Consider the following 115,051-nt stretch of genomic DNA (forward strand, 5'->3'; position numbering starts at 1 on the left):
CAGCACGATCGACTCGCCGTCGGACCTGGCGCTGAACCTGACCTTCTCCGGCGGGGCGATCGGCAACTACACCGCCTGCTACTCCGAGATCCCGGTGCCGCCGGAGCCCAACGACATGCGCCTCTACGGCACCGAGGGCGTGCTCGTGCTGTCGGGCCCGGAGGCCGAGCGGCGCGTCACGCTCATGCGAGCCGACGGCACCACCCGCACCGACGTCTTCCGCGGCATCGACAACGGCTACTACGGCGAGCTCTGCGACTTCTCCGACGCCGTGCGCCACGGCGGGCCCGTGGTGGGCACGATCGCGCAGAGCGTGGCCAACATGCGGATCGTCCTCGCGGCCCTCGACTCGGCCGAGGAGTCGGCGGTCGTCGCCCTCGACAGCCCCGTGGAGGGGGGTGTTCCGCTGTGGCGCCCGCGGGGCGCGTCCGGGCTCTTCGACGGGCTTCCCGGCACCCGGGAGATCTCAGAGAACTGACCGTTGACATGTGCCCGATGCCCTTTTAGTGTGACCGCGATCGCACTACACGGCACGGCGTTCTACTAGATGAAACGGCACAGCTCGCTCCCGGCTTTGCAGGACGGCTGAGGGCTGCCCACAGGCGCCCGTCCCCCTGGCTTCATCGGCAGTTCCACCACCCCGAAGACATCTGGCTCACCGCAAGGACGCGGGAGGAAAAGTCATGGCTCAACAGTCCGGCTTCGTTTGGTCGAGGCGGAAGTTCCTGGGGATGAGCGCGATGGGCGCCGTCGGCCTCACGGCCTGCGCCGGCTCGCCCCCCGGCCCGCCCCCGGTCGACGTGCAGGTCCCGAAGGAGATCCTCGACGCCGCGGCGCCGTACCGCGGTGGCTCCGTGGGGATGCTGTCCCAGAAGCTCTACTCCGACGCCGCCAACGCGGCGCTCGACCGATCGCTGCAGGCGTTCGCGCAGGCCACCGGCACCACCGTGTCGAACGACCTGGTGTCCGGCGACTCCGGCGACATGGTCGCCAAGATGGACGCCGAGGTGCGGGCGGGCACCGCCCGCGACATGGCCTTCATGAACGACGAGCGGTTCGTCGGCCAGCTGCAGAACCTCGGCGACCTCGAGGACGTCACCGACGTCGTCGAGGAGATGAAGACGCTCTACGGCGCGCCGGCCACCGAGGCCGAGAACTTCTGCGTGTTCGACGGCCGCTGGTTCGCGATCCCGTACCACTTCATCGCGGCCGGGATGTACCTGCGCAAGGACTGGTACGCGGAGAAGGGGATCCCGCTCAAGCCCACCTACACGTGGGAGGAGCTGCGCGACAACGCGCTGGAGGTCTCCGACCCGGCGCAGCGGCGCTTCGGCTGGGGCATCACGATCAACCGCTCCGGTGACGCCAACGGGTTCATCGAGTCCGTCATCAACGCCTACGGCGGCGCGATCGCCGACAACACCGGGCAGAAGGTGGTGTTCAACTCGCCGGAGACCGTGGAGGCGGTCTCGTTCATCGGCGACATCTACACCAACCCGAAGTGGGAGCCGATGCTCCCGCCCGGGATCGAGAGCTGGACCGACACCGGCAACAACGAGAACTGGCTCGCCGGCATCATCGGCCTCACCAACAACCAGTACAGCATCTACGCCGACTCCAAGACCAAGGGCAACCCGGTCTACGGGAACACCCACCCGTTCAACGGCGCCATCGGCCCGGCGCTCGACCGGCCGCTCGCGTTCGGGTCGTCGAACTCGTTCGTGATCTTCAAGGGGGCGAAGAACCCCGACCTCGCCAAGCAGGTGGCCAAGTTCATGGTCAGCGGCTCGGCGCTGCTCGGCGTCGCCAAGGAGGCGCCCTGCCTGGTGAACCCCTCGTGGGAGAAGGTGTGGGACTCCGACCCGTACTACACCGACGGCGACCCGGCCTACGCCGCGATCCGCGAGCAGACCAAGACCCCGATCCCGCTGACCACCAAGACCGGCTACTCGTTCCCCCAGCCCCCGAGCCCGGGTGAGCAGGCGGCCGTGGCCGCGTACCTGCTCACGGACATGATGCAGGCCGTCGTGCAGGGCACCCCGGCGGCGCAGGCCGTGGCCACCACGCACGACCGCATGGTGCAGATCTTCGAGCAGCAGGGCTACCGGCAGTGACGGTCGTCGAACCGAAACCCACCCCGGTCAGGTCGACGTCGACGGCGGCGACCTCGCTCTCCGGTGCGCAGCGCTACCTCGGGCGCGACTGGCGGCTCGCCACCGCGTTCCTCGCGCCCACCGGGCTGCTCATCGCGGCGCTGATCCTCTTCCCGATCGTCAGCTCGGTCTTCACGAGCACCACCGAGCGGCACGGCGCCGAGACCGTGTTCGTCGGGCTGGACAACTACACCGCGCTGGTGGACGACCCGGTGTTCCACACCGGCGTGATCAACTCGTTCGTCTTCACCGCGTACGCGGAGATCTTCAAGGTCACGCTCGGCCTGATCGCGGCGCTGATGCTGCACCACATGCGCCGCGGCCGGGCGGTCCTCGCCGGCATCATCCTGCTGCCGTGGGTGGTGCCCACGGTCGTCACGGCGTTCACCTGGCGCTCGCTGTTCGACCCGATCTTCGGCAGCGTCAACACGGTGCTCACCGCCACCGGCGTGGGCCCCGCGCTCGCCTCGATCGGGCTGGTCGACTCCTGGCCGGCGGAGTGGCTGTCCAACCCCGCGCTCGCGATGCCCGCGGTGATCCTGGTCAACGTCTGGAAGGGCATCCCGTTCTTCACGGTGACGTTCCTCGCCGGGCTCAAGGCGATCGACGCGGGTCTCTACGAGGCCGCGATGGTGGACGGCGCGTCGCCGTGGCAGCGGTTCCGGCACGTCACGCTGCCCGGCCTGCGCCACGTCATGATCGTCACGGTGTTGCTGTCGTCCATCTGGACGTTCAACAACTTCGACCTGATCTGGCTGATGACCCAGGGCGGGCCCGGTGACGCCACGGCCCCGTACGTGATGGTGGCCTACTCGAAGGCGATCCAGCAGCTGCAGCTGGGCGCCGGCGCCGCGGTCACGCTGGTGATGCTGCCGATCGTCGGCATCCTCGTGCTGATCCTCGTGCGGCTGATGCGCCGCAGCGACGCGCCGGGTGGCGGTGCCGAGACCAGCAGGCTCACGCCGGCGCAGCGCAAGGCGATGCCGTGGGTGATCGTGGCCGTCAGCGCGCTGCTGCTCGTGTGGTCGTCCCCGCACATCGTGTGGAAGGCCGCGGTCGTGCTGGGCTTCTTCGTCGTGTGCGCCGCCATCGTCGGGCGCGTCGTGTCCTCGCTGGCCGCGCGCGGCAACCAGCAGGCGGCGCGGGTGGTGAACGGCGTCGGTTCGGGCGTGGCGCTCGTCGGGCTGCTGGCCTTCGTGCTGGCCCCGCTGTACTGGATGACGGTCACGGCGTTCAAGTCCGACACCCAGATCGTCATGCGCACCAACGACCTGTGGCCCACCCCGTGGAGTACCGAGCAGTTCACCAACCTCTTCACGGGGCGGGCGTTCGGCACCTGGTACCTCAACACGATCCTGGTGGCCGGGGCGTCGACGATCATCGCGCTGATCTGCGCCGCGCTGGCCGGCTACGCGCTGGCCCGGCTGAAGTTCCGCGGCTCGGAGAGCTTCACGGTGACGATCCTGCTCACCTACGTGATGCCCGGCGCGCTGCTGTTCATCCCGCTCTACCAGATGATGAGCGGCGTCGGCCTCAACGACTCCCTGTGGTCGCTGGTGATCACCTACCCCACATTCACGCTGCCGTTCGCCACCTGGCTGCTCGTGGGCTACTTCAAGTCGATCCCGGCGGACCTCGAGGAGTCGGCGCTGGTCGACGGCTGCACGCGGTTCGGCGCGTTCGTGCGCATCGTGCTGCCGCTGGCGAAGCCGGGCCTGCTGGCCGTGGCGCTGTTCACGCTCACCAACGCGTGGAACGAGTTCCTCTTCGCGTTCGTGTTCATCACGCGCAACGAGTACATGACCCTGCCGGTCGGCATGCAGTCGATGATCTTCGGTGACGTCGTGCCGCAGGGGCAGCTGGCCGCGGCGTCGCTCCTGATCAGCATCCCGGTCGTGCTCATGTACGCCTTCGGGCAGCGGTTCCTCACCGAGGGCCTGACTGCGGGTGCCGTCAAGGGATGACCTCTGCTCCTCCCACCCGGCGGGGCCGGGCAAGTGCCGCGGGGACGTCCGTCGAGAAGGCGATGCGGATCCTCGAGGCACTTGCCCTGCCCGACGGGCCGCACCGGCTGATGGACGTGGCCGAGCACGCGGCCGTGCCCCGCTCCACGGCGTACCGCGTGCTGGCCACGCTCACCGCCGAGGGGTTCGCCGAGAACTGCGGGGAGGGGCGCTACGGGGTCGGCGGGCGCCTGTCCGGTCTCGGCGCCCGGATCGTCTCGGCGATGTCGGCCGGGGTCGGTCCCGCGCTGCACCGGCTGCAGCAGGGCGCGGGCGGCAACACGGTGCACCTCGCGGTCCGCGTCGGCGACCATGCCGTCTACCTGCACAAGGTCGACAGCGACAAGCCCTACGAGATGCGTTCGAGGGTCGGCCACGAGCTGCGCCTGCACTGCACCGCGATCGGCAAGGCGATCCTCGCCCACCTGCCGCGCGACGAGGTGGAGGCGGTGATGGCCTCGGCCGGGATGCCGTCCCGCACGCCGGCCACGATCACCGACCTCCCGGCGCTGCACGCCGAGCTCGCGGCCGTGCGGGAGCACGGCTACGCCCTCGACGACGAGGAGAACGAGCCCACGGTGCGCTGCCTCGGCGCCGCCGTGCTCGACCGGACCGGTCGGCCCCGCGGCGGCGTGAGCATCTCCACCGTGACCTTCGCGGTCGACCGGGAGGAGCTGCTCAGCTACGTGCCGCTCCTCCAGGACACGGTGCACGCAATCACTGACCTGATCTAGGAACCCCGATCCAGGAACCGTACGAGGAAGAAGGCGAAGCGGACGTGCGCATCCATCCCGGCAAGGACGATCTCGAGGAGCTCACCGCGGCGTGGACCGGTGAGCGCTTCGGCTCGGGCCGGCCCCGCGTGCCCGACGAGGTGCTGGCGAGCCTGAAGCTCGCCACCACGGAGGAGGCGTGGGGTCACCTGTTCCAGGCCGGGTACGTGCGCCAGTTCGCGGGCGACTGGCGCGAGACCCACCCGGGCACCGTCATCGTCGGGCGGGCCGTCACCGCGCAGTTCCTCCCGCACCGCCCCGACTACGACGCCGTGGTCGTCGCCGCGGGCGCCCGCGAGGGCCACATGGAGGGCGACCGGCAGAACTCCTGGGTGATCGAGACCCTCGAGAACGGTGACGTCATGGTCGTCGACATCTTCGGCAAGGTCGTCGAGGGCACGGTCGTCGGCGACAACCTCGGCACGGCGGTGGCCAGCCGCACCGGCGTGGGCGCGGTGATCGACGGCGGGATCCGGGACCTGCAGGGGCTGGCGCAGCTGCCGGGCGGGGTCAACATCTTCCACCGGGCCGTCGACCCCACCCCGATCCGCGGTGTCACCCTCGCCGGGATCAACATCCCGATCCGGATCGGCGGGGCCACCGTGCTGCCGGGCGACGTCATCCTCGGCACCCCGACGGGCATCGCAGTGATCCCCGCCCACCTCGCCGCCGACGTGGCCGCCACCAGCGAGGACACCCGCATCCGGGACGTCTTCGGCAAGCAGCGGCTGTCCGAGCGGCGCTACACCAGCGCCCAGATCGACGTCCCGACCTGGGCGGACGACATCGAGGCCGACTTCCAGCAGTGGCGCAAGGAGAACGCGTGAGCACCGACACCAGCACGAGCACGATCAGCGAGGAGTACGTCAGCACCGCGTCGCGGCCCAGTGATCTGCGGATCACGGACGTGCGGGTGGCCAACCTGCACGGGGTGCCGTTCCGGTCGTCGATCATCCGGATCGACACCAACCAGGGCCTCGTCGGCTGGGGCGAGGTGCGCGACCAGGCGAGCGCCACGTACGCGCTCGTGCTCAAGAGCCGGATCGTCGGCGAGAACCCCTGCAACCTGGACAAGGTCTTCCGCAAGATCAAGCAGTTCGGGCACCACGGCCGGCAGGGCGGTGGCGTGTCCGGCATCGAGATGGCGCTGATGGACCTGGCGGGCAAGGCCTACGGCGTGCCGGCCTACGCCCTGGTGGGCGGCAAGTTCCGCGACACGGTGCGCTGCTACGCCGACACGCCCTCGCTGGCCGACCCGCACGAGATGGGCGAGCGGCTGCTGGAGCGCAAGAAGCGCGGCTTCACCATGCTCAAGATGGACGTGGGCATCTCCCTGCTGTGGGACGTGCCCGGCACCCTCGTCGCACCGCCCGGCGCCCGCGAGGACGTCAGCACGATGCACCCGTTCACCGGCATCCAGGTCACGCCGAAGGGCGTGGACTACCTGGCGAACTACGTCGACACGGTGCGCTCGATCGTCGGCTACGACGTGGCGATCGCGGCCGACCACTTCGGCCACATCGCGCTGGACTCGTGCATCCGGATCGGCCGGGCACTCGAGCCGTTCACGCTGGCCTGGATCGAGGACCTGATCCCGTGGCAGTACACCGACCAGTGGCGCCAGCTCACCGAGGCCGTGGCCGTGCCGACGTGCACCGGTGAGGACATCTACCTCACCGAGGGCTTCAAGCCGCTGCTCGACGCCGGCGCGATCCGCGTGGTGCACCCCGACCCCGCCACCTCCGGCGGGATCGCCGAGACCAAGCGGCTCGGGGACTACGCGCAGGAGCGCGGCGTCGCGATGGCGCTGCACCTCGCCGCGTCCCCGGTGGCCACGATGGCGTGCGTGCACCTCGCGGCCGCCACGGAGAACTTCCTGGCCCTGGAGCACCACGCCGCGGACGTGCCGTTCTGGAGCGACCTGGTCACCGGCCTGCCGCGGCCGCTGATCCAGGACGGCTTCATCACGGTGCCCGACACCCCGGGCCTGGGCTTCGGCGACATCAACGAGGAGCTCTTCCGCCAGCAGCTCGACCCGCGGGACCCGGTGTTCTTCGCCGAGACCACCCACTGGGACAACGAGACGAGCCACGACCGGCTCTGGAGCTGAGTTGCGGATAGCGATCACGGGCGCGGCGGGCCGGCTCGGCCGGCACGTCGTCGCCCGGGCCCTGCGCGCCGGGCACGAGGTCGTCGCGAGCGACCTGCCCGGCGTCGTGGGGGCCCCCGACGAAGGCGTGGAGTGGCGGCCCGCCGACCTCACCGACGTGGACGAGGCGCGGGCCGCGCTCGCGGGCACGCAGGGCGTGATCCACCTCGGTGGGCTCGTGCACCCCCGCTACCCGGAACCCGAGGTCCACCGGGTGAACGTCAACGGCACCTACCACGTGCTGGTCGCCGCGGAGGAGCACGGGCTCGAGGGTGTCTGCCTCGCGTCGAGCATCAACGCGATCGGCGGGGTGTACAGCGCCGAGCCGCGCTACGACTACTTCCCGGTGGACGAGGACCACCCGACGTACGCAGAGGACGCGTACAGCCTGTCGAAGTGGATCGTGGAGCAGCAGTCCTCTGCGTTCGCCCGCCGCCGACCCGACGTCGCGTTCTCGGCGCTGCGCCTGCACGGCCTGCGCGACGACGCGGCGTCCGCCCGGTCGGACGGCGACGACGACGGGCGCAGGCGCAAGGACCTGTGGGGCTGGGTGTCGTTCGACGCCGCGGCGGCCGCCTGCCTGCTCGCCCTGCTCCGCCCGACGCCCGGCCACGCGAGCTACCACATCGTGGCGGACCGCACGATCACGCCGACCCCCAGCACGGAGCTCGCCGCGCGCTGGTACCCCGGGGTGCCGCTGCGGACGCCGATGGCGGGGAACGCCGGGTTCTACGCGACGGCGCGGGCCACCGCCGACCTCGGCTGGGACCCCGCGGTCGACCATCCGGAGATCGGCCCCGGCGAACGGTCCCGCCTGCCGGCCTCCGCCTGAGCGCGTCCCGGGGAGCACCGCTCCCCGGGACCGTCAGCGCCTGTCGCGGTCCTCGGTGATCTGCTCGGGCCAGATGGCCTGCCCGGGCAGCTGGTCGTGCTGCTCGCCCGCCCGCAGGCTCTCGAGCAGCAGTGCCATGCAGCGCTCGGAGGCCAGCTGCGCCGTGGCGCTCGGGTCGATGGTCACCGGGTGCGACAACAGGGCGAACATCACAGCGACGTCGCCGGTGCCGACGTCGGTGCGCAGCGTGCCCTCCGCCTGCGCCCTGCGCACCACACGGTCGAGCAGGTCGACCATGTGCTTGCGGGCCTGCTCGGCGTCGCGCTCCTTCTTCAGCACCGCGTGCATGTGCGGGTAGGCCGTGAGCAGCCGGAAGGACAGCCGCAGCTCCTGGGACTGCCGCAGGATGCGCACGAGCGCGTCCCACGCGGAGGCCTCCTCGCTGACGGCGGCGGTGGCCTCCGCGATGGCGTGGTCGAAGTTGTTGATCGCCACCGCCCTGATCAGGGCCTCCCGGTCGGCGAAGTGCCGGTACAACGTGCCCGGGGCGACGCCGGCCGATCGGGCGATGTCCTCGGTCGGTGCCTCGGGTCCGTGCGTGGCGAACCAGGCCTTCGCCGCGGCGACGATCCGGTCGCGGTTGCGGCGTGCGTCAGCCCGCATACGAGGCTCCGGCGCATCTCCCACGGCCGTCCTTTCGGTCCTGGTTCTCAGCGTTCTATCAGCACGGAGCGCACTTTCCCATGATCGGGGGTCCTTCGTTCGAGTGAAGCGGTATCTGCGAGACTGCTCTCTCGTTTCCAGAGCGTGGTGATTGTGCCGCATCAGCGGGAGGGGAGCGTGCAGCAGATGAACCGTCGGCGTGTGCCGACTGGACGGCTGCGGCGGATCGGCGCAGCGGGGTGTGGGGCCCTCGCCGTGCTGCTGGTGGCGTCCTGCACGAGCGAGGAACCCGGGATGCCGACCACGGCCACCGTCCAGCGGGCCGCGGTGACCAGTGGCGTGTCGGCCACCGGGTCGATGACCGCGGCCACCCAGCAGAACATGGGCTTCCCCAACGGCGGCCAGCTCACCAACGTCTTCGTCAAGGTCGGCGACCGCGTGGAGCCGGGCCAGGTGCTCGCCACCATCGACGACTTCGCCTTGCGCCAGGCGCTCAACCAGCAGCAGGGGCTGCTCGCCTCGCAGCAGGCCGCCCTCGACCGGCTGATCAACTCGCCGGTGGCCAGCGGCGCGCAGGACTCGCTGTCGGCGGCCCAGGAGATCCTGGACAAGACGCGCAAGCAGGCCGACGAGGCCCTCGACGCGGCCGAGCAGGAGATCGACAACGCCAAGCGCAAGCTGGACATCGACAAGAAGGCGCTGGACAAGGCCGAGGACAAGCTCGAGGCCGACAAGCGGGCGTGCGGTGACGACGACGACTCGCCGAGCACCAACTCCCTGAACGACAGCGGTTCGGCCAACCGGTCCGGCGGCAGCGGTTCCGACGGCAGTGGTACCGGCAGCAACGGGTCGACGGGCAGCCGCGGCAGCGAGGGCGCCCGCGACGACGACGATGACGACGACGAGGACGGCAGCACCACCAACTCGTCCTACGGGATGGGCAGCTCCAGCCGTCCGCTGGTGTCGCTGTCCAGCCCGGCGGCGACCAACCAGGCGGCCTGCTCCGCGATCCCGGCCGACAAGCAGGCCGTCGTGCAGGCCAAGCAGCAGGTCGTGATCAGCCAGAACAACGTTCGGACGGCGGAGAAGCAGCGCGACAACCAGCGGGCCAGCGGTGAGCTGTCCATCGCCAACGCCGAGCAGGGTGTCGTCAACGCCCGCAACAACGCCGACTCGGCGAAGTCGGACCGGCCCTTCGACATCGAGGAGCAGCGCGGCTCGGTGGTCAGCCAGCAGGCTGCTGTGGCCGCGGCGCAGCGCGACCTCGACAACGCCACGCTGATCTCGCCGGTGGCGGCCACCGTCTCGGCGGTCAACGGCGTGGTCGGGGAGTACCTGGCCCCGAGCAGCGGCACCAGCGCCCTCGCGCCGGGCAGCCAGGCCGGCATCCCCGGTGTGGACTCGGCCTCGCCCGCGCAGGCGGCGGCCGGGGTCGCCGCCAACCCGGCCCGGCCCGGAGGCACCCAGTTCCTGGTGCTCGACAACATCGACGCGTTCCAGGTGGTGGTCCCGTTCAACGAGGCGGACGCCGCGAGCATCGTGCCGAACCAGAAGGTGAACGTGTCGGTCGACGCGGTGCCCGACGTCACGCTCGAGGGCACGGTGCTGTCGGTGGCCCCGACGGGCACGGCCATCTCCGGGGTCGTCACCTACTACGCCACGATCGTGGTCCAGAAGTCGGACCCGCGGCTCAAGGACGGGCAGACGGTGCGCGCCACCGTCGTCACCGAGGAGCTCGACAACGTGCTCACCGTGCCGAGCGCGGCGGTGCGCCAGGAGAACGGACGTCCCACAGTCACCACTGTCGACGCCGACGGGACCCAGCGGTCGGTGCCGTTCGAGGCGGGCAAGGTGGGAGCGGACCGCACGCAGGTCCTCTCCGGCCTGCGCGAGGGGCAGCAGGTTCTGCTGCCGGCCGCCCGGTGAACGAGCGGATACTCGAGGGCGGGAGGAATTCGGTCGATGTCTGAGGGTCCGATCACAGAGCCGGTGGCCACCGTGAACAACGGCACCGCCGACGGCAAGAGCGGCGACGCCGCGAACAGCACCACCAACAACGCGAACAACAGCACGAACGCCGCGGGTGACGGCGCCGAGCCGAAGCAGAAGCGGCAGATGTCGCGGGGCACGCGGATCGCCCTCGTGGTGATCCTCGTGATCGCGGTGGTGGCCGGTGGTGGGATCACCGCCTGGTACTTCATCGACGCCCAGCGCTACGTCACCACCGACAACGCGCAGATCGACGGCGACCAGATCTCGGTCAACGCGCCCACCAGCGGCACCGTGATCGACTGGCGGGCCACCCAGGGCGCGCAGCTGGAGCAGGACAAGGTGGTCGGGCGCATCCGCATCCAGGGCGCGTTCGTCCAGCCGGAGATGCCGGTGCGCGCGCCGGGCAACGGCACGGTGGCGATCAACAACGCGGTGGAGGGCACGTACGTCACGGCGGGCACCCAGCTGGCCGTGGCCTACGACTTCTCCAAGATCTTCGTCACCGCCCGCGTGGACGAGACGGACATCGACGACATCCGCGCGGGCCAGGTCGTCGACATCGACGTCGACGCGTTCCCGGGCCACGAGTTCCGCGGCACGGTGCGCGAGGTGCAGGGCGGCGCCGCGGGCGTCTTCTCGATCTTCCCGGAGTCCAACACCTCGGGGAACTTCCAGAAGGTCACCCAGGTGATCCCGGTGAAGATCAACATTGAGAACCCGGAGGGTTTGGCGATCGTTCCCGGAATGAACGTCACCGTGCACATCCACAAGGACTGAACGGTGACGCAGGCGGCGGCCCCGGCCCGCGCGGACGCTCCCGCGGAGTCCCGGGGTTGGCTCCTCCCGCTCCTGGTCCTCGTGTCCGGCATGTTCATGTCGGTGCTCGACACGAGCATCGTCAACGTGGCGATCCCGAAGATGCAGAGCATCTTCGGGGTCACCGCGGACGACATCGAGTGGATCGCCACGTCCTACACGCTCGTGCTGGGCGTGATCGTGCCCGCGAGTTCGTGGCTCGCCAACCGGGTGGGGATGTCGCGGCTGTACGTCATCTCCCTGCTGGCCTTCGCGGGCGGCTCCGCTCTCTGCGGCGTCGCGTGGGACCTCGACAGCATGATCGCCTTCCGCGTGCTGCAGGCCATCCCGGGCGGCGTGCTGCCGGTCGTGAGCCTCTCGATGCTCTACCAGATCGTGCCCAAGGAGCGGATCGGCAGCGCGATGGGCATCTACGGCCTCGGCGTCGTCGTCGCGCCCGCCGTCGGGCCGACGCTCGGCGGCTACCTGGTCGAGTACGTCGACTGGCGGCTGATCTTCTTCATCAACGTCCCGGTCGGCGTGCTGGGCGCGATCGCGGCCTTCCTCCTCCTGCCCGCCTTCACCGGCCAGCCGGCGGGCCGGTTCGACTTCCTCGGATTCCTGACGATCGCCACCGGCCTCTCGGCGCTGCTGCTCGCGCTCTCCGAGGGGCAGTCGTGGGGCTGGACCGCGTACCCCACGGTGATCCTCATCGTCCTCGGGGTCGTGTGCCTCGCGCTGTTCGTGGTGATCGAGAACGCGGTCGAGAACCCGCTGCTCGACGTCAGGGTGTTCCGCGTCTGGCCGTACACCAACTCCCTGCTGCTGATCTCGGTGCTGTCGATCGGCCTGTTCTCCGTGCTGTTCTACATCCCCGTCTACCTGCAGCAGGCCCGCGGGCTCGGGGCGTTCGAGGCCGGGTTGCTGCTCATGCCCCAGGCGCTCGTGATGCTGGTGCTGATGCCGGTGGCGGGGCAGATCTACGACCGCATCGGCGCCCGCGTGCCCGCGGTGGCCGGCCTCTCGATCATGGCCGTCGCCACCTTCATGATGCGGGACCTGACCGCCGTCACGTCGCAGGGTGAGATCGTCTCGCTGCTGTGCCTGCGGGCCTTCGGCACCGGCCTCGCCATGATGCCGATCATGACCGGCGGGATCTCGGCCGTGCCGCCCACGATCGTCAGCTCGGCGAGCGCGTTCAACAACGTCGTACAACGCGTCTCGGCAGCGCTCGGGCTCGCGGCGCTGACCGCGTTCATGACCATCCAGCAGGCCCAGCTGGGCGCCGACCGCGGCGGGCTGATGAGCTCCGACCGGATGCCGGCGCTCGGCGGCGGCCAGGACGGTCAGGTCCTCGGCACGATGATGGTCTACCGGCAGACGAACACGCAGGTCTTCGTGTCGGCGCTCGACGACGTCATGCTCATCACCGCGATCATGACCGCCGGTGCCGTGGTGCTCGCGTGCTTCCTGCGCCACGGGCGCAGCGCGTCCGCGGGCGGCGGACCTGCCATGGTCGACTGAGGGGTCACTGAGGCGGCGCGGAACCCGGCGGGGGGCTCCGCTCGTCCAACACCCGGGAGCGCGCCACGAGGGCGCGCGCGTCGTCCGGGAGGTCCGGTGACCACAGCGCCAACGCTGCCCGTCCACATGCAGCGCAACGGCTTCGACCCCGCGCCCGAGCTCACCGGGATGCGCGACGGGCCGGGCATCGAGCGGATCCGCAACGCGTTCGGCACGGAGGCCTGGCTCGTCACCCGGTTCGCCGACGTCCGGGAGGTGCTGAGCGATCCGGAGCGCTTCAGCAACGCGCGCCTGCCCGCGCGGTTCGGGCGGCCGGACGGCACACCGGAGGTGAGCCCCGAGGAGATCGCCCGGATGCGGGCGGGCAACCTCCTCGCAGCCGACCCGCCCGAGCACACCCGCCTGCGCCGCATGCTCACCCCGGAGTTCACGGTGCGGCGGATGCGCAGGCTGGAGCCGCGCATCCGGGAGATCGTCGACGAGCACCTCGACGCGATGCAGCGGCACGGCCCGCCCGCCGACCTGGTGGCGGAGTTCGCCCTGCCGGTGCCGTCGCTGGTGATCTGCGAGCTGCTCGGCGTGCCCTACGCCGACCGCGCGGACTTCCAGGCGCGCACCAACCGGGTGCTCGACCTGAGGATCCCGGCGGAGGAGCGGATCCGCGCGTCGCGCGAGTCCCGCACCTACATGGCAGAGCTCGTCGCCGGTGCCCAGGCCGACCCGGGCGAGGACATGCTCGGCATGCTGGTGCGCGAGCACGGCGACGACCTCAGCACCGACGAGCTGATCGGGATCGCGTCCCTGCTGCTCATCGCCGGGCACGAGACCACCGCCAACATGCTCGGGCTGGGCACGCTCGCCCTGCTGCGCCACCCTGACCAGCTCGCGCTCGTGCGCGACGAGCCGGAGCGCGTCGACGCGGCCGTCGAGGAGCTGCTGCGCTGGCTCACCATCGTGCACACGGGCACCGCCAAGGTCGCCACCGTCGACACCGAGATCGCCGGGCAGCCGATCGCGGCGGGGGACGTCGTCATGTGCGCGCTGCCCGCGGCCAACCGCGACCCCGAGCTGCGCCGCGACCCCGAACGGCTCGACGTCACCCGGGGCGGTGTCGGCCACGTCGCCTTCGGGCACGGCATCCACCACTGCCTCGGCGCGCCGCTCGCCCGGATGGAGATGCGAATCGGCTTCCCGGCCCTGCTGCGGCGCTTCCCCGGCCTGGCCGAGGTGCCCGGCACCGCGGGGTTCCGCAGCTTCCACGTCATCTACGGTCTGACGTCCCTGCAGGTGACGTGGTGAAGGGGGACCTGGTGGCCGGGGTGCACGTGCATGCGGACCGCGACGTCTGCATCGGAGCGGGGCTCTGCGTCCTCACCGCGGGCGCGGTGTTCGACCAGGACGACGACGGGATCGTGGTGGTGCTCGACGAGCACCCCGCCGACGCCGCGGCGGCCCGCGACGCCGTGGCCAACTGCCCGTCGGGCGCGTTGTCGCTCACCGAAGAGGGGTGACGCGCGCGGCGGAACGGCTGGTCTGGGCCGTCGAGACGCTGGGCGTGCGCCCGGACGACCGTGTGCTCGAGATCGGCTGCGGCCACGGTGTGGCCGTCTCGCTCGTGTGCGAGCGCCTGGCAGGCGGGAGCGTCCTCGGCATCGACCGGTCCGCCACGATGGTCGAGATGGCGCTGCGCCGCAACGCCACGCACGTGGCGGCCGGGCGGGCGGCGTTCCAGGTGGCGGCGCTGCACGAGGCCGACCTCGGCGAAGCCCGCTTCGACCTCGCGTTCGCGATCCACGTCCCGGTGCTCCTGCGCGGCGACCCGGCCCGCGAGCTCGCGGTCGTGCGCGCCCACCTCGCGCCGGGCGGCCGGTTCGCGCTGCCGTTCCAGCAACTCGACCCCGCATCCACCGAGCCGACCGTCGAGCGCCTCGCCGGGGTGCTGGAGGCGGGTGGGCTCACGGTGGTGGAGCGGCACGTGGCCGAGCTGGCGAGCGGGCGGGCCGGGTGCGTGGTCGCGCGCCCGGGCTGAGCGCGCGATCATGTCGGGCGTGACCGACGGCGATGTGGCAGTGGTGACGGGTGCGGGCTCGGGCGTGGGGCGGACGGTGGCCGCCGCCTTGCTCGACGCGGGGTACCGGGTGGCGCTCGCGGGGCGGCGGGCGGCGCCGCTCGAGGAGACGGCAGGTGGCCGGGAGGAGGCGCTCGTGGTGCCCACCGACGTCGGGGACGCGGGGTCGGTGGCCGCGCTCTTCGCCGCGGTGCGCGAGCGCTGGGGCCGCGTCGACCTGCTGGTGAACAACGCGGGCACGTTCGGCCCGTCCGGCACCCCCGACGAGGTCCCGGTGGACGAGTGGACCTCCACCGTCACCACCAACCTGACCGGGTCCTTCCTCTGCGCGCGGGAGGCGTTCGCCGCCATGCGCGCCCAGGACCCGCAGGGCGGGCGCATCATCAACAACGGCTCCATCTCCGCGCACGTGCCGCGTCCCGGCAGCGCCGCCTACACCGCCACGAAGCACGCGATCACCGGCCTCACCAAGTCGATCGCGCTGGACGGGCGCCCCTACGGCATCGCGTGCGGGCAGATCGACATCGGCAACGCCGCGACGGACATGACCGCCGGCATCGCCAAGGGCGCGGCGCAGGCTGACGGCAGCGTGCGCCCGGAACCGACGTTCGACCCGAAGCACGTGGCCGACGCCGTGCTGCTCATGGCCCGGCTGCCCCTGGACGCGAACATCCCGTTCCTGACGATCACCGCCACGACCATGCCGTTCCTCGGGCGCGGCTGACGTCTCACCCCGGCGGCCGGTCCGTGACCTCGATGCCCAGCGCGCCGAGCAGGCCGGTAGCCAGCGGGACGATCTGGTCGGGGCCGATCCGCGCGCCGCGCAGCGAGAGCACCCCGCGGACGTCGTCGAGGGTGGACCCGTGCAGGTCGGTCTCCCGCAGCCGCGCCGCGTCGACGGTGGCCTCGCCGAGGTCGCAGCCCAGCAGCGCGCAGTGCTCGGCGTCGAACTCGTACAGGTCGGCGCCGTGCAGCGACGTGTTCTCGACCAGGAGGAACCTCGCCCTCGCCATCCGGAACCCGGCGAGGTCGGCCGTGCTGTCGGTGATGCGGACGTCGGTGAGGTGCGCCCCGTCGAACGACGTGCCGGTGAGCCTGCAGTCGGTGAACACCACCCGCCGCAGCACCGCCTCGTCGAACCGCGCACCGGTCAGGTCGCAGCGCACGAACTCCACGTCGCGGCACTCCAGGCCGGAGAAGCGCACCCCGGCCAGCCGCCCGCCCGTCCACCGGCTCTCCTGGATGCGCAGGTCGGCCACGTGGCCGGGCAGCTCGACCTCCGGCCCCGCCTCGACGCAGTCCCACACCTCGTCGCCCGCCACCCCGGCGGGCGCGGGCTCCAGCACGGCGGGCAGGCCCGGCGGGTCGGGCCTGCGCTTGCCGCGACGGTGCCTGCTGCCTCGGGGAGCCACGCGCCGACCGTAGGGGGTGGGCCCGACGGTCCGTCGCCATCCACACGGACGACATCGACGTCAGCGCTCTCCGCGCGCATCCGAGGAACGCTCACGTCGATCTCGTGGTTGTGGATGCCCGGGCGCGGGTGAGTTGGGCAACGATCAGCTCGGGTCGGCGGAACCTCGGCCGGTGCGTCCCGCGGCCCGCACGACGCACCGAGCACCTCGGCGGCCGAGTAGCCGGACAGCACTCCCGTCCCCTCGACGTAGCGGTAGGCCGCGAGCGAGTGCAGCTCCAGGTCGGGCGGACGGCCCGGGGACGCCTTCACGTACGTGTCGGGGAACAACCGCTCGAACCGCGGGCCGCGCAACGCTCCGGGCGTCACGAGCCCCGCCGTGATCGCGGCCGACCCGCGGAACGCCGTCGGCCACCCGGGGACCACGCTCACCCCGGTGAGCATGCCCCGGTCGGCAGGCCTGCGAGGCCCGTTCCGAGACATCCACACCGGCGAGATCGACCTGAGCGCGCCCCGGCGCCGGGCCGACGACACTCAGGTCGATGTCGCCCGTGTGGACGGTCAGTGCGTGCGCACCATCCCGCCGTCGCAGCGGACCTGCTCGCCCGTGACGTAGGAAGCGGCCGCGCTCGCCAGGAACGTCACGACGGCGGCGAACTCCTCCGGGGTGCCGTAGCGGCGCGCCGGGATCGCGGCCTTGGCCTGCTCCCGCACCTCCTCCTCGCTCTTGCCGGAGCGCTCGGCGTTGGCCCGGTCGAGCACGCCGACGCGGTCGGTGGCGATGCGGCCCGGCAGCACCATGTTGACGGTGACGCCGTCGGCGGCCACCTCGGTGGCGAGGGTCTTGAGGTACCCGGCGAGGGCGGCGCGGCCCGCGTTGGACGCGACGAGGCGGTCGATCGGGGCCTGCACGCCGCTGGAGCCGATGGCGACGATCCGGCCGAAGCCGCGCTCGCGCATCCCCGGCAGCACCGCCCGGACGAGGCGCTGGTGCGGCTGCACGAGCAGGGAGACGGCGTCGGCGAGCTGTTCGGGGGTGAAGTCGACCGCGACGCCGGGCGGCGGGCCGCCGCCGTTGAGCACCAGCACGTCGACGGGGCCGAAGTGCTCCTCCGCGGCGCCGACCAGCGTGTCCGTGGCGGTGGGGTCGGTGAGGTCCACCTCGACCCCGACCGCGGCCGGCAGCTTCGCGGCCTCCTCGCGCACGAGTTCGCCGCGCCGCCCACCCAGCACGACGTTCGCCCCTTCGGCGGCGAGCGACCGGGCCACGGCGAGGCCGAGTCCCGAGGTCGCGCCTGGCACGACAGCGGTGCGTCCCTTGAGTCCGGTGTCCATGCCGAGAGTCAACCACCCCTCAGATCAGTGGCGACGGGCCCGTAGACCCGCACGATCTCGTCGAGTTGCTGCCGGAACGCTTCCGCGCCGATGAACTCGTCGGGCACGTACGCCTCGTCGAGCTGCTGCCGGACGCCCGGGTCGGCGAGCCCGTCGCGCATCGCCGCCTCCAGCCGGGAGACGACCTCGGGCGGGGTGCCGGCCGGTGCGCCCAGCCCGAACAGCGACGTGCTGTAGGTGAGCTCGGGGAAGCCGAGCTCGGCGAGCGTCGGGACGTCGGGCAGGTAGTCGACGCGCTCGGCCGGGCTGATCGCGAGCGGCCGGAAGGTGCCCGCGTCGAACTGCTGCCGGATGTCCTGCGAGACGTTGATGAACACCGCGTCGACGGCGCCGCCGAGCACGGCCTGGATCAGCTCGGCGTTGCCGTTGAAGGGCACGACGGTGACCTCCACGCCGTACTCGCCCGCCAGCCGCCGCAGCTCGATGGCCTGCGACGTGGTGGCGCCGGGCGTGCCGACGGTCAGCTCGCCCGGCCGCTGCCGGGCAGCGTCGAGGAACGCGGCCGCGTCGGGGTACGGGGAGTCGCCCGCCACCGCGAGCACCGACGGCACCGCGGTGATCACGCCGATCGCCACGAACGAGTTCGCGTCGTAGGGCACGTCCTGGATCATCGGCGTCACCACCGTGGACGGCGCCGCCACGAGCGTGAGCGTGTGGCCGTCGGGCTCGCTCGCCACCAGCTCGTTCATCGCGACGGACCCGGCCGCGCCGGGCACGTTCTCCACGATCACCGGCTGCCCGAGCGCCTTCTCCAGGTGGGCGCCCATGGTGCGGGCGGCGAGGTCGGTGGGCCCGCCCGCGGTGTACGGGACGAGCACGGTGATCTCCTCGCTCGGGTAGTCCTCCGGGGCGTCCTGCGCCGTGCAGGCGGCCGCCAGCAGGGCGACCACCGCGATCCACGCTCGTGCCGTCCTCATCAGGGCCCTCCCAGGATCGGTTCGTAACCGGCCTGCGTCCGGTCCAGCACGGCCCGCATCTCGGCCGCGCCGCGGAACTGCGGGCCCAGGTAGCGCTCGCCGACCGCCTCGACCACCTGCGGGTCGCCGTGCGCCTTGCTCAACGCGCCCTCGATGCGGGTCACCACCGGCTCGGGCAGCCCGGCCGGCCCGGCGAGCCCGAACGTCGAGCCGGACAGCGTGAGCCCGGGGAAGCCCGCCTCCACGAGCGTCGGCACCCCGGGCAGCCAGTCGAGCGGCTCCTCGGTGGACACGGCGAGCGGCCGGAACTCGCCCGCGTCGATGTTCGCCGTGACGTCCTGCGACGCGTTGATCAGCACCGCGTCGATGTTGTGGCCGAGCAGCGCGGTGGTCATCTCGGCGTTCCCGTTGAACGGCACGGCCGTGACCTCCACACCGTGCTCGTCGCGCAGCCGCTGCAGCTCCACGCCCTGCGGTGTGGACGCCCCGGGCACGCCCACCGTGATCGCGCCGGGCCGGGCCCGCGCGTCCGCGACGAACGCGGCGACGTCCGGGTACGGCGAGTCCGCCGCCACCGCGAGCAGCGAGGGCACCTCGGAGAGCACCCCGACCGGCGTGACGTCGGCCGCGGTGTAGCCCACGTCGTTGACCAGCGGCGTCAGCACGGTGGTGCCCGCGGTGATCAGCGCGAGCGTGTGGCCGTCGGGTTCGGCCTGCACGAGCTCCTGGGTGGCGAGCGCCCCCGAGCCGCCGGGCACGTTCTCCACGACGACCGGTTGGCCGAGGTCGCGTTCGAGGTACTCGCCGTACGCGCGGGCGGTGAGGTCGGTGGGGCCGCCCGCGGCGTACGGCACGAGCAGCCGGATCTCCTCGCTCGGGAACTCGGCGGGCTCGGCCGCACCACCGCACCCGGCCAGCAGGACGAGCCCGGTGAGCAGCGCGATCGGCCTCATGGTTCCTCCCAGCGCAGCGGCGCGGCGGTCTGCGCCTGCAGCTCGTCGCGGGTGAGGCCGGGCACCATCTCCCGCACCACGAACCCGTCCGGCGTCACGTCGAGCACAGCGAGGTCGGTGTACACGCGGTGCACCACGGCCGCGGCCGTGAGCGGGAACGTGCAGGTGGGCAGGAGCTTGGGCCGGCCGTCCCTGGTGGTGTGGGTGGTCATCACGAGCACCCGGCGCGCCCCGACGGCCAGGTCCATGGCCCCGCCGACGGCGGGTGGCAGCGTGGCGTCGTCTGTGGCCCAGTTGGCGAGGTCGCCGTTGGCGGCCACCTGGAACGCGCCGAGCACCGTGATGTCGATGTGGCCGCCGCGCATCATCACGAACGCGTCGGTGTGGTGGAAGTACGCGCCGCCGGGCAGGAGCGTCACGAGCTGCTTGCCCGCGTTGATCAGCTCCGGGTCGCCGGTGCCCTCCTGCGGCGCCGGTCCCATCCCGAGGATCCCGTTCTCGCTGTGGTAGACGATCTCCCGGTCCGGCGGCACCACGTCCGCGACGAGCGTGGGCAGCCCGATCCCGAGGTTGACGTACGAGCCGTCCGGGATGTCCTGCGCCACCCGCGCCGCCATCTGCCGCTTGGTGAGCCTCACGCCGCCACCACCCGGTCCACGAAGATCCCCGGCGTGACGACGGCCTCCGGGTCGAGCTCCCCGAGCTCGACGAACGCGCTCACCTGCGCCACCGTGACCCGGGCCGCCGTGGCCATCACCGGCCCGAAGTTGCGGGCCGCGGAGTGGTAGACCAGGTTGCCCCAGCGGTCGGCCAGGTGGGCCTTGATCAGCGCGACGTCGGCGGGCAGCGGTTCCTCGAACACGTGCCTGCGCCCGCCGATCACGCGGACCTCCTTGCCCTCGGCGAGCGGGGTGTCGGCCCCGGCCGGGGTGAAGAAGCCGCCGAGCCCGGCGCCCGCGGCCCGCATCCGTTCGCTGAGCGTGCCCTGCGGCACCAGTTCCAGCTCGATCTCGCCCGCCCGCCACAGCTTCTCGAACCACACCGACCCGGAGGACCGCGGGTACGAGCAGATGATCTTGCGGACGCGGCGTTCGCGGATCAGGGCGGCGATGTCGGTCTCGCCGCTGCCCGCGTTGTTCGTCACGACGGTCAGATCGCGCACGCCCAGGTCCAGCACCGCGTGCACCAGCGCGACCGGCACCCCGGAGTTGCCGAACCCACCCACGAGCACGGTGTCGCCGTCGCGCACCCCGGCCACGGCCTCGGCGAGGGAGGCCACCCGCTTGTCGATCATCCGGCCGCCCGGTACCAGCGCGGCGACGTGGACGGCGGGGGCGTGAGCGCGGCGCGCACCGCCACCAGCGAGGGCCCGTCGGTCGCGAGGGCCTTGGCGAAGGCCTCCTCGAACGCCTCGCCGAACCCGTCGACGGCCTGCGCGGGCACCCCGAAGGCACCGGCGAGCGCCACGAAGTCGGGGGTGACCAGGTCGACCCCGCGGGTGGGCACGCCCGCCTGCACCTGGTCGAAGCGGAGCATCCCGTAGCCGCCGTCGTCCACCAGCACCACCGTGACCGGCAGCCGCTCCTGCACCGCGGTGGCCAGCTCGCCGCAGGCGAAGAGGAAACCGCCGTCGCCCACCACCGCGACCGCCCGGCCCGATCCCGCGGCCGCGGCACCGAGCGCGGCGGGGAACGCGAAGCCGAGCGTGCCCCAGCCCATCGGGTAGGCGAGCCGCCGCGGGCCGCGCACCCGGTGGAAGCCCGCTGCCCAGTAGCCGGCGATGCACATGTCGGCGAGCAGCGTGGCGTCGGCGGGCAGCAGCCGGTCGAGCGTGTGGAGCAGCAGGGCGGCCTGTGGTTCCTCCTCGCGCACGAGCGCGGTGACCTGATCGCGTAGCGAACGGATCTGCACCGCGAGCACGTCCAGCCCGTCGCGCTGCGGCACGGCGGCGGCGAGCCGTTCGGTCACCGCGCGCGCGTCCCCGACCAGGACGTGGTCGGGCCGGTAGTTCTTGCCCGCGTCGTCGGCGTCGACGTTGATCGCCAGCAGCGCGGGCGGCTGCGGCATCCGCCAGTTCTGGGTGGTCATCCCGTCCAGGTCGCTGCCGATCGCGATCACGAGGTCGGCGTCGTCCCACAGCGCGCCGACGACGGGCACGTGGGTGGTGGCGGGTGCGAGGCACGGGTGCTCGGGCGGCAGCACCCCGCGCCCGTGGTAGGTGGTGACCACCGGTGCGGCGAGCCGCTCGGCGAGGGCGCCCACGGCGTCGCCCGCGCCGGCGCGTACCGCGCCGCCGCCAACCCAGAGCAGCGGGCGCTCCGCGCGTTCGATCAGCGCGAGCGCGGCGTCGAGATCCGGCTCGGGCGGGCCCGGGGGAGGTGTCTCGACGGGCGTGCGCAGCGTCACCGCGGCCCGCAGCAGGTCGGTCGGCACGCCCAGGTAGACGGGGCCGGTGGGGGCTCGCAGCGCCGCCTGCCCGGCCTCCAGCACCTCGGCGTACAGGTCGGCGGCGGCCGCGGTGGTGGTGGCCGCTTTCGTGACCGGCGCGAACATGGCGGCCTGGTCGCGGGTCTCGTGCAGCACCCCGCGGTAGACGCCGGGGCGGCGCAGCGTGGTGGGGATGTCGGTGGCGATCACGAGCACCGGCGCGCCGGACGTCATGGCCTCGCCGGTGGCGCCGAGCGTGTTGGCCGCGCCCGGCCCGGTGGTCACCACCGCGACGCCGAGCCGTCCGGTGGCCCGGGCGTAGCCGTCGGCGGCGTAGGCGGCGGCCTGCTCGTGGCGCACCCCCACCAGCCGGATCCCGGCCTGCGCGCACGCCTCCCACACCGGGAGGTTGTGCACGCCCGGCAAGCCGAACGCGATCTCGACGCCCAGCTCCCGCAGCGCGTCGACCAGTGCCGTCGCTCCGTCATCCGCCACGTGCAACCTCCTGGAAGGTCTGCTCGGTCTCGGTGAACAGCGCCGCGAGGTCGGCGCCGCCCAGGAACTGCTCCGGCACGTACCGCTCGTCGAGCCCGCGCCGGGTGTCCGGGTCGGCCGAGGCCGCCCGCATGGTCTCCTCCAACTTCGCGATCACCGGCTCCGGCGTGCCCGCCGGGGCCACCACGCCGAAGGTCGTGGTGCTCTGCGTGATCTCCGGGAACCCCTGCTCGGCGAACGTGGGCGCGTCCACGTACGGCAGCCGCTCCTCGGTGCCCACGGCCAGCACCCGCATCTGCCCGGACTCGAGGAGGGGCATCAGGTCCTGCGAGGCGTTGACGAACCCGGCCGTGACGTTGCCGCCCAGCAGCGCCGCGAACACCTCCTGGGCCCCGTTGAACGGCACCACGGTGAGCGGCACGTCGTAGAGCTGGGTGATCCGGCGGGTCTCCGCGGCGTGGGTGTTGGTGGCGCCCGGCGTGCCGACGCTGACGAGGGCCGGGTCGCTGCGGGCCGCCGCGACGAGGCCCGCGAGGTCGGTGTGCGGCGATGCTGCCGGTACGACGAGCGCGGACGGCACCTGGGTGATCACCCCGACCGGGGCGAAGTCGTCGCGGGTGTACCCGACGTCGTTGGTGAGGTAGTTGAGCACGGCCGTGGGCAGCGCGCTCATCGAGAGCGTGTAGCCGTCCGGCTCGGAGGACAGCAGCTCCTGGTAGGCCGTGGAGCCCGAGGCCCCGGGCATGTTCTCCACCACGACCGTCTGCCCGAGCGAGCGCTCCATGAACGTGCCGAGCGAGCGGGCCGCGATGTCGGTGGGCCCGCCCGCGGTGTACGGCACGATCAGCCGGATCTGGTCGGAGGGGTAGGCCTCCGGCTCTTCGGACCCCTGCCCGCCGCACGCGGCGAGCAGCAGCGCGGCCGCGGCCGCAGCGATGAGGCGAAAGCGGTTCATCGGTCTCCCTCGACGGATGCGGGTTCGGGGACGTCGTGGCGGTGCAGCACGCCGGCCCTGCGCCTCGCGGTGACGATGCTGATCACCACGATCAGCACGGTGACCGCGAGGATCCCGCCGGAGATCGGCCGCGTGACGAACACGCCGAGGCTGCCGCCGGAGATCAGCATCGTCTGGCGGAAGGCGCGTTCGAGGATCTCCCCGAGCACGAACGCCAGCACGAGCGGGCCGGGCTCGAAGCCGGTCTTCTTCATCAGCCAGCCCAGCAGGCCGAACGCGAGCACCACCCACATGTCGGTGGCGTCGTTGTTGATCGAGAAGACGCCCGCCATCGTGACGAGCAGCGCGAACGCGGCGAGGATCCCGGCGCGCACCCGCAGGATCTGCACGAACACCCCGACCAGCGGGATGTTCAGCGCCAGCAGCATGAGGTTGCCGACGAACATCGATGCGATCACGCCCCAGAAGATCTCCGGGTGCTGGTCGATCAGCTGCGGGCCCGGGGTCACGCCCTGCACCAGCAGCGCCCCGAAGATGAGGGCGAGCACGACGTTGGCCGGGATGCCCAGCGTGAGCAGCGGGATGAACGCCGAGGTCGACGAGGCGTTGTTGGCCGTCTCGGGGCCGGCGACGCCCTCGATCGCGCCACGGCCGAACCGGCTCGGGTCCTTCGCCCGGCGTTTCTCCAATGCGTAGGAGGCGAGCGACGAGACCACACCGCCACCACCCGGCAGCACGCCGATCAGGAAGCCGAGCACGCTGCCGCGCCCGATCGCCCCGGCCGACTCGCGCAGGTCGGCGCGGCTCGGCCAGATGTTCCTGATCCGGCTCGTGACGGCCTGCACCTTCTCGGTGCGCTCCAGGCTGTGCAGGATCTCGCCGACGCCGAACAGACCCATCGCGACGGCCACGAAGTCCAGCCCGTCGAACAGCGCCACCTGGCCGAAGGTGAACCGCGTCGTGCCGGCGATCGGGTCCTGGCCCACGGTGGCGAGCAGCAGCCCGAGCGCGGCCATGGCGAGGCTCTTGAGCGCCGAACCCGTGCCGAGGTAGGTCACCAGCAGGATGCCGAGCACCGCCAGCGCCACGTACTCCGGCGGCCCGAACGACACGGCCAGCGCCGCGAGGGGCGGCGCGAGCAGCGCGAGGCCCACGACGGCGAGCACACCGCCGACGAACGAGCCGATCGCGGCCACTCCCAGCGCCGGGCCCGCGCGGCCCTGCTTGGCCATCTCGTAGCCGTCGAACGTGGTGACCACCGACGCCGCCTCGCCGGGCAGCCGCAGCAGCACCGAGGTGATCGTGCCGCCGTACATCGAGCCGTAGTAGATCCCGGCCAGCAGGATCACGGCCGTGTGCGGCTCGATCTCGTACGTGAGCGGCAGCAGCAGCGCGATCGTCGCCGTCGGGCCCAGGCCCGGCAGCACGCCGATCACCGTGCCGATGAGCACGCCGAGGAAGACGTAGAGGATGTTGACCGGGTCGAGCGCGACCGCGAAGCCCTGGGTGATCCCGTCGAGGACGCCCACTAGCTCACCAACCCGGCCACCACGTCGTCGGGGAACCGCACCCCGAGGGCGGTGTCGAACAGCAGGTAGAGGCCGATCGAGCCGGCGACGGCCAGCCCGAGCGCCCACCGCCACGGCTCGCGGCCGAAGACCCGCAGCCAGAGCAGCAGCATCAGGAACGCCGGGAGCAGGAACCCGACCACCTCGAACGCGGCCACGAAGACGGCGAGCCCGGCGAGCCCGCCCGCGATGCGGGCCGAGCCCCGCGTGAACGGCTCGTAGTCGTCGGGGTCGTCCACCACCAGGAGGACGAGCCCCGTGCCGGTGAGCAGCAGCGCCACCACGAACGGCCACAGGCCGGGGCCGGGGGAGGTGAGTTCGCCCAGCGAGAGCGCGACGGAGCCGACGAGGGCAACGACGCCCACGGCCACGACGATCAACGGACCGAGCCGGTACAGCTGCCCGCGCGGCTGCTCCATCTGCACCTCTTCCCTGAGGCCGGATGTCTGATCAGTGAACGTATGCAGTGCGGGCAGGGCCGGTCCAATACAAGATGAGGGCAGGACTGAGACGGCATCCGTATCAATGGGGGCGGATCGTGGAGTTGCGGCACCTGCGGGCCTTCACCGCCGTGGCGGAGGAGTTGCACTTCGGCCGGGCCGCCGCGCGCCTGCACATGGCACAGCCGCCGCTCTCCCAGCAGATCAAGCACCTGGAGCGCGACCTGGGGGTGCGGCTGCTGGAGCGGACCACCCGGCAGGTCCGGCTCACCAGCGCCGGGGCGGTGTTCCTCGAACACGCCCGCCGGGTGCTCGCCGAGGCCGACCGCGCCCGGGAGTCGGTGCTGCGCACCGAGCAGGGCGAGCGCGGCGAGATCCGCGTGGGGCTCACCGGCGCCACCACGTGGCGGCTGCTGCCGCGGCTCACCCGCACCTACCGCGCCCGCTACCCGCTCGTGCGCCTGGAGCTGCACCCGTCGGTGTTCAGCGGCGCACAGATCAGCACCCTGCTCGACGGCGGCATCGACGTGGCCCTGCTGCGTGCGCCCGTGCCCGCCCTGCTGGCGAGCCGCACCGTGCTGGACGAGGAGCTCGTGGCCGTGCTGCCCGACGACCACCCGCTGGCCGACCGCCCGTCCGTTCCGCTGGCCGAGCTCGCGGGGGAGAACTTCGTCAGCTACCCCGACCGGCAGGGCTCGAACCTGCGCGACGCCGCGATCCGGGCCTGCGCCGACGTCGGCTTCTGGCCCCGCGTGGTGCAGGAGGCCCAGGACACCTACACCGTGGTGGCGCTGGTGGCCGCCGCCGTCGGCGTGGCGCTGCTCCCGGCCTCGGCCGAGTGGCTGCAGTTCGAGGGGGTGGCCTTCCGCCCGGTGACCGGCGCCGATGTCCGGGTGCCGGTGGCGCTGGTCTGGCGGCCGGGCGACGAGTCGCGGATCCTCGCCGGCTTCCTGGAGGTGGCGGCCGAGCTCCTCCCGTGATCGACCTCCAGGTGACTGCAACTCATGGGTTGCACATCGACGGATGATCTGCAATGCTACGGTTGCACATCGACTCGGAGGGCCATCATGGACGACGCCACCAACACCACAGCGGAGACGTCAGAGCTCGACAGCGTCGCCCGGCAGATCGACATCGACGCGTCTCCCGACCGGGTCTGGGACCTGGTCGCGCGTCCGGGCTGGTACGTCAACGACGGCACGATCGCGGCCGAGCCCGAACTGCGCCAGGAGGGTGAGGTCACGATCGTCACGGACCCGGAGCTGGGGGAGTCCAGGTTCCTGACAGTGCGGCTGGACAAGCCGCGCTACGCGGCGTTCCGCTGGCTCCACGCCCGGTACCCGGAGGCGTCCGGGGGCACGCTCGTCGAGTTCTGGATCGACGAGCGCGAGGACGGCGGGGTGACCCTGCGGGTTCTGGAGAGCGGGTTCTCGTGCCTGTCCGAGGACACGGCCGTGTGGCTGGAGGAGCGGGAAGACCACGACCGCGGCTGGTTGCAGGAGCTCGCGGCGGCGAAGGCGCACGTCGAGGCCGGCGGGTCGTGAGCACGCCGGACCTGCCGACCATGTGCGCCGCGCTCGGCGACCCCACCCGCTGGGAGATCCTCACCCGGCTCGGCGAGGGTGCGATGTCGGCGTCCGCGCTGGCCCGGGTGCTCCCGGTGAGCAGGCAGGCGATCGGCAAACACCTGGAGGTGCTGCGCGAGGTCGGGCTGGTCGAGTCGCAGCAGCGCGGCCGCGAGGTCGTCTACCTCGCCCTCGGTGCCCAGCTTGGTGCGCTCGCCCGGCAACTCGACCGGATCGGCCGGTCCTGGGAGTCCCGGTTGCTGCGGATCAAGGAGCTGGCCGAGCGCCCGGATCACGACCGGCCGTCTGGGCCCTGACCACCACGAACCAGTAGCGCGACCCCGCTGCAGGACGCCCGGTGCGGCCTCGCAGCGGTGGTTCCGCGCGCCCGAAATCGCTGCGTGACGACCGAAGGCAGGATCGGACATGACCGTCCAGACCCCCGGAACCGACCACGAGGGCACGGCGCCCGTCGAACATCCCGCGACACGTACCCGCCGACGGCTCGTGCTGGCGCTGGCCTCCGCGGCCACGGCGATGGTCGGGCTCGACGGCGCCATCGTGAACGTGGCGCTGCCGTCGATGCAACGCGATCTCGGTGCCGGGTACGGCACCCTGCAATGGGTCGTCGTCGCCTACGGCCTGCTGCTCGGCGGGTTCCTCCTGTTCGGCGGGCGGATGACCGACCACGTGGGCCGAAAGCGCGTGATCGTGGCCGGGCTCGCCGTATTCACCGGTGCCTCGTTCCTCGCCGGCGTCGCGACGGAAGCCGAAGTGCTGATCGTGGCGCGCGGCTTCCAGGGCTTCGGTGGTGCCCTCATCGTGCCGGCTGCGCTCTCGTTGCTGGCTGTCACGTTCGCGGAGGGGCCCGAGCGGGAGCGGGCGTTCGGCGTCTTCGGGGCCGTCGACGGCCTCGGCGCGACCTTCGGGGTCGTTGTCGGCGGGTTGCTGGCCGCCGGACTCGGGTGGCGTTGGGCGTTCTTCATCAACGTGCCGATCGGCGCGGTGCTGATCGCGGTCGCGGCGGTCGTCCTGGCGCCGGACGAGCGACCGGACCGCGGTGCACGGCTCGACCTCGCCGGGGCGACCTCGGTGACCGGGGGCCTGTTGGTGTCGGTCTACGCGCTGCACCACGCGACCGTTCACGGTTGGTTCGCCGCCTCCACGCCGGCGTTGTTCGCCGTGGCCGCGGCGCTGCTGGCGCTGTTCGTGCGCATCGAGGCGCGGTCGGCCGCCCCGCTGCTTCCCGCCATGATGCTGAAGAACCGTTCGGTGGTGGCCGCGAACCTCACCGCGTTCCTCGGGTTCTGCGCGCTGGTGGCGTTCATCTTCCTCGGATCGCTGCTGATGCAGCAGGTGCTGGGCTACTCCCCGGCGCAGGCCGGGGTCGCATGGCTCGCGACCACGGCCACCCTCTTCGTGGCGGCCATGGCAGGCACCTGGTTGGTGGCCCGGGTCGGCGTGCGGTGGCTGCTGCTCTCCGGCCTGGTGCTCGTCGCCGTCGGGGCACTGTGGATGGCACGGATCCCGGCTGACGCCGGCTACCTCACGGACCTGCTGCCCGCGTTCCTGCTCGCCGGCGTCGGATTCGGGTTCTGCGGCCCGGCCCTGCAACTCGGTGCGCTGTCCGGGGTGGCGGAGGCGGACACCGGTGTCGCCTCCGGGCTCGTGGAGACCACGCGCGAGATCGGCGGTGCCGTCGGGGTCGCCGCTGTGACGACCGTGCTGGTCGCCGGGTCCGGGATCGAGGGCTTCCACGCCGCGTTCGGGTTCGTCGCCCTCCTCGCGGCCCTCGGCGCCGTCACCGCCGCCGTGGGATGCGTGCGCGGCCGCTGATCGCTCCGATCACGCGCCCAGGCGGGTGCGGCGGGCCGCCTCGTCGGGGCGGGCCGCCAGCTCCCGCGCGTGGACCCGGTCCAGCGGCGCCATCGTGCCTGCGCCCAGGGCCACCGAGCGGACGCGGGCGGCCTTCACCGCCATGGTCGTGATGGTCTCCACCTCGGCGGCGGTGGCGCCGAGGGCGACGATGCCGTGGTTGCCGAGCAGCACGAGCCGGGGTGCGGTGCCGTCGCGGTCGAGCCGGTCGCGCACGGCGGTGTGGGCGGCCGTGCCGAGCGCGATGCCGGGCGCCGCGTAGGGCACCCACACCGGCTCGCCCAGCACCACGGCTTCGTCCGGGAACAGCGGCGCCGACCACAGCTCCTCGGCCTCGCGCACCGCGAGCAGCCCCACCACGGCCGTCGGGTGCGTGTGCGCCACCCAGGTGGCCCCGGCGGCGAGCGCGACCACGTGCACGAGGGTCTCGATGCTCGCCTTCGCCGAGCCGCCCGCGGACAGCAGCCGCGACAGCCTGTCCTGGTCGGTGCCGCCCCGTTCGAGCACGTCGACGAGCTCGGGCAGGTCGCCCACGACGAAGTCCCCGGCCCCGGCGAGGTCCATCCGCGATCCGCTGGCCTTGACGGCGAACCGGTCGTCGTCCAGGCGCACGGACGTGTTGCCCTCGGCGAGGACCACCAGGTCGGCGGCCGGGTCGCCGAGGCGGCGGGTGAGCGCCACCAACTCGTCCGGCACCTCGTGCGGGCGCACGGCGAACGTCACGACAACCTCCCGTAGCGCCGTAGCGCGACCGTGTTGAGCAGGGCGGACAGCACGAGCACCAGCCCGAGCGCGAGGAGCTGGTAGCGGCTGCCCTCGGCGCCCTCCGGGAACGCCAGCAGCATCCCGGCGTTCAGCCAGGTGACGAGCAGGGCCGCCACGAGCACGCCGCCGACCCGGCCGATCCCGCCCTGGATCGCGACGCCGCCCAGCACGGCCACCGTGATCGCGGGCAGCGCCATCCCGTTGCCCACGATGCCCGCGTCCGGCCGGGCGGAGGCGAACTGCCCGACCGTCACGACCGCCACCACGCCGGAGAGCAGCCCGGACATCACGAACGCCGTGAACCGGGTGCGCGCCACCGACTGCGTGGCGTACGCGGCCGCGACGTCGTTGGTGCCCACCGCGTACAGCGACCGCCCGTAGGTCGAGCGGGACACCACCACCCAGGCCAGCAGCGCGCACGGCAGCAGGATCGTGAACACGTGCAGCGGCACGGGCGGCAGCGGCTCGGGGAAGTTGACGTTGCGGGTGAGCGAGTGCAGCGCGACGACCGGGGGAGTGGAGATCGGCGCATTGCCGTTGCTGATCAGCGCGAGCGAGCTGTACGCGTAGTACGTGGCGAGCGTCGCGATGAGCGCCGGGAAGCGCACGTACGCGACGAGTGCTCCGTTGACGGCGCCGAGCAGGGCGCCCACCACGATGCAGCCCACGATCGACGGGAGCAGCGGCCACTCCCACACGCCGACCATGAACCCGAACGCCATGCCCGCGAGCGACACGATCGCGCCCACGGACAGGTCGATGCCGCCGCGCCCGGAGACGATCACGAACAGCTCCGCGACGGCCAGCAGCGCGAACGGCACCATCGACTCGAGCGCGTTGCCCAGGTAACGCACGTCGTAGGGCGCCACGAGGTAGCCGCCCGCGCCGAGCACCCGGAACCAGACGACCACCACGACGAGCAGCACCGCGAGCAGCACCACCCGCTCGGTGAGCGCGATCCGCAGCACCCTGGCCGCGATCCCCTCCCCGCGGGCGCGTTCGGCCGCCGGCACGGTCTCGATCTCGGTCATCGGGCGCTCCTCCGCCGCTCGCGCAGCAGGTCGACGCCGACCGCTACGAGGATGAACAGGCCGATGAACAGCTGTGCGAGCTCCGAGGGCCAGGACAGCAGGGTGACGGCGCTCGACACGGTGCCGACCAGCAGCGCACCGAGCACGGTGCCCAGCACGGTGCCGCGGCCACCGATGATGCTGGTGCCGCCGATCACGACCGCGGCGATCACCCGCAGCTCGAGCCCGGTGCCCACGTTCTGCTGCACGAGCCCGCCACTGCCGATGAGGATGCACGCGGCGAGCCCGACGCACGCACCCGTGAGGACGTACGCGCTGATCTGGCGCCGCCGCACCCGCACCCCCGCCAGGCGCGCGGCGAACGCGTCGCCGCCCACGGCGTACAGGTGCCTGCCGGTGGCCCAGAACCGCATGTAGCACCACATGCCCGCGGCCAGCACGAGCGTGAGCCACCACGCCGTCGGCACGCCCAGCAGCTTGCCCTCGGCGCCGCCGCCGATCGGCGCGAGCGTGGGGGGCACGCCCGCCACCTGCTCGGTGCCGAAGATCTGCAGCGAGACGAACCGGTAGATGTTCAGCGTGCCGAACGTGACGATGATCGGGTGGATGCCGCCGTAGGCCACGAGCAGGCCGTTGACGGCGCCGAGCACCAGCCCGACCACCACGGCGACGGCCACCGCGGGCAGGAACGGCAGCCCGGAGTCGCGCACCAGCAGTGCCACGATCACCATCACGACCGCGGCCTGGCTGCCGACGGAGACGTCGATCCCGGCCGTGACGATCACGGCGGTCATCCCGATCCCGATCAGCGCGATCGGGGCCACCGTGAACAGGATGTTCTGCAGGTTGCCCGTGGTCAGGAACGTGTCGGTGACGAGCGAGAGCACCACCCACAGCAGCCCGACCACGCCGATGAGGGCGATCTCCTGACCCTCGATCGCGCGCACGCGCGGCCTGCGCCGGGTGGGCGCGGCCGCGGCGGTGGTCGCGGTGGACGTCATGCGGCTGTCTCCCCCTCGTCGCCCGCGGCGGCCGCGAGCACGTCGGCCTGGCTCGCGCCGCGCTCGAACTCCCGCACCACCGCTCCCTTGCGCACCACCAGCACGCGGTCGGCGAGCTGCAGGACCTCCGGCAGATCCGTCGAGATGACGAGAACGGCGCTGCCGCCGTCCGCCAGCTCCAGAACCAGCCGGTGGATCTCCTCCTTCGCCCCCACGTCGACGCCCTGGGTGGGCTCCTCGAGCACCAGCACGCGGGGTGCGCGCACGAGCTGGCGGGCGAGCACCACCTTCTGCTGGTTGCCACCGGACAGGGCCCCCACGGCCGTTCCGACGTCCGGGGCCTTGATCGCGATGCGGCGCAGGAAGTCCTCCGCGATCGAGCGCTCCTTGCGCCGGTCGAACCAGAAGCCCAGCTTCGCGAGGTGGCGCAGGTGGGCGCTGGAGATGTTGAACGCGATCGACTTGTTCGCGAACACGCCCTGCTGCTTGCGGTTGCCGGGCAGCATCGCGATCCCGGCCGCCGCGGCGTCCTGGGGGGAGTGCAGCCGCACCTGCCGGCCGTCCACCCGCACGGTGCCCGCGTCGGCGGGGGCCACCCCGTAGAGGGCACGGGCGATCGCGTCCGTGCCCGACCCGATGAGGCCGTAGAGGGCCACGACCTCCGCCGGGCGGACCGTCAGGTCCAGGCCGGTGAACGCCCCGGAGCGGCCGAGCCCGGACACCGCGAGCACCGGGTCCCCCGTGGGGGCCGGGCGGTCCGCGGTGGCCGAGCCCAGCGCGTGGCCGACCATCAGCTCGGCAACCTGCCGCACCGTCAGCTCGCTGGTCGGTTTCGTGGCGACCACCTCGCCGTCGCGCATGACGGTGACGCGGTCGCTGATCTGGGACAGCTCGTCGAGCCGGTGGGAGATGTAGATGATCCCGACGCCGGCGGCCCGCAGGTTGCGGACCACGCCGAACAGCACCTCGATCTCCCGGTCGGTGAGGATCGCCGACGGCTCGTCGAGGATCAGCACCTTGGCCGAGTGCGCGAACGCCTTGGCGATCGACACGAGCTGCTGCTCGGCCACCGGCAGGTCGGCCACGCGGACGTCGCCGATCGCCGGGTCGAGCCCGATCTGCGCGAGGAGCTCGCCCACGCGCGTGCGCTGGGCGGCCCAGTCGACCCGCCCGTTCGTGCGCAGCTCGCGCCCGAGGAACACGTTCTCGGCCACGGTGAGCTCGCCGAACAGGTGCGGCTCCTGGTAGACGGTGGCGATCCCCGCCTCCATGGCCGCCTGGGTGCTCCCGCCGGTGATCGGTGCACCGTCGATCTCGACGGTGCCCTCGTCGGCCACCTCGGCACCGGACACGATCTTGATCAGCGTGGACTTGCCCGCGCCGTTCTCGCCGACGAGGGCGTGCACCTCGCCGGCGAGGACATCGAAGTCGACACCCCGCAGCGCCCGCACGCCGCCGTAGCGTTTCTGGACGCCGCGCAGGCGCAGCAGGGTCTCACCCATCAGTAGTCGTACTGGTCGACGTTCTCGGTGGTGATCCGCAGCGGGTCACCGAGCAGCAGCTCCTTGCTGCTCTCGTCCCAGGTCACCGCCGAGAGTTCCGCGTTCACGTTGTTCGTGGCCTGGAACGGGGTGCCCGAGGCCAGCTGCTTGCCCGCCCACGCGGTGAGGTAGCCGAGCTGTTCGACGTCCCAGAGGATGGCCGCGGACGACGACCCGTTCTCCAGGTACTGCTTCATCGACTGCGGCGTGCCCAGCCCCACGGTGAACACCTGGCCGATCTTGCCGGCCTCGGTGACGGCCTTGGCCACACCCGGCGCCGACGCCGTGCACTCGCCCACGAGGCCGGTGAGGTCCGGGTGGGCGTTCATCAGGTCCTTGGCCATCGTGACGGACTGGGCCTCGTCCTCGCCCGCGTACACGATGTCGACGATCTCGGCATTCGGGTACTTCTCCGCGGTCACCCGCTTCTGGACCTCGATCCAGGAGTTGAGGTTCGCCGCGGTCTGCCCGCACGACACGATCGCGTACTTGCCCTGGCCGCCCATGGCCTCGAGCAGCGCGTCGGTGAGCGCCGTGCCGACGCCCTCCGGCGAGGCCTGGTTCACGAACGCCTCGCGCACCGAGTTGGGCGCGTCGGTGTCGCTGGTCATCACCTTGATGCCGGCGTCGGCGGCCTCCTGCAGCACGGGGGCCATCGAGTCGGGGTCGTTGGGGGCCACCACGAGCACGTCCACCCGCTGCTGGATCAGCGAGTTCACGATCTCGGTCTGGGCGCCCGGGTCGGCCGTGGACGAGCCGCGGTAGATCCACTCGATGCCGAGCTCCTGGGCGCCCTTCTGCCCGCCGGTGTTCATCGCCTCGAAGTAGGGGATGCCCTGCAGCTTGGGCACGAATGCGACGCTGACCTGGTCCTCGCCGCCGCCTCCACCGCCCCCGCCCCCGGGGTTCTGCTGGGTGCAGCCCGCGAGGGCGAGCGCCCCCGCCGCCGCCACGGCCAGTGCCGCGGTGATGCGCCTGTTGAGCATCCTCGCTCCTTCCTCCGCGCCTGTGGTCAGGCGGACGTCTCGTGGGGATGGTCGACGGGAACCCGGTGGACCTCGACGCCGTGCTCGGCGAAGCAGTCGAGTGCGTCGGGTTCGGCCGCGTCGTCGGTGAACAGGCCGGTGATCCGCTGGGTGGGCACGAAGCTGTGCAGCGCGAACCGGCCGATCTTGGACGAGTCGAAGAGGCCGTACACGTCCACGCAGGAGGCGGCCAGCCGCCGCTTGACGGTGGTCTCCTCCACCGACAGCTCCATCAGGCCGTGCTCGCGCGACAGCCCGCGGATGCCGAAGAAGCCCATCGTCAGCCGGCCGCGGCTCACGACCACGTCGCCGAAGTCGCCGACCACCGACCACGACGAGCGCCGCACCGTGCCGCCGGGGAGCACGACGGTGACCCCGCTGTCGCTGAGCAGCTCGGCGGCGCGCAGGCCGTTGGTGACGACGATCAGGTTGCGGCGCCCGCGCAGCTCGTGGGCGAGCTGGTAGCAGGTGGTGCTGCAGTCGAGCGCGATCGCGGCGCCGTCGGGCACGAGCGCGCCCGCGGCCCGGGCGATGGCGGCCTTCGCGGCCGTCCGGTGGCGCAGCCGCATCTCGAACGCGCCCTCGTCGGCGCCGTCGGCGGTCACGGCGCCGCCGCGCACCCGGGAGAGGAGGTGCCTGCGCTCCAGCACCTCGAGGTCCTTGCGGATGGTCACCGCGGTGACGCCGAAGCGGCGCACGAGGTCGGCCACGCTGACCCGGCCGTCGACGTCGAGCAGGCGCAACACCTCCTGCTGCCGCTCGTGCTCCGCGATGCCCGCCACGCGCGAACCGTAAGAAGCACCGCCGTAACCGTCAACGAACAGTTTGGTAACCGCTAGCCGTCGACTTTCGATTGATTGCGTTCGGTTTTCCTGCGCCGGAGGAGGTGCACCGCGGTACCGGCCAGGATCGCCACGACGCCGATGCCGAGCGAGAGCGGCGCCATGACCAGCAGCGCCACCGCCGCCACCGCGAAGAGCACCCGTTCGGGCACCCCGGCGGGCCCCACGAGCCACGCGCCGGTGACGACGGCCAGCGCCGCCACGGCCGCGGCCGCCGCGAGCGCGGCGAGCAGGACGGTGCCGATCCCACCCTCGAACAGCAGGCCGACGCCCTGCGGCGAGAGCACCACGACGAACGGCACCAGGAACGCGGGCAGCGTGTACTTCCAGGTGAGCCACATCGTCCGCACCGGGCGCCCGCCCGTGATCGCAGAGGCGGCGAAGGGGGACAGCGCCGTGGGCGGTGAGACCTCGGAGAGCACCGCGTAGTAGAAGATGAACATCGCGGCCGCGAACGCCGGCACGCCCACGTCCTGCAGGGCGGGCCCGATGATCACCCACGAGATGATGAAGCTCGCCGTCACCGGCACCGCGAGCCCGAGCAGCACCACCGCCACGGCCGAGTAGATCGCCGTGAGCGCGAGGTTCCCGCCCGCGAGCGCCACGATGATCCCGGCGAGCTTGAGCCCGAGCCCGGTGAGCGTCATGACCCCGACGATGATCCCGGCCACCGCCATCACCGGGATCACCGAGAGCGCCCCGGTCGCGCCGCTCGCCAGCGCCTCGCCGATGCGCCGCGGGGTCATCCACGAGTCGCGTTCGAGGAAGCTCAGGAGGAACGCGAGCACGGTGGCGTAGACGACCGCGCGGAACGGCGTGAGGCCCAGCGCCATGAACACGACGATCGCGACCAGCGAGCTGAAGTGGTAGCCGAACCGCAGCAGCAGGGCACCCGCGGGGCGCACGTCCATGTCGATGGCGTGGGTGCGGTAGCGCCGGGCGTCCATCTCGACCGCGAGGATGATCCCCAGGTAGTACAGGAGGGTCGGGATCGTCGCCCAGATCAGCACCTGCAGGTAGGAGACGTTCAGCAGTTCGGCGATGATGAACGCCGCGGCGCCCAGCGTGGGCGGCGAAAGGATCGCGCCGATGCCCGCGGCCGCGAGCACCGCGCCGCCGTGCTCCTGCGGGTAGCCCGCCTTGCGCAGCAGCGGCCACGCCACGCCGCCGAGCGTCACGGTGGTGGCCACCCCGGAGCCGGACACGGTGCCGAGCAGGAACCCGGCGAGCGTCACGGTGCGGCCGGGCCCGGCGCCCGACTGCCCGAACGCGGCGAACGACAGGTCGATGAAGAACCTGGTGGCCCCCGACGCCGTGAGCACCGCGCCGTAGAGCGTGAACAGGATGATGTAGGTGGCCGCCACCTCCATCGGCACGCCGAACACGCCCTGCGTGCCCATCATGTTGTGGCCGACCAGCCGCTCCCAGCCGAACGACGACGTGGCGAACGGGCCGGGGAAGTACGGGCCGAGGTAGGCGTAGGCGAGGAACCCGATCACCACCAGCGGCACCACCAGGCCCACGGTGCGCCGCGCCGCCTCCAGCACCACCAGGATCGCGAGCGTGCCCATCACGACGTCCAGGTCGGTGGGCACCACCGCGCGGCGGAAGAACGAGTCCCAGTCGGCCACGATGTAGACGAACGGCACCACCGCCACCACCGCGAGCACCCAGTCCAGCAGGTGCGGGTTGTCGGTGGTGGCCTTCTCCGACCGCCCCCAGCCGCGGTAGACCAGGAACGTCATCGCCAGCCCGATCGCCAGGAACGACGGCAGGTACAGCTGCGCGGGCATCGGGTTGAACACCCAGTACAGGCCGTACAGCGTGAGGATCGCGCCGAGCACCTGCACCACCCGCAGCGGCAGGCCGGACAGCCTTCGCGCCGGCTTCTCCGCCTCGTACTCGGCGAGCAGCGCCTCCTCGTCGACGGCGGGAACCTCGTCGCCGTCCGGGCGTGCGGTCATCGGTGTCAACTCTCCTCGACGTCGAGAACGACGGTGACCCCGTCGGTGACCAGCGGTGGGAGCGGGACCGGCTCGTGCCCGGGCACGAGCAGCGTGCGCTCGCCGAGCGCGGTGGCCGCGATCGACAGCTCGCCGAACACCGGCCGGTCACGGGGCTCGGCCACCCAGCGTCGGCGGTCCCCGTCCGGTGCCGTGCGCACCGGACCGGGCACCGCGTAGTACTCCTCCAGCACCGCGAGCTGGTCGGCCGCCAGCTCGACCAGTCCGAACCGGCCGTCGACCGCCACCCGGTAGCGCTCCTCGGCCACCGTGCCGTAGACGGAGTTGCGGTAGCTCACCGCGAACTCCGGCGCGGGCAGCGGCACCTGCGCGAGCAGCGCGCCCTCGGCGTCGCGCACGGTGACGGCCGGACCGGGGCCCGCCACGGCGCACCCCGCCCCGAGCACACCCACGGCGAGGGCGACGGCGACCGCGCGCACCGCTCAGCCGGTGGCCTGGTCGAAGTAGGCCTTCGCGCCCGGGCACACGTCGACGAACCCGACGTCACCCGCGGTGGCCGGGTCGAGGTCGTTGGCCGCGGGGTGCACGGCCGCGAGCTGCGCCTTGTTCTCGAAGATCGTCCGCGTGATGTCCTGCTGGAGCTGCTCGGGCATGTCGGAGCGCACGATCAGCACGTTCGGCACGACGACCTGCGGGCTCGCCTCCGTCTGGCCCTCGTAGGTGCCCGCGGGGATCTCCGCGGTCTGGTAGTACGGCCCGAACCTCGCCGCCAGCGCCTCGGTGTACTCGCCGGTCGGGAGCAGCACCATCTGCCCGGTGGTCGCGAGGTCCACCAGCGCGCCCGTCGGCAGGCCCCCGGACCAGAACCCGGCGTCGATCGTGCCGTCGCGCAGGGCCTGCGCCGTCTCGCCGACGCCGAGCTGGCTGCGCTGGATGTCGGTGTCCGGGTTGATCCCGGCAGCCTCGAGGATCCGCAGCGCGATCACCTCGGTGCCCGAGCCCGGCGAGCCGACCGACACGCGCTTCCCGCGCAGGTCCGCGATGCTGCGGATGCCGGTGCCCGCCGTGGTGACGGTCTGGGTGAAGTTGTCGTAGAGCCTGCCCAGCGTGCAGACGGTGATCTCGCGGCCCTCGAACTGGGCGACACCCGCCTTCGCGTCGGCCACCGTGTCGCCGAGGGCGAACGCGATGTCCGCCCCGCCGTCCTGCACGAGCAGTACGTTGTCGACGGAGGCGTTGGTCTCCTGCGCGGTGGCGGTGATGCCCTCCAGCTTCTCGGAGAGCAGCGTGCCCATCGCCCCGCCGTACGGGTAGTAGACGCCGCCGGTGCCGCCGGTGGCGATGGACAGCGATCCGTCCGCACCGGGTGCTGCGGCCTCCCCACCCCCGCACGCGGCGAGGAGCAGCGCCCCTGCGGCGATGACGACGGCCGGCCCGCGACGGCGGTTCCGGCTACTGGTGGTGACAGCCATGGCACCTCCTGCTCGGGGAGCTGCGTTCGGCGTCGAACGCGATCACTCCTGGCGGTGATGCGCAACATCGCACACGGCGTGGGCGCTGTCCACGCGCCGAGAGCACCTTGGAGCCGTACTGTTGCCTTTCAGGCCGCCGTCATGACCAGGACCTCGCGGAGCGTGCCGCCCAGTACGCGCCCGGCTCCTCGGCCACCGCCGCGAGCCGCTCCAGCGCGTCGCCGGGCAGCGCCACGTCGGCCGCCGCCGCGTTGCTCGCCACCTGCGCGGGATCGACCGCGCCGGACAGCACGCGCCACGCCCCCGGCTGCGCGAGCGCCGCGGCGATGGCGAGCTGGTCGAGCGGGATGCCCAGCTCTGCGGCGATCTCCACCGCGAGCGGCGGGGCGTCGGGGGCACCCGGGGTGAGGCGGCCGTTGGCCACCGCCTCCTTGACGATCACCCGGGCGCCCGCGGCCGCCGCCTCGGCGAGCGCGGGGCCCACCGAGGGCTCGAGCACGTTCCACGTGGACTGGATCGACGTGAACAGCGGCGCCCCACCGACCTCGATCTCCAGCGCCCGGCGCACCGCGTCGGCCTGCGCCGGGCCCGAGGTGGACACGCCGACCCGCACCCCGCGGTCGCGCAGCCGCGCCAGCTCCCGGTGCAGGGCCGCGTCGTCCAGCGCGCCGGTGTCGAGCGTCGCCGAGTGCACGTGGTAGACGCCCAGTCGTGGTCCCAGCAGCGCCGCGGTCTCGGCGAGCTGCTCGGTGAAGGCGGCCACCGAGTGGTCCTTGACCTCGTGCACGGGCGCGTCCACCCGCCAGTCACCCACGTACCGGTAGCCCCACTTCGACCCGATCTCGACGTCGTCGACCTCCGGGTGGCGGGCCAGCCAGCCCGCGAGGAACTCCTCGGCCCGCCCGTAGGAGCGGGCCACGTCGATGTAGCGGATGCCGGCGGCGTACGCGGCGTCGAGCACGGCCTCGGTGCGGGCCCGCAGGTCCTCGACGCTGCGCCGCGCGCCGAGGTCGGCGGCGCGGCCCGAGGTGATGTAGGCGGGGCGGGCGACGGCGGCGAGGCCGATGCCCAGGCGCGTCGTCCCAGTGGTCACGCCGGCGGAGCTTACGTGCCCCGAATGCCAGCAAGGTGGCTTTGCTGGCCCATTACGCCAGTAAAGCCACCATGCTGGCATTACCCGGCGGCTGTCAGTGCCTCCACGCCCTTGGGGGTCAGCTCTACGCGGGCGCGCCCGCCCGTCCCGGCCGAGCGGATCATGCCGCCGCGCACGAGGGCGCGGGCGGCCATGTGGTCGCAGCAGGCGACGCCGTCGATGTAGAAGTCGGGCTCGACGCTGCCGGTGCACTCGACCCGGCCGTCGGCCACCGCCTGCAGGAGTCGCAGGTCGCGCCGGGTCAGAACGGTGGGGAGATCGTCGACCAGTGCCGCTCGCATCGTTCCTCCAGGTGTCCACCAGCGTGCGTACGGTCACACTACCGATCGTTCAACAATCCAGCAATACCCTGATTCTCTATCCCGGCCGCTTGTGGCGCGTGCCCGGCGGCGGTAGACCCCAGGCATGAAGGAACGAGCGCTCGTGGAGCGTGACCTGTGGCGTGCGATCGAGGCGGTGCACGCCGCCGTGTACTTCACGCCGGATGCGAAGTCGGCCTACCGGGAGATCGGCCTGCGCGGGTACTGGATGGGCTACTTCGCCTCCCGCTCCGCCGCGCTCGGTGCGCCCGGGCCCCGGGTGGTCACGGCGCTCTTCTACGGCTTCGCACCCCGCATGGTGGAGCGCGCCCTGCCCGACGCGTGGGGCTACGCCACCCCCGCACAGGTGCTCGACACCCGGCAGGACCTGGCGCGCTCGGCGCTCGCCGGGCACACGCAGGACGGCCTGGACGACGCGGCAGGCCTCCTGTCCTCCGTGCTCGCCGCGCTCGACGTCGCAGGCAGGCCGCTCGCGGCCGCTCACCTCGACGTCCCGGTGCCGGCCGACCCGGTCGGCCGGATCTGGCACGCCGCCACCGTGCTGCGGGAGTACCGCGGCGACGGGCACGTGGCCGAGCTGATGGCCGCCGGGATCGACGGGGTGGAGTGCCACCGCCTGCCCGGGGGTTCGCTCGTGCCGCAGCAGCGCGAGTTCCGGGGCTGGACCGAGCAGGAGTGGGCCGATGCGGGCGAGCGCCTGGCCGACCGCGGGCTGCTGGATCCCGACGGCGGGAGGACGCCGGAGGGTGACGAGCTGCGCGCGGAGATCGAACGCGGCACCGACCGGTCGGCTGCGGTGGCGCTGCGCGCGCTCGACGACGCCGATCTCGAGGTGCTCGGCGATGCCCTCCGGCCGGTGGCCCGGTCGCTGGCGGAGGCGGGCGCGGTGCCCTACCCGAACGCGATGGGCGTCGCCAGGGCCTGAGGGATCAGCCCTCGTCGACCAGGCCGGCGTCGTGCGCGAGCAGGGCGATCTGCACCCGGTTGTTGAGGTCGGGCTTCGTGAGGATGTTCGACACGTGGGTCTTCACCGCGGGGGCCTCGGTGCGGGCCCGGGTGACGAGCTGGCGCTGGTGGTGGATGACGAGCCCCCAGCCGTACGCGGCGCTCCGGAGCGCCACCCCGAGCATCAGGACCACGGCGGGCGGGATGTCCGGTTCGAGGCGCAGCACCGTGTAGAGCGCCGCGCTCGGGATGCTCAGCAGGAAGACGGCGAACGAGACGCGTCGCGGCCGGTGCACCGCCACCGCGAACAGGGAGGCGAGCATCGCGCCCGCCGCCGGCTCGGAGAACGTGGACACGGCCACCAGCGCCACGGCCAGCTGCACCGGCCGGCGCCTGCGCAGCCACAAGGCCGCGCACGCCAGCACGCCGACGAACTGGTCGAGCTCGAACAGCCACGGCGGCTGGACGGGCGCCGCGATCCGCTGGGACGCCGTGAACAGCCCGAACAGCACGGCCAGCACGAAGATCGCGATGTCCACGATCCAGTCGCGGGTGCTGCGCCTCGCGCCGGTGCTGTCGTTCATCGCGGTGGTGGGCCCACGGCCGGCCGCGCCCCGCAACGGCCGCTCGCGGCGAGTCCGATACCGATGGCTGACGGGCTCGCTACCTCGGTCGAACGGATGACCCGGATCCCATCCGGTCGACCGATCCGCGCGGGCGGGGTGGATCCCTAGCGTCATGAGCCATGCGCAGTGCCCTGCAGCTCATCGGGGTCGTCCTCCTCGCCGCGGGGGTCAGCGGGTCGATCGATCGCCTCCTCGGCCACCAGCCGATCTTCGGTTTCCTCAACGTCGTGAACCGGTTCGTGGTCCCGCGCGTCGACGGGCTGGCGGGCTACGAGCTGTACGCGAACCTGTCGGTGGCCGTGCTGGGCCTCGTCCTCCTCGCCTCGGCCGGCGTCGCCGCGCGATCCGGTCAGGAATCGAGAAGCCCGGGCCGGTGAGCCGCCATACCGTTTTCGCCATGGACATCACGTCGCGCGTGAGCGGGAATTCCGGAACGGGTACGAGCGGGTGGATCCGGTGGTTGCACCGCTGGTTCGCCGTGTTCTTCACGGTGTCGGTGCTGATCACCACGATCGCGTTGATGCAGGCCGAGCCGGTGCTGTGGGTGTCGTACGTCCCGCTGCTGCCGCTCGCGCTGCTCTTCCTCACGGGCGCCTACATGTTCGTGCTCCCGTACGCATCCCGGCGCCGGGCCCGTTCCTGACGCGATTCCCGCGACCATTCCGTGGCGAGCCGGGCGGCGAAGCCGGCGGGCACGAACGTCACGCGAGCAGCCAGCCCGGCTCGACCCGGGCCACCGAGACGTGCTTCTTGTGCCACGGGTTGCCGTCGATGGTGCCCCGGCCGTACGCGCACAGCAGGGTGCCGTCTGCCGCCTGGGCCAGGTCGGAGTAGCCCGCGATGCCCGGGTCGACGAGCCGGGCGACGGGCCAGGTGCGGCAGTCGTCGAAGGAGGCGCGCAACGTGAGGTGGTTGCGGTCGGCCGTCGGGGGCGTCAGGACCGGCTCGGGCGGGTCCGGGTGCAGGTACACGACTGCGGACCGGCCGTCGAGCTGCGCGCGCAGGATCGCGGCGCAACAGATGGGCTCGAACAGCGCCGGATCGAACCGCGGGCTGCTCCACCCGGTCGCCCCGTCCGGGCTCACGGACCAGGCACGGCGTCGCTCGGGTGACTCGTTGCGGATGCTGAACAGCACCCGCCCGTCACCGAGCTCCACCGGCTGGGTCTCGCTCGGGTTGCGCAGGGTCTGCGGCAGCAGCTCGCCACGCTCCCAGGTGCGGCCGGCGTCGTCGCTGTAGATCGAGGCCACGACCGAGGGTCGGTGGGGTCCCTGCGTCCCGAGTGCCATCCAGACGGGGACGACGATCCGGCCGGTGCTCAGGACGATGGCGTGCCCGATGCCGGTGGCGAAGGCCTTCCAGTTGTACTCGGACCGGAACTCCAGGGCGATGGACGTGATGTCGATCGGGTCGGTGAAGGTCGCACCGCCGTCGTCGGTGCGGGTGTAGTACAGGTGTTCGTAGTCGAGGCCGTACAGGAAGTGGACGGCGCCCGTGGCCGGATCGTGCACCGGGGTCGGGTTGTGCGCTGCGCCGTGCGGGTTGGTCGCGAGCACCTGGGTGGGGCCCCAACTCACCCCGCCGTCCGTGCTGCGGCGCAGCACGAGGGATGCCGGGGCGTAGTCGCCGTGCACCCCGGGTGCCGGGACCTGCCGGGCCTCGCAGAACAGCAGCACCGCACCGGAGCCGGTCGCCGCGAGTGCGGGATTGCGATAGATCCAGACACCATCCTCGCCCGACGTGAAGACGTCCGTGCGGTCGATCATGCTCACCCCGTGGTAGATGTAGGACGCCCAACATCCCACAACCGAGCCGGGCCTGCTACCGCCGGCCGTTCCGGCCGATCGCACGACCGGAAGGATGTGCATCGTGGAGAAGCGCAGCGCTCGCCTGGCCGCCGCCCGGACGTCGCGGGTCGTCCGGGACGAACTCATGGCGTTGATCCTCGAACGTGGCCTCGCGCCAGGTGAGCTGCTGCCCACGGAGTTCGAGCTGGTCGAGGACCTCGGGGTGAGCCGCAATTCGGTCCGTGAGGCGCTGAAGGCGTTGCAGGCCCTCGACATCGTCGAGATCCGGCACGGCCACGGCACCTACGTCGGCCGGCTGTCGCTCAACCCGCTCGCCGACGGGTTGGCCTTCCGGACACTGCAACGGATCGGGCGCGACGCCCGGGCGGTCAGCGAGCTCCTCGAGACCCGCGAGGCGTTGGAGGACGGGCTGATCCGCCGGGTGGCGGCGTCGATCCCGGACGTCGACCTCGAGGCGCTCGAGACGGTGACCGCCGCGATGGAGGCCAAGGCCGGCAGCGGTGAGGACTTCGCCGAGGAGGACCGGCAGTTCCACGAGCTGCTCTACCGGTCGCTCGACAACCAGATCGTCGTGCAGCTGCTGCGGGCCTTCTGGGACGTCTTCCACCGGGTGAACGACCGGCTCGGCGGTGAGGACCCGGACCTGCCGGAGACCGCGCGGCGGCACCGGGCGATCCTCGCGGCGTTGCGTGCCCGCGACGTCGACGGCGCCCAGCGTGCGATGACCGAGCACTTCCGCAACATCGACGCCCGTGTCGCGCTCCTGGAGGCCAGGGGTCTCGGCCCGGCGCCCGCGTAGCACGCGACCTTGACGATCTCGTGAGCTGCGCCATACGGTGTCGCGGACGTCGGACATCCCACGTCCTTCACCTCCCGCGCAGGTCTCCGACGAAGGAGCTCTCATGACGGAATCCCGGCGCTCCGGCGGCGCGACCCGGCGGGACTTCCTCCGCCTCTCCGGGGCCTTCGTGGCGGTGTCCGCCGGCGCCGGGTGCGGCTTCTTCTCGACCGAGCCGGCCGCGCCGCAGGGTGCCGCGGGGGCCGCCAAGGGCCTCGAGGCGCCCGCGCTCGCTGCCCGGGTGCAGGCCGGAGAGCTGCCGCCGGTGGCCGAGCGCCTGCCGAAGACGCCCATGGTCGTGACCCCGGCGTCCACGATGGGCGTTTACGGGGGCACCTGGCGCACCGCGCTCACCGGCCCGGGTGACGGGTTCTGGCTGCTCAAGACCGTCGGGTACGAGCCGCTTCTGCGGTGGGACCCGGTCGGGAACACCGTCGTGCCCAACGTCGCCGAGTCCTTCGAGGTGTCGGCGGACGGCCGGACGGTGACGCTGCGGCTGCGGTCGGGGATGCGGTGGTCGGACGGCGAGCCGTTCACGGCGGACGACCTCGCCTTCTCCTACGACGATGTGCTGCAGGACCCCGAGCTCGGTGGCGGCGCGCCCGCCTGGCTGCGCGCGGGAGGCAAGTCCGACGGCGAGCCCGCACGGCTCGACGTCGTCGACCCGCACACCGTGCGGCTGGTGTTCGCCGAGCCGAGCGGACAGGTGCTGCTCTACCTCGCCAACACCGAGGAGACCTACGACCTGATGCGCCCCGCGCACTACCTGCGGCAGTTCCACCACCGTCTCGGTGGTGACCTGACCGCTCTGGTGGCGCAGGCGCAGGCGAGCGACCCCGTCGACCTGTTCTACCGCAAGGCGTCGTCGGGCATCGGGGACGTCGTGCACTGGCAGAACACCGACCTGCCCCGGCTGACGGCCTGGATGCCGAGCGCCCCGTTCGGGCAGGGCAACGAGTTCGTCGTCGAGCGCAACCCCTACTACTGGAAGACCGACCCGGAGGGCAGCCAGCTCCCGTACCTCGACGCCATCCGGTACGCGGTCGTGCAGGACAACCAGGCCGTGCTGCAGATGGCGCTCAACGGCGAGCTCGACCTGCACCAGCGGCACATCAACGACGCCACCAACAAGCCGGTCGTGGTGGACAACGAGGCGCGTGGGGGGTACCGCGTCTACTCGACCGTCGACACGATCTGCAACAGCGCGACGCTCTTCTTCAACCAGGGGCACACCGACCCCACGCTGCGCAGCGTGTTCCGCAGCAAGGACTTCCGCGTCGGCCTGTCGCTCGCGATGGACCGCGCCGAGATCAGCAAGGTGGTCTACGCAGGCCAGGCCGACCCGTGGCAGGCCGCCCCGCTGCGCGACTCGGGCTACTACCACGAACGCCTCGCCACGCAGTTCACCGAGTTCGACCTCGCGCAGGCCGAGGCCCACCTCGACCGGGCCGGGCTGGCCGGCCGGGACGCGCAGGGACGGCGGCTGGGGCCGGACGGGCAGCCGGTCACGTTCGTGCTGTCCTACCCCCTCGGCATCCAGGACGCGTTCGCCGCCATCGCCGAGCTCGTGCGCGGCCAGTGGGCGAACGTCGGCATCACAGTGGAGGTCAAAGGGCTGGAGCGGTCGTTCTTCAACAGCCAGGTCGGGGCCAAGGGGCACGACGCCTACATCTTCGTCGGGCAGGGCGGCGGCCCGGAGGCGATCGTCAACCCGATCTCCTACGTGCCCTTCGCCCCACCGCCGTCCAGCAGCGCCGGGTACGCCCCGACCTGGGCGGAGTGGTACGCGTCCGGCGGCGCCGAGGGGGAGGAACCACCCGAGCCCACCAAGAGGCAGTTCGCGCTGCTCGACGAGATCCGGGGCACGGTCGACGCGGGTCGGCAGAAGGAGCTCATGACGCAGCTGCTGGACATCGCGGCCGACGAGTTCTACGTCATCGGCACCGTCCTCGTCCGGCCCGGCGCGTTCTGGGGCGTGGTGAGCGAGAAGATGCACAACCTGCGCGACGCCGAGCAGACCGTGCTGGCCTCCAGCTTCTTCCCGAGCCCGGGGATCACCTGCCCCGAGCAGCTCTACCTGACGACCTGACCCGATGGGCCGCTACGTCCTGCGCAGGCTGCTCTACCTCATCCCGACGATCTTCCTGATCTCCGCCGTATCGTTCCTGATCATCCAGCTCCCGCCCGGCAGCTACCTCGACACCGTCATCGCCGAGATGGCCGCGGAGGGTCGAGTCGACGAGACCCGGATCGCGGTGCTGGAGCAGCGCTACGGGCTCGACGAGCCCCTGCACGTGCAGTACCTGACGTGGATCGGGGGCATGCTCCACGGCGACTTCGGCGAGTCGTTCCTGTGGAACGCGCCGGTGTCGGAGCTCATCGGTTCACGGCTGCTGCTGAGCGTCGCCATCTCGTTGTGCGCCCTGCTGGTGACGTGGATGCTGGCGTTCCCGATCGGGATCTACTCGGCGGTGCGCCGCTACTCGTTCGGCGACTACGCCTTCACCATGGTGGGTTTCGTCGGGCTCGCGGTCCCGGAGTTCCTGCTCGGGCTGGGGTTGGCCTACGTCGCGTTCACCTGGTTCGGACAGGACGTCGGTGGCCTGTTCTCCCCCGAGTTCCAGGACTCGGCGTGGAACCTCGGCAAGGTGCTCGACCTGCTGAGCAACGTGTGGATGCCCATCGTCGTGGTCGGGGCGGCCGGGACCGCGGCGCTGATCCGGACCTTGCGCTCCACCCTGCTCGACGAGCTGGCCAAACCCTACGTCGACACGGCACGGGCGAAGGGACTCACCGAGCGGAGGCTGCTGCTGAAGTACCCGGTGCGGATGGCGCTCGGGCCGTTCCTGTCGACGGTCGGGTGGGTGCTGCCCGCCCTGGTGTCCGGCGAGGTGGTCGTGAGCATCGTGTTCAACCTTCCCACCACCGGGCCGCTGCTGCTGCAGGCGCTCAAGGCGCAGGACATGTACCTCGCCGGCTCGTTCATCATGATCTTGAGCTTGCTGACCGTGCTCGGCACGCTCCTGTCCGACCTGCTGCTGGCCTGGTCGGACCCGCGCATCCGGTATGGCAACCGATGAGGAAGGCAGACCGCGTGGCGACGATGACACCGCCCGTCCCGTCGGCCTCCGCCGGCCCACCGGGCGACGGGCAGGCCTCGCAGCGCCGGCTGATCTGGCGCCGCTTCCGCCGCCATCGGGTCGCGATGGTCAGCCTGTGCGTGCTCGCGGTGGCCTACCTCGTCGCGATCCTCTCGCCGTTCGTGGCGCCGTCGTCGGCGGGCGCGTACGACGCCGACTACGCCTACGCCCCACCCCAGCGGGTGCACGTGCTCGACGACGGAAGGCTGGGCCTGTACGTGTACGGCTACCGGTCGGACACCGACCCGGTGAGCCTCGCGCGCACGTTCACGGTCGACGAGAGCCGGAAGATCCCGCTGGGCTTCTTCGTCCGCGGCGAGCCCTATTCGTTGTTCGGGTTCGAGTCCGACGTGCACCTGTTCGGCCCGCAGCGCGTGGGCGACCCCTTCTACCTGACGGGCGCCAACAGCCAGGGCCAGGACGTGTTCTCCCGGACGTTGCACGCCGCGCGCATCTCGATGTCGGTCGGCCTCGTCGGGGTGTTCCTCAGCTTCGTGCTCGGGGTGCTGATCGGCGGCGTGTCCGGCTTCTTCGCCGGGCGGGTCGACACGGTGATCCAGCGGCTGATCGAGTTCATCATCGCGGTGCCGGCCATCCCGCTGTGGATGGGCCTGTCGGCGGCCCTGCCACCGGGTTGGTCGACGTTGCAGATCTACTTCGGCATCACCATCATCCTGTCGCTCATCGGCTGGACGGGGCTCGCCCGCGTGGTGCGCGGGCAGTTCCTGTCGCTGCGCGAGGAGGAGTTCACCGTGGCCGCCCGGCTGGACGGGGTCGGCCGGTTGCGGATCATCGTGCGCCACCTGCTGCCCTCGTGCGCCGGGTACATCATCGCGGCGCTCACGCTCGCCATCCCCGGGATGATCCTCGGCGAGACCACGCTGTCGTTCCTCGGGCTGGGGATGCAGCCGCCCGCGGTGAGCTGGGGGGTGCTGCTGCAGGAGGGGCAGAACCTCCGCGCTCTGTCCAGCGCGCCGTGGCTGCTCTTCCCCGGGCTGGCCGTGGTGCTGGTGGTGCTCGCGTTCAACTTCCTCGGCGACGGGCTGCGCGATGCGGCGGACCCCTATGAACGGTGAGTGGACCCCCGGCGAGGCCGACGTGAAGGAGCCGGTGCTTCGGATCCGTGACCTGCGCACCCACATCGGGGTCGACGGCGGGGTCGTCCGTGCAGTCGACGGGGTCGACCTCGCCGTGGGTCGTGGCGAGACGCTGTGCCTGGTCGGCGAGAGCGGCAGCGGCAAGAGCGTCGCCGCGCGGTCTGTGATGCGACTGCTGGTCCCGTCGGCTCGCATCGTCACCGGGGAGATCCTCTTCTCCCGCGAGCCCGAGGACGACCCGGTCGACCTCGCGCGGCTCGATCCGCGCGGACCCGCCATGCGGGCTGTGCGCGGCGCCGGGATCGGGATGGTCTTCCAGGAGCCGATGTCGTCGCTCAGCCCGGTGCACACCGTGGGTGATCAGGTCGCGGAGATGGCGTTGACGCACTCGGCCATCTCGAAGCGCGAAGCCCGCGAGCAGGCCGCGCAGATGCTCGACCACGTCGGCATCACGCAGCCGCGCAAGCGCCTGGACGACTACCCGTTCCAGCTCTCGGGCGGCATGCGCCAACGTGTGATGATCGCGATGGCGCTCATGTGCAACCCCGCGCTGCTCATCGCGGACGAGCCGACCACCGCCCTGGACGTGACCACCCAGGCGCAGATCCTCGACCTGCTGCGCCGCATCCAGGACGAGCACGGCATGGCGATCCTGTTCATCACCCACGACATGGGCGTGGTCGCGGAGATGGCGGAGCGGGTGGCGGTGATGTACCTCGGGCGGGTGGTGGAGACCGGCGGGGTCACGGAGATCTTCGACGCGCCGCGCCACCCGTACACCCGGGCGATGCTGGCGTCGATCCCGTCGATCGGTGGCGCGCGGGGCGGAGAGCTTCCGGCGATCACGGGCAGCGTGCCTCCGCCGCTCCACCGGCCGCGCGGGTGCTCGTTCCACCCGCGCTGCGCGGTGGCGGTCGCGGGGCGCTGCGACGAGCACGCGCCACCTCGGATCGATCTCGGGGACGGCCACTGGATGGAGTGCGTGCACGGGGAGGAGAGCCGGTGACCGCGATGGCGTCGGGTGTGCTGCTGCGCGTCGAGGACCTGCAGATGCACTTCCCCGGCAGGCGCGGTTCGGGCGGTCCGGTCCGTGCGGTCGACGGGGTCGGCCTCGACGTCCACCACGGCGAGACGCTCGGGCTGGTGGGGGAGAGCGGCTGCGGGAAGAGCACCCTGGGCAGGGCGATCGCACGGGCGTATCGGCCGACGTCCGGGCGGTTGCGCTACCGGCGCACCGACGGCGGCGAGGTCGACCTCGCCGCGCTGGGGGAGCGGGCGCTGCGCCCGTACCGGCAGGAGATCCGGATGATCTTCCAGGACCCGTTCTCCTCGCTCAACCCGCGGATGACGCTGCGCGACATCGTCGGCGAGCCGCTGAAGGTGAACCGGGTGGCCCGCGGGCGGGCCCTGCAGGAACGCGTGGCGCAGCTGCTGACCATGGTGGGGCTGCGTCCGGAACACATGAGCCGCTACCCGCACGCGTTCTCCGGCGGGCAACGCCAGCGCGTCGCGATCGCGAGGGCGCTCGCCCTGCGCCCGCGGTTGGTGATCGCCGACGAGGCGGTGAGCGCGTTGGACGTGTCGGTGCAGGCGCAGATCCTCAACCTGCTTGCCCGGCTGCGGGCCGAGCTGGACCTGACCACGCTGTTCATCTCCCACGACCTGTCGGTGGTACGCCAGCTGTGCGATCGGGTGGCGGTGATGTACCTGGGGCGGGTCGTGGAGGTCGCGCCGACGGACGAGCTGTTCGCGCGTCCCCGCCACCCCTACACGGAGGCGCTGCTCTCGGCCGTGCCCGCGGACCACCCGTCGCGCCGCGGCGGGCGGGACCGGATCGTGCTGGAAGGTGATCTGCCCGACCCGTCGGACCCACCGCCGGGTTGCCCCTTCCACACCCGCTGCCCGTACGCCGCGTCCCGCTGTGCGACCGAGCCACCGCCCGCGGTCGAGGTGGAGCCCGGCCGGACGGTGGCCTGCCACCTCGCCGACGAGCTGGACCTGCGCGGCGCCGGGCAGGCGGCGTGACGCGCCCACCGAACATCGTGGTGGTGCTGTCGGACGAGCACGCCGCGGCGGCCACCGGCGCGTACGGGCACCGAGATGTCCGGACGCCGCACCTGGACCGGCTCGCCGGGCAGGGGTGGCTGTTCGAGAACGCCTACTGCACCAGCCCCATGTGCGTGCCGTCGCGGCTGTCGCTGCTGTCCGGGCGCTACGTCCACGAGATCGGGGCCTGGGACAACGGGATCGTGCCCGGGGAGTCCTTCCGCAGCTGGGGCCACCACCTGCGTGCCGCAGGGTACGAAAGCGTCCTCGCCGGCCGCACGCACTTCAACGGCCCGAACCGGCTGCTGGGTTTCGACCGGCGCCTGTCCGACGACCTGGATTTCTGGGTCGACCACGACGGGCGACCTCCGTCGCGGACGCCCGGCTGGCGGCGGGGCAGCAACTCCCACGTCACCGAGGCCGGGACGGGCGAGCACGTGCACACCCGCCACGACGTCGCGACCACGGACCGCGCCCTCGACTACCTGCGGGAGCGGGCGGCCGGCCCCGACGACGCACCGTTTCTGCTCTACGTCGGGTACATGCACCCGCACTTCCCGCTGGTGGCCCCGCCCGAGTTCGCCGCGTGGTACGACCCTGCGCGTGTTGCGCTCCCACCCACGTGGCGGGACCCGCCGCAGCAGCAGCACCCCGTCATCGCCCGCCTCCGGTACGGCTTCCACAACGACGAGCCGCTGCCGGAGGAGCAGGCGCGCCTGGCCACCGCGTGCTACTGGGCGCTGGTGAGCCACCTGGACTTCCAGGTGGGCAGGCTGCTGGCCGCCGTCGACGGCTCGAGCCTGAGGGAGAACACGGTCGTCGTCTACACGAGCGACCACGGGGAGATGGCAGGCCACCACGGCATCTGGCAGAAGCAGTGCTTCTACGAGCCCGCGGTCCGCGTGCCGCTACTGCTGCGCCTGCCCGAGCACCAGGACGGGCGCCGTAGGCCGGCGCGCGTACGGGGCGACGTGAGCCTGGTCGACCTGCTCCCCACCCTGCGTGAGGTCGCCGGTCTCCCGGTCGACCCCGAGCTGCCCGGCCGCAGCCTGTGCGGCGGCCCCGACCTGACGCCGCGACCCGCGTTCGCCGAGTACCACGCCCAAGGCATGGTCGACGGCGGGTTCATGCTCAAGCGGGGGCGGTACAAGTACTGCGCCTACGCCGGCCACCGACCGCAGCTGTTCGACCTGATGATCGACCCGTGGGAGCGCGCCGACCTGGCAGGCGATCCCGTACACACCGGTCTGCTCGCGGAGCTCTCCGAGCAGCTGGAGCGGATCGTGTCCCCCGAAGACGCGGACCAGAGGGCGAAGGCCGATCAACAGCGCCGTCGCGCGGGCTGAAAAGGCTCCGGCTTCTCCTGCGCCTCCCTCATCCGCTCCGCGAACAGTGTCACGCCGTTACCCCCTCGTTACGGAAACGTCTTACCGAAGTCTTGACAGCTCACCGGCCATGGTGGAAATTTTCACCCACTTCGCCCGGGCTTGAAAGGTTTGCCGATGGCTGTGACGGCAGGATCCGACCCGCCCCTCGAGGCAGGCACGGGCCAGCTGCTCGCCCATCTGCGCAGCGTGCTGCCCGGCCTCGCCGGCGCTCTGCGCCAGGTCGGGAACGTGATCCTCGAGGACCCGGCGTGGGCGTCGCGGGCCACGATCGTGGAGCTCGGCGAGCGCAGCGGCACCTCGCCCGCCACCGTCACCCGCTTCTGCCGCAGCCTCGGCCTCAGCGGCTACACCGAGCTGCGCGTGGGGATCGCCACCGACATCGGCCGGGCCGACCAGGCCGGCTGGGAGGTCGGCATCGGCGCCGACGTGCTGCCCACAGACCCGCTCGACCGCGTGCTGCGCACGCTGCTCGCCGTCGACCTGCAGGCGATGCACGAGACCGCGGCGGGGCTGGACCTGCGCGTGGTCGAGACCGTGATCGGCGCCCTGGTGGCCGCCCGCCGCATCGACCTCTACGGCGTGGGCCACAGCGCCACCGTGCTCGAGGACATGCAGATGCGGCTGCACCGCATCGGGATCGCCTCGTGGACGTGGTCGGACGTGCACGCCGGGCTCATGAGCGCCGCCCAGCTCGGGCCGGGCGACGTCGCGATCGCGCTCTCGCACAGCGGGCGCTCCACCGAGACCGTCGACATGCTCGCGCAGGCCAAGGCGAGCGGCGCCACCACGGTGGCGATCACGAACTTCTCGACGTCCCCGATCGCCGAGATCGCCGAGCACCTGCTGTGCACCTCGGTGCGCGAGACCTCGTACCGCTCCGCGGAGATGTCGGCGCGGCACTCCCAGTTCCTCGTGCTCGACCTGCTCTACCTCGCCGTCGCCCAGCGCACCCACGAGCGCGCCACGGAGCCCTGGACGCGTGCGGCCGAGGCCGTCGCCCCGCACCGCGCGCCGTACGAGACCCGCGCCCGCCGGGACGCCGAGACGCCCGAGACGACCCGCGGAGGAGCTCGATGACGATCGGCCCCGGCCTGCGCGAGCAGGTGTCGGCCGCCCGGTTCGCCGAGGTGGCCGAGGAGGCGGTGCGCCGGGTGGCGCGCGAGCAGGCGGCCGGGGTGTCGGCCGCAGCGGACCTGGTGGTCGGGGGCCTGCGCGCCGGCGGGGTCGTGCAGGCCTTCGGCACCGGGCACTCCCAGGCCCTCGCGATGGAGATCAGCGGCCGGGCGGGCGGGCTCGTGCCCACGAACATGATCGCGCTGCGCGACCTCGTGCTGCTGGGCGGCGAACCGCCCGAGCTGCTGTTCACCGAGTTCCTCGAGCGCGACCCCGGGCTCGGCCGCAGGCTTTACGCCCTGGCCGGGGTGTCGCCGCCGGACGTGTTCGTGATGGCCTCGAACTCCGGCGGCAACGGCTCGGTGGTCGAGTTCGCGCACGTCGTCAAGGCGCACGGGCACCCGCTCGTCGTCATCACGTCGATGGACCACACGAGCCGGGTGACCTCGCGCCACCCGTCGGGGCGGCGGCTGCACGAGTTGGCGGACGTGGTGCTCGACAACGGCGCGCCCTACGGCGACGCCGTGCTCACCACCGGCGGCATCGCGGTCTGCGCCGTCTCGTCGATCACGGCGGCGCTGCTCGCGCAGATGATCGTCGCCGAGGTGGTGGGCACGATGCTCGCCGCCGGTGAGGACCCGCCCGTCTACCTGTCGTCCAACGTGCCCGAGGGCGACGCCCACAACACCGCGCTCGAAGCGCGCTACGCGGGGCGCATCCGCCGCCCCGCATGAGCACTCAGCACTGAGCACTGAGCAGTCCGGCCGTCGCGGCCGTCGTAGCACCGAATCGAAGAGGAGGCAGTCAATGAACAGGCCCCGTCCTGGACTCGACCGCAGGCAGTTCCTCCAGCGACTGGCCGCCGCCGGCCTGCTCACCGTGCCCGGCGCGGGCCTGCTGTCGGCGTGCGCCACGGGCGGGGGCGGCACCACCACCTCGGCCCAGGGCGAGGTCAGCGCCCAGAACCCGCTCGGGGTGGCGGCCGACGCCCCGCTCGACGTCGTGATCTTCAACGGCGGCTACGGCGACGAGTACGCGCGGTTCCACCAGGAGCTGTACAAGGGCCGCTACTCGAACGCGAACGTCAAGCACTCGGCCACCGTCGACATCGCCCCGGAGATGCAGCCGCGCTTCGTCTCGGGCAACCCGCCGGACGTCCTCGACGACTCGGGCGCCCAGAAGATCGAGTACGCCACGCTCGTGTCGGAGAACCAGCTCGCCGACCTCGGCCCGCTCCTCGACGCGCCGTCGTGGGACGACCCGAACGTCCCGGTGCGCGACACGCTGCTGCCCGGGGTGATCGAGCAGGGCACGTTCGGCGACAAGTTCCTCATCCTCAACTACGTCTACGAGACATACGCCATCTGGTACTCCAAGCCGTTGTTCGACCAGCGCGGCTGGCAGGTCCCCACCACGTGGGACGAGCTGATGGCGCTCTGCGCGCAGATCAAGGCGGCCGGGATCGCGCCGTTCGCCTACGGCGGCACCAACGCCGCCGACTACGTGCTCGACCTGAACCTCGGCGCGGCGATCAAGCAGGGCGGCCTGGACGTCGTGCGCCGCATCGACAACCTCGAGCCCGGGGCCTGGACGCAGGACACGGTGCTGGCGGCCACCCAGGGCGTCGAGAAGATGGTGCGCGACGGCTACTTCATGCCGGGTTCGGAAGGGCTGAAGCACACCGAGGCGCAGGCGCAGTGGATGGAGGGCCAGGCCGCCTTCTACGTGTCCGGCTCGTGGCTGGAGAACGAGATGAAGTCGTTCACGAAGCCCGGCCAGGACTTCGGGATGGCGATGGCGCCGGTGCCGGTGCTGGACAGCAGCGCGGCGATGCCGGTCGAGGCCCTGCGCACGCAGCCCGCGGAGGCGTTCATGGTGCCCGCCCGCGCCGCGAACGTGAACGGCGGCATGGAGTACCTGCGGATCATGCTGTCGAAGGAGGGCGCGGGCCGCTTCGCCGAGCTCACCGCGTCGGTGCCCGGCGTCAAGGGGGCCACCGACGGCATCGAGAAGACCCCCGCGCTCGATTCGCTGTCGGCAGGGCTGGACGCCGCGGGCTCGAACGTCTTCAACTGGCAGTTCCGCACCTGGTACTCGCCCTACAGCCAGCTGCTGAAGACCGAGCTGGGCAACCTGCTCGCCGGCCGCAGCGACGCGGCGGGCTTCCTGGCAGCCATGCAGGCCGAGACCGACCGCCTCGCGGCCGACGCGAACGTCACCAAGTACTCGCGCTGAGGTCGTCGTGCGCTACGGGAAATACCGGTTCATCGCGAGCTTCCTCGCGGTCCCGCTCCTGCTCTACATCGTCTTCGTGGTGTCGCCCTACGTGCAGGCGGTCTACATCTCGATGACCGACTGGCGGGGGTTCTCCGCCGAGCGGAACTTCATCGGGCTGGCCAACTACGCGGAGCTGGCGGGCGACACGCGGTTCTGGTCCGCGATGTGGCACAACGCCCTGCTGCTCATCGTGGTGCCGGTCGTGACGCTCGCGATCGCGCTGTTCCTCGCCACGATGACCACGCTCGCGGGGCGCCGCGGCTCGGTGGGCCGCGGGGGCGTGGCCGGGTCGCGGTTCTACCAGATCGTGTTCGTCTTCCCGTACGTCGTGCCGCTGGTGATCGCGGGTGTGCTCTACCAGTTCTTCTACAACCCGCAGGCCGGGCTGCTGAACGGGCTGCTGCGGCTGGTCGGCTTCGAGTGGCTGGCCCGCCCGTGGCTCGGCGACACGACGTTCGCGCTGCCCGCCGTGATGGCCGTGCTGATCTGGGCGTTCGTGGGCTTCTACTTCGTGGTGTTCAGCTCGGCCATGAAGTCGTTGCCCAGTGACGTGTTCGAGGCGGCCGTGCTCGACGGCGCGGGGCGCGTGCGGACGTTCCGGCACATCACGCTGCCGATGCTCAGGGACAGCGTGCAGACCTCGTACATCTACCTCGGGATCATGATGCTCGACTGCTTCACGCTGTTGCAGGTCATGCTGCCCGACGGTGGCCCGGACCGGTCCACCGAGGTGGTGGCGCAATACCTGTACCGCATGGCGTTCACCGAGGGCCGGTTCGGCTACGCGTCGGCGATCGGCGTCGCGCTCTGCCTGCTCACGCTGGTGCTCGCGGTGGTGGTCCTGCGGATGGACCGCCGCGCCCGGGTCGAGTTCTGAGGAGGCCCTCGATGTCGATCGACACGCGTACCCCGGTCGCGGAGGCGCCCCGCCAGGCCGGCAAGCCGGGGGCGGGGAGGCCCACCGGCCCGGGTGGGCTCCACACCGCCGGGCAGGGCCTGCTCGTCGTCTGGGCGCTGCTGTGCGTGGTGCCGCTGCTGTGGGCGGTGCTCACGTCGTTCAAGTCCGACCGCGAGATCTTCCTGAACCCGTGGGGGCTGCCCTCGGAGTGGCACTTCGAGAACTTCGTGCGCGCGTGGACCTCGGCGAACATCGGGCGCTACTTCATCAACAGCGCCATCGTCGTCTGCTCCGCCGTGGTGCTGGTGATGCTGCTCGGCGCGATGGTGTCCTACGTGCTCGCCCGCTACGAGTTCCGCGGGCGCAACCTCATCTACTACACCCTCATCGCCGGGATGACGTTCCCGCTGTTCCTGGCGCTGGTGCCGCTGTTCTTCGTGGTGCAGAACCTGGGCCTGCTCGACACCTACCACGGGCTCGTCCTCGTCTACACCGCGTACGCGCTGCCGTTCACGGTCTTCTTCCTCACCAGCTTCTTCCGCACCCTGCCGGGGGAGCTCGTCGAGGCGGCCATGCTCGACGGCTGCTCGCACGCAGGCGCGTTCTTCCGGATCATGCTGCCGCTCGCCCGGCCGGGGATCATCAGCGTCGGGATCCTCAACTTCTTCGGCCTGTGGAACCAGTTCCTGCTGCCCCTGGTGCTCATGCGCGACCAGGAGCGGTACGTGCTGTCGCAGGGGCTGGCCGTGCTCACGGCCAACCAGGGCTACCGCTCGGACTGGAGCGCCCTGTTCGCAGGCCTCGTGATCGCCGTGCTGCCGGTGCTCGCCGTCTACGTCACGTTCCAGCGCCGGATCCAGGAGGGGCTGGGGACCGGCGCCCTCAAGTAGCGGGCCGAGCCCGGACCCGCGGCGTACCGTGGGTATGTGATCGGTCAGAAGCTGCGCGTGCAGGTGCTGCGGTGGGTGTTCCGCGTCCTGTTCGGGTTGCCGAGACCGGTCAAACGCCTCCTCGCCGGGCCCGCGATCCGGGTGGACGACCAGGAGCTCGACCTCGACCTGCACCTGCTCGGGCGGGTCGACCGGCTGCTCTCCAGCAACAACGACGGTGGCACGGTCGACCGCGCCACGCTCGCCGAGCAGCGGCGCCAGGCCGACCTCGCCGCCGAGCTCGTGGTCGACAACCGCCTCGCCCACGTCGACACGCGCGACCTGCACGTCCCGGGCGGCGACGGGCCGCTGCGCGCGCGGCTCTACGCTCCGCCCGCGGTGCCCGACACCCGCTCGCTCGTCGTCTACTTCCACGGCGGCGGGTTCGTGCTGGGCAGCGTGGCCTCCACCGACCCGCTGTGCCGGCTCCTCGCGGCGCAGTCCGGGGTGCGTGTGCTGTCGGTGGAGTACCGGCTCGCGCCGGAGCACCCCTACCCGGCGGCGCTGGAGGACGCCCTCGCGGCGTTCCGGGCGGTGCAGGCCGACGCGGCGGAGTTCGGTGCGCAGCCGGACCTGGTGGCCGTCGGCGGCGACAGCGCGGGCGCCAACCTCGCGCTCGTGGTGGCCCACCAGCAGGCGCGTCTGCGCGGGCCGGTGCCCGCGTTCGTGCTCGCGCTCTACCCCGTCACCGACGCCGAGCGCACCGGCGGCTCGCGGGAGCTGTTCGGCAACGGGTTCGGGCTCACCGCCGACCTCCTGCGCGAGCTCGAACGCATGTACCTGCCCGACGGCGTGCCCGACCACGACACCCGCGGGGCGATCCTGCGGGCCCGCGACTTCTCCGGCATGCCGCCGGTCTACCTCGCGACGGCCGGCTTCGACCCGCTGCGCGACGAGGGTGAGCAGCTCGCGGCCCGGATGCGGGAGGCGGGCGTGCCCGTCGTCGCGCGCCGCTTCCCCGGGCTCGTGCACGGCTACGCCAGCTTCACCGCCCTGTCGGCCGCCGCCCGCGACGCCACGCTCGACGCGGCGAGCGCCCTGCGCGCCGGTCTCGGCCTGGTGGCGGGCCGCAGGCCGGCCCGGCGGTGGCTGCGCGTCCCCGAGTTGACCCGGGCCGCGCGGCCCGACCCGCTCGCCGGCGGGTAGCCGCCTACGATCCGGGGGCCGCCGCCCGGACGAAGGGGGATCACGTGGACCGTCGGGACACATCGGTGACGCTGCCGTGGATGGGAGCGGGCACCGAACTGCTCACCCGCGCGGTCGACGCGCTGCCCGACGACGCGCTGCGGGCCCCGAGCGCGCTGCCCGGGTGGAGCCGCGCCCACGTGGTGGCGCACGTCGCCCGCAACGCCGAGGCGCTCATGCGCCTGGCCTCGTGGGCACGCACCGGCGTCGAGACCCCGATGTACCGGTCGCGCGAGCACCGGGCCGCCGAGATCGAGTCGTCGGCGCAGGCGCCCGTCGCCGTCCTGCGCGCCGAGCTCGCGAGCACCGCCGCCGAGCTCGACAACGCCCTCGCGTCGCTCGACGACACCACCTGGTGGTCGGAGGTCCGCAGCGCGCTCGGCAGGCCGATCCCGGCCGCCGAGATCCCGTGGATGCGGGTCCGCGAGGTGTGGTTGCACGCGGTGGACCTCGACGCGGGCATCAGCGTGGCCGAGATCGCCCCCGACGTGGTCGACAGCCTGCTCGACGACTCCACCGGCACGCTCTCCGCGGCCGAGGGGTGCCCGGCGGCGGTGCTGACCCCCACCGACCGGGAGCGCACCTGGGCGCTCGGGCCGGAGTCCGACCGCCCCGTGCAGGTGCGCGGCGCGGCGGCGCAGGTCCTCGGCTGGCTCGTGGGCCGCACCGGCGGCGAGGGCGTCGACGCGGTCACGGCCGACGGCGACCCGGTCCCCGTGCCCGCGCCGCCGCGCTGGCTCTGAGCCCGCGTCGTCACCGCCCAGGCCAGAAGTACTCCTCGGCCGGGTCCGCGTCCGGGAACAGCGGCCCGTAGTACGCCGGGTCCTTGCGCACCAGCGCCGCGCGGTGGCTGCGGTGCAGTCGCTCGTCACCCAGCCACGCCGGCAGCTCCCCGCGCTCGGCGAGCTCGGCCTGGGTGCGCGGCGGCGGGCGCCCGGCCACGGCGAGGTCGGTGCCGATGGTCGCGGCGCAGGTGTCGGCCCGGCCCCGCTGCGTCCACTCCGCGCACACGGCGAGCCCGTAGGCGGCCACGCCGTCCGGGAAGCCCTTCCACATCCGCACGGCCGGGTGGTGCTTCCAGCCGTAGGTCGCGCGCGTGAGCGCGCGGAGCACCTGCATGGCCTCCACGCGCTGTTTGCCCAGCCTGCGGTCGTCCAGCACGGCGGCGCTGGCGGCGAAGTCGGGGTAGGGGAGGAAGGTCTGCACGTCACCGGCTCCGGCGGAGGTGGTCGATCAGGTCATCGGACTACCCGCGGGGGCCTGCGTGCATCCGGCCCGGGTGGCACAGTCGCGGAGGTGGAGATCACCTTCGTCGGCAGCGGCGACGCGTTCGGCAGCGGAGGCCGCTTCCAGACGTGCATCCGGGTTCGGGCGGAGGGCGCCACGGCGCTCGTCGACTGCGGGGCCACGAGCCTCACCGCGATGCGCGCGCAGGGCGTCGACCCGGGTGAGGTCGAGGCCGTGGTGGTCACCCACCTGCACGGCGACCACTTCGGCGGGCTGCCGTTCCTCGTGCTCGACGGCCAGTTCACGCGGCGGACGGCGCCGCTCACCGTGTTCGGCCCGGTGGGCACCCGCGACCGGTTGCACGCCGCGATGGAGGCGCTCTACCCCGGCTCCACCGGCGTCCGGCGGCGGTTCGAGGTGGAGGTGGTGGAGCTGGACGGTGCGGGTGGCGCCCACCGGCTCGGGTCGCTCACCGTGCGCAGCTGGGAGGTCGACCACGCCAGCGGGGCGCCCGCGCTGGCGGTGCGGGTCGACGCGGGCGGGCACGCGTTCGCCTACTCGGGCGACACCGCCTGGACGCCGGCCCTGATCGCGGCGGCGGACGGCGCGGACGTCTTCGCCTGCGAGGCCTACACCTGGGACGAGCAGGTGCGCTACCACCTCGACTACCGCACGCTGCGCGAGCATGCTGGCGAGATGGCGGCGGGCCGGCTGATCCTCACGCACATGGGGCCGAAGATGCTGGCCCGGTTGCGCGAGGCCGAGCACGCCGCCGCCGTCGACGGGCTCGTGCTCGACGCCGGGATGGTGTAGTCCGCCGCTGACGAAAGGACGATCCGATGCCGCAGCCGCAGGGAGCAGAGCTCGAGGCGATCCGCGCCCGCCGGGCGGAGCTGAGGGAGCGCTACCTCGTCGAGCCCGCGAAGCGCCCGGCGTCCACCGTGCGGGGCGTGCACCACCTCGCGCTGATCTGCCGCGACGTCGAGGAGACGATCCGGTTCTACCAGGAGCTGCTCGGGTTCCCGCTGGTGGAGCTCGTGGAGAACCGCGACTACGCCGGCTCCAGCCACTTCTTCTTCGACATCGGCAACAACAACCTGCTGGGCTTCTTCGACTTCCCCGGGCACGACCACCCCGACTTCACCGAGACGATCGGTGCCGTCCAGCACCTGGCGCTCTCGACGTCCCCGGAGGAGTTCGCCGCCGCCCGCCAGCGCCTGGACGCGGCGGGCATCAGCTACCTCGGGCCGGACCGCGGGGTGGACAACAGCCTCTACTTCCGCGACCCGAACGGCGTCGGCCTCGAGTTCTACTGCGAGAAGCTCGGCTACTTCGAGGGGGAGCCGCTGCTCTCGTCGTGACACCCGCCGGGCGCGCGGATGGAACCCCACCGCCCACTCGTGCGTCCCTCTCTATGCACGACGTGTACACCGATCACGACGGGTGAGGGAGCATGGACGACTTCCGTGGCCGTGGTGGGCCACCACCACGACCGCCGGGGCCGCCGAGGCGAGGCGGTGCCCCGCAGTGGGGCAACCCACAGCGGCCGCACCCGGGGCGAGCTTATCCACCCCCGCCCCCACCGCCCGGGCAGGGCGGGGCGCCCCCGCCGCCGCGCAGGCCACGGCCCCTGCAGCGCACCGCGATCCTGCCCACCCCGGGCCGCGGGCGACCCCGGGGAGGTCCCGGCGGGCCACCGCGGCGTCCGGCGCGACCGCGGCCCGTCCGGCCCCGGCCCCGCTGGGGGCGGCGGCTCGGTGGCGTGTTGCTCGTGCTGCTGCTCCTGGTGGTCGGCTTCGGCGTGTACGTCGACAGCACGCTCGCCCGCGTGTCGGCGCTCCCGTCCGACAGCGAGACCTCGTCGTCGGGCACGAACTGGCTGATCGTCGGCTCCGACAGCAGGGCGAACCTCACCCCGGAGCAGCGCAAGCAGTACGCCACCGGCGACCCGGAGTCCGAGCTCACCGACACGATCATGCTCCTGCACACGGGCAGCGGACCCACCACCCTGGTGAGCCTCCCGCGTGACTCCATGGTCAACATCCCCGGCCACGGCCGCCACAAGATCAACTCGGCGTACGGCCGCGGCGGTGGCGCCGACGGAGGGGGCCCGGAGCTGCTCGTCAGCACGGTGGAGGGCGCCACCGGCCTGCACATCGACCACTACATCGAGATCGGGTTCCTCGGCATCGTCTCGGTGGTCGACGCGGTCGGCGGCGTGGAGATGTGCGTGCCCGAGGCCATCAAGGACCCCAAGGCCGCGCTCGACATCGAGGAGGGCTGCCAGACCCTCGACGAGGCCACCGCGCTCGGCTACGTGCGCACCCGCGCCACCGCGTCGTCCGACTTCGGGCGCGTGGAGCGCCAGCGCGCCTTCATCTCGGCGCTGCTGGACAAGGCCACGAGCCCCACCACGCTGTTCAACCCGTTCCGGATCATCCCGCTGGCCACGGGCCTGTCCGGCGCGGTCGCGGTGGACGAGGGCACGCACGTGTGGCACCTCGCCCAGCTCGGGCTGGCGATGCGCGGGCTCTCCGACGGCATCTCCACCACGGTGCCGGTGCGCGACGGCGTGGTGAACTGGGACAAGAACCGGGCCTCGGCCCTGTTCGGCGCCCTGAAGGCGGACGAGCAACCCCCGGAGAACGCGCTGGGCCCCTGACCGTTGCACGAACGGCACCCTCGTACCGCTCTATCGGACGAGAGTGCCGTTCGTCCGACGTCAGGCGGGCTTGCGCCTCTTGGTGGGCGCCTCCTCGTCCTTCTTCTTCGACGACGACCTCTTCGGCGCCGGCTTCTCCTGCGGCTCCTCGGCAGGCTTCCCGCTCGCCGACCGCGCCGCCTCCACGCTCGCCTGCAGGGCGCTGAGCAGGTCGGTCATGCTGTCCGGGCCCTCCTCGCGCTTCTCGACGGCGGGAGCGGGCCGGGTGGCGCCCGTGGTGCGCTTGCGCTCGATCAGCTCCACGACCGCGTCGCGGTACTCGTCGTGGAACTGCGTGGGGTCGAAGTCGGCGCCCAGGCTCTCGACGAGCGACGCGGCCATCGTCAGCTCCTGCGGGCGCAGCTCCACCTCGGCGTCGAGCACGTCGAACTCGGGTTCGCGCACCTCGTCGGGCCACAGCATCGTCTGCAGCACGATCGCCTTGTCGCGCACGCGCAGCAGCGCGATGCTCTCCCGCTGCCGCAGGGCGACCTTGACCACCGCCATCCGGTCGGTCTGCACGAGCGCCTCCCGCAGGAGCGCGTACGGCTTGGCTGCCTTCGCGTCCGGCTCGAGGTAGTAGCTCTTGTCGAACAGCAGCGGATCGATCTGGTCGGCGGGCACGAACTCGATCACGTCGATCTCGCGCCCCGACTTCGTGGGCAGCGAGTCGAGGTCCTCCTCGTCGAGGGTGATCAGCTCGCCGTCCTCGGTCTCGTAGCCCTTGACGATGTCGGCGTACTCCACCTCCTCGCCGTCGATCGAGCAGATGCGCTTGTACCGGATCCGCCCCCCGTCGGCCGCGTGCACCTGGTGGAACCTGATGTCGTGGCTGGACGTGGCCGCGTACGCCTTGACCGGCACGCTCACCAGCCCGAACGACACCGCGCCGCTCCACATCGCGCGCATGCGAGCCCCCGTTCCCTCCGCGAATCGCGAGTATTGGTGCCAGCATGGCGGCGTGCAGCCCATGCTCGCCACCCCCGGCGCCCTTCCGAGCGGCCCGGAGTGGTTGTTCGAGGTGAAGTGGGACGGGATGCGGCTGCTCGCCGACGTCGCCGACGGCCGGGTCCGGCTGTCCAGCCGCAGCGAGCGCGACGTCACCGCGAGCTTCCCCGAGCTGGGCGCGCTCACCGCGCTCGCGCCCGACGTGCTGCTCGACGGCGAGGTGGTGCTGCTGGAGAACGGCGTGCCCAGTTTCGCCGCGCTGGCCGACCGCATGCACGGCCCGGTGGCGCCGCGGGTGGCCCAGGCGCGGCCGGTCACGTTCATGGTGTTCGACGTGCTCCGGCTCTACGGGGTGCCGCTCCTGGAACGACCCTTCGAGGAGCGCCGCGGCACCCTCGAACGCATGGACCTGGCGTCCGTCCCGGTGCTCTCGCTCTCCCCGATCTACACCGACGGCGCCGCACTGCTGGACGCCACGCGCGAGCGGGGGATGGAGGGGGTGGTCGCGAAGCGGCGCGACGCCGTGTACCGGCCCGGGCGGCGCAGCCCCAGCTGGACGAAGGTCACCCACCGGCACGCGCAGGCCTGCGTCGTGGGCGGCTGGCGGCCCGAGCGCGGCGGTTCCCACCGGATCGGGGCGCTGCTGCTCGGCGTGCCCGGCGGGGGCGGGCTGCGCTACGTCGGCCGCGTCGGTTCCGGGCTCGCCGGCGACCGCGTCCAGCGGCTCCTCGAGGACCGGCTGCTCCCGGCCGGCGCCTCCCCGTTCGCGGAGCCCCTGCCGCGCGCCGAGGCGGTGGGCGTGCGGTGGTGCGAGCCGACAGCGGTCGTCGAGGTGACCCACACCGGGTGGACCGCGGGCGGGCGGCTGTGGCACCCGGTGTTCCGCGGCGTGCGCGACGACCTCGACCCCGCGCACGTCGAGCTGGACGGCACCTGAGGTCACCCGCGGCGACCGGCCCGTCACGTGCTGCGATACGTCCGGTCACAAGGTCACGAATGCTGCCACCCTCGACTACGGTTGCACCGGTGACGACGATGCTGACGTGGCAGGCCGAGGACGGCCATGGCCTCGAGGGCGTTCGGATGCTCCCCGGTCACGGTGGGTTCCGCGCCCTCGGACGGATGGTGCGCGTCGAGCCGGCAGGGGGCTTCACCGCCTCCTACCGGCTGGTGGTGGGTGAGGACGGCACGCTGTCGCGGCTCTCGGTCACCAGCGCCACCGCCGAGCGGGAGCGGCATCTCACGATCAACCGCACCGACGACGGGGTCTGGCTGCTCGACACCGGCACCGGCACCGGCACCACGCGCGACGACTGCGCGGGCGCGCTCGACGTCGACCTCGAGTTCAGCCCGATGTTCAACACGATCCCGATCCGCAGGCTCGGCCTGCACCGGCAGGCGGGCGAGCACATCGTGCCGATGGTGTTCGTGTCGCTGCCCGACCTCGAGGTGCGGGTGGTCGAGCAGAGCTACCGCACCGTGTCGGAGCTGGACGAGGGCACCGGCCACGCCGAGATCGGGTTCCGGTGGGGCGACTTCACCGCCGACCTCGTCGTCGACGGCGAAGGCGTCGTCACCAGCTACCCGGGGCTCGCGCGCCGGCTGGAGCCCGCAGCGAGCTGATCTGTCCGGTCGCTGTCCTGTCGATGGCCTCGGGTTTCTCGTCCTGAGCATCAGAGGGCCAGCCGGGGCCACTCCCCGGTGTCGCGCAGCAGCTGCCGGTCGTGGGTGGCGATCACCACGGCCGCGGGTGTGGCCCGCACGGCCTCGGTGAGCTCGTCGACGAGCGCGATCGACAGGTGGTTGGTCGGCTCGTCCAGCAGCACGACGTGCGGCCGGGCGGCGAGCAGCACGGCCAGGTCGAGGCGGCGCTGCTGGCCGACCGACAGCTCCGCCACCGGGCGGCGCGCGTCCCGGCCGGTCAGCAGCCCGAGCGCACCGAGCGGCACGACGTCGCCCTCGGCGATGCGGCCCGCGGTGACGAGCCGGCCGACCGCGGCGTCGTAGACGTCGAGCGCCCGCTGTCGTGACGCAGGCGGTGACTCCTGGGCGAGGATCCCCACCCGGGCCGATCGCGACCGGTGCACGCGCCCCGTGCCGGGCTCGATCCTCCCCGCGAGCGCGGCGAGGAGGCTCGACTTCCCGGAGCCATTCGGCCCGGTCACCACGAGCCGGTCGCCGGAGCTCAGCGCGAGCGACTGCGGGCGGTCCAGCCGCCCGGCGACCGTGACGTCCACGGCGTCCAGGAGCGTCGCACCCGGCAGTGCGGGCAGCGGCGGCGCGCTGAACCGCAGCGGCGGTTCGGGCGCGGTGACGGCGTGCGCCTCGAGGTCCGCCCGCCGCCGGTGCACGGCCCGTACCAGGGCGGGGGCCCGGGTCGCGCGCGTGTGCTTGCCGGTGCCCTTGTCGGGGCGCCACCCGGTGGAGAGCCGGTTCTGCGCCGCGGAGAGGTCGTCGGACAGGCGCTGCCGCTCCCGCTGCTGCTCCCGGTGCTCCGCCGCCCAGCGTTCGCGCTCGGCGCGGTGCCCCTCCCGGTAGCCCGCGAAGCCGCCCGCGTACGTGCGCGGCCGCCCGTCGCTGGTCGGGTCCAGGTCGAGCACCGCCGTGGCGACGTCGGCGAGCAGCGCCCGGTCGTGGCTCACCAGCACGACCCTGCCCGCGTGCTCGCGCAGCCGGGCGGTGAGGTGGTCGAGGCCGCCCGCGTCGAGGTGGTTGGTGGGCTCGTCGAGCAGCAGCAGGTCGTGGCGCGCGCCGAGCAGGCAGGCCAGCCGGATGCGGTAGCGCTGCCCCACCGACAGGGTGTCGAGCCGACGAGAACGGTCGTCGACCGCCCCGAGCGCGGCCAGCGACAGGTCGACGCGCCGGTCGGCGTCCCAGGCGTCGACGGCTTCGGCCGCCGCGAGCGCGTCGGCGTACCTCTGCTCGGCGCCGGGCTGCTCCGCGGCGAGGTCGGCGACCGCGGTTTCGAACCGGCGCAGGATCGCGCGGACCCCCGCGAGCTCGACGTCGATGAGCTCGCCGACGGTGCGCCCGTCCGCGACGGGGATCTCCTGGTCGGCCACGCCGACGGTGCCCGCGCGGTGCACCGAGCCCGCGTCGGGCACGAGGGTGCCCGCGAGCACCTGCAGGAGGGTGGTCTTGCCCCGGCCGTTCTCCCCGACGACGCCGAGGCGCTCGCCCGCGGAGACGGTGAGGTCGACGCCGGTCAGCACGGGGCGCCCACCGCGCGCGACGTGCACGCCGGACGCCGTGAGATGGGCACGGGTGGATCGATCGATGACGGTGGACACTGCTTCCTCCGGAACCGGACCCGCGCCGACAGGCGTCATCACCGACCGTGGGTCGGGAGGTCCGGGAATGTGCGATGGACGTCGGACGGATCCGACGTCTCAGAGGAAGTACAGGTGCACGATCACGACGCTACCAAGCCGCGGCTGTGCGGGCACCGTGATTCCGGTCAGGCCCAGCCGACCACCGCGTCGCCGCGGCGGCCGATCTCCCGCAGCTCGGCCACGGCGGTGCCCCGGCGCACGCGCACCTGCCGGGGGTCGCGGGCCGCGGCCCAGCGCAGCCGCCCCTCGTGGCCGGCCCGGACCGTGGCCGCGAGCCCGCCCGTCGAGGCGAGCGCTCCGCGCATCGCGCCGAGGCGGCCCAGCGCGTCGTCCACGGCGGCGAGCAGCGCGTCCCGGTTGCCCTCGCACATCGCGAGCACGAGCTCGGGGCGGGTGCCCGCCACCCGCGTGCCGTCGGCGAACGAGGACGCGGCGAGCGCGAGCGGCAGATCGTCCTCGCCCGCGGCGCCCACCGACGCGAGCACCGCGGCGAGCAGGTGCGGCAGGTGCGACACGCGCGCCACCGCGAGGTCGTGCTCGTCGGACGCAGCGGGCACCACCCGGGACCCGCACGCCCACGCCAGCTCCGCGACGTCGGCCCACACGTCGAGGTCGGCCCCGTCATCGGCGGCCACCACCCAGGCCGCCCCCGCGAACAGGTCGGCGCTCCCGGCGGACCAGCCCGACTCCGCGGTGCCCGCCATCGGGTGCCCGCCCACGTAGCGGGCGCGCGGCGCGAACCGGGCCACGGCGTCGGCCACCGCGACCTTGACGCTCACGGCATCGGTCAGGCGGCAGTCCGGGGCCACCGCGTCCACCCGGCGCAGCACGCCGTCGAGCGCCGTCAGCGGCACGGCCAGCACCACGAGCGCGTCCGCCTCGGCGGCCCGGCGCAGCGCGGCGTCGGTGTCGGTGCCCACGTCGAACCCGTCGGCGCGCGCCTGGGCCGCGGTCGCGTCGGACGCGGTCGTCCCCCACACCGCCCGCCCGGCCTTGTCGGCCGCCCGCATCAGGGACCCGCCGATCAGACCGGCGCCGATCACGCACACCGCCCGCTCCGTCACGCGGCGCACGGTACGCGGGCGGCCCCACCCGTGTGCCGGCAAGGTGGCTTTACTGGCGTAATGCGCCGGCAAAGCCACCTTGCCGGCGTCTCGGCACGGGGGCCGGGGCCTCTCAGCTGGGGGCGGCCGCCGCCGCCACGCGGAGGACGCCGCGCTCCTCCAGCCGCACCCCGACGATCTGGACGCCCGTGGGGAGGCCGTCGTCGGCCACCTCCCCGGGCACGGAGGCCGCGGGCCAGCCGGTGAGGTTGAACGGCAGGGTGAGCCCGAGCAGCTGGGGCCGCACGGCGACCTCCGTGCCGTCCACCTCCACCTCCGACTGCCCGATCGGCGTGGCGCGCAGCCGGGTGGTGGGCAGGAGGAGGACGTCGAGGTCGGCCACGGCCGCGCGGAACGCCGCGGTGAGGCGGCGGCGCGTGCGCAGGGCGTCGACGTACGCCCGGGCCGGCTGGTCGGCGAACGGGAGCAGCCGCTCCCGGGTGATCGGCTGGTAGTCCCCGGGCCGCTCGGCCAGCCACCGCGCGTGCGTGGCGTAGGCCTCGGCGCCGACGATCACGGGGTAGGTGGCGGCGAGCTCCTCGATCATCGGGGTGCGCACCTCCTCCAGGCGGGCACCCCTGGCCTGCAGGCGGGCCGCCGCGGCGTCGACGGCCTTCGCGAGCGCCGGGTCGTACGGGCGCCAGTACTCGTCGGTGAGCAGGCCGACCCGCACGCCGTCCACGCCGGGCGCCTGGATGCCGCCGCCGGTGCCGTCGGGGCGGCTGAGCACGTCCCACGCGACGGACGCCGCATGTACGTCCGGGGCGAGCACGCCGACGTGGTCGAGGGACTCCGAGAGCGGGAAGCAGCCCTCGGCGGGCAGCGCGTTGTACGCCGGCTTGAGCCCGACCACACCGCACAGCGCGGCGGGGGTGCGGACGCTCGCGCCGGTGTCGGTGCCCAGCGCCAGCGGCACGTGCCCGGCGGCCACCGCGGCCGCGGATCCCGACGACGAACCGCCGGTGATCCGCGTGGGGTCGTGCGGGTTGCGCGCGGGCCCGGTGGCGGCGATGTCGCCGGTGGGCCCGTAGGCGAACTCGTGGGTGTGCAGCTTCGCCACGACCACGGCGCCCGCCTCGCGCAACCGGGCCACCACCGGGGCGTCCGCCGCTGCGGGCGCGGCGTCGGCGAGGACGTTCGAGCCGGCCCGGGTCGGGAGCCCGGCCACGTCGATCAGGTCCTTCACCCCCACCGCGACGCCGTGCAGCGGGCCCCGCCACTCGCCGCGCGCCAGCTCGGCGTCCCGTTCGGCGGCCGCGGTGAGCGCGCGCTCGGCGTCCAGCGTGATGACGGCGTTGCAGGTGTCGGCGGAGAGGCGTTCCAGCACGTCCCGGACGTGGTCGGTGGCGGACAGCTCCCGGGAGCGCAGGGACATACCGAGTTCGCGGAGGTCAGGCAGCACCCCGCCATCCTTACAGGCCGGACAACGCCAGCCCTGCGTAGACGGCGACCCCCGCGGCCATGGCTTCCTCGTCGAAGACGACGCGGTTGGAGTGGTTGGGCGGGGCGACCGCGGGGTCGACGCCGGGTGGGCAGCCGCCGAGGAACGCCAGCGCGCCCGGCACCTCGGCGAGCACGTAGGAGAAGTCCTCGGCCCCCATGATCGGCGCCGGCATGGTGGCCACGCTGTCCCGGCCGAGCACGTCGCCCGCGAGCGCGGTGACGTGGTCGGTGGCCCCGGAGTCGTTGACCGTGACGGGGTAGCCCGGCTCGATCTCCACCTCGGCCGTGCACCCGTGGGCCATCGCGGTGTGCCGGCAGACCCGCCGGATCTCCTCGTACATCGTGGCTCGGGTGCTCTCGGAGAGGCTGCGCAGCGTGCCCTCGAGCACGGCGGTCTCCGGGATCACGTTGTTGGTGGTGCCCGCGATGATGTGCGCGATCGTGAGCACCACCGGCTGGTGGGTGTCGATCCGCCGGGTCACGGCCGTCTGCAGCGCCCCCACCATCGCCGCGGCCGCAGGCACCGGGTCGAGCGCGTCGTGCGGGGCTGACGCGTGCCCGCCGCGCCCGTTGACCGTGACCCGGATGACGTCGGCGGCCGCCATCAGCGGCCCGGGCCGCGCGTGCACCTCACCGGAGGGCAGCGTGGCGGAGATGTGCAGGGCGAACGCGGCATCCGGCCGCCCGGCGGGGCCGCTGCGGTCGAGCAGGCCCTCCTCGATCATGTACCGCGCGCCGTGGAAACCTTCCTCGCCGGGCTGGAACATGAACACGACACGCCCCCTGATCTGGTCACGCCGCTCCGCGAGCACGTGGGCCGCCGACGCCAGCATCGCCACGTGCGTGTCGTGCCCGCAGGCGTGCATCGTGCCGCTCACCTCGGAGGCGAACGGAAGCCCCGTGTCCTCCGGCATCGGCAGGGCGTCCATGTCGCCGCGCAGCAGGATCGTGGGGCCCGGCCGGTGCCCCTCCAGCACGGCCACCACCGAGCTGACCGACCGCCCGAGGTGCACCTGCACCGGTAGGTCGGCCAGGGCCGCGACCACCGCGTCGCGGGTGCGGGGCAGGTCGAGCCCGAGCTCGGGATGGCGGTGCAGCGCGCGACGCAGTGTGACCGTGCGCGGTTGGACGCTGCGCGCGTGGGCGTGCAGTCCGTCGATCGGGGCACCCGGTAGCGACATGTGCACGATCCTGGCATCTCCGGGAGGTGACGCGGGGGCCAACTTCCCGTTGTGGTTTGGAGCACAGTCACCCGGAGGCTTACCGTAGGGGCATGGCGGTGCAGAGCGTGCAGCGTCCCGCGGACGTGCGGGAACAGGCCCTGCCCGGATACGCCGTCGCGGCGATCCGGGAGGACGGCCTGTGGCGTTGCGTGCGCCTGGCCCCCGAGGCGCTCGTCGACCTCGACAAAGCCATCACCGAGCTGCGGTCGCTGCACTCCACCGGCGCGGTGCTCGGCCTGCTCGACGTCGACGACGAGTTCTTCGTGCTGCTGCGGCCCACGCCGGGCGGGGTGGCGCTGATGGTCTCCGACGCCGTGGCGGCCCTCGACTACGACGTGGCCGCCGACGTCCTCGACCTGCTGCGCGTCGACCTCCCGCCCGAGGAGGACGCCCTCGACGCCCCGCCGTGGCCGGAGGGCGACCTCGGGATCGTCGCCGACCTCGGCCTGCCCGCCGACGAGCTCGAGGTGCTCGCCGCGGAGGTGGAGCTCTACCCGGACGAGCAGCTGGCGGCCATCGCCCGCCGGTGCGGGTTCGCCGACGCGCTCGCCGAGGTCCTCGGCTAGTGCGCCGTTGATCCCACCCCTCGCCGCCGACGAGGCGCTGATCCGGCGCGCGCTCGACGTCGCAGCGGCCGCCCCCGCCACCGGTGACGTCCCGATCGGGGCCGTCGTCGTCGACGCCACGGGCCGCGAGCTGGCCGCTGCCTGCAACGCCCGCGAGGCGCTCGGCGACCCCACGGCCCACGCCGAACTGCTCGCGCTGCGAGCCGCCGCGCGCGTGGTGGGGGAGTGGCGTCTCGAGGGCTGCACCGTGGCCGTCACCGTCGAGCCGTGCACGATGTGCGCCGGAGCGCTCGGACTGGCCCGCGTGCGGCGGGTCGTGTTCGGTGCGTGGGAGCCGAAGACGGGCGCCGCCGGCTCGCTCTGGGACGTGCTGCGCGACCGGCGGCTGAACCACCGCCCCGAGGTGGTGGGCGGGGTGCTCGAGGCCGAGTGCGCCGCGGCGCTGGAGGCCTTCTTCGCGGACCACCGCGGCTAGCGGACGGCCCTGCGGCCCCGCGGCCCCGTTACGCCAGCATGGTGGCTTTGCTGGCCTATTACGCCAGTAAAGCCACCTTGCTGGCATAAGGGGCGGGGCCCCGGGGGGCCGGGGTCTACCGCGGGAAGCGTTGCGTGATCCAGTTGCGCACGAGGTCGAGTGCCGACGGGTCGATGGTGATGTCGATCGTGGCGTACTCCTCGAGTCCGCCGCTGCTCGCCGGCTGCATCAGGTGGTTGAGCCCGGGCAGGGTGCGCACGGTGCTGTCGGGGTTCCCGGCGAGGTGGGAACGCATCAGCGGCTCGTTCTGCCCGGCCGGGACCTGCAGGTCGGCGCCCCCGAACACCGCGAGGACCGGCACCCGCAACGCCTGCAGCGCCGGTGCGGGGTCGTGCACGGCCCACGAGCGGTAGTACGGGTTGACGGTGGCGTCCACCTGGGCCTCGATCTCCTCCGGGCTGGGCTGCTGGTCCGGGGGCAGGCCCATGGCCTGGGAGACGAGCTGCCGCACGGCGAGGGCCCGGGCCCGCTGGTAGTCCTCGGAGCGCAGCAGGGAGACCAGCGCGTGCACGTACGCGACCTGGTTCTGCACGACCTCGGGCGGCGCCCCGGCGGATTCCAGCAGCAGCTGGTTCTGCGCCGCGAGCACCTCTTCGCCGGTGGCGGCCGGGCCGGCGAGCATGATCACGAACGCGATCGGGGTGCGCTGGGCGACCAGCGGCGCGAGGTAGCCGCCCTCGCTGTGCCCGAGCACCCCGATCCGGTCCCGGTTGATCTCCGGACGGCCGCGGAGGAACTCCACACCCGCCACGAGGTCGCCGGTGAGGGTGTCGTAGTTCGCCTCGTGGAGCTGTCCGCCGGACCCGCCGACGCCGCGGTCGTCGACGCGCAGCACCGCGTAACCGGCGCGGGTCAGGAGGTCGGCGAGCAGCAGGAACGGCTTGTGCCCGAAGAGCTCCTCGTTGCGGTCCTGCGGGCCGCTGCCGTTGGCGAGCACGACGGCCGTGAACGGCCCCGGCCCCTCCGGCGTTGTCAGGGTGCCGGCCAGGTCCACGCCCGCGCCCGGGTAGGTGACGTCCTCGCTGCGGTACGGGAACGGCGCCTTGGGCTCCTGCGGCCTGCCCGCGGGCGGCCCCGGCCGCAGCACGAGCGGGTACGACTGCCCGAACTGCGTGAACGCGCCGGGGATGGTCTTGCCGTCCGCCTCGAAGGTGCCCCGGAACCACGCGTCGCCCCCTGCCTCGGGGAGGCGGAACGAGAACTCGCGGTTCTCGAGCAGCACGTCGGACAGCGGCATCCCCTTGATCGCCTGCGCCGGGATGTCGATCGCCCCGCGCAGCCCGCCGTTCTCCGCCGTGAGCCGGATGCCGATCTCCACCGGGGCGCCCGGGATCCCGATCCGGCCGGCCCACTCACCCGCCGTGGTCTCCACCGTGGGCGTCACCGGGGCGGGGGGTGGCGGTGGCGGCGGCGGTGGCTGCGTCGCCCCGCAGCCCGCGAGCAACAGCAGCACGACGGGCAGAGCGGCGAGCAACCGGCGCATGCGCGTCACCGTATTGGAGGAACGGGCATCTACCCCAGTCGCCCCGCGGCGATCACGCGCGCCAGGAATTCGCGGGTGCGTTCGTGCTCGGGCTCGCCGAGGACCTGGGCGGGCGGGCCGGACTCGAGGACCCGGCCGCCGTCGAGGAAGCAGACGTGGTCGGAGACCTGGCGGGCGAAGCCCATCTCGTGGGTGGCCATGAGGATCGTGACGCCGTCGGCGGCGAGACCGCGGACGATCCCGAGCACCTCGCCGACCAGCTCCGGGTCGAGCGCGGAGGTGATCTCGTCGAGCAGGAGCAGCCGCGGGCGGACGGCGAGCGCGCGGGCGATCGCGACGCGTTGCTGCTGGCCGCCGGACAGCTGGTCGGGGTGGGCGTCGGCCTTGTCGGCGAGCCCGACGCGGTGGAGCAGTTCGCGGGCCCGGTCGTCGGCGTCGGCGGGCGGCACCCCGTGCACCACGCGCGGGGCCAGCGCGACGTTGGCCAGCGCGGTCATGTGGGGGAACAGGTTGAACGCCTGGAACACGATCGCCATCCGCCGCTGTGCGGCGGCGGTGTCGGCGCGCGGGTCGGAGACGTCGACGCCGTCGAGCAGCACCTGGCCGTCGTCGATGTCCTCGAGCAGGTCGACGCAGCGCAGGAGGGTCGACTTCCCGGAGCCGGACGACCCGATGAGCGTCACGACCTGGTGCTCGTCGACGGCGAGGTCGACGTGGTCGAGCACGACGTTGTCGCCGTAGCGCTTGACGAGCCCGCGCACGTCCAGGACGGGGGTCATGCGAGCCCCTGCCTGCGGTTGGCGCGCGCGGCCACGGCGTCGGCGATGCGTCCGGTGGGTATCGCGAGCAGGACGAACAGCAGTGCGGCCACGACGTAGGGGGTGAAGTCGAACGTCTGGGCCGAGGCGATCTGGGCGGCGCGGATCGCGTCGACCGCGCCGAGCACCGAGATCAGCCCGACGTCCTTCTGCAGGGCGACGAAGTCGTTGAGCAGCGGCGGCAGGACCCGCCGCACCGCCTGGGGCAGGATCACCAGCCGCATCGACTGGCGGTGGGTCAGGCCCAGCGAGCGGGCCGCGGCGCGCTGCGAGGGGTGCACCGACTCGATGCCGGCGCGGAAGACCTCGGCCACGTACGCGGAGTAGATGAGGATCAGCGTGATCGTGCCGAGCACGGCGGTGTCGGTGGGCACCCCCTGCAGGCGCAATGCGGGCACCCCGAAGCCGATCAGGTAGAGCGCGATGAGCAGCGGGATGCCGCGGAACAGGTCGACGTAGCCGGTGGCCAGGGCCCGCAGGGGGAACAGCACCGGCCCGCGCAGCGTGCGCAGCACCGCGATCAGCAGCCCGAGCAGCAGCACCCCGATCTCGGCCACCACGAGCACCCGCACGTTCAGCCACAGCCCCGCCGCGACCGCGGGCAGGGAGTCCCAGCCCACCCGCAGGTCCAGGAACGTCTCCTGGACCCGCGGCCAGCCCGGAGCGCTGGTCAACCCGACCACCACGGCCGCGGCGAACACCACGGTGGAGACCAGCGCCACCAGGGTGGAGCGCCGGGCCCGCGAGCGGCGGTAGGCCAGCCGCTCCTGCGCGAGCGGGCTCAACGCCACCTGCTGCGCCGACTGCTCAGCGCTCGCGGTCACCGCAGCTCCGGCGCGGTCTCCGTCGACGCCAGCCACTGCTCCTCCAGCGCGGCGAGTGTGCCGTCCGCGCGCAGCCGCTCGACCACCTCGGAGACGCACGGGGTGAGCGCGCTGCCCTTGTCCAGCACGGCCGCGAACTGCTCCGGCGTGCCGCTGCCCAGGGGCAGCTGCCCGACGATCCGCGAGCCCTCCAGCTCCGCCGAGGTGATGTAGAAGGCGGTGGGCAGGTCCACCACGATCGCGTCGACCTGCCCGTTGGACAGCGCGAGCTTCGCGTCGTCGTTGGTGTTGAACACCGCGGGCTCGGTGGACGGGGCGATCTGGTCGACGATCGCCTGGTAGCTCGTGGTGCCCACCTGAGCCCCCAGCCGCACGCCCTTCAGGTCGGCGATCGACGTGGCACCCGCGGCCGGACCCGTCCCGAGGGAGACGACGGCCTGCTTCACGTCGTAGTAGGGCGCCGAGAAGTCCACCGCCTGCGCGCGCTCCGGCGTGACCGAGAACTCCGTGAGGTTCAGGTCGTAGGTCTTCGGGCCCGGCTGGATCGCGGCGTTGAACGGCACCCGCACCCAGGCGACCTGCTCCTGCGGGTACCCCAGCCCCTCGGCGATCGCGTACGCCACGGCGCTCTCGAACCCGCGGCCGGACGACGGATCGTCGTCCAGGTACCACGGCAGGTACACCGGCTGGTCGGTGCCCACCGTGAGCGTGCCCGCCGTGAGGGTGGGCAGGGCGCCGGGTTCGCAGGACGACCCACCCGAGGCCGGCGGAGCTTCCGGCTCCGGAGCACAGGCGGCGGCCGAGAGGACGAGCGCGGCCGCCACCAGCACCCGCCGCGTCGCAGACGAGGAGATCACCGCCGGATTCTCCCCCGCGCTCGCGGCGGGATCACCCCCGGGACGTCCGTGGCCACCGGACCGCTAAACTCGTCGGCGGTAGCGTGTCCGAGCGGCCGAAGGAGCGCGCCTCGAAAGCGCGTGAGGTGCAAGCCTCCGTGGGTTCAAATCCCACCGCTACCGCCAGCTCGAACGGGCGAGACGCCGGGCCTCCTGTCACGGAGGGCCCGGCGTTCGTCGTTGTGGTCGCGGGTTGCCGTGTGTGCTGCCCGGCCGTGCGCGCCGGTCGCCGCGCAGCGGCGGGACGACGAGGACGGGCCGGTCCTGGCGTTCGACGAGGGCGTGGGAGACGGAGGGTCGGGCGAAGCGGGAGAGGGTGGCGCGGAGCCCGGCGCCGCGGGTGCCCACGACGATCAGGAGGGCGTCGCGTTCCACGGCGGCGTGCGCGAGCGCCGTGGCGGGAGCTCCCTTGCAGGACTCGTAGGACCACCGGAGGCCCGTTCGGACGAGCGCGGCCTCGACGTGGTGGCGTTCCTCTGCGAGGGTCTGTTCGCCTCGTTCGTCCCAGTCGGCGGCGTCGGGGTCGACAGGGTAGTCGGCGAGCACCACGACGTGGACGACGTGCAGCCGGGCGTCGAGCCGGCGTCCGAGGTCGGCGGCGACGGTGAGGGCGCGGTCGTCCGAGGAGCCGTGGCGGTGCCCGACGACGAGCGTGGCGGTCGGCGTCCTACTCGGCTCGGCGGTGGCATTCGTGGGTCGTTCGAGCGTCTCGGACATGTCGTCCTCCTCGTTCCGGATCTCCGGCGAGGGTTGGTGGTGAACCGACCGGAGACGGCGAGGTGGAGGGGCGGATCGGAATCCGGACACGCTCCCCACCTCCAGAGTCGATCCCTGTCGGTAGGAGCCATCAGCCCGTGTGGGCGGTCAACGGCGAGCCCCATCGCCTGTGAGCCGCATCATACTCCGTTATGCGACGTCGGGCCGCGTCATCAGGGGCGCCGTCACGTGCAGCACCAGGCTGGGCCCCGTCAGGGGCACGGTGCTCCACGTCGCCACCGCCGTCCGTGCCTCGGCGTCGACCACGAGCCGCACCCGGTGCGGGGTCGTGATGACGTAGAGGTCGGCGATGAACGTGCCGCCCTGCCACGCGCCGGCCGCGACGATCGGCCGGCCGAGCGGAGCGCTCTCCCGCCACCGGCCGTGGCCCGCCTCGATGTCGAGATCGGCCCCGAGACGCAGGAGCCAGCCGCCCTCGACGGGATCGACGACCACCGTGGCGCCGTCGGGCAGCGCCGACCCCTCGGCGGAGGCGTCGAGCCGCGCCGTGACGGAACGTCCCGGGTCGGCCGAACCGGGGACGAGTGGCAGCGACAGCGTGCGCAGTCGCTCGGCGAGGCGCTCGTCGTCCCCGGCGCCGTCCACCACGTCCAGACGGGGCAGCAGGCACTCCCAGATCGCGTCGAACACGGCCTGCGCCGGCGAGTCCTCGTTCCGGTGGCCGCTGGTCACGGCGACCACGAGATCGTGCGATGGGACCACGATGCATTGCTGGCCGTAGGAGCCGTTGCCGTGGTAGCCGTGCCGCGACATCCAGAACTGGTACCCGTAACCGCACAGGAAGTCGGGGTTCTGGGGTTCGTCCGCGGCCGGCAGCGTCGCGACGTGCCTCCTGGTCGCGAGCTCGACCCAGTCGTGCGGGACGAGCTGCCGCTCGCCCCAGCGGCCTCCGCGCAGCAGCAGCTCGCCGAACGCGGCGACGGCCTCGGTCGTGAGGTGCAGGCCGTGGAACCCGAACGCGGCGCCGCCGGCCACCCGGTCCCACTCGGCGTGGTCGACACCCATGGGCGTGAAGAGGCGCTCGTCGAGGAACTCCGGCAGGCCGCGGCCGGTGACCCGTTCGACCATCCGGGCCAGGACGTAGGTGGTCGCGTTGTCGTAAGCGTGCCGGGTGCCCTCGACCTCCGGGAACGGCACGCGCAGGAAGCCCCTGACGAGGTCGCCCGGTTCCCGCCCCCAGGCCTCGTCGAGGCAGTCCGCATCGTGTCCGGCCGTCATGGACAGCAGGTGGTGCACGGTGATGCGACCTCCCTGCTCGGAGACGTCGTCCGGAACGCGGTCGGGCAGCACGTCCACCACCCGGTCGTCCAGCGCGAGCAGCCCGTCGGCGATCGCCAGCCCCACGGCGATCGAGGTGAACGACTTGGTCACCGAGTAGAGCAGGTGCGGGCGTTCGGCCGAGTACGGCGCCCACCAGCCTTCGGCGAGGACGTGACCATGGCGCACCATCATGATCGAGTGGCACTCGATGGAGCGCGCCTCGAGCCGGTCCAGCACCGCGGCGACCGCGTGCGCCGGCACCCCCACAGCGGTCGGCGTCGCCCGCGGCAACAGGGCCTGCGCAGGAGACTGCTCGTCGCTCGGCATACGCGCGATCATGTCGAGCGCACCGCCCGATCACCAGGCCTATTCAGCGCCGGGCGGCGGCCAGCACCGCCGCGAGACCTTCCCGCAGGTCCTCCACGAAGTACCCGGGCACCTCCAGCGACGGGAAGTGGCCGCCCCTCCCGGGCTCGCGCCACCGGACGATCCGCCGGTACCGCGCCTGCGCCCAGGGTCGCGGGCACTTCTCGATGTCGGCGGGGTACATGCTGATCGCGGCCGGGACGTCGACGCGGAGTTCGGGGTCCAGCGAGTCGTGGCTCTCGTGGTAGATGCGGGCCGCGGACGCGCCGGTCCGCGTCAGCCAGTACAGGGTGACGTCGTCGAGGACCCGGTCCATCGAGAGCGTCTCGAACGGGCTGTCCTCGGTGTCCGACCACTCGGCGAACTTGTCGAGGATCCAGGCCAGCAGCCCGACCGGCGAGTCGACGAGCGAGTAGCCGATGGTCTGCGGCCGGGTGGCCTGCTGCTTCGCGTACGCCGCGCGGTGGCGCCAGAAGTCTCGGGTCTCCTCGGCCCACCGCCGTTCGACCGCGGTCAGGCCGTCGGTGCTCAACCCGGGCGGCGCCTGCGCCAGGGTGCTGTGGATGCCGATGACGTGCTCGGGGTGGCGGCCGGCGAGGATCGTGGTGATCACGCCTCCCCAGTCGCCGCCGTGCGCGACGAACCGGTGGTAGCCGAGCCTTTCCATCAGCTCCACCCAGGCGGCCGCGATCTTCCCGGTGCCCCACCCGGTGGTGGCCGGCTTGTCGCTGTAGCCGAACCCGGGCAGCGAGGGGACCACCACGTGGAACGCCGGTGCGGCGCCATCGGGCGGGTCCGCCAGCTCCTCCACCACGTGGACGAACTCGGCGACGCTGCCCGGCCAGCCGTGCGTCATGATCAGCGGCGTGGCGTCCGCGCGCGCGGACCGGCGGTGCAGGAAGTGGATCCCGACGCCGTCGATGGTGGTGCGGAACTGGCCGATGCGGTCGAGGTGCTCCTCGAACGACCGCCAGTCGTAGCCGGTGCGCCAGTGCTCCACGACGTCGACGAGGTCGGCGAGCGGAACGCCCTGGTCCCACCGCCCGGGCCCCGCACCCCGGACCGTCTCGGCCTCCGGTAGCCGGGCCGCGGCCAGGCGTGCGCGCAGGTCGTCCAGGTCGGCGTCGGTGGCGTGGGCGTCGAACACGTGCACGTCGCTGGTGAGCACAAGCATGGGAGGCCTCCTGACCTCGAAAGAACCGGCAATGACGGTTCCGAGCATCGCATGCCTCCACGCCGGGACGCAACCAGCTATGGTGGTTCCATGGCTGCGCGGTTCCCCGAATTCCGGCTCGGCAGCGTGCTGGCTACGAGCTTCACCGGCACCCTGTCCGAGCGGCACGGCGAGCCCGTGGAGCGCATCCCCACCCCGGAGCGGCTCGTCGACTGGCTCGCGGTGTACGGCCTGGACGTGCGCTCCTGCACGCCCGCCCAGCTCGAACGCGCCCGCGAGCTGAGGGAGGCGATCCACGCCGCCGCCACGGCCGCCGCGGTCGGGGATCCGCTGCCCGCGCCGGCCGTTCAGATCATCAACGACCACAGCGCCCGCGGCCGGGCCGCGGCGGTGCTCACCACGGAGGGCGAGCGCCGCTGGCAGCTGAGCGTGAACTCCCCGGTGGAGGACGCGCTCGGCGTCATCGCCGCCGACGCGATCGACGTGATCTCGGGTGAGCGCGACGGGAAGCTGGCGCTGTGCGCATCGCCCACCTGCCGGGCCGCCTTCTTCGACACCAGCCGCAGCCGCACCCGCAGGTGGTGCGAGATGAACACGTGCGGGAACCGGGAGAAGAAGGCGCGCTTCCGGGGGCGGGCCGCCGCCCGGTAGCCGCATCAGGCCCGGTCGGCCTAGGCGGCCGGCTCGTCCAGCCGCGGCGGGGCCAGCAGCTCCCGCAGCGCGCGCACCGCGCCCGCCGGGTCGTTCGGGCTGGTGCCGATGACGTCGTGCGCGCCCGGCGGGTGTGGCCGACGATGGCGGCATGCCGCTCTTCGAGGGCTTCGCCGCCGGCCCGGTCGACGTCGGCGAGGCGCAGCTGTACGTGCGCCGCGGCGGGACCGGCCCGCCGGTGCTCCTCCTGCACGGCCATCCGCGCACCGGCGCCACGTGGCACCGGGTGGCGCCGCAGCTGGTGGCGGCCGGGCACACCGTCGTGGTGCCGGACCTGCGCGGCTACGGCCGCTCGTCGAAGCCGCCCACCACACCGGACCACGCCCCGTACTCCAAGCGGGCCATGGCAGGCGACCTGCTCCGGTTGATGCGATCGCTCGGCCACGACCGGTTCGCCGTGGCCGGGCACGACCGCGGCAGCTACGTGGCGCTGCGCCTCGCCCTCGACCACCCCGATGCCGTCGACCGCCTCGCGCTGCTGGACTGCATCCCGATCTCCGAGCACCTGGCGCGCTGCGACGACCGCTTCGCCGCGTCGTGGTGGCACTGGTTCTTCTTCGCGCAGCCCGAGAAGCCGGAGCGCGCGATCCTCGCCGACCCCGACGCCTGGTACGGCGGCAGCCCGCGGCACATGGGCGAGGAGGCGTACGGCGAGTTCCGGGCCGCCACCCGCGACCCGGCCACGGTGCGCGCGATGCTCGAGGACTACCGGGCCGGCCTCGGCGTCGACCGCGCGCACGAGGAGGCCGACCGGGCCGCCGGCCGGCGGGTGCGCTGCCCGCTGCTGGTGCTGTGGTCACGGCACGACGACCTCGAGGAACTCCACGGCGACCCACGGGAGATCTGGCGGAACTGGGCCACCGACCTGCGCGGCGGGGGACCGGTCGAGTCGGGCCACCACATGGCCGAGGAGGCGCCGGACGAGCTGGCCGCGGCGCTGCGACCGTTCTTCGGCGACGGTCAGCTACCGATCTCAGCACACTCTCACCATGGAGTGGCCCCACCTGCATAGAGTTCTGGCGCATGTGGGGGGCCCGCACACGCATCATCGCCGCACTCGCCCGCCTGCGGCTGGGACGCCGGCGTAGCGGAAGCACGGACGCGCTGCTGTCGGTTCTGCCCGACTCGGCCCTCGTGCCCCTGCAGCGCGAAGGGCTGGATCCCGTGCCCGAACTCGGCGCGCGGCGCGCGGTCGAGCCGGTCAGCCGGATGAAGCTCCCCTTCGGGCTGCGGGCCTGGCTCGTCACCGGGTACGAGGAGACGAAGGCGGTGCTCGCGAACTCCTCGGCGTTCAGCAACGACTTCGCCAACCTCGTCGGCACCGTCGGGATCACGGCGGAGCAGAACCCGGGCGGCCTCGGCTTCACCGACCCGCCCGACCACACCCGGCTCCGCAAGCTCCTCACGCCGGAGTTCACGGGCCACCGGCTGCGCAGGCTCACCCCGCGCATCGAGGCCATCGTCACCGGTCAGCTGGACGAGATGCAGGCCGCCGCCGAGGCGGGGCGGCCGGTGGACCTCGTCCAGAGCTTCGCGCTCCCGATCCCGTCGCTCACGATCTGCGAGCTGCTCGGCGTGCCCTACTCCGACCGCTCCGAGTTCCAGCGCCTGTCCACCACCCGGTTCGACCTGCTCGGCGGGGTGACCGGATCGCTCGGTGCGATCTCGGAGTCCATGGAGTACCTGCTCAAGATCGTGCAGAACCAGCGCGACGACCCCGGCGACGGGCTGCTCGGCAGGCTGGTGCGCGAGCACGGCGACGAGCTGTCCGACCACGAGCTCGCCGGTCTCGCCGACGGCCTGCTCACCGGAGGGCTGGAGACCACGGCCAGCATGCTCGCGCTCGGCACGATCGTGCTCATGCAGCACCCGCAGACCCGCGAGGCGATCAGGGACGGCGACGAGGCGATCGACCCGTTCGTCGACGAGCTGCTGCGCTACCTCACGGTCGTGCAGGTCGCGTTCCCGCGCTTCGCCAGGGAACGGGTGCGGATCGGCGGCGCCACCATCCAGCAGGGCGACATCGTCCTGTGCTCCCTGAGCGCGGCCAACCGCGACGGCGGGCAGGACGAGTTCGATCCCGCCCGCCCCGCCCGCGCCCACCTCGCCTTCGGACACGGCCTGCACCGCTGCATCGGGGCCGAGCTCGCCCGCATGGAACTGCGCGCCGCCTACCCAGCGCTCGTCCGCCGCTTCCCCGACATCCGTCTCGTCGCCCAGCCGTCGGAGCTGCGGTTCCGCAAGCTGTCCTTCGTGTTCGGGGTCGACACGCTCCCCGTCGAGCTCGGCGTCACGACGGCCCGGCCGGCGCCCTGAGCCCGATCAGCTCGTGATCAGGGCGGCGAACCGGTCGAGGTCGACGTTGCCGCCGCTCACGATCACGCCGACGCGGCGCCCCGCGAGCTCGGGGGCGAGCCTGCGGACGGCGGCGAACGCGAGGCAGCCCGTCGGCTCCACGACGATCTTCATCGTCGACGCGAACACCCGCATGGCCGCGACGAGCTCCGCGTCGCTCGCCGTCACGATGTCGTCCACGTCGCGGCGGATGATCTCGAACGTGAGCACGCCGAGGTGCTGGGTCTGCGCACCGTCGGCGATCGTCACCGGCGTGTCGATGTGCACGATCGAACCGGAGCGCAGCGACCGGACACCGTCGTCACCCGCCTCCGGCTCGACCCCGACGATCCGGCACGACGGTGCCATCGCGCGGGCCGCGAGCGCCGCACCGGACAGGAGCCCACCACCACCGAGACAGACGAACAACGCGTCGAGTTCCCCGGTTTCCTCGAGCAGTTCCATCGTCGCCGTGCCCTGGCCGGCGATGATGTCCGGGTGGTCGTACGGCGGAATGAGGGTGAGGCCCTTCTCCGCGGCGAGTGCCCGGCCGATCTCCTCCCGGTCCTCGCCGTAGCGGTCGAAACGCACCACCGACGCGCCGTATCCCACCGTTGCCGCGACCTTGCTCTCGGGCGCGTCGTCCGGCATGAGGATGGTGGCCGGGATTCCCAGGATGTTCGCGGCGAGGGCGATTCCCTGGGCGTGGTTGCCCGAGGAATACGTCAGCACGCCGGCCCGACGCTGGTCGTCGTCGAAACGTGACAACGCGTTGAATGCGCCGCGGAACTTGAACGCGCCCATCCGCTGGAAGTTCTCGCACTTGAAGTACAGCTGGGCTCCCGTCTCGGCATCGATCCGGCGGGAGGTCAGCACCGGCGTGCGGTGGGCGTGGCCGCGGATGCGATCCGCGGCCGCCTGCACGTCGGCGAAAGTGGGGACGGTCGGCATGGTCCTCCTGTCGCGGTCGGCCCGTCCGATCATGCCCTCGCGGCGGGTGCACCGAGATGTTCACCTTCCGGTCACGTCGCGGGCGCTCGTCCGGTTGCCTGCCGTACGCCCGGCGCCGTCAACCTGATCAACGTCTACCCGGGGTGGCGCTGGTTGCAGACCTCGTCGCGACGAGCGGCCCGTGGGTGGCGTGAGTGGAGCGGGACGCCCCGCAGGTCGCTGCCCCAGGCGCGACGTGTGGCCGGGCTCCGGGTTCTCCCATCGTCGCGGCGTTCGGCCGCACCTCTTTTGTTCTCTCTCGGTCCGCGTGCAGCGGCGAACGTCTGGAGCATCCGTCATGGGTCAGGTGTCTGCGTGTGGGGGTGGGGCCGTCGGCCCCGCCCCGCTCGCCGGCGTCGTCGCCGTGCGGTTGCGCCACTCGGCAGCGGACCGGCTGTGGCAGCTGGTGCGCTGGGCGCTCACGCTCGCGGGCATGGTCGTGGTGCTGTGGTTCGGCGCGGCGTTCCTCGCGGCGGCTCAGGCATCCGCGGCGGTCGCGGTTCCCGTGGTCCAGGTCGCGGCGGTCACCCAGGGGCTGGCGAAGGTGGGTGGCCTCAGGCCCGCAGGCGGCGGCGAAGGCGGTTCGGGCTCCGATGACTCGGACTCCTCCGGTGACAAGAAGTCGGAGAAGAAGTCCGAGAAGAAGTCGGAGAAGAAGAGCGAGAAGTCCGAGAGCAAGAAGAAGTCCGAGAAGAAGTCCGACGGCGGAAAGTCCGACGGCGACAAGAAGAAGTCCGACAAGAATGAGTCCGACAAGAATAAGTCCGGCGAGAAGAAGTCGGGCAAGAGGGAGTCGGGCGAGAAGCAGGAGTCGGACAAGAAGTCGGGCGGCAAGAAGAAGTCGGACGGAGGATCCGAGAAGAAGTCCGCGAAGAAGTCCGACGACGAGGAGTCCCGCGACGACTCCGGCGACCACGCCGAATCCGACGAGCGTGCCGAGAAGGGCACGCGGGCGAGCCGGGATCGTGCGGACCGGGAGCGCGACGACAAGGGGAGCCGCTCGGCGGAGCGGCGGTCCGAGGACGAGCGGGACGACGACGAGGCGGGTTCAGCGGAACGCCGGGCCGGCGCCGGGCGCGGTGACGAGGAGCCCCGGTCGGCGGGCGACACGAAGGACGGCACCGCGAAGAAGAACGCCCGACGCGCCGGGGACGAGCGGCCGCGGGAGAAGCTAGACGCCCGCGGGAAGCGGGTTCGCGCGGCGCACGACGCGGACGACCGGCCGGCGGAGATCGCCGGCGAGGTCCGCGAGAAGATCGCCGAGCGCCTCGGCCGCGACGACGGTGAGCGGGATCGCGGTGAGCGACGCCGTGGTGACCGGGCTGGCGCCGACGACCGGGAGTCCGGCGACGTGCGTGCCGAGCTGCGCGACAAGGACACGACGGCCCGGAAGGCCGCCCGGAAGGGCGAGGCACGGGGGAAGCGCGATCGCGCCGACGAGGCGCGGCGCGCCGTGAAGCGCGCGGTGGACGACCTGGTGGACCAGGTGGTCGAGCACGCCGAGCGGGCGGGCGAATCCGTCGAGACGAAGGCGACGAAGACGAAGGCGACGAAGAAGGCGACGAAGAAGAAGACACGGTCACGCGCGTCGGAGGACGACCCGTCCGGCGACGTGGTGCAGCGCGCCGAGCTGACGCGCGCCGGGGACAGTGACGCGGCGACGACCGGGGCGGGCGGGGCCGGGTCGGCGAAGCGGTCCACGGCCGGCTCGCGCGGACCTCCGGACGAGCAGCTCGTCGCGACGGTGCTGCGGGAGTCGCGCAGCGAGGACGAAGACGACGACGGCGACGAGGACTCCGACGAGGAGGACTCCGAGCACGACGACTCCGCGGAGCAGACCGAGCGCGTGCTCGACGGCCGGATCGAGGTCGACAAGAGCGAGGAAGAGCTCCGCGCGACGAAGAAGAAGGTCGCGCAGGGCAACGCGAGCAAGGCGGACTACGACCGGAAGGCCGCCGAGCACGAGAAGCTGGAACGGGAGTACGAGTCCGAGCGGGCGAAGGTCTCGGACGAGCGGGCCGAGCTGGTCGACGACGTCGTCGACGGCCACCGCGAGATCTCGAAGCGTGAGCGGGCGCTCGACGCCGAGGAGAAGAAGGTCGCCGCGGGTGAGGTGAGCGGGAAGGCCCACGCCCGGAACGTCGCGACGTACGAGGAGCAGCGCGACGAGGTCTACGAGGCCACCGAGCACCTGATGGACGCCACCGACCGCGACCCGGACGGGGTGTCGGAGGACGATCTCGACGGCGAGGGTTCGGCCGCCGGGTGCGGTTCGGACGGGGCGTTCGTCGAGTGCGGGTCGGTGTCGGAGTCGGCCGAGGGGGAGCGGGACTCCGAGCGGAAGCTGTGCCTGTCCGGGGTGTCGTCCGGGTGCGGGGCATCGTCGGAGTCGGGCGACTCGAAGGCCGACGCGTCGTGCGACGACAGGGGGTGTCGCAGCAGCGCGTCCCGCCGGGGCGCGGACGGGAACGTCTCCCGGGCGTCGGCGGCGTGCACCGGCGAGTGCGAGCAGCGCAGCCGGGCCGATCGCGACGGTGCCGAGGCGGAGTGCGACAGCCGCGGTGGTTCCTGCGAGAGCAGCAGCTCCGGGAGCGGGCGCGACGAGGACCCCACGCGGTTGGCGAGCACGCGGGACGCGGGCGGCGCTTCGGCGCGGTGCGCAGGCGGCGAGTGCGGCACCTCGAGCTCGGTGGAGCTGCACGACGACGGTGACGTCCGCGCGAAGTCCGAGGTCGAGTGCGGGGCCGGGTGCACCGGCTCGGCGTCGAGCACGTCCGAGGCGGCGTCGGCCACGCAGGCCCGCGCGGGCTGCAGCGTGGCCGGCGGGGAGTGCCGCGCGGTCAGCGAGTCGGACGCCGAGCGCTCCGCCGGCGACCAGGAGTCGGACAGCGTCGCCACCGTGGAGGTCGACTGCGACGACGCGGCCGGCTGCTCCGGGCGCGGGACGACCACGACGAGCGGTTCCGCGCACGGCGTGCGGGCCGGTGCCGCGCAGGACAGCAGCGCCACCGCCTCCTGCGAGGTGCGTGGCGGCGGGTGCGAGTCGCAGAGCCGCACGGAGACCGGATCGTCGGTGGAGGAGTCCGAGATCGGGGTCGCCACCGTCACGAGCGACGGGGACGCGTCGGCCACGAGCGCCACGAGCGCGGGCGTCGAGTGCGGCGACGGCGCAGGCTGCACCGGCACGGCGTCGGGCGCCACCACCGGCAGGGTGATCGGCGCGGGCGCGGCGGTGCGCACCACCCGGGCCGGCTCGAGCTGCGCCACCGCGGCGGGCGGGTGCGAGGCCGCCTCGACGTCCGAGGTGGCCGACCGCGCCGGTGAGACCCGCGAGCTCGCGGCGTCGAGCACGGCTGACGCGGTGGCCTCCTGCGACGTGGTGGGGTGCACGGGCTCCGGTTCGGCGCGGACGTCGGGTGCGGCGTCCGGGGACGTCACCGGCGTGCGGGACAGCACGGCGAGCTCGAGCTGCACGGTGCGGGGCGACGGGGGCGGGTGCGCGGGCGACGCGGGCACCTCGGTGGCCGACCGGGACCCGGCGACCGACGGCGGCGCGCCCGGGGTGGCTGTGGTGTCCGGGCCGGTGAGCGTGTCCACCGCGTCGGCGTCGGTGGAGTGCTCGGGTGGCACCGGCGCGTGCGGGGGCACGGCCACGTCGTCGACGAGCGCACGCGACACCGCGGTCGGCCCGCATGCGCGCGGCACGTCGGCGAGCGCCGACTGCACCGTGACCGGTGGTGCCTGTGTCGGTGACACGAGTTCCAGCGCATCGTCGGCCCCCGACTTCATCGCGGTCGACCCGATCACCGGCAAGCCGCTCCCGGGGCAGCCCACGAGCGGCCCGTCCTCGGTGGCGTCGTCGTCGGGCAGCGTCGTGTGCTCGGCGGGCACGCCGTGCAGCGGGTCGGTGCACACCTCGGTCTCGGCGTGGGACGGGGCGGTCGCGGGTGGCGCGCCCCGCACCTCCACGGGGCAGGCGAGCTGCTCCGGCGGCACCGGCGGGTGCGAGGCGTCGTCGGTGTCGTACGGGTCCACCGGATCCGGGGCGGCGCTGGTGCTGTCCGGCGGTCAGCCGGTCAACCGGGCGCGGCTGGTGGCGGGCCCGTCGGCGGCCTCCGCGTCCGGCGCGGTCGTGGCCTGCGCGGGCGAGGGCGTCTGCGACGGCCGGGCGTCGAGCGCGGCCACCGCCACCGACCCGGCCGTGTCTGCCGACGCGAGGGGGTCGCGCAGCACCGGGTCCTGCGAGGGCGTGGTCGGCGGCGACTGCCGGGCCGTGACGAACTCGGGCGCGTCCTCGGAGCCGAACGCGAACGTGATCCTGCCGCTCGTGCAGGCCGCCTCGACCGCGAACGCCACCGTCTCGGAGGAGTCGACCGGCGCGCCGGACGAGGAGCAGCAGCCCGCGACTCCCGCCGGTTCGACGGTTCCCGGGTCGAGCGCCGCCTCCGGCGCACCGACCGTGCCCGGGGCGTCCAGCTGGGCGATGGCGGCGGCGGTGCTCGACTGCACGGGCGGCGTCGGGTGCGCCGGCACCGCGCGGACCGCGGCCTCGGGCAGCGAGGGCCCCCGGGCCCTCACCGGGGCGGGCGAGGCACGCGGGCCACCGGCCACGGCGACCGGAACCACCAGCTCCAGCGGTAGCTGCGCGAGCGTGCAGAGCGGCTGCCGTGTCCAGACCGACTCCTCCGCGGGCTCCGGCCAGGTCCTGGCCGACATCGTCGCGGAGGACCGCAAGGCCGCTGCCGAGCAGGCGCGCGCGCAGGCCGTCGAGGCCGCCGCCGCGGCACGGGCAGCAGCGGAGGTCGCCGCCCGGCCGGGAGCGACCGACGCACAGCGCAAGGCCGCCGCCGACGCCGCGAGGACCGCGGCCGACGCCCGGAAGGCCTACGCCGAGGCAGCGAAGGCGGCCACCGCGCCGGTGACCGACGCTCCCGCGACGCTCTCGCGGTCGAGCGCCGCCGCGCGGTGCGACGGCCCCGCGTGCCGGGCCACCACCGGCGGTACCGCGGGCAGCACCGGCACCGCAGCGTCCTGCTCCGCCGCCGCGAACGGCTGCCTCGTCACCAGCGATGCGTCCGCGCTCGCCGAGCGCGACTCGGGCCTGACCCGCGGCGAGGCCGAGCGGCCGCTCCCCGGGTCGTCCGGCAGCGCCGAGGCCTCCTCCCAGGTGCTGTGCCCCGAAGCCGGTTGCCGGGGCGAGGTGCGCGGGTCGTCGGTGGCGACCGGCGAGCACAGCAGCAGCACCGCCACCGGCTCCGCGCGCTGCGACGGCACCACGGCCTGCCTGGCGCGGATCGCCGCGAGCGCCTCGCGCGCGGCGAGCGCCGCGGACGCCAAGGCCGACGAGCGGTTCGCGCTCACCTCAGCCTCGGTGGTGGCGTCCTGCGACAACGGCACCGCCACCGGCTGCGCCACCGCGACGTCGAGCCGCACCACCGGGACGGGCGGGCCGGGCGTGTCCGGCACGTCCACCGCGACCTGCGCGGCGGCAGGCTCCTGCTACGCAGCCACCGGCGGTGTCGCGATGAAGGGCTCGGTGGAAACGACCGCCGAGTGCGCGGGCACCGGCTGCCGCGCGCACACCGACGGCACCGCGCGCGTCGTGCTCCCCGGCGGCACCGGCACGGCGACCTCGCGCACCGACTGCACGGCTGGTGCGGCGGGGGCGTGCGCGGGCAGCAGCCGGGTCGGGGCCACCGAGAACGGCACGCAGGCGTCCGCGACCTGCGCCGGCGCGACGGGCTCGACCTGCCGGTACAGCTACTCCTCCACGAGCGACGCCCACAGCCGCACCCGCGGCAACGTCGCCGACGCGCACGCGCGGTGCGGGGCGTCGGGTGGCGCCGGCACCGGGTGGTGCGCCACCGGCGCCGCCGCGCAGACCATCCGCGAGGCCGCGGTCGCGATGGCAGCCTGCGAGGGCAGCGCCGGGTCGGGCTGCTCCCACCGCTACAGCGCGCGCAGCTCGGCGGCGGCCGCCGCGGGCGGGGCGAGCGCGCGGGCGCACGCGTCCGGGTCCGGGGCGGGCACCACCGGTGGCGGCATGGTCGCCACCACGGCGACGGCGGCGGCCCGGGGCGGCGCGGCCCAGGCCGCGGCGTCCTGCACGGGGAGCAAGGGCGTGCGGTGCAGCTACTCCTACAGCGCGAACGCGTCGGCGTCGGCGGCCCACGGCGGCAACCGGGCCGACGCGCACGCGGCGGGCTCCGGCGGCGGGCGTACGGGTGGCGGCGTCGCGGTGTCGGCCCAGGCGTCCGCCGGTCCCGGGTCGGCGTCGGCGGGCGCGTCCTGCACCGGGAGCGGGGGTGTGCGGTGCCGCCACTCCTACAGCGCGAACGCGTCCGCGTCGGCGTCGTACGGGAGCAACTGGGCCACGGCGTACGCGTCCGGCTCGGGTGGCGGGGGCACAGGCGGTGGCGGGGTCGCCGTGTCGGCGCAGGCGTCGGCCGGGCCCGGCCACGCCACCGCGAGCGCGTCGTGCACAGGCGCCTCCGACTGCCGCTGGGGCTACGCGGGCGAGGCGTCGAGCTCGGCGTCCTACGACGACAGCACCCACCGCAGCTGGGCCAACGCCCACGCGTCCGGTTCGGGCGGCGGGTCCGGGCCGGGCGGCGGTGGCCTCTCGGTGTTCGCGCAGGCGTCCGCAGGCAAGGGCTGGGCGAACGCGGTGGCGGGCTGCTCGGGCGCGTCGAACTGCTCGGCGAGCTACTCGAGCGGGGCCGAGGCGGCGAAGACCATCGGCGGTCAGCACGCCGAGGCGTGGTCGCGCTGCTCCGGCGGCGGCACCGGGGGCTCGTGCGGCTCGTACGCCACGGTCGAGGTCGACGCCGAGCACGCCGTCGCGCAGGCCGGGTGCTCCGGCACCGGCGCGTGCGACTCGCACTACGCCACCAGCTCCCGGTCGGCAGGCGAGGGGTCGGGCCTGAAGGGCGACTCGGGCGCGGACTGCTCCGGCGGCGGCGCAGCGGGCGGGTACTGCGCGACGGGCTCGAAGGTGACCTACGACGAGAAGTCCGGCGAGCTGGTGGCGAGCTCGTACTGCGCCACCGAGGGCGGTACCTGCTCCAAGTACGCGAACATCACGATCGACACCTCCTGGAAGGGCGGGCAGCTCACCGGCGACGGCGCGGTGCACTGCGGCGGGGGCGGCCCGGGAAGCTGCTCGGCGGTCGGGGTGGTGAAGTTCCACGAGGCGAGCCTCGACGAGGAGGGCAACCCGATCCCGCCGTCGCTCGTGGTGGGCACCGGCTGCGCCGTCGAGGACGGCACCTGCTCGCACCACTCGTCGGCGCACGCCGACATCAGCGGCGCCGACGGCAAGATCGGTGCGACGGCGGTGTCCGCGTGCTCGGGCAGCACCGGCTGGTGCTCCAACGTGGTGGGCGGCGAGTACGAGGCCGGCACCGGCGAGATCACCGCGTACGCGAACTGCGCCGCCGGCGGTGCCGCCGCCTGCACGAAGTCGGAGGCCCACCTGCACGGTGAGGTCTCCGGCGCAGGCCGGACGAAGCCGGGCGCTGCCACCGGGGGCACGGTGCAGGGCAACGGCAGGTCCGACTGCGTGAAGACGTCGGGCATGTGCGCGGTGTCCGGGGTCTTCACCTACGTGCCCGCCGCGATGGGTGAGGACCAGGACGGCGACGGGCAGCCCGACCCGGTTCCGGCCCACGTGCTGGTCGGCACCAGCTGCTACCCCGAGGGCGCGCACTGCACGCAGGAGGCGCACGCGTCGGCCACCCTCGACGACAAGGGCGAGCACACCGAGCACCGGGGCACCGCCGGCACCGACTGCTCCGGCACGTGGGGCTCGTGCTCGGTGGTCGCCTCGATCGGGCTGGACAAGGAGACCGGGCAGATCGCGGCGTTCGCACAGTGCGACAACAAGGGCGGCGCCGCCTGCACCCGCGTGGAGACCCACACCAGCGCGTGGGCGAACTCGCCCCACGGGGAGGACCTGAACGGGAGCGGCCGGTCCGACTGCTCCCAGCAGGGCGCCGGGTTCTGCTCGTCGGTGTCGTTCGCGAAGTACTTCGCCGACGGCGAGGCCACGGTCACCACCGAGGACGGCGAGCAGGTCGAGCTCCCCGCGCACGTGCAGTCGGGAGCAGGTTGCGGATCCGACGAGGAGGACAACTGCAGCTTCAGCTTCTCCGCCCGCGGGTTGGAGGAGCTGTCGAAGGACGACGGCCTGCTCACCGCCAACGCACGCAGCAGCTGCGCCGACTCCGGGACGACCGGCTCCGGCTACTGCTCGGTGGCGGCCGACGTCGCGATCGACGAGGGCAAGCGCACCGCGGAAGGCACCGTCTGGTGCACCGGCAGCGCCGGCGTCAGCTGCAACTACTCCGCAGCCGTCTCGGCGTACCAGGAGGCGGACAAGAACAACGCCGACTCCGAGAAGTCCTGCGGGACGAACGCGATGGGCAACTGCTCGCTCGCGGCGGCGGCGGTGGCCGCGGGCGGCGACCGGGAGAAGCAGGGCCAGGCGCTCGCCTCCGGCTTCTGCAGCGACTCGAACCGCACGTGCGCCGGGGAGTTCAGCACCCACGTCGACTCGAACCGCGACACCCTCTCCGACTGCCGGTCGAGCGGCGCCGCGAACGGCACGTGCTTCGGCCTGGCGGTCCGCGACCACGCGATGTCCGGTGGCCAGTTCCTCGGCACCCCGGACGCCGACGACATGCTCTCCCTGCACTCGAAGGCGCCCGGCCGCGAGGACGACCGGGTCTGCTCGGCGAGCTCGGCCTGCGACCTGCAGGGGGTGAAGGAGGAGAACTTCGAGCTCGAGGGCCAGTACTTCGTGCTCGACGTCCACGAGGACAAGTCCCCCGGCCAGTTCGCGAAGAACCTGGTCCGCGACCTCGGCGAGACCGTGGTCTACGCGATCCCGGGCCTGCTGGAGGCCGTCGGCACCGAGCTGATCAACACGGTCAAGCTCGACATCCTGGGCAAGGACGGGCTGGTCGGCCTCGTCACCGGCGGGAACGTCGGCTTCTCCTCGCCGGAGCGGGAGGAGGGCGAGTCGGACCTCGAGTACTACGCGCGCCTGTACCCGTTCACCGGCGGGGTCGCCACGGGCGCGGTGAACTTCTACGACCGCTGGCTGAAGGACGGCGGCAGCTGGGACGAGATCGGCGAGGACTACTACTACGCACCGGTGTCGACGTTGCTGGAGGACGTGGGCACGATCGCGCTGGTCGCCGTCGGCGCCGGGGCGATCATCAAGGGCGTCTCGCTCGGCGCGAAGGGCGCGAGCGCCGTCTCGGCCGGGCTCAGCACGTCGATGACGTCCGGCCTGAGCACCGGGCTGATGGCCGGGCGGGCCGCATGGGCCGCCACCCGCCTGCCCGCCCTGGACTCCGCCGTCACGGCGAGCATGCGGGTGGCCGGGTGGACCGGGAACGTGGCGCTCGCCCCGCTGAAGGCGAACTTCGTGGTCGGGCGGCTCGTCGCCACGGGCCTGTCCCGCGGCCTCGCGCCGCTGTCCGCACGGGTGCTCGGCGCCGCCGAGATCGCCGCGGGCCGCGCCGGGGCGGCGTTCGAGTTCGGCCGCTTCACGGAGGCGGTCGACCTGCAGGCGCACGCCGGCCGGCTCACCCGCTTCGGCGACGCGCTGGAGATCGGCGCCTACGCCGCGCGGATCATCGGGCAGGACGGCCTCTTCGGGCGCCTGACCCGCCAGGGCCGGACCCCCGGACTCTTCGGCACGCTGCGCGGGTACCGGACGCTCGGCCTGCGGTTCGGCGCCGCCGCGAGCGCGGCCGAGATCGCGTCCGCGCATTTCCGCGCGACGTTCGCGGCTTTGGGCGACGGCATGCCCGGCTCGTTCGGCAGGCGTGGCCTCTCCGGCTACATCGCCGACACCCTGCAGGCCATCCGCCAGGGCCGGGCCGACCGGGCGAACACGGTGGTCCGCTACGACCAGGTGATGCACGGCGGCACCCTGCGCAACGCGAACCGGCTCTCGGGCCGGGGGGTGCGCGCCGCCGACCGGGCGCAGGCGCTGGACGAGATCGCCTCGGGCAGGCTGAGCGCCCGCGACTTCGACGACCTCACCGGCAACGGGCTCGGCCGGCCCGCCAGCGATGTGTCCGCGGCCGAGAACGCCGGCCGGGCGACGAGCAGGCCGGGCGCCACCGAGGGCACTCGGCGGCCCGGTGAGCAGGTAGGCACGGCGGCGACGGGCGAGCGGCCCGCGGCCGCGCAGCCCCGCCCGGCCCAGCCGCGCCCCGCCGACGGTGACCTCCTGGCGCCGTCCGGCCCCCGGTCGGGCGCCGGCACCGGCGGCGGTAAGCGCCCGACCCCCTCGCAGGGCGGACCGGACCCGCTCGCGGCCGAGGACGGCGCCGGTGGCTCGCCGCGCCCCCACCACGAGGAGCCGGCGCCCCCGAGGACCAGCGACGGGCATCCCGAGCTGCCCGACCCGCTGACGTCGGACCTGCCCCCGCCGGACCAGGGCAGGCACACCCGCACGGAGCAGGACTACGCGGCCGAGCTGGCCGAGGTCCACACCTTCCGGTCCGAGTTCCGGACCCTCGCGGACCGCTCGCTGAAGCAGCGGTTCCAGGAGATCGTCGACGACGTCCGGAACGAGCGGCGGACGATCGACGAGGTCACCACCGAGTGCCTCGCGCTCGTGTGCGAGGTCTCGCGACGCACCACCGGGGAGGCGCCGTTCGACGAGCAGATCGCCGGGGCCGTCGCGCTCGTGCGCGGTGACCTCGTCCAGATGCTCACCGGTGAGGGCAAGACCCGATCCGGAACGCTCGCCGGCGTCGTCCGCAGCCTGGACGCGCGGGACGCGGCCGGCAGGCCCGTCGCGGGGAAGGGCGCGCAGTGGCTCGCGCTGAACCCGACGGACATGCTGTCCGCGGTCAGGGCGGTGCGGCCGGTGGCCGACTTCCTCGGGCTCACCGTGGGCCAGGTGCGGCCGGGGACGCCGGGCCTGACCAAGCGGCGGGCGTACCGGGCCGACATCGCGATCGGCACGGTCGGCGAGTTCCTGTTCGACGCGCTGCGGGCCCGCAACGCCCGGGGCCGGCCGGTGCACGGTGACCGCGGCGGGTACCGCCTGATCGACGAGGTCGACCAGGTGCTGCTCGACGAGGCGCTCACCCCGCACGTGCTGGCGACGGCGATCCGGGGCAAGGCACCGCTCGGCGACCTCACGTGGTCGGCGCGCGTCGCGACCACGCTGGAGCCGCCGAACGGCACGGCACCCCGTCACTTCGAGATCGGGCGGGGCGGTGTCCGGCTCACCGAGGAGGGCTACGCGTTCATCGAGTCCCGGACCGGCCGCAACCTCCGGACGGGCAGGGACCGGCCGCTGGCGCGGCACGTGGAGAATGCACTGGCCTTCGACCTGATCGTCAAGAAGGACGTCGACTACGTCGTCCGCGACGGCGAGGTCGTCATCGTCGACCCGCGCACCGGGTTCGAGCTGCCGGGTCGGCGCTGGAACGACGGTCTGCACGAGGCGATCGAGTACGCCGAGCGGCTCGAGGTGGGTGCGCCCACCCGGGTGCTCGACTCGCTCACGATCGTCGACTTCCTCGACCGGGACACGTACTCGTCGTACGCCGGGATGACCGGCACCGCCGGTGGCAAGGCGGGCCGCGCCGCGTTCCTCGAGCACTACGGCAAGGACGTCGTCGAGGTCTCGCCGCACTTCGGCCGCAACCGCGTCGACGACACGGTGACCTACCGGACCCTCGGCGAGAAGTGGGACGGCATCTTCGACGACGTCGTCACCACGATGCGGTCCGGGCGCCCGGTGCTGGTGGTGACCGGGTCGATCCTGGAAGCCGCCCGGTTCTCCGCGCGGCTGCGCCGGGCCGGCATCGACAACAACCTGCTCACGGCGAAGACCCGGCCCGCGGCGGCCGATCGGATCATCGCCGAGGCCGGTGAGCCGGGCCGCGTCACCGTGGCCACCAACCGGGCGGGCCGGGGCGTCGACATCAGGCTGGGCGGCGCCCGCACCGGGAACGCGGAGGGCCTGGGACGCGACGCGGTCGACGAGGCGGGCGGCCTGCACGTCGTGCTGACCGAGTTCCCGGAGTCGCTGCGGGTCGAGGACCAGGCCAGGGGACGGGCCGGCCGCCAGGGCCAGAACGGGAGCTCGACGCTGCACCGGTCTCTGCAGGACCGGATCCTGCAGCCGCCCGGCAAGGGCGGGTTCGCCGCCGAGCGCAGCCCCGGGGAGAACCTGGCGGTGCCGCGGGATTCCACGGTCGTCGACGGGATCTTCACCCTGGCCCGCCAGGAGGCGGAGCTGGCCGCCCGCGCCGAGCGCGGCGCACACCGGATCGCCCGGTCGGTGCGGCAGCGCCGCGGCTGGAACCCGTTCAGCAGGCGGGGCATGCCGGCGCGGACCGTGCTGCCCTCACGGGGGGTCGACGCCCCGTCGGTGCGGTCGGCCGTGCCCGCGAACCCGGCGGGCATCGACCTGCCGCAGCTGGCCGCCCTGCGCGCAGGCCAGGACGTCCCGGGCCTGTCGACCGCGGAGAACGCACGGTTGCGGGAGCTCGCCGAGCGGTTCGCCGTGGAGCACGCCCCGGCGTCCCCGGAGCACGTGGCCGCCGCGGCCGAGATCGCCGCGCAGCTGCCGAAGCGCTCGTTCCAGCCCTACGAGTACACCGAGGCCGACTTCGCCACGGTGGTGCAGCGTCTCGACGAGCTGACGCAGCAGCAGACCGCGCTCGAGCGCGGCCGGGAGCTGCGCGACCGCCTGGGGATCGAGGACCCCGAGGTGTACGCCGCCACGCCGGCGGTCGCCGCGCAGCTGCTCGCCGACCGTGAGGAGGCGCGGCGGACCGGACGCCCGGTGCCGGCCCGGCTGGCCGATCCGGCCGAGCGGATGCGGCTCGCCGCGCTCAGCGACCGCGAGCTGCAGGCGCTGCTCGACCACGCACGTGGACTGCCCGAGGCGCAGATCGCGCAGCGGCTCGGCCTCACGGTCGGCGAGCTCGGCTGGTTCCTGCGGATCGACCCCGCCGACCCCGGCGTCGTCATCGACAAGCTCACCCGGGAGTCGCGCAACAACCCGCTGCTCGGCACGAGGGAACCGGCCGGTCGCCACGTGCGCACCGAGGCCGGGGTCCGGGAGGCGGCACTGGCCCGGGTCCTGGCCGAGCTCGGGATCGACGAGCTCGCCGCCGCCGGCGCGGAGGGCGTCCGGCAACGCGTCCGCGACGAGCTGCGGGCGGTGGAGCTGTACGGGCTGCACGAGGCCGAGGCGGCTGTGCTGTGGCAGCGCGCGGACCGGATCGAGGAGTTCGTCGATCCGCTCCCGGCGCGGTACCGCGACCATGCCTACGCGGCGTTCGTGGCCGCGGGCATCACCTCGGTGACGCAGCTCGCCGCGCTGTCGCTCGACGAGCTCGCCGACCTCGGGCTGCCGGCCGGGGCCACCCGCGCGGTGCGCCGGGTACTGGCCGCGACCACCGTGCCGGGCCGGCTCGACGCCGTGGCCCGCCACCGCTCCGCCGACCTCGCCTCACGTACCGGCTGGACCTACGACGACCTGCTGGCCGCCCTCCACATCGCCGCCGGGTTGCCCCACGACCCCGCCGTGCCGGCCACCCACGGGCGGCTCGCCGAGCTGCGCACGCTGACCGGGATCGACACCCTCGCGCTGCTCGCCGACCTGCTGCTCGAGCGCGACCGGCTCGGTTTGCTCAGCGCGGCCGACGGCGCGGCGTGGCCGGTGGAGACGCTGGACCTGCTGGTCCGGGCCCGGGCCGGCACGTTGAGCGGCGCCCAGCTGGCCGAGCTGGTGGGCGTCGGGTCGGGCGCCCGGCGCACCCGGGTGCCGGGCGCGGGGCCGGACCAGCGCACGGCGCTGCTCGTGCTGGAGGCCCACATCGCCCGCACCGGCCGGCCCGCGACCGAGCGCGCACCGGCCCGGCCCCGGTTCCCGGTGCGCGCGGTGGTGGGCGCCGCCGTTGCCGCGGGCGCGGCCGGTGGTGGCCTCGCCGCACTGGGCGGCGCGGGCGCGTTCGCCCTCACCGGGGTCACCGTCGCCGGCGCGGTGCTCGCTGCCGCCGTCGTCACCGTGGTCCATCTGGTGCGCAACCGCGGCCCGCCACGCGCCGCAGGCACCTCGACATCACCCGCCGCCGCATCCGGCCTCGCCGCGCGGCGGTGGACGGACCGGCTTGTCATCGGCGCGCCCCTCGTGGGCGACCTGGCGACGCGACGTCCCGTGCTCGGCACGCTGATCGGCGCGAGCCTGCTCGCCTGGCCGCTGACGACGGCCGGTGTGCCGGGGGCGGGTGTGCTCGCCGTGGGCGCGACGGTGGTCGCGGTCGCGGTGGTCCTCGCCCCGCGGATGCTGCACGGGCTGCATCGGCTCGACCTGCCCCGGATCGCGCTGCCGGCGGGTGCGCCGCGGATCCGCGCGGCCCGCGCCCGGGCCGGGGAGGTGGCCCGCGGATTCAGGGCGGGTCCTGTCACGGGGATGCGCCGGTGGGTTGCGGACCGCACCCTGCGGTCGGTCGTGGCCGGGTTGGAGCGGCAGATCCGCGCCGGGCAGGTCGCGCTGGCGGGCGCCCGCGCCGAGCTGGCCGCGGCGGACGCCCGGCTCGTCGACCGGCAGCGGGCGGCGGTGCGGTGGCTGTACGGCGGGCCGGACGCGTGGTCCGTCGAACCGGGTGTCGACGCCGCGCGCGTCGCCGCGGTGGCCCGGCTGCTCGGCCTGGACCCGGCCGAGGTGCGCCGTTACGCCCTCGACCGGACCGTGGCCGTCGACGCGCTCGGGCTGGGTGCGCCGACCGGGTCGTTCGCCGACCGGCTGGCGCGCGTGGCGGCGGAGTTCCCCGCGGTGGTGAGCGCGCTGCGCGCCGTGGCCGACGGGGTCCACCGGGCCGACGCGGAGCTGGCGAGGCGGCACGCCGAGCGGCGGCCGCGCCTCGAGGCGGCCGTCCGGGCGGCGGCGGGCGCCGGCGTGCCCGTTCGCTGGATCGCGGCGATCACCGGCCTGAGCCCGGAGCAGGTCCGCGCCATCGTGGACGGTGGATCGGACGGGGGCCCGGGTCCGTCCGCGAGCGGCGGTGGCCCGCCCACCGGCGGTGGCACGCCGAACCCGAGCGGGAATGCGCCCGAGCGGTCCGCGACCCCGCCCGCGGGCACCACGGGCACCGCCGGGATGCGGACGGCCGGCCCGCGCGCGGGCGGCCCCCGGGCCCGGTCGCGCGGCCCGCCGAGGTGGAAGCGCCTGTTCTCCGCACGCACGCTGCGGGCGGCCCTGGCTCTCGGCGCCGGAATCGCGGTCGCCGTCGCCGCGTACCGGCTCGGTGCGGGCGAGGCCCTGGGCGCGGCCGGGGTGTTCTGGTGGCCGGGACAGCGCCGGGCCGCGGACGAGCTGCGGACCCGCGTGGAGCAGGCCCGCGAGGCACTCGCGGGCGTCGAACGGGCCGAGGCGGGCGCGCTCGGCGCGGTGCGCGGCCGCGAGCACGAGCTGGGGACGCGGACGGACTGGGTGCCCGCGCTGGCGGACCGGCTGCGCCGCGCCGGGTGGAACGACGACCGGATCGTCGCCGATCTGGCGGCCGCGCTCGCCCTGCACCCCGAGCGGGTGCGGGCCCGCCTGGCGGACCCGGTCCTCGCGGCGAGCGATGCCCTCCCGGCCGAGCTCGCCGGGTCGGGGGTGTCGGCCGAGGAACTCATCGCGGGCGTCCGGGCCGCCGTCGCCGCGCGGTCGGCGCAGCTCGACTCCGCGCTCATGCGGCACGAGCGGGCCGCCCGCGGCACGGCGGACGCCCGGGCCGAGGCGCAGCAGAAGGTCCTCGACGCCGCGCTGGATGCGCGCAACGCGGGCGTCCGGGTCGGCACCGTGCGCCGCGTGACCGGCCTGTCCCGGTGCGACGTCGTCGCCCTCCCGGCGACCCCGCCGACGGCGCGGGACGCGGCCCGCGCGGCGTCCACGCGGATCGCCGACGGGCTGCGGTCGGCCCGCGAGGGCGTCGTCGACCGGGTGCGCGGCGCGGCCGGACGCGCGGCCGATCGGTGGCGGTGGGCGCGGGTGCTGCGGGCGCAGGTCCGCGGGGTGGCGCGGCTGCGGGCCGTCGCCGGCGCCACCACGCTGCTGCTGCGGCGGGCGCAGCGGGCCACGGCGCGCTCGGTCTCGCCGGAGCAGCTGGGCTGGATCGGGTGGCTGTCGGTGGTCAACTCGGCGCAGCCGGCGGGCACCGGGCTGACCCGGGAGCGGCTCGCGGAGCGCGTGGCCCGGGCGCTCGGGCTGTCCGAGCGGGCGGCCGACCGGATGCTGCGCCGGGCCGCCCGGCTCGACCCGGCCCTCGTCGGGGCGCCGGGCGGGATCACGGCCACCGGTGTCGGTCTCGACCAGGCGATCGCCCTGGTGACCACCCGGCTCGCGGAGGCCTTCCCGCAGCTGCGCGACGCACGGGCCGCGCACACCGCGGCGGGCCGCGCGCTGCGCGCGGGCACCACCGATGCGGTTCGGATCGCGACGGACGCCGGCGTCGCTGCGCCGCGGGCGGTCCGCCGGATCCACCGGGCCACCCGGGGCCGGGGAGTGGCCGGGTTGCGGGCCCGGGCGTGGACGCGGCTCGGCCTGGACGTCCCCGTGCCGGACCGGATCCGGACGCGGGGGGTGGCGCGTGCCGGGATCGGCATCGGCCTGGGCGTCGGGCTCGTGATCGGTGCGCTGCCGGGGGCGGCCGGCGCCGCGGCCGTCCCGATCGGCGTCGTCGTCGCGGTGGGTGGCGTGCTCGCCGCGGTGCGCGCGCTGTGGACACCGCGGCAGACCCGCGGGCCGCCCGGGCGGGCCCTCCTGCGTGGGCTGCGGGCGCACGGCGTGCGTCTCGGGCTGTGGGCGGCCGGCGCGGGGGGTGCGGTGATCGGCGCCCCACCGATGTGGGACCAGCTGGAGCGGCTGTGGCCGGTGTTCGTGCACCAGCCGGGCCTGCTCGGGGTGAAGGCGCTGCTGGTGCCGCTGGCCACGGCCGGGCTCGTGTTCCGCTACGTGCTGCGGCGGCAGTACGTCAACCAGAGGTCGGGCATGCAGACCCGGCCGCGGCAGGCGGCGTGGGCGTCGGCGGTGGCCGCCTACACCTTCACGGCGGCGCTCGGGCTCGCGCGCGCATTCGGGTTGGTCACCGGCTACGTCGGCCTGTGGCCGGTGGCCGCTGCCGTCGTCGTCGGCATCACCAGCTCGATCCTGCAGAAGAAGGACACCAAGCGGACCCGGGTGATCAAGGCGGGTGTGTCCGGCACGCTGTCGGCCGCGGTGGCCCACCTCGTCAGCACGTTCGGCACCGCGCTGGCCCCGGGTTCGTGGGGCGACCTGTTCAACACGGTCGTGGTCGCCACGTTCGTCTACGCCGCGCCCACGGTGGTCGCCGAGTACGTCAACGTCGCGATCGGCCGGATCATGGCGCCGCGCGTCAAGCGCAAGGCGCAGGAGACGACGAAGGGCGGCGCCGCGAAGGGCGAGCGGCAGCGCCGGCTGTACCGCGCCTGGCTCGACTACAAGAGCTTCTCCCCGGTCGACAACCGGCTGCTGCTGCACAAGGCGCTGGACCCGATCCTGGCCGGGCTCTCCGCGATCGTGATCAACCTGGCCTGGGCGGCACGGCCGTGGGTGCTGGCGAACGACAACTCGCTCATGACGGTGCTCCTGCGGTTCGCGGTGGCAGCCACCGCGGTCTGGCTGATCGGGAAGCTGCTGCGCGACCCGGTCGAGCACCGCACGGGCTACTACGGCTTCCGGAGCCCGCGCACCCCGCGTTCGCCCAGTCGTCCTGGCCTGTGGACGGTGCTGACCGGCGGCCGGATCCACCACCGGGCCCGTGGGTACCGGCAGGACCTCGACCGCGTGCTCGGCCGGTACCGGCTGTCGGGTCGCGAGCTCGATCGCGGGCTGGCCGAGGAGCTGGCCGCGCTCCTGTGGGGCCGGATGCAGGCGGAGATCCACGAGCCGCTGCCGGAGTGGGAGCCGCTGCCGCGCGACGCGGACCTCGTCGACGCGCTGGCCGCCGAGCGCCGGCACACGCAGCAGCGTCGCGCGCAGCACGTTCGCGCCGTCGAGCTCGTGGTGCCCGTGCTGGCGGCCGACCCGGCTGCCCTCCAGCGGGTGGCCGACCGCCTGCGGGGCGCCCGCCCGGCCGACGCCCGGGTTCTGGACTTCCAGCGGATGCTGTCGCAGGAGCTGTGGGCGCTGTTCGAGGAGGCGTGGACCGACCGGGCCGAGACGCCTGCGCACCGGGTGTGGGCAGCCCGGCTGGCCGCCGCCCTCGCCGAGCGCGTCGAGCTGCGAGAGCAGTACCTGGCCGGTCCGCGCCGCGAGCTGCTCGAGCTGATCAAGCAGCACCACCTCGACGCGGGTGAGCGGTCCGCGCCGAACCTGCGGCGGGCCCGTACCGAGTTGCGGGCACTGGAGTTCGAGCTGCGCGCCTCGAGCAAGCCGCGGCCCGAGCCGCTGGAGGCGGTGGCGCAGCTGGCCGACCAGCGGGCGCGCAGCGTCGCAGCCGCGGCGGCCGCCGAGGAGCAGGGCATCGTCGACCGCGACCCCTCCGCGAGCATCGGGCGGCTGGCCGAGATGCGGCAGCTCGAGGCGGCGATGCGGCTGCTGCGTGCGGGGGCACTGCTCGGCGTCGAGGCCGAGCACGATCGCGCCCAGCGGTCCTGGAACCGCAACCGCTGGCGGGAGGCGATGGCCCGGGCGGTCACGCAGCCGCCGAACCGGATGCCCGCGACCCTGCTGGAGCGGCTCCTGCTGCTCCTCGGCCACCGCGGCCCCGCCACACCGGCTGGGCTGGCGGCGCGGTTCGGCGGCACGGGATGGGCGGAGTCGCTTGTCGCGCTGGCCCGGCTCGGGGCGCTGAAGGAGGACGAGGACGGCGGCTACCGCGCCACCGACGCGTTGGCCGCGCTGTGGCGGGCCGCGGGCCCCCGGCTGCGCCACGCCGTGCGCTCCGATGCCGCCGTGCTCCCGGGCGGCGCCGAGCTCGCCGCTCTCGCGGTCGTCGACGCCGCCGGTACGCAGGCCGAGCGGGACGCCGTGGCCGCCCTCCACGACCTGCTGCGGGCCGGCGACCTGGCCTTCCGCTCCGAGCGCGACGGCTGGATCGACGACGCCCGCCTCACCTGGCGCCGCCTGGCAGGCCTCGGGTACCGGCTGCAGCACTCGGCGGGCCGGCTGCGGTGGCCGGGCCCGGCCGACCACCCCGCGGCCCCGATCCGGTTCGCCGGCGCCGCCCGCGACCTGGTCGTGACGCGGTGGCGCCACCGCGTCGAGCCGGGCACGCAGCGCAGGCTGCTGGAGCGCCACCTGCGTGCGGCCGACGCAGGCGGCCGGCTCTACTTCCGCGCCCTGCGGGCCGGTGAGTTCCTCGCCGACCAGCGACCGGGCCGGTCGATGGCGCCGGAGGCCGCGGACCTCCTCCACGCCGCCCGCGCCGTGGAGGTCGAGGCGTACGCGCAGCTGGCGGAGGCCCGCGGGCGCGCGGCGGAGGCGCTGGACGCCGTCGGCTCGTACCGGCACCAGGTCGACCGCACGCTGCGGGCCGCGACCGAGGCCCGCCCGCACGCCCCGGACTCCGACCCGCTGCCGCCCACCGCCGAGTACTGGCTGCGGGAGATCGCGCGCGAGCTCGACGCGGTCCGCTCCCGGCTCGGCCGCCTGCACCCGGGCCCCGAACGGCAGGCGGCCCTCGCCGACGCCCGGCTCGCGCTGGAGCGGTACGCGGTCGACCGCGAGTACGCCTGGTCGACGGACCTGCACCGCACGTCTGGCGGCTGGCGGGTGATGGAGGCGGCCCGCGTCGCGGCCAAGCGGCTGCGCACCGCGCACGAGTCGGAGCTGTTCCCGGCGCCCGCGCCACCGGCGCCCAGCCGGTCGTCGGTCATCCCGCACCCGGACCGCGTCGAACAGCCCGACGGCGACGACGACACCGCGGGTCCGGGCATGGCCGCGTCCACCCGTCGCGGGCGGGGCAACCGCACCAACCAGGACGCCGCCACGCTCGTCACCCTGCCGAACGGCGACCGGGTGGCCCTGGTCGTGGACGGCGTGTTCAGCTACCCCGGCTCGCGGTCGGCGGCCCACCGCTTCACGGCGGCGTTCCGCGCCGAGCTCGCACGCGGCGACCGGCCCGGCCGCACCGCGGCGCAGCTGCTGCTCGACGCCCACCAGGCAGGCCTGTTCGGGCTCAGCGCGCACCACACGCCGGAGACCGGGCACGCGGCAGTGACCTACCTGGCCGCCCACGTCGCCGCCGACGGCACCACGACCACCAGCCACGTCGGCACCGCCCGCGCCTACCACCTCCCGCTCGACCGCGCGGCGCACGGCGACGGCGAGCAGCTCACCGTCGACGACACCCGCGGCGGCGACATCACGGGCGGCGGGATCATGACCCGCTGGGCGGCGAGCGACTACCGGCCGGAACCCAGGATCACCACGCGGCCCGCGGGCGTCCCGGGCCTGCTGGTGCTGGCCACCGACGGGCTGTGGCGTGATCTGGCGAAGCCGGCCGACCTCGCGGGCGCGCTCCCCGCCGCCGCCTACGCCGACCCGGCCCTCGCCGCCACCCACCTCGCTGCCGCCGCGCGCCGGGTCGTGGGTCGCGACGACCTCACGGTCGCGGTGCTGCAGGCGCCGGTCGCCGGCGCGATCGGGCCCGGCGCCGCGCCGACGGGAACTGCCGGGGTGCCGTGGCGGAGACCCCGCTGACCCTCGCGGAGCGGGAACGGGTGGTGGCGGGGCTGGTGCGGCGCGCCCGCGCCGCCCACCGGCACGCGGCAGAATCGGTGCCGCCGGTGAGAAGCGGCGAGCGGGGAGGCCGGCGGGCATGAATGATCGGGTCGGTGCGCTGCGCCGCTACCTGCGTTCCCGCCGGAACGTCGCCGGGACGGAGCCGGCTGCCGACCCCGGCCTCACCGATGTCCTGCGCGCCGAGGCCGAGGCGCAGCTCACCCGCGTCGAGCTGGCGCGGGCCGAGCTGCCCGACGGCGCCGAGCGCGCCGTGAGAGGCATCGTGCGGACCCTGCGCCAGGTGCTCGACCGGCTCGACCGCACGCCGGAGCCCGAACGGCTCGCCGACGCCGCGGAGATCGTGCGCGCCGACCTCACCGCGTCCCTCGACGCGTTCCTCCTGACCCCGCCCGCCGCACGTTCCGACGCCACGGCGGGGGAGCTCGGCACCCAGCTCGAGATGATCCGCGTGCGCACCGACCGGCTGGCTAGTGCAGGAACTTGAGGCCGACGACCCCGCCGACGATCGCCACCAGGCACAACAGGCGCGCCGCCGTGACCGGCTCGCCCAGTACCACCATCCCGTACAGCGCCGTGCCGACCGCGCCGATGCCGACCCACACCGCGTACCCCGTGCCCACCGGGATCTCCCGCAACGCGTAGGCCAGCCCGATCATGCTCAGGACGATCGCCACCGCGAACACGAGCGACGGCACCCACCTCGTGAAGGCCTCCGACCGGCTCAGCGCCGCCGCCCAGACGGTCTCCAGGACGCCGGACACCACCAGCACGACCCAGGCCATGACACACCTCCGGTACGCCGTCTTGTCGTGCCGGGTACGACGTCTCGTCCGGGGATGCCGCAGCAGCGGACCCACTCCCCACGCTACGAGCGGCAGGCCGGGCCCGCCCGCGATGGTGACCGGCCTGACCGGCCACGATGTGGTGAACCGGCCCCACGGACGCGGAACGCCCGGGGCCGCGACCGCGACCACCGGGCGTCCAGGCTGCTCAGCAGCGGAGGATGCGGGATTCGAACCCGCGAGGGCGTGAACCCAACACGCTTTCCAAGCGTGCGCCATAGGCCTCTAGGCGAATCCTCCGCGTCGAAGCATAGCCGGGCCGCCCGCGGCCCTCGCGACCCCACTCCTCTCCCACTCCACTACACTCGACCCCGGACCCCGCGCGGCGTCCATCCTGTGAACTCCCCCAGGGCCGGAAGGCAGCAAGGGTCAACGGGCTCTGGCGGGTGCGCGGGGTCCCCTTTCGCTAGCGGTGAGGGTGGGGTTCGGACGTCACCGCTCCGACGCCGGGACGAGTCCACTGGATGGTGGGCCTCCCGCCGGTCCAGTTGTTCCCGATGCCGTCCTCGTGGCTGCGCCAGAACCAGCCCGGGTTCTTGCCTGCGGGCCAGCCCTCGGGGTAGTCCTGCCACGCTTCCACGCGGCCGCGGGCGGTCATGTCGAGGAGAGCGAGCGCGGGCATCGTCGCCTCGCAGCCCCTGCCGGTGACGGTGTTGGTGAGGAACACCCGGTCGCCGTGGCGCAACAGGCACACCCAGGTCCCGAAGTCGTCGCCGCTCACGATGTCGTCCTCGACGCCGGCCACGGAGTACCAGTGGTGGGGGTAGCCCATGAAGTCGACGAATGCCGCGAGGTCGGGGTGCGGAGCCTTGGCGAACACGGCGAACGAGACACCCCGCGCGTGGAGGTAGGCCGGGTTCTGCACGGCGAAGTAGGTCAGGGTGCAGCCAGGGCACTGGTTCTCGAACGGCTCGCCCAGGTGCCACATGTGCTTGTAGACGACGAGCTCCTCGCGGCCCTCGAACAGGTCGAGCAGCGTGGTCGGCCCGTCCGGTCCGACCACGGTGATCGTTGCGTCGACCTCCGTCATCGGGAGCCGACGGCGGGCCGCCGCGATCGCGTCGCCCTCCCGGGTGTGCGCCTTCTCGCGCACCAGTAGCTCGTCGCGGGTGGCCTGCCAGGCCGCCCTGTCGACGATCGGGGGGACGGCCGATTCCTCGTGGTGGGTCGGGCGGTTCCCGTGGATGCTGGTCATGCGCTGCTCCCTCGCTCGGACAGGCTTCGAGAGTGGTGACTTGCGCGCCCGCGGGAATTCATCAGGCCCCACCCGCCGGTGTCCGCGCACCTGCCTCAGCCGGTGCTGCCGTTCCCCGTCGCCGGGGCGTCGGTGGTGGTGGGTAGCCTCGCGGCCGTGGCGCTGGCTCTGTACCGCAAGTACCGCCCGGCGAAGTTCGCCGAGGTGGTCGGGCAGGAGCACGTCACGGAGCCGTTGAGCACCGCGCTGGCCTCCGGCCGCATCAACCACGCGTACCTGTTCTCCGGGCCCCGTGGCTGCGGCAAGACGTCCTCCGCCCGCATCCTGGCCCGCTCGCTCAACTGCGAGCAGGGGCCCACCCCCGACCCGTGCGGCGTCTGCGCGTCCTGCGTCTCGCTCGCGCCGGGCGGGCCGGGCAACATCGACGTCACGGAGCTCGACGCGGCCTCGCACGGCGGTGTCGACGACACCCGCGAGCTGCGCGACCGCGCGTTCTTCGCGCCTGCGGAGTCGCGGTACCGGGTGTTCATCGTCGACGAGGCCCACATGATCACCACGCAGGGCTTCAACGCCCTGCTGAAGATCGTGGAGGAGCCGCCGGAGCACCTCGTGTTCGTGTTCGCCACCACCGAACCGGACAAGGTGCTGCCCACCATTCGTTCCCGCACCCACCACTACCCGTTCCGCCTCATCCCGCCCGGCACGCTGCGCAAGCTGCTCGAACGGATCTGCGCGGACGAGGGTGCCCTCGTGGCGCCGCCGGTCTACCCGCTGGTGCTGCGGGCCGGTGGCGGGTCGGCTCGCGACACCCTCTCCGTGCTCGACCAGCTGCTCGCAGGCGCCGGGCCGGAGGGCGTCACGTACGAGCGGGCGGTCGCGCTGCTCGGCGTCACCGACGTCGCCCTGATCGACGACGTCGTCGACGCGCTCGCCGCGGCCGACCGGGCGGCGGTGTTCGAAGCCGTCGACCGGCTCGTCGAGGCCGGTCACGACCCCCGGCGGTTCGCCTCCGACCTGTTGCAGCGGCTGCGCGACCTCGTGCTGCTGCAGTCGGTGCCCGAGGCGGCCGAGCGCGGGCTGGTCGAGGCCGCCGACGACGAGCTCGCCCGCATGGCGGAGCAGGCAGGCAAGATCGGCGTCGCCACGCTCACGCGCTACGGCGAGATCCTCCACACCGGTCTCACCGAGATGCGCGGGGCCACCGCCCCCCGCCTGCTCCTGGAGTTGCTGTGCGCGCGGATGCTGCTGCCCGCGGCCACGCCCGCCGAGCCAGGCCTGCTGGAGCGCCTCGAACGGCTGGAGCGGCGCAGCGACATCGCCGCCGCCCCGGGTAGCCAGGGGGAGGACGGTGCCGCCGAGGGGCGCCGCACGTTCCGGAGGCGGAGCGAGGCCGGGCCCGACGGCGCCGCGCCTGCCCCCGCTGCCGGTCCGCCGCAGGACGAGGCCCGTCCCGCTCCGGCGCAGGCCCCCGCCGAACGACCCGAACGTGCTGCTGAGCCCGCAGCCCCGGCGCGGCCGCCTGCCGAGCGGCCTGATCGTGCTGCCGAGCCCGCGGCCCGGCCGCCTGCCGAGCGGCCCGAACGCGCTCCGGAGCCCCCGACCCGGGCGCCCGCCCCGCCGCGGCCGCCCGAACGGCCGGCACCCCCGCCCCCGGCGCAGGAGGCGCGGCCCGAGCAACCCGCGGGCGCTGCGATTGACGCGGCCGCTGTCCGGCGGGTCTGGTCGGAGGTGCTCGCCGCTGCGCGATCGCAGAGCCGCAGCATCGAGGCGATGCTGGTCAACGCCACCGTGCGCGCGGTGCAGGGCGACGCCCTCGTGCTCGGCATCGGCGCACCGTCCCTGGCCCGCAGGCTCTCCGAGCCGCGCAACGCCGACATCGTCTCGGCCGCCCTGCACTCGGTGCTCGGGGTGCGCTGGCAGGTGCGGTGCGAGTCCGGTGACGCACCTGCCGCCCCACCGCCCGCAGCCCGCGGCGGTTCCCCGAGGAGCGCCGAGCCGGCGCGTCCGCAGCAGGCGCAGCCCCAGGCGAGGGTGCAGCGCCAGCCCCCGGTGCGGCGCTCGCAGGTGCCCGAGGACGGGGTCCCGCTGCCCCCCGAGCCGCCCGACGAGGACGCGCCCCCGGACGACGACGAGGAGGCGATGCTCGCCGAGGCCGCCGTGCCGGTGAGCGATGCCGAGCGCCGCGACCCCGAGGAGGCGGCGATCGAGCTGCTCACCACGCATCTGGGGGCGCGGGCGATCGAGCGGCCCTAGCCAGCCCCGCGTCAGGCGTTCCTGTCGAGGAAGGCGAGCACGCCGTCGGCGATCGCGGCGGCGTAGCGCTCGCGCCCCTCGGGGGAGGACACCACGGCGGCCTCGTCCGGGTTGCGCATGTTCGCGCATTCCACGAGGGCCGTCGGGCGGGTGGCGTGGTTCAGGCCGGCGAGGTCGGCGCGCGGGGAGAGCCCGTCGCGCCCGATGTAGTCAGAGTCGGGGAAGCCGCCCCTTCGCAACGCGTCCCGCAGTGCGGTGGCGAGGGCGTGGGCCGGTCCGGCCTGCGCCGGGCTGAGCGGCGGGTCGGAGTAGGCGACGTGGAACCCCGAGGCGTCGTGCGCGGCCCCGTCGGCGTGGATCGAGACCACGGCCGCGGCTCCCGCCGGCTCGCCTGCCCGGCCGCGCTCGTCCACGCACGGTCCGACGCCGTGGTCGTCGGGGCGCGTCAGCACCACCCGGACCCCGGCCGCCTCCAGCCGCGCCGCCACCCGGCCTGCGACGTCGAACGCGAAGGCGTGCTCCGGGTAACCGGCGTCGGTGGACGTGCCCGTGGTGTTGCAGGCCTTCTCACCGCCGCGGCCGTCCGGAACCGCACGGCGGATCTCGGTAGGCGCGGAGGCGTTGCCCCCGTTGTGGCCGGGGTCGAGCACCACCACCGGCGGCGGGGGAGCGGCGTCCGGTGGGGGAGCGGCGTCCGCGGGGGAGCACGCGACGGCGGTCAGGGCCGCTGCGGCGGCGAGCGGGGCCCATCTCGAGGTGCGCACGGGCACAGCCTGCCAGCCCGCCTCGTGCCCGATGGCCTAGCCTGGCTCGTGGAGCCGGCCGTGCCGGCGCAGGCACGACGTGCGAGGAGATCGCTGTGCAACCGGGTCAGCCCGACATGCAGATGATCCTGCAGCAGGCGCAGAAGATGCAGCAGCAGCTGGTGGCCGCGCAGGCCGAGCTGGCGTCCGCGGAGGTGATCGGCCAGGCGGGCAACGGCCTGGTGCAGGTCACCACCACGGGCGCGGGTGAGGTTCGTGCCGTCCGGATCGACCCGAAGGTCGTCGACCCGGAGGACGTCGAGACGCTGCAGGACCTCATCGTGGGCGCGCTGCAGGACGCCGCGCGGGCGGCGCAGGAGCTGCAGGCGGAGAAGATGGGGCCGCTCGCGGGCGGCCTGGGCGACGCCGCGGGTGGCCTCGGGCTGCCCGGCCTCGGCGCGTAGCGAACTCCCGCCGTGTTCGAGGGGCCGGTCCAGGACCTGATCGACGAGCTCGGTCGGCTGCCCGGGGTGGGGCCGAAGAGCGCTCAACGGATCGCCTTCCACCTGCTCGCCGCCGACGCGGCCGACGTCGCGCGGCTCCAGGACGCCTTGCAGAAGGTCAAGGAGGGCGTCCGGTTCTGCGAGGTGTGCGGCAACGTGTCCGAGCGGGAGAGGTGCCGCTACTGCGCCGACGCCCGCCGCGACCCCACACTCGTGTGCGTGGTGGAGGAGCCGAAGGACGTGCTCGCGGTGGAGCGCACCCGCGAGTTCCGCGGCCGCTACCACGTGCTGGGCGGTGCGCTCGACCCGCTGGCCGGCGTCGGGCCCGACGCGCTGCGCATCCGGGAGTTGCTCGCCCGGCTCGGCGGCACCGGCCCCGCGCAGGACGAGACCGAGATCGCCGAGGTCATCATCGCGACCGACCCCAACACCGAGGGGGAGGCCACGGCTACCTACCTGGTGCGGCTGCTGCGCGACTTCCCCGGCCTCACGGTCACCCGCCTGGCGTCCGGCCTCCCGATGGGCGGCGACCTGGAGTTCGCCGACGAGCTGACGCTCGGCCGCGCCCTGTCCGGCCGCCGCGCCCTGAGCTGAGGCGCACCCGCTACAGCGGGTCGTGCAGCTTCCCCCGCTCGCGGAGCAGGCGGCAGGCCGGGCATCCCTCCGACTCGGCCGCCCGGATGAGCTCGCGCTCCCATTCACCGAGCTCCCGGCGACGGCGGGCGATCCGGTTCCATGCCTCCCGCTGCGCTCGCGCGTCCGCGTTGCCGATCAGGACTGCCAGCATGACCAGCGCGAGGACTCCTCCGACGGCGACGAATGCGATCCCGGTCATCGTTGCCTCCTCGGGCGGTGACCCGGTTCCGAGTGTGAGGCGTGGACCGTCGCCGTGCAAGTGCACAGCGGGTTTGCCCACAGAATGTGCACAAAGCGCGTGGTGTTCTGCATGACAGTGATGGCCATCGCGGGAACGCAGGAGTACTCTCATTCGTCACGCACACCCGCTGGTCAGCCGGCGGGCGCGTGGGCCTCCCCGGCACCGGGAGCCCTGCAGCTCAGGTCCGACCCGAAGGGGTAACGGCATGGCGACCAGCCCTGTCCTGTCCCGTCGCACCCTCGGCACCGAGCTCCGGCGGTTGCGGGAGGCGGCCGGGGTGGCGGTCAGCCGGGCCGCGGAGGAGCTCGACTGCTCGGTATCCAAGATCAGCCGCATCGAGACCGGGCTGTCCACGCCCCGCCGTCCCGAGATCGACACCCTGCTACGCCTCTACGAGGCGCCGAGTGCGCGCGAGGAGCTCGTGCAGCTGGCCGGTGAGGGCAAACAGGCCGCCTGGTACGACTCGTACGGCGATCTGCTCGCCCCGGGTTCCACCCTGCACCGCTTCATCGGGCTGGAGGCGGGCGCGTCCGTGCTCCGCCAGTTCTCGCCGGCCGCCGTGCCGGGCCTGCTGCAGACCGAGAGCTACGCCCGCGCCATCATCACGGCGTCGCAGCCAGCCGTGTCCGGCGAGGCGCTGGACACGATGATCCGGATGCGGCTCGACCGCAAGGGCGTGCTCACGCGGGAGCCCGAACCGCTGCGCGTCGCGGCGCTCCTCGACGAGTCCGTGTTGCGCCGCCCGGCCCACGGGCCCGGGGTGATGCGCGAGCAGGTCGAGCACCTGTGCCGGATCGTGGAGGAACCCTCGCCCACGATCGAGGTGCGGGTGCTCCCCTTCTCCCTCGGGCTCCACGGCCTGCTCGGCGGCGCCTTCCAGATCCTGTCCTTCGATCACGGCGAGAGCGACGTGATCTTCTTCGAGGGACAGGACGGCGGCGGCCTGCAGGAGAAGGCCGACATCGTGCAGGCCCATTCCGACCGTCTCGACACGGCCTGGAAGCAGGCCCTCGAAGGTCGTGAGCTGCTGAGGTTCCTGCAGGAGGTCACCGACACGTACGACGAGTAGGGCCCCTGGCCACCCGCCACCACCCGCCGGACCAGCGCGTCGGCGAGCCGGTGGAACGTGATCTACCGCTGTACGATCACTCGATCGTGCGTCGGAGGGGTGGACCGTGAGTGGTGCGGGGCGCGAACTCGAGTTCGTGGGCCGGGAGTTCTGCAGCGTGGGCGACTGCGTCGAGGCCGCCCGTCTCCCCGACGGCCGGGTCGCGCTGCGCAGCACCCTCACCCCCGAGGTCCCGCTCTGGACCGTCACCGGGAGTGAGTGGGACCAGTTCCTCCGCACGGTGAAGGCGGGGGGTTTCGACGACGTCTGACCCGGCGCAGGTGGAGCGCGTCGCCGGACGTATGTCTACCGCGGACCTTCGCCTGCGGGTTGCGGCGCGGCGTCGTCCTCGTCGTTCTCGGCCAGGGCGGCGAGAGCCTGGTCGCGGCACTCGTCGGCGATCGCCGCGAACCGTCGGAAGCCGGCCCGCCAGCCCGTGACGGCGTAGGCCTCGCGGATGTCGCCCCACGCGTTGCGCACGTCCTCGCTCTCGAACGCGCGGCGCAGAACGATCCGGAGCTCCTGTTCGGGAAACGCGCCCAGCCCGAAAGACGTCTGGTAGTACGAGAACACGCTGGCGAAATAGGCGCGCATCTCGATCTCCTCGGGCGACGTCCAGGGGGCGAAGCCCCATATTGCGAGGTGCCGTTCGTTGCCCATTGCCGAGTTCAGCAGTTCTTGGCGCATTGCCCGCATGCTCTGGAACTGCATCACCTTCGTCTGCTGGGACTGGAGGCGGAGCGAGATGACGAGCGCGATCAGTGCGCCACCGGACAGCAGGGCCGAGGCGATGCCCAGTGCCTGGCCCACGTCGCTGAGGCGACCCCAGTCGACCGGGCTGAAGCGATCTGCGAGTACGAGCAGCAGTATCGATGCGGGAATCAGGGCCAAGCTGCTGAATGTGACGATTGCCGCCCAACCGAGCGACCTGTTGAATCGGGCTGTCACGTCACCATCCGCTCGGTGCTGCATCGTCGGAATTCGACGGGACGATGGTCCGTGGGAGTATGGCACGAGTTGATCGAGGTGTACAGGTGGTCGCGACGTGCGGTGAATCGTCATAATCGCGGGATAGGTGTGGACGTCCCGGTGCCGACGTGATCGGTGCGCCCCTCGTGCTCGTAGGAGGTGCCGCGCTGCCCGGCGGCGACCGCGTTCGCCTCCTCGGGTGACGGGCGGGCCCGGTTGTGGCGAGTCGGCGGGGAACCCTCCCCGGGCTCCGATATGCTCGTGTGCAATTGCGTAACGCAGTTTCAGACCACCTGGCGGACGGGATGCCCACTGCACAAGGACCGGCGGGGCCGCGCCGGCGCCTCGGCGTCGAGCTCCGCCAGCTGCGTCGACGGGCCGACCTCCAGCTCGTGGAGGTCGCCCGCGAGTTGGACTGCTCCGCGTCGAAGATCAGTCGCCTGGAGAACGGCAAGGGCATCCCCCGCATGCCCGACGTCGTCGCGCTCATGCGGTTGTACGACGTCACCGATGAGGAGCTGCAGGCACGCCTGAAGCAGCTCGTGTACGACAGCCGGGAGCAGGGCTGGTGGGAGCGCTACACCGATGGTGTCCACGCCGAGCGGTTCTTCGCGATGAACGCGCCGGCCCGCTACACGGCGTTGGAGACGGAAGCGATCCGCGTGCGGTCGTTCGAGGTCGCGTGGGTCCACGGCTTGCTGCAGGCGCCCGAGTACGCACGAGCTGTGCTGGAAGCGCTGCTGACGGAGCGCACGGGCAGCGAGGTCGAGCGGTTGGTCGAGCTGCGCATGCGCAGGCAGGAGGCGCTCACGCAGCGGACGCCGCCACTCCAGCTCGAAGTGGTACTGGACGAGTCGGTGCTCAGCCGCGTGGTGGGCTCGCCCGAGGTGATGGCCGCCCAGCTGCGCCTGCTGCGGGAGCGCTCGGAGCTGCCCAACATCATCGTTCGGGTGCTTCCGTTCTCGATCGGGTTGCACCGGGCACACGCAGGCCCGTTCCAGATCCTGGAGTTCCCTGACCAGGTGGGGGCTGACGTCGTGTTCATCGAGGGTCCGGCGGGGGACACCTACGAGAACGAGTCTGATGTGGACCTGTATAAAGACGTCCTCGCGGATGTGGCGGACCGGGCGCTGGATCCAGCTGCGTCGCGGGAAATCGTTCAACGATACGAACGCAAGTACGCTCCCCCGGAGGAACACCGATATGGCGCAGCCCGTGGCAGTTGAGTACAGAACGAGTAGCTTCTGCTCCGGAGCAGACTGCGTAGAGGTCGGGGTGCTGCCGGGGGGTGCGGTGGCGGTGCGCGACACCAAGGACCGCAGCCGGCAGCTGACGTTCAGCTCCCAGGAGTGGGCAGCGTTCGTGGCCGGGATCAAGCGGGACGCGTTCGAGGCCCGCTGAGGCGCGTCGCCGTATCGGCCGGGGCCGCCGCCCGGAACGGGACGGCCCCGGCGGCCGCGCGATCACTCCCCGGGATCGCGTTGCCTAGTCGTCGTCCCACTCGTCGTCGTGGGACTCGGGTGCGGCGTAGGGGTCGAAGCCGTGCAGCTGTGGCTGCCTGGCCTCCCACCGTGCCCGTCGTTCCGCTGCGATCTGGCGCCATCGGGATGCCTGTGCGGCCTCCACGATGCCGACGACGATCGCGACCAGGACGAGAAGACCGATGCCCGCCGTGATGAAAGTGATCATGGCGACGACCCGTTCCGGTCGGCGGCGCAGGCGGCGGTGCCTTTCTCTGATGCCATCACTGGCTCCTTCCCGTGTGCTGCTCTCGCCGGCGGTGTGCCGGACGTCTGAGGTCCCGGTATCTCCCGGGACGGGTGGCGGCTCCTGGTTCGCAGGAGGTCCGCCATGAGTGCAGAACGGCAGAGGCGGGTACCGGAGTCGTTGTCACGGTCGGGCCTCCTCTCGGGACGACCCGGCCGTCCCGCTCGTCTCCTCGAGGGGCGGCCGGATACTTAGATTGCCGCACGCAAGGTCCTCCTGCAATTGCAAGGTGGACAATCACCCGACTGCACCAGCCGGACGGCGGTTGCGCGGCCGAAGGTGCTTCCGCTCGCAGGGTGCCCGGGCCCCCCGACGATCCGAGCGGCCGACGCGCGTTCGGCCGTGGCCTCACGACCGACCGGCGTCATCCGATCGTTAGAGGCTGTAGCGGAACCGTGACTCCACGAGCTACCGATCGGTATCCCGATCGCCTAGTTTCCAGCGGGTCTCCTACGAAGAGGTGTTGCCCGCATGAGATCAGCTGTCCGACGATTCTCGGCTGCGTGCGTGGCCGGCGCGCTCGCCATCACCCTCGCGGCGTGCGCCGAGTCCCAGCGTGACCCCGGTTCCGAGCAGGGTGGGGCCGACGGCACCGGCGGCACGATGGTGTTCGGGGCGGCAGGTGCCCCGCGCAGCTTCGACCCGCTGTTCGCCCAGGACGGCGAGACGTTCCGGGTGTCCCGGCAGATCTACGACACGCTGATCACGTACAAGCAGGGCACCTCTGAGCTCGAACCGGCGCTGGCCACCAGCTGGACGCCGAGCCCGGACGGCACCGAGTGGACCTTCACCCTCCGCGAGGGCGTGAAGTTCCACGACGGCTCCGACTTCAACGCCGAGGCGGTCTGCTTCAACTTCAACCGCTGGTTCAACCTGCCCACGGCGGCGGCGCAGAGCCAGGCGATCTACTACTACGAGACGTTCGGCGGCTACGCGAACAACCTGACCGAGGACACCACGGACCCGGTCTACAACTCCTGTCAGGC

At 73.3% G+C, this 115,051-nt stretch carries 99 protein-coding genes, 2 tRNA genes, 1 other RNA gene and 2 riboswitches (2 of these 104 cut by a window edge); of the genes, 57 read left to right on the forward strand and 45 right to left on the reverse strand.

Features of this window, described 5'->3' with window-relative positions:
* From ACFPL3_RS08410 to ACFPL3_RS08440, 7 genes are all read left to right on the forward strand, one after another.
* A protein-coding gene (locus tag ACFPL3_RS08410) for a Gfo/Idh/MocA family protein (protein ID WP_343943226.1) crosses the window boundary here: on the forward strand, nt 1-478 show its 3' end. The gene continues 656 nt to the left of window position 1, outside the view; the window shows 478 of its 1,134 coding nt (coding positions 657-1,134); its start codon lies off the left edge, out of view; it ends in the stop codon at nt 476-478.
* Nucleotides 479-683: 205 nt separating this feature from the next.
* Nucleotides 684-2,114, forward strand: a complete 1,431-nt coding sequence (locus ACFPL3_RS08415; protein ID WP_343943225.1) for an extracellular solute-binding protein — start codon at nt 684-686, stop codon at nt 2,112-2,114.
* A complete protein-coding gene (locus ACFPL3_RS08420) occupies nt 2,111-4,117 on the forward strand; it encodes an ABC transporter permease (protein ID WP_343943224.1) in 2,007 nt (668 codons plus the stop codon). The genes ACFPL3_RS08415 and ACFPL3_RS08420 overlap by 4 nt, the downstream gene beginning before the upstream one ends.
* Nucleotides 4,114-4,890, forward strand: coding sequence for an IclR family transcriptional regulator (locus tag ACFPL3_RS08425; RefSeq protein WP_343943223.1), 777 nt, complete (start codon nt 4,114-4,116; stop codon nt 4,888-4,890). Before ACFPL3_RS08420 ends, ACFPL3_RS08425 begins: the two co-directional genes overlap by 4 nt.
* Before the next feature lie 44 nt (nt 4,891-4,934).
* Complete coding sequence (locus tag ACFPL3_RS08430) at nt 4,935-5,756, forward strand: RraA family protein (RefSeq protein ID WP_343943222.1); 822 nt, start codon at nt 4,935-4,937, stop codon at nt 5,754-5,756.
* A complete protein-coding gene (locus ACFPL3_RS08435; RefSeq protein ID WP_343943221.1) occupies nt 5,753-7,039 on the forward strand; it encodes a mandelate racemase/muconate lactonizing enzyme family protein in 1,287 nt (428 codons plus the stop codon). The genes ACFPL3_RS08430 and ACFPL3_RS08435 overlap by 4 nt, the downstream gene beginning before the upstream one ends.
* Before the next feature lies 1 nt (nt 7,040).
* Nucleotides 7,041-7,910, forward strand: a complete 870-nt coding sequence (locus ACFPL3_RS08440; protein ID WP_343943220.1) for an NAD-dependent epimerase/dehydratase family protein — start codon at nt 7,041-7,043, stop codon at nt 7,908-7,910.
* Between the two features lie 33 nt (nt 7,911-7,943).
* On the opposite strand, the gene ACFPL3_RS08445 is transcribed toward ACFPL3_RS08440, so the two are convergent.
* Complete coding sequence (locus tag ACFPL3_RS08445; protein ID WP_343943219.1) at nt 7,944-8,573, reverse strand: TetR/AcrR family transcriptional regulator; 630 nt, start codon at nt 8,571-8,573, stop codon at nt 7,944-7,946.
* A 186-nt stretch (nt 8,574-8,759) separates the two neighbouring features.
* Between ACFPL3_RS08445 and ACFPL3_RS08450 the strand changes: the two genes are divergently transcribed.
* The 7 genes from ACFPL3_RS08450 to ACFPL3_RS08480 all read left to right on the forward strand — a co-directional run bounded on the left by ACFPL3_RS08450 (nt 8,760) and on the right by ACFPL3_RS08480 (nt 15,676).
* Nucleotides 8,760-10,499 (forward strand): permuted SH3 domain-containing protein, encoded by a 1,740-nt coding sequence (locus ACFPL3_RS08450; protein ID WP_343943218.1) that lies wholly within the window; start codon nt 8,760-8,762, stop codon nt 10,497-10,499.
* A gap of 36 nt (nt 10,500-10,535) precedes the next feature.
* A complete protein-coding gene (locus ACFPL3_RS08455) occupies nt 10,536-11,342 on the forward strand; it encodes an efflux RND transporter periplasmic adaptor subunit (protein ID WP_343943217.1) in 807 nt (268 codons plus the stop codon).
* A gap of 3 nt (nt 11,343-11,345) precedes the next feature.
* The gene (locus tag ACFPL3_RS08460; RefSeq protein WP_343943216.1) at nt 11,346-12,884 is read left to right on the forward strand and encodes a DHA2 family efflux MFS transporter permease subunit; all 1,539 of its coding nucleotides are present in this window, start codon (nt 11,346-11,348) and stop codon (nt 12,882-12,884) included.
* A gap of 96 nt (nt 12,885-12,980) precedes the next feature.
* Entirely contained in the window at nt 12,981-14,183 is a 1,203-nt protein-coding gene (locus tag ACFPL3_RS08465; RefSeq protein WP_379588672.1) for a cytochrome P450, read from the forward strand.
* Between the two features lie 20 nt (nt 14,184-14,203).
* Nucleotides 14,204-14,395, forward strand: coding sequence for a ferredoxin (locus tag ACFPL3_RS08470; RefSeq protein WP_343943314.1), 192 nt, complete (start codon nt 14,204-14,206; stop codon nt 14,393-14,395).
* Nucleotides 14,392-14,913 (forward strand): class I SAM-dependent methyltransferase, encoded by a 522-nt coding sequence (locus ACFPL3_RS08475; RefSeq protein ID WP_343943215.1) that lies wholly within the window; start codon nt 14,392-14,394, stop codon nt 14,911-14,913. Before ACFPL3_RS08470 ends, ACFPL3_RS08475 begins: the two co-directional genes overlap by 4 nt.
* 10 nt (nt 14,914-14,923) lie before the next feature.
* Nucleotides 14,924-15,676: an SDR family oxidoreductase gene (locus tag ACFPL3_RS08480; protein ID WP_343943214.1), complete on the forward strand. Its 753-nt coding sequence runs from the start codon at nt 14,924-14,926 to the stop codon at nt 15,674-15,676.
* Between the two features lie 4 nt (nt 15,677-15,680).
* On the opposite strand, the gene ACFPL3_RS08485 is transcribed toward ACFPL3_RS08480, so the two are convergent.
* From ACFPL3_RS08485 to ACFPL3_RS08530, 10 genes are all read right to left on the reverse strand, one after another.
* Nucleotides 15,681-16,364 (reverse strand): pentapeptide repeat-containing protein, encoded by a 684-nt coding sequence (locus ACFPL3_RS08485; RefSeq protein ID WP_343943213.1) that lies wholly within the window; start codon nt 16,362-16,364, stop codon nt 15,681-15,683.
* Between the two features lie 560 nt (nt 16,365-16,924).
* The gene (locus tag ACFPL3_RS08490) at nt 16,925-17,698 is read right to left on the reverse strand and encodes an SDR family oxidoreductase (RefSeq protein WP_343943212.1); all 774 of its coding nucleotides are present in this window, start codon (nt 17,696-17,698) and stop codon (nt 16,925-16,927) included.
* 8 nt (nt 17,699-17,706) lie between these two features.
* On the reverse strand, nt 17,707-18,675 hold the full coding sequence (locus tag ACFPL3_RS08495) for a tripartite tricarboxylate transporter substrate binding protein (RefSeq protein WP_343943211.1): 969 nt from the start codon (nt 18,673-18,675) through the stop codon (nt 17,707-17,709).
* Nucleotides 18,675-19,628, reverse strand: a complete 954-nt coding sequence (locus ACFPL3_RS08500; RefSeq protein WP_343943210.1) for a Bug family tripartite tricarboxylate transporter substrate binding protein — start codon at nt 19,626-19,628, stop codon at nt 18,675-18,677. Before ACFPL3_RS08500 ends, ACFPL3_RS08495 begins: the two co-directional genes overlap by 1 nt.
* Complete coding sequence (locus ACFPL3_RS08505) at nt 19,625-20,266, reverse strand: 3-oxoacid CoA-transferase subunit B (protein WP_343943209.1); 642 nt, start codon at nt 20,264-20,266, stop codon at nt 19,625-19,627. The genes ACFPL3_RS08500 and ACFPL3_RS08505 overlap by 4 nt, the downstream gene beginning before the upstream one ends.
* Nucleotides 20,263-20,922: a 3-oxoacid CoA-transferase subunit A gene (locus ACFPL3_RS08510; RefSeq protein WP_343943208.1), complete on the reverse strand. Its 660-nt coding sequence runs from the start codon at nt 20,920-20,922 to the stop codon at nt 20,263-20,265. The genes ACFPL3_RS08505 and ACFPL3_RS08510 overlap by 4 nt, the downstream gene beginning before the upstream one ends.
* A complete protein-coding gene (locus tag ACFPL3_RS08515; protein ID WP_343943207.1) occupies nt 20,919-22,550 on the reverse strand; it encodes a thiamine pyrophosphate-binding protein in 1,632 nt (543 codons plus the stop codon). Before ACFPL3_RS08515 ends, ACFPL3_RS08510 begins: the two co-directional genes overlap by 4 nt.
* Nucleotides 22,540-23,505, reverse strand: coding sequence for a tripartite tricarboxylate transporter substrate binding protein (locus tag ACFPL3_RS08520; RefSeq protein ID WP_343943206.1), 966 nt, complete (start codon nt 23,503-23,505; stop codon nt 22,540-22,542). The genes ACFPL3_RS08515 and ACFPL3_RS08520 overlap by 11 nt, the downstream gene beginning before the upstream one ends.
* The gene (locus ACFPL3_RS08525) at nt 23,502-25,034 is read right to left on the reverse strand and encodes a tripartite tricarboxylate transporter permease (protein WP_343943205.1); all 1,533 of its coding nucleotides are present in this window, start codon (nt 25,032-25,034) and stop codon (nt 23,502-23,504) included. The genes ACFPL3_RS08520 and ACFPL3_RS08525 overlap by 4 nt, the downstream gene beginning before the upstream one ends.
* Complete coding sequence (locus ACFPL3_RS08530; protein WP_343943204.1) at nt 25,034-25,492, reverse strand: tripartite tricarboxylate transporter TctB family protein; 459 nt, start codon at nt 25,490-25,492, stop codon at nt 25,034-25,036. Before ACFPL3_RS08530 ends, ACFPL3_RS08525 begins: the two co-directional genes overlap by 1 nt.
* Before the next feature lie 119 nt (nt 25,493-25,611).
* Here ACFPL3_RS08530 and ACFPL3_RS08535 point away from each other — a divergent pair, with 119 nt between their 5' ends.
* The 4 genes from ACFPL3_RS08535 to ACFPL3_RS08550 all read left to right on the forward strand — a co-directional run bounded on the left by ACFPL3_RS08535 (nt 25,612) and on the right by ACFPL3_RS08550 (nt 28,914).
* Nucleotides 25,612-26,493 (forward strand): LysR substrate-binding domain-containing protein, encoded by an 882-nt coding sequence (locus ACFPL3_RS08535; RefSeq protein WP_343943203.1) that lies wholly within the window; start codon nt 25,612-25,614, stop codon nt 26,491-26,493.
* An 87-nt stretch (nt 26,494-26,580) separates the two neighbouring features.
* A complete protein-coding gene (locus ACFPL3_RS08540; protein ID WP_343943202.1) occupies nt 26,581-27,057 on the forward strand; it encodes an SRPBCC family protein in 477 nt (158 codons plus the stop codon).
* Nucleotides 27,054-27,395, forward strand: a complete 342-nt coding sequence (locus ACFPL3_RS08545; RefSeq protein ID WP_343943201.1) for an ArsR/SmtB family transcription factor — start codon at nt 27,054-27,056, stop codon at nt 27,393-27,395. Before ACFPL3_RS08540 ends, ACFPL3_RS08545 begins: the two co-directional genes overlap by 4 nt.
* Before the next feature lie 109 nt (nt 27,396-27,504).
* Nucleotides 27,505-28,914, forward strand: coding sequence for an MFS transporter (locus ACFPL3_RS08550; protein WP_343943200.1), 1,410 nt, complete (start codon nt 27,505-27,507; stop codon nt 28,912-28,914).
* A 9-nt stretch (nt 28,915-28,923) separates the two neighbouring features.
* Here the strand turns inward: ACFPL3_RS08550 and ACFPL3_RS08555 are convergent, their stop codons facing one another.
* The 11 genes from ACFPL3_RS08555 to ACFPL3_RS08605 all read right to left on the reverse strand — a co-directional run bounded on the left by ACFPL3_RS08555 (nt 28,924) and on the right by ACFPL3_RS08605 (nt 40,028).
* Nucleotides 28,924-29,676: a class II aldolase/adducin family protein gene (locus ACFPL3_RS08555; protein WP_343943199.1), complete on the reverse strand. Its 753-nt coding sequence runs from the start codon at nt 29,674-29,676 to the stop codon at nt 28,924-28,926.
* The gene (locus tag ACFPL3_RS08560; protein ID WP_343943198.1) at nt 29,673-30,749 is read right to left on the reverse strand and encodes an ABC transporter permease; all 1,077 of its coding nucleotides are present in this window, start codon (nt 30,747-30,749) and stop codon (nt 29,673-29,675) included. Before ACFPL3_RS08560 ends, ACFPL3_RS08555 begins: the two co-directional genes overlap by 4 nt.
* A complete protein-coding gene (locus tag ACFPL3_RS08565) occupies nt 30,746-31,750 on the reverse strand; it encodes an ABC transporter permease (RefSeq protein ID WP_343943197.1) in 1,005 nt (334 codons plus the stop codon). The genes ACFPL3_RS08560 and ACFPL3_RS08565 overlap by 4 nt, the downstream gene beginning before the upstream one ends.
* On the reverse strand, nt 31,747-33,252 hold the full coding sequence (locus tag ACFPL3_RS08570) for a sugar ABC transporter ATP-binding protein (RefSeq protein ID WP_343943196.1): 1,506 nt from the start codon (nt 33,250-33,252) through the stop codon (nt 31,747-31,749). Before ACFPL3_RS08570 ends, ACFPL3_RS08565 begins: the two co-directional genes overlap by 4 nt.
* Nucleotides 33,252-34,277, reverse strand: a complete 1,026-nt coding sequence (locus ACFPL3_RS08575; protein ID WP_343943195.1) for an autoinducer 2 ABC transporter substrate-binding protein — start codon at nt 34,275-34,277, stop codon at nt 33,252-33,254. Before ACFPL3_RS08575 ends, ACFPL3_RS08570 begins: the two co-directional genes overlap by 1 nt.
* A gap of 26 nt (nt 34,278-34,303) precedes the next feature.
* Nucleotides 34,304-35,098, reverse strand: a complete 795-nt coding sequence (locus ACFPL3_RS08580; protein ID WP_343943194.1) for a DeoR/GlpR family DNA-binding transcription regulator — start codon at nt 35,096-35,098, stop codon at nt 34,304-34,306.
* A gap of 53 nt (nt 35,099-35,151) precedes the next feature.
* Nucleotides 35,152-37,122 carry a TRAP transporter permease gene (locus ACFPL3_RS08585; RefSeq protein ID WP_343943193.1) on the reverse strand — a complete coding sequence of 657 codons (1,971 nt, stop codon included), beginning with the start codon at nt 37,120-37,122 and terminating at the stop codon, nt 35,152-35,154.
* 5 nt (nt 37,123-37,127) lie between these two features.
* A complete protein-coding gene (locus tag ACFPL3_RS08590) occupies nt 37,128-37,601 on the reverse strand; it encodes a hypothetical protein (protein WP_343943192.1) in 474 nt (157 codons plus the stop codon).
* Between the two features lie 3 nt (nt 37,602-37,604).
* Nucleotides 37,605-38,594, reverse strand: a complete 990-nt coding sequence (locus tag ACFPL3_RS08595) for a TAXI family TRAP transporter solute-binding subunit (RefSeq protein WP_343943191.1) — start codon at nt 38,592-38,594, stop codon at nt 37,605-37,607.
* A 139-nt stretch (nt 38,595-38,733) separates the two neighbouring features.
* Nucleotides 38,734-39,687 (reverse strand): aldo/keto reductase, encoded by a 954-nt coding sequence (locus tag ACFPL3_RS08600; protein WP_343943190.1) that lies wholly within the window; start codon nt 39,685-39,687, stop codon nt 38,734-38,736.
* Nucleotides 39,688-39,767: 80 nt separating this feature from the next.
* Nucleotides 39,768-40,028 (reverse strand): hypothetical protein, encoded by a 261-nt coding sequence (locus ACFPL3_RS08605; RefSeq protein ID WP_343943189.1) that lies wholly within the window; start codon nt 40,026-40,028, stop codon nt 39,768-39,770.
* A 124-nt stretch (nt 40,029-40,152) separates the two neighbouring features.
* Between ACFPL3_RS08605 and ACFPL3_RS08610 the strand changes: the two genes are divergently transcribed.
* Nucleotides 40,153-40,992 carry an SCO6745 family protein gene (locus tag ACFPL3_RS08610; RefSeq protein WP_343943188.1) on the forward strand — a complete coding sequence of 280 codons (840 nt, stop codon included), beginning with the start codon at nt 40,153-40,155 and terminating at the stop codon, nt 40,990-40,992.
* A 4-nt stretch (nt 40,993-40,996) separates the two neighbouring features.
* Here ACFPL3_RS08610 and ACFPL3_RS08615 read toward each other — a convergent pair whose 3' ends face one another.
* Entirely contained in the window at nt 40,997-41,596 is a 600-nt protein-coding gene (locus tag ACFPL3_RS08615; protein ID WP_343943187.1) for a DUF7134 domain-containing protein, read from the reverse strand.
* A gap of 161 nt (nt 41,597-41,757) precedes the next feature.
* Between ACFPL3_RS08615 and ACFPL3_RS08620 the strand changes: the two genes are divergently transcribed.
* Nucleotides 41,758-42,015: a hypothetical protein gene (locus tag ACFPL3_RS08620; RefSeq protein ID WP_343943186.1), complete on the forward strand. Its 258-nt coding sequence runs from the start codon at nt 41,758-41,760 to the stop codon at nt 42,013-42,015.
* 20 nt (nt 42,016-42,035) lie between these two features.
* Entirely contained in the window at nt 42,036-42,281 is a 246-nt protein-coding gene (locus ACFPL3_RS08625; RefSeq protein ID WP_343943185.1) for a hypothetical protein, read from the forward strand.
* Between the two features lie 58 nt (nt 42,282-42,339).
* On the opposite strand, the gene ACFPL3_RS08630 is transcribed toward ACFPL3_RS08625, so the two are convergent.
* Complete coding sequence (locus ACFPL3_RS08630; RefSeq protein WP_343943184.1) at nt 42,340-43,404, reverse strand: sialidase family protein; 1,065 nt, start codon at nt 43,402-43,404, stop codon at nt 42,340-42,342.
* A 94-nt stretch (nt 43,405-43,498) separates the two neighbouring features.
* On the opposite strand from ACFPL3_RS08630, the gene ACFPL3_RS08635 reads away from it, so the two are divergent.
* The 14 genes from ACFPL3_RS08635 to ACFPL3_RS08700 all read left to right on the forward strand — a co-directional run bounded on the left by ACFPL3_RS08635 (nt 43,499) and on the right by ACFPL3_RS08700 (nt 59,100).
* The gene (locus ACFPL3_RS08635) at nt 43,499-44,245 is read left to right on the forward strand and encodes a FadR/GntR family transcriptional regulator (RefSeq protein WP_379588679.1); all 747 of its coding nucleotides are present in this window, start codon (nt 43,499-43,501) and stop codon (nt 44,243-44,245) included.
* 103 nt (nt 44,246-44,348) lie between these two features.
* Nucleotides 44,349-46,373: an ABC transporter substrate-binding protein gene (locus ACFPL3_RS08640; protein WP_343943182.1), complete on the forward strand. Its 2,025-nt coding sequence runs from the start codon at nt 44,349-44,351 to the stop codon at nt 46,371-46,373.
* Between the two features lie 4 nt (nt 46,374-46,377).
* Nucleotides 46,378-47,364, forward strand: coding sequence for an ABC transporter permease (locus ACFPL3_RS08645; protein WP_343943181.1), 987 nt, complete (start codon nt 46,378-46,380; stop codon nt 47,362-47,364).
* A gap of 23 nt (nt 47,365-47,387) precedes the next feature.
* A complete protein-coding gene (locus tag ACFPL3_RS08650; RefSeq protein ID WP_379588780.1) occupies nt 47,388-48,500 on the forward strand; it encodes an ABC transporter permease in 1,113 nt (370 codons plus the stop codon).
* Nucleotides 48,501-48,534: 34 nt separating this feature from the next.
* Complete coding sequence (locus ACFPL3_RS08655; RefSeq protein WP_343943179.1) at nt 48,535-49,527, forward strand: ABC transporter ATP-binding protein; 993 nt, start codon at nt 48,535-48,537, stop codon at nt 49,525-49,527.
* 5 nt (nt 49,528-49,532) lie between these two features.
* A complete protein-coding gene (locus ACFPL3_RS08660) occupies nt 49,533-50,546 on the forward strand; it encodes an ABC transporter ATP-binding protein (protein WP_343943313.1) in 1,014 nt (337 codons plus the stop codon).
* On the forward strand, nt 50,543-51,913 hold the full coding sequence (locus ACFPL3_RS08665) for a sulfatase family protein (protein WP_343943178.1): 1,371 nt from the start codon (nt 50,543-50,545) through the stop codon (nt 51,911-51,913). The genes ACFPL3_RS08660 and ACFPL3_RS08665 overlap by 4 nt, the downstream gene beginning before the upstream one ends.
* 156 nt (nt 51,914-52,069) lie before the next feature.
* On the forward strand, nt 52,070-53,032 hold the full coding sequence (locus tag ACFPL3_RS08670) for a MurR/RpiR family transcriptional regulator (protein WP_343943177.1): 963 nt from the start codon (nt 52,070-52,072) through the stop codon (nt 53,030-53,032).
* Nucleotides 53,029-53,802, forward strand: a complete 774-nt coding sequence (locus tag ACFPL3_RS08675) for an SIS domain-containing protein (RefSeq protein ID WP_343943176.1) — start codon at nt 53,029-53,031, stop codon at nt 53,800-53,802. Before ACFPL3_RS08670 ends, ACFPL3_RS08675 begins: the two co-directional genes overlap by 4 nt.
* A gap of 73 nt (nt 53,803-53,875) precedes the next feature.
* Nucleotides 53,876-55,303, forward strand: coding sequence for an N-acetylglucosamine/diacetylchitobiose ABC transporter substrate-binding protein (gene ngcE, locus ACFPL3_RS08680; RefSeq protein WP_343943175.1), 1,428 nt, complete (start codon nt 53,876-53,878; stop codon nt 55,301-55,303).
* 7 nt (nt 55,304-55,310) lie between these two features.
* Nucleotides 55,311-56,222, forward strand: coding sequence for a carbohydrate ABC transporter permease (locus tag ACFPL3_RS08685; protein WP_343943174.1), 912 nt, complete (start codon nt 55,311-55,313; stop codon nt 56,220-56,222).
* An 11-nt stretch (nt 56,223-56,233) separates the two neighbouring features.
* Nucleotides 56,234-57,133, forward strand: a complete 900-nt coding sequence (locus tag ACFPL3_RS08690; protein WP_343943173.1) for a carbohydrate ABC transporter permease — start codon at nt 56,234-56,236, stop codon at nt 57,131-57,133.
* Between the two features lie 36 nt (nt 57,134-57,169).
* A complete protein-coding gene (locus tag ACFPL3_RS08695) occupies nt 57,170-58,318 on the forward strand; it encodes an alpha/beta hydrolase (RefSeq protein WP_343943172.1) in 1,149 nt (382 codons plus the stop codon).
* 44 nt (nt 58,319-58,362) lie between these two features.
* Complete coding sequence (locus tag ACFPL3_RS08700; protein ID WP_343943171.1) at nt 58,363-59,100, forward strand: maleylpyruvate isomerase family mycothiol-dependent enzyme; 738 nt, start codon at nt 58,363-58,365, stop codon at nt 59,098-59,100.
* A gap of 10 nt (nt 59,101-59,110) precedes the next feature.
* Here the strand turns inward: ACFPL3_RS08700 and ACFPL3_RS08705 are convergent, their stop codons facing one another.
* A complete protein-coding gene (locus ACFPL3_RS08705) occupies nt 59,111-59,563 on the reverse strand; it encodes an MSMEG_6728 family protein (RefSeq protein ID WP_343943170.1) in 453 nt (150 codons plus the stop codon).
* Between the two features lie 90 nt (nt 59,564-59,653).
* Here ACFPL3_RS08705 and ACFPL3_RS08710 point away from each other — a divergent pair, with 90 nt between their 5' ends.
* The 3 genes from ACFPL3_RS08710 to ACFPL3_RS08720 all read left to right on the forward strand — a co-directional run bounded on the left by ACFPL3_RS08710 (nt 59,654) and on the right by ACFPL3_RS08720 (nt 62,246).
* Nucleotides 59,654-60,397, forward strand: a complete 744-nt coding sequence (locus ACFPL3_RS08710) for an MBL fold metallo-hydrolase (protein ID WP_343943169.1) — start codon at nt 59,654-59,656, stop codon at nt 60,395-60,397.
* A 26-nt stretch (nt 60,398-60,423) separates the two neighbouring features.
* Nucleotides 60,424-60,945, forward strand: a complete 522-nt coding sequence (locus ACFPL3_RS08715) for a VOC family protein (RefSeq protein WP_343943168.1) — start codon at nt 60,424-60,426, stop codon at nt 60,943-60,945.
* A gap of 401 nt (nt 60,946-61,346) precedes the next feature.
* Nucleotides 61,347-62,246 carry an LCP family protein gene (locus ACFPL3_RS08720; protein WP_343943167.1) on the forward strand — a complete coding sequence of 300 codons (900 nt, stop codon included), beginning with the start codon at nt 61,347-61,349 and terminating at the stop codon, nt 62,244-62,246.
* A 60-nt stretch (nt 62,247-62,306) separates the two neighbouring features.
* On the opposite strand, the gene ku is transcribed toward ACFPL3_RS08720, so the two are convergent.
* On the reverse strand, nt 62,307-63,194 hold the full coding sequence (gene ku / locus ACFPL3_RS08725; protein ID WP_343943166.1) for a non-homologous end joining protein Ku: 888 nt from the start codon (nt 63,192-63,194) through the stop codon (nt 62,307-62,309).
* 61 nt (nt 63,195-63,255) lie between these two features.
* Between ku and ligD the strand changes: the two genes are divergently transcribed.
* Both ligD and ACFPL3_RS08735 read left to right on the forward strand, forming a co-directional pair.
* The gene (gene ligD, locus ACFPL3_RS08730) at nt 63,256-64,170 is read left to right on the forward strand and encodes a non-homologous end-joining DNA ligase (protein ID WP_343943312.1); all 915 of its coding nucleotides are present in this window, start codon (nt 63,256-63,258) and stop codon (nt 64,168-64,170) included.
* A gap of 98 nt (nt 64,171-64,268) precedes the next feature.
* A complete protein-coding gene (locus ACFPL3_RS08735) occupies nt 64,269-64,856 on the forward strand; it encodes a putative glycolipid-binding domain-containing protein (protein ID WP_343943311.1) in 588 nt (195 codons plus the stop codon).
* Nucleotides 64,857-64,906: 50 nt separating this feature from the next.
* Here the strand turns inward: ACFPL3_RS08735 and ACFPL3_RS08740 are convergent, their stop codons facing one another.
* The 4 genes from ACFPL3_RS08740 to ACFPL3_RS08755 all read right to left on the reverse strand — a co-directional run bounded on the left by ACFPL3_RS08740 (nt 64,907) and on the right by ACFPL3_RS08755 (nt 70,292).
* A complete protein-coding gene (locus ACFPL3_RS08740) occupies nt 64,907-66,523 on the reverse strand; it encodes an ABC-F family ATP-binding cassette domain-containing protein (protein ID WP_379588683.1) in 1,617 nt (538 codons plus the stop codon).
* Nucleotides 66,524-66,690: 167 nt separating this feature from the next.
* On the reverse strand, nt 66,691-67,629 hold the full coding sequence (locus ACFPL3_RS08745) for a prephenate dehydrogenase (protein WP_343943164.1): 939 nt from the start codon (nt 67,627-67,629) through the stop codon (nt 66,691-66,693).
* Nucleotides 67,630-67,741: 112 nt separating this feature from the next.
* Nucleotides 67,742-69,070, reverse strand: a complete 1,329-nt coding sequence (locus ACFPL3_RS08750; protein WP_343943163.1) for an amidase — start codon at nt 69,068-69,070, stop codon at nt 67,742-67,744.
* 10 nt (nt 69,071-69,080) lie between these two features.
* Nucleotides 69,081-70,292 carry a M20 metallopeptidase family protein gene (locus tag ACFPL3_RS08755; protein WP_343943162.1) on the reverse strand — a complete coding sequence of 404 codons (1,212 nt, stop codon included), beginning with the start codon at nt 70,290-70,292 and terminating at the stop codon, nt 69,081-69,083.
* 92 nt (nt 70,293-70,384) lie between these two features.
* Here ACFPL3_RS08755 and ACFPL3_RS08760 point away from each other — a divergent pair, with 92 nt between their 5' ends.
* Nucleotides 70,385-70,900 carry a tRNA adenosine deaminase-associated protein gene (locus tag ACFPL3_RS08760; RefSeq protein WP_343943161.1) on the forward strand — a complete coding sequence of 172 codons (516 nt, stop codon included), beginning with the start codon at nt 70,385-70,387 and terminating at the stop codon, nt 70,898-70,900.
* 10 nt (nt 70,901-70,910) lie between these two features.
* Nucleotides 70,911-71,375, forward strand: coding sequence for a nucleoside deaminase (locus tag ACFPL3_RS08765; RefSeq protein WP_343943310.1), 465 nt, complete (start codon nt 70,911-70,913; stop codon nt 71,373-71,375).
* Between the two features lie 115 nt (nt 71,376-71,490).
* Here ACFPL3_RS08765 and ACFPL3_RS08770 read toward each other — a convergent pair whose 3' ends face one another.
* Genes ACFPL3_RS08770 through ACFPL3_RS08785 form a run of 4 tightly spaced genes read right to left on the reverse strand, consistent with a single transcriptional unit; the run spans nt 71,491 to nt 75,417 of the window.
* On the reverse strand, nt 71,491-72,918 hold the full coding sequence (locus ACFPL3_RS08770; RefSeq protein WP_343943160.1) for an alpha/beta hydrolase family protein: 1,428 nt from the start codon (nt 72,916-72,918) through the stop codon (nt 71,491-71,493).
* Nucleotides 72,919-72,947: 29 nt separating this feature from the next.
* Nucleotides 72,948-73,697 (reverse strand): amino acid ABC transporter ATP-binding protein, encoded by a 750-nt coding sequence (locus tag ACFPL3_RS08775; protein WP_343943159.1) that lies wholly within the window; start codon nt 73,695-73,697, stop codon nt 72,948-72,950.
* Nucleotides 73,694-74,560, reverse strand: coding sequence for an amino acid ABC transporter permease (locus tag ACFPL3_RS08780; RefSeq protein ID WP_343943158.1), 867 nt, complete (start codon nt 74,558-74,560; stop codon nt 73,694-73,696). The genes ACFPL3_RS08775 and ACFPL3_RS08780 overlap by 4 nt, the downstream gene beginning before the upstream one ends.
* On the reverse strand, nt 74,557-75,417 hold the full coding sequence (locus tag ACFPL3_RS08785; RefSeq protein ID WP_343943157.1) for an ABC transporter substrate-binding protein: 861 nt from the start codon (nt 75,415-75,417) through the stop codon (nt 74,557-74,559). Before ACFPL3_RS08785 ends, ACFPL3_RS08780 begins: the two co-directional genes overlap by 4 nt.
* Nucleotides 75,418-75,494: 77 nt before the next feature.
* On the opposite strand from ACFPL3_RS08785, the gene ACFPL3_RS08790 reads away from it, so the two are divergent.
* A tRNA-Ser gene (locus tag ACFPL3_RS08790) sits at nt 75,495-75,582 on the forward strand.
* Between the two features lie 30 nt (nt 75,583-75,612).
* On the opposite strand, the gene ACFPL3_RS08795 is transcribed toward ACFPL3_RS08790, so the two are convergent.
* From ACFPL3_RS08795 to ACFPL3_RS08805, 3 genes are all read right to left on the reverse strand, one after another.
* Nucleotides 75,613-76,173: a universal stress protein gene (locus ACFPL3_RS08795; protein ID WP_343943156.1), complete on the reverse strand. Its 561-nt coding sequence runs from the start codon at nt 76,171-76,173 to the stop codon at nt 75,613-75,615.
* 114 nt (nt 76,174-76,287) lie between these two features.
* A riboswitch (Fluoride riboswitch) is annotated at nt 76,288-76,350 on the reverse strand.
* A gap of 12 nt (nt 76,351-76,362) precedes the next feature.
* Nucleotides 76,363-77,820: a serine hydrolase domain-containing protein gene (locus tag ACFPL3_RS08800; protein WP_379588685.1), complete on the reverse strand. Its 1,458-nt coding sequence runs from the start codon at nt 77,818-77,820 to the stop codon at nt 76,363-76,365.
* Nucleotides 77,821-77,863: 43 nt separating this feature from the next.
* Nucleotides 77,864-79,033: an epoxide hydrolase family protein gene (locus tag ACFPL3_RS08805; protein WP_343943154.1), complete on the reverse strand. Its 1,170-nt coding sequence runs from the start codon at nt 79,031-79,033 to the stop codon at nt 77,864-77,866.
* 90 nt (nt 79,034-79,123) lie between these two features.
* On the opposite strand from ACFPL3_RS08805, the gene ACFPL3_RS08810 reads away from it, so the two are divergent.
* The 3 genes from ACFPL3_RS08810 to ACFPL3_RS08820 all read left to right on the forward strand — a co-directional run bounded on the left by ACFPL3_RS08810 (nt 79,124) and on the right by ACFPL3_RS08820 (nt 82,060).
* A complete protein-coding gene (locus ACFPL3_RS08810) occupies nt 79,124-79,684 on the forward strand; it encodes a CGNR zinc finger domain-containing protein (RefSeq protein WP_343943153.1) in 561 nt (186 codons plus the stop codon).
* A 151-nt stretch (nt 79,685-79,835) separates the two neighbouring features.
* The gene (locus ACFPL3_RS08815; protein ID WP_343943152.1) at nt 79,836-80,756 is read left to right on the forward strand and encodes an alpha/beta fold hydrolase; all 921 of its coding nucleotides are present in this window, start codon (nt 79,836-79,838) and stop codon (nt 80,754-80,756) included.
* Between the two features lie 11 nt (nt 80,757-80,767).
* Nucleotides 80,768-82,060 (forward strand): cytochrome P450, encoded by a 1,293-nt coding sequence (locus ACFPL3_RS08820; protein ID WP_343943151.1) that lies wholly within the window; start codon nt 80,768-80,770, stop codon nt 82,058-82,060.
* A 6-nt stretch (nt 82,061-82,066) separates the two neighbouring features.
* Here the strand turns inward: ACFPL3_RS08820 and ACFPL3_RS08825 are convergent, their stop codons facing one another.
* On the reverse strand, nt 82,067-83,029 hold the full coding sequence (locus tag ACFPL3_RS08825) for a threo-3-hydroxy-L-aspartate ammonia-lyase (protein ID WP_343943150.1): 963 nt from the start codon (nt 83,027-83,029) through the stop codon (nt 82,067-82,069).
* Between the two features lie 337 nt (nt 83,030-83,366).
* Between ACFPL3_RS08825 and ACFPL3_RS08830 the strand changes: the two genes are divergently transcribed.
* Both ACFPL3_RS08830 and ACFPL3_RS08835 read left to right on the forward strand, forming a co-directional pair.
* Nucleotides 83,367-103,766 (forward strand): preprotein translocase subunit SecA, encoded by a 20,400-nt coding sequence (locus ACFPL3_RS08830; RefSeq protein WP_379588686.1) that lies wholly within the window; start codon nt 83,367-83,369, stop codon nt 103,764-103,766.
* A gap of 118 nt (nt 103,767-103,884) precedes the next feature.
* On the forward strand, nt 103,885-104,292 hold the full coding sequence (locus ACFPL3_RS08835) for a hypothetical protein (RefSeq protein WP_343945442.1): 408 nt from the start codon (nt 103,885-103,887) through the stop codon (nt 104,290-104,292).
* On the opposite strand, the gene ACFPL3_RS08840 is transcribed toward ACFPL3_RS08835, so the two are convergent.
* Nucleotides 104,276-104,590 (reverse strand): DMT family transporter, encoded by a 315-nt coding sequence (locus ACFPL3_RS08840; RefSeq protein WP_343945441.1) that lies wholly within the window; start codon nt 104,588-104,590, stop codon nt 104,276-104,278. The two genes, ACFPL3_RS08835 and ACFPL3_RS08840, sit on opposite strands and share 17 nt — an antisense overlap.
* 11 nt (nt 104,591-104,601) lie before the next feature.
* Nucleotides 104,602-104,662, reverse strand: a riboswitch (guanidine-III (ykkC-III) riboswitch).
* Between the two features lie 143 nt (nt 104,663-104,805).
* Nucleotides 104,806-104,890, reverse strand: a tRNA-Ser gene (locus ACFPL3_RS08845).
* Between the two features lie 70 nt (nt 104,891-104,960).
* Between ACFPL3_RS08845 and ffs the strand changes: the two genes are divergently transcribed.
* Nucleotides 104,961-105,055: signal recognition particle sRNA small type (gene ffs, locus ACFPL3_RS08850), an RNA gene on the forward strand.
* A 1-nt stretch (nt 105,056) separates the two neighbouring features.
* Here the strand turns inward: ffs and ACFPL3_RS08855 are convergent.
* Nucleotides 105,057-105,845 (reverse strand): DUF899 family protein, encoded by a 789-nt coding sequence (locus ACFPL3_RS08855; protein WP_343945440.1) that lies wholly within the window; start codon nt 105,843-105,845, stop codon nt 105,057-105,059.
* A 156-nt stretch (nt 105,846-106,001) separates the two neighbouring features.
* Here ACFPL3_RS08855 and ACFPL3_RS08860 point away from each other — a divergent pair, with 156 nt between their 5' ends.
* The gene (locus ACFPL3_RS08860; RefSeq protein ID WP_379588688.1) at nt 106,002-108,098 is read left to right on the forward strand and encodes a DNA polymerase III subunit gamma and tau; all 2,097 of its coding nucleotides are present in this window, start codon (nt 106,002-106,004) and stop codon (nt 108,096-108,098) included.
* An 11-nt stretch (nt 108,099-108,109) separates the two neighbouring features.
* Here the strand turns inward: ACFPL3_RS08860 and ACFPL3_RS08865 are convergent, their stop codons facing one another.
* The gene (locus tag ACFPL3_RS08865; RefSeq protein WP_343943142.1) at nt 108,110-108,862 is read right to left on the reverse strand and encodes an N-acetylmuramoyl-L-alanine amidase; all 753 of its coding nucleotides are present in this window, start codon (nt 108,860-108,862) and stop codon (nt 108,110-108,112) included.
* Between the two features lie 95 nt (nt 108,863-108,957).
* Here ACFPL3_RS08865 and ACFPL3_RS08870 point away from each other — a divergent pair, with 95 nt between their 5' ends.
* Together ACFPL3_RS08870 and recR are read left to right on the forward strand one after the other, a co-directional pair.
* On the forward strand, nt 108,958-109,305 hold the full coding sequence (locus tag ACFPL3_RS08870) for a YbaB/EbfC family nucleoid-associated protein (RefSeq protein WP_343943141.1): 348 nt from the start codon (nt 108,958-108,960) through the stop codon (nt 109,303-109,305).
* Between the two features lie 12 nt (nt 109,306-109,317).
* Complete coding sequence (gene recR / locus ACFPL3_RS08875; protein WP_343943140.1) at nt 109,318-109,938, forward strand: recombination mediator RecR; 621 nt, start codon at nt 109,318-109,320, stop codon at nt 109,936-109,938.
* 10 nt (nt 109,939-109,948) lie between these two features.
* Here the strand turns inward: recR and ACFPL3_RS08880 are convergent, their stop codons facing one another.
* Entirely contained in the window at nt 109,949-110,179 is a 231-nt protein-coding gene (locus ACFPL3_RS08880) for a hypothetical protein (protein WP_343943139.1), read from the reverse strand.
* A gap of 247 nt (nt 110,180-110,426) precedes the next feature.
* Between ACFPL3_RS08880 and ACFPL3_RS08885 the strand changes: the two genes are divergently transcribed.
* Nucleotides 110,427-111,290, forward strand: a complete 864-nt coding sequence (locus ACFPL3_RS08885) for a helix-turn-helix domain-containing protein (RefSeq protein ID WP_343943138.1) — start codon at nt 110,427-110,429, stop codon at nt 111,288-111,290.
* A 106-nt stretch (nt 111,291-111,396) separates the two neighbouring features.
* Nucleotides 111,397-111,600 (forward strand): DUF397 domain-containing protein, encoded by a 204-nt coding sequence (locus ACFPL3_RS08890; protein ID WP_343943137.1) that lies wholly within the window; start codon nt 111,397-111,399, stop codon nt 111,598-111,600.
* A gap of 35 nt (nt 111,601-111,635) precedes the next feature.
* On the opposite strand, the gene ACFPL3_RS08895 is transcribed toward ACFPL3_RS08890, so the two are convergent.
* The gene (locus ACFPL3_RS08895) at nt 111,636-112,220 is read right to left on the reverse strand and encodes a DUF6082 family protein (protein WP_343943136.1); all 585 of its coding nucleotides are present in this window, start codon (nt 112,218-112,220) and stop codon (nt 111,636-111,638) included.
* Between the two features lie 383 nt (nt 112,221-112,603).
* On the opposite strand from ACFPL3_RS08895, the gene ACFPL3_RS08900 reads away from it, so the two are divergent.
* The gene (locus tag ACFPL3_RS08900; RefSeq protein ID WP_343943147.1) at nt 112,604-113,524 is read left to right on the forward strand and encodes a helix-turn-helix domain-containing protein; all 921 of its coding nucleotides are present in this window, start codon (nt 112,604-112,606) and stop codon (nt 113,522-113,524) included.
* Complete coding sequence (locus tag ACFPL3_RS08905) at nt 113,502-113,699, forward strand: DUF397 domain-containing protein (RefSeq protein WP_379588692.1); 198 nt, start codon at nt 113,502-113,504, stop codon at nt 113,697-113,699. The genes ACFPL3_RS08900 and ACFPL3_RS08905 overlap by 23 nt, the downstream gene beginning before the upstream one ends.
* Nucleotides 113,700-113,783: 84 nt before the next feature.
* Here the strand turns inward: ACFPL3_RS08905 and ACFPL3_RS08910 are convergent, their stop codons facing one another.
* Nucleotides 113,784-113,987 (reverse strand): hypothetical protein, encoded by a 204-nt coding sequence (locus ACFPL3_RS08910; protein WP_343943134.1) that lies wholly within the window; start codon nt 113,985-113,987, stop codon nt 113,784-113,786.
* Between the two features lie 549 nt (nt 113,988-114,536).
* Here ACFPL3_RS08910 and ACFPL3_RS08915 point away from each other — a divergent pair.
* Nucleotides 114,537-115,051, forward strand: the start of a protein-coding gene (locus ACFPL3_RS08915; protein ID WP_343943133.1) for an ABC transporter substrate-binding protein. The gene runs 1,174 nt beyond the window's last position; the window shows 515 of its 1,689 coding nt (coding positions 1-515); its start codon is at nt 114,537-114,539; its stop codon lies off the right edge, out of view.

The organism is Pseudonocardia zijingensis, from assembly GCF_042657305.1.
Classification (GTDB): Bacteria; Actinomycetota; Actinomycetes; order Mycobacteriales; family Pseudonocardiaceae; genus Pseudonocardia; species Pseudonocardia zijingensis.

Coding starts and splice junctions, on each gene's coding strand:
- ACFPL3_RS08840 (WP_343945441.1), bottom strand. CDS start 104,590: ATGGCCTGGGTCGTGCTGGTGGTGTCCGGCGTCCTGGAGACCGTCTGG.
- ACFPL3_RS08820 (WP_343943151.1), top strand. CDS start 80,768: ATGTGGGGGGCCCGCACACGCATCATCGCCGCACTCGCCCGCCTGCGG.
- ACFPL3_RS08805 (WP_343943154.1), bottom strand. CDS start 79,033: ATGCTTGTGCTCACCAGCGACGTGCACGTGTTCGACGCCCACGCCACC.
- ACFPL3_RS08900 (WP_343943147.1), top strand. CDS start 112,604: ATGCCCACTGCACAAGGACCGGCGGGGCCGCGCCGGCGCCTCGGCGTC.
- ACFPL3_RS08660 (WP_343943313.1), top strand. CDS start 49,533: ATGGCGTCGGGTGTGCTGCTGCGCGTCGAGGACCTGCAGATGCACTTC.
- ACFPL3_RS08715 (WP_343943168.1), top strand. CDS start 60,424: ATGCCGCAGCCGCAGGGAGCAGAGCTCGAGGCGATCCGCGCCCGCCGG.
- ACFPL3_RS08815 (WP_343943152.1), top strand. CDS start 79,836: ATGCCGCTCTTCGAGGGCTTCGCCGCCGGCCCGGTCGACGTCGGCGAG.
- ACFPL3_RS08425 (WP_343943223.1), top strand. CDS start 4,114: ATGACCTCTGCTCCTCCCACCCGGCGGGGCCGGGCAAGTGCCGCGGGG.
- ACFPL3_RS08645 (WP_343943181.1), top strand. CDS start 46,378: ATGGGCCGCTACGTCCTGCGCAGGCTGCTCTACCTCATCCCGACGATC.
- ACFPL3_RS08540 (WP_343943202.1), top strand. CDS start 26,581: ATGGACGACGCCACCAACACCACAGCGGAGACGTCAGAGCTCGACAGC.
- ACFPL3_RS08595 (WP_343943191.1), bottom strand. CDS start 38,594: ATGGCTGTCACCACCAGTAGCCGGAACCGCCGTCGCGGGCCGGCCGTC.
- ACFPL3_RS08670 (WP_343943177.1), top strand. CDS start 52,070: ATGGCTGTGACGGCAGGATCCGACCCGCCCCTCGAGGCAGGCACGGGC.
- ACFPL3_RS08530 (WP_343943204.1), bottom strand. CDS start 25,492: ATGGAGCAGCCGCGCGGGCAGCTGTACCGGCTCGGTCCGTTGATCGTC.
- ACFPL3_RS08635 (WP_379588679.1), top strand. CDS start 43,499: ATGTGCATCGTGGAGAAGCGCAGCGCTCGCCTGGCCGCCGCCCGGACG.
- ACFPL3_RS08675 (WP_343943176.1), top strand. CDS start 53,029: ATGACGATCGGCCCCGGCCTGCGCGAGCAGGTGTCGGCCGCCCGGTTC.
- ACFPL3_RS08760 (WP_343943161.1), top strand. CDS start 70,385: ATGGCGGTGCAGAGCGTGCAGCGTCCCGCGGACGTGCGGGAACAGGCC.
- ACFPL3_RS08735 (WP_343943311.1), top strand. CDS start 64,269: ATGCTGACGTGGCAGGCCGAGGACGGCCATGGCCTCGAGGGCGTTCGG.
- ACFPL3_RS08825 (WP_343943150.1), bottom strand. CDS start 83,029: ATGCCGACCGTCCCCACTTTCGCCGACGTGCAGGCGGCCGCGGATCGC.
- ACFPL3_RS08500 (WP_343943210.1), bottom strand. CDS start 19,628: ATGAGGCCGATCGCGCTGCTCACCGGGCTCGTCCTGCTGGCCGGGTGC.
- ku (WP_343943166.1), bottom strand. CDS start 63,194: ATGCGCGCGATGTGGAGCGGCGCGGTGTCGTTCGGGCTGGTGAGCGTG.
- ACFPL3_RS08605 (WP_343943189.1), bottom strand. CDS start 40,028: ATGCGAGCGGCACTGGTCGACGATCTCCCCACCGTTCTGACCCGGCGC.
- ACFPL3_RS08690 (WP_343943173.1), top strand. CDS start 56,234: ATGTCGATCGACACGCGTACCCCGGTCGCGGAGGCGCCCCGCCAGGCC.
- ACFPL3_RS08480 (WP_343943214.1), top strand. CDS start 14,924: ATGTCGGGCGTGACCGACGGCGATGTGGCAGTGGTGACGGGTGCGGGC.
- ACFPL3_RS08510 (WP_343943208.1), bottom strand. CDS start 20,922: ATGATCGACAAGCGGGTGGCCTCCCTCGCCGAGGCCGTGGCCGGGGTG.
- ACFPL3_RS08905 (WP_379588692.1), top strand. CDS start 113,502: ATGGCGCAGCCCGTGGCAGTTGAGTACAGAACGAGTAGCTTCTGCTCC.
- ACFPL3_RS08910 (WP_343943134.1), bottom strand. CDS start 113,987: ATGATCACTTTCATCACGGCGGGCATCGGTCTTCTCGTCCTGGTCGCG.
- ACFPL3_RS08640 (WP_343943182.1), top strand. CDS start 44,349: ATGACGGAATCCCGGCGCTCCGGCGGCGCGACCCGGCGGGACTTCCTC.
- ACFPL3_RS08835 (WP_343945442.1), top strand. CDS start 103,885: ATGAATGATCGGGTCGGTGCGCTGCGCCGCTACCTGCGTTCCCGCCGG.
- ACFPL3_RS08490 (WP_343943212.1), bottom strand. CDS start 17,698: ATGGACACCGGACTCAAGGGACGCACCGCTGTCGTGCCAGGCGCGACC.
- ACFPL3_RS08615 (WP_343943187.1), bottom strand. CDS start 41,596: ATGAACGACAGCACCGGCGCGAGGCGCAGCACCCGCGACTGGATCGTG.
- ACFPL3_RS08520 (WP_343943206.1), bottom strand. CDS start 23,505: ATGAACCGCTTTCGCCTCATCGCTGCGGCCGCGGCCGCGCTGCTGCTC.
- ACFPL3_RS08445 (WP_343943219.1), bottom strand. CDS start 8,573: ATGCGGGCTGACGCACGCCGCAACCGCGACCGGATCGTCGCCGCGGCG.
- ACFPL3_RS08495 (WP_343943211.1), bottom strand. CDS start 18,675: ATGAGGACGGCACGAGCGTGGATCGCGGTGGTCGCCCTGCTGGCGGCC.
- ACFPL3_RS08610 (WP_343943188.1), top strand. CDS start 40,153: ATGAAGGAACGAGCGCTCGTGGAGCGTGACCTGTGGCGTGCGATCGAG.
- ACFPL3_RS08885 (WP_343943138.1), top strand. CDS start 110,427: ATGGCGACCAGCCCTGTCCTGTCCCGTCGCACCCTCGGCACCGAGCTC.
- ACFPL3_RS08625 (WP_343943185.1), top strand. CDS start 42,036: ATGGACATCACGTCGCGCGTGAGCGGGAATTCCGGAACGGGTACGAGC.
- ngcE (WP_343943175.1), top strand. CDS start 53,876: ATGAACAGGCCCCGTCCTGGACTCGACCGCAGGCAGTTCCTCCAGCGA.
- ACFPL3_RS08880 (WP_343943139.1), bottom strand. CDS start 110,179: ATGACCGGGATCGCATTCGTCGCCGTCGGAGGAGTCCTCGCGCTGGTC.
- ACFPL3_RS08565 (WP_343943197.1), bottom strand. CDS start 31,750: ATGACGTCCACCGCGACCACCGCCGCGGCCGCGCCCACCCGGCGCAGG.
- ACFPL3_RS08775 (WP_343943159.1), bottom strand. CDS start 73,697: ATGACCCCCGTCCTGGACGTGCGCGGGCTCGTCAAGCGCTACGGCGAC.
- ACFPL3_RS08755 (WP_343943162.1), bottom strand. CDS start 70,292: ATGTCGCTACCGGGTGCCCCGATCGACGGACTGCACGCCCACGCGCGC.
- ACFPL3_RS08800 (WP_379588685.1), bottom strand. CDS start 77,820: ATGCCGAGCGACGAGCAGTCTCCTGCGCAGGCCCTGTTGCCGCGGGCG.
- ACFPL3_RS08650 (WP_379588780.1), top strand. CDS start 47,388: ATGACACCGCCCGTCCCGTCGGCCTCCGCCGGCCCACCGGGCGACGGG.
- ACFPL3_RS08770 (WP_343943160.1), bottom strand. CDS start 72,918: ATGCGCCGGTTGCTCGCCGCTCTGCCCGTCGTGCTGCTGTTGCTCGCG.
- ACFPL3_RS08810 (WP_343943153.1), top strand. CDS start 79,124: ATGGCTGCGCGGTTCCCCGAATTCCGGCTCGGCAGCGTGCTGGCTACG.
- ACFPL3_RS08575 (WP_343943195.1), bottom strand. CDS start 34,277: ATGCTCAACAGGCGCATCACCGCGGCACTGGCCGTGGCGGCGGCGGGG.
- ACFPL3_RS08450 (WP_343943218.1), top strand. CDS start 8,760: ATGAACCGTCGGCGTGTGCCGACTGGACGGCTGCGGCGGATCGGCGCA.
- ligD (WP_343943312.1), top strand. CDS start 63,256: ATGCTCGCCACCCCCGGCGCCCTTCCGAGCGGCCCGGAGTGGTTGTTC.
- ACFPL3_RS08560 (WP_343943198.1), bottom strand. CDS start 30,749: ATGACCGAGATCGAGACCGTGCCGGCGGCCGAACGCGCCCGCGGGGAG.
- ACFPL3_RS08585 (WP_343943193.1), bottom strand. CDS start 37,122: ATGACCGCACGCCCGGACGGCGACGAGGTTCCCGCCGTCGACGAGGAG.
- ACFPL3_RS08550 (WP_343943200.1), top strand. CDS start 27,505: ATGACCGTCCAGACCCCCGGAACCGACCACGAGGGCACGGCGCCCGTC.
- ACFPL3_RS08415 (WP_343943225.1), top strand. CDS start 684: ATGGCTCAACAGTCCGGCTTCGTTTGGTCGAGGCGGAAGTTCCTGGGG.
- ACFPL3_RS08830 (WP_379588686.1), top strand. CDS start 83,367: ATGGGTCAGGTGTCTGCGTGTGGGGGTGGGGCCGTCGGCCCCGCCCCG.
- ACFPL3_RS08455 (WP_343943217.1), top strand. CDS start 10,536: ATGTCTGAGGGTCCGATCACAGAGCCGGTGGCCACCGTGAACAACGGC.
- ACFPL3_RS08795 (WP_343943156.1), bottom strand. CDS start 76,173: ATGTCCGAGACGCTCGAACGACCCACGAATGCCACCGCCGAGCCGAGT.
- ACFPL3_RS08630 (WP_343943184.1), bottom strand. CDS start 43,404: ATGATCGACCGCACGGACGTCTTCACGTCGGGCGAGGATGGTGTCTGG.
- ACFPL3_RS08620 (WP_343943186.1), top strand. CDS start 41,758: ATGCGCAGTGCCCTGCAGCTCATCGGGGTCGTCCTCCTCGCCGCGGGG.
- ACFPL3_RS08855 (WP_343945440.1), bottom strand. CDS start 105,845: ATGACCAGCATCCACGGGAACCGCCCGACCCACCACGAGGAATCGGCC.
- ACFPL3_RS08570 (WP_343943196.1), bottom strand. CDS start 33,252: ATGGGTGAGACCCTGCTGCGCCTGCGCGGCGTCCAGAAACGCTACGGC.